Genomic DNA, 110,416 nt, shown 5'->3' on the forward strand with positions numbered 1-110,416 from the left:
CGTGCGCCCGATGACATGTCGTTCTTCGGCCGGCTTGCCGTGATCCGGCGCAACATGATCGCGACATGGGGGCAGCCCGCCTATGAGGAAGAGGTCATCAAGGGCCGCTTCTTCCTTCGCAACAGCTTCATCCTGAATCAGCCGGATGCGATCCGGCACGTCCTGCTCAACAATTACGAGAACTATACGCGCACGCCGGCGGGCATCCGCATGCTGCGCCCGGTGCTCGGCGACGGGCTCCTGATCGCGGAAGGTCATTCCTGGACGTTCCAGCGCCGCACGCTCGCGCCGGCCTTCACGCCGCGCGCCACCGCCAACCTCGTGCCGCACATGACGGCGGTGCTCGACGAGACCATCGCGAAGCTCGATACGCAGACGGGCGCGCCGGTCGATCTGCGCGAAATCATGCAGCGCATGACGCTGGAGATCGCCGGGCGCACGATGTTCTCGTTCGGCATGGACCGGCATGGCGCGACCCTGCGCAATTTCATCATGGAATATGCGTCCCGGCTGGGACGGCCCTACTTCCTCGACATGCTGCTGCCGGTGTCGTGGCCGAGCCCGATGGATTTTGCCCGCGCCCGCTTCCGCAAGCGCTGGACCGAGTTCGTCGCCATGCTGATCGCCGAGCGGCGCGCCGCCGGCAAGAAGGACGGCGCGCCGCCGCGTGACCTGTTCGATCTCATGGACGTGGCGCGCGATCCGGAAACCGGCAAGGGCTTTTCCGACGAGCAGCTGGTCGACGAGGTCGCGACCATGATCCTGGCGGGTCATGAGACCACGGCGACGGCGTTGTTCTGGGCGCTCTATCTGCTCGCACTCGATCCGGAGACGCAGGAGGAGGTGGCGTCCGAGACAAGCGGCGAGCATCTCGACAGCATGGCCGACATCGATCGCCAGAAATTCACCCGCGCGGTAATCGACGAGACCATGCGGCTCTATCCTCCGGCCTTCCTGGTCGCGCGCGCCGCCCGCGAGAAGGACAATGCGGCCGGCGTCGAGATCGCCAAGGGCGACATCATCATGATCGCGCCTTGGCTTTTGCACCGGCACGAGAAGCTGTGGGATCAACCGAACGCGTTCATTCCAAAGCGCTTCATGTCGACGGAGGCGCCCGATCGCTTCGCCTATCTGCCGTTCGGCGCAGGTCCACGCGTCTGCATCGGCGCACCGTTTGCGCAAGCTGAATCCGTGCTGGCGCTGGCCCGGCTGATCGGCGCGTTCCGCGTCGAGCTCGCCGATCAGGCGGACCCCGTGATCCCGCTCGGCGTCGTCACGACCCAGCCGGACCACTCACCCATGTTCCGTATCACCCGTCGGTGACAGGCGATTGCCTGGCCGATGGCGTGATTCAACCAGCAGAGTCCCACGATGAGCGACATCCAGGCCCAGTTCTCCGTTCTGAAGCAGGCCGCCGACGCGAAGGTGGTCGATGCGATTGCGCGTCTGATCGAGGACGGCCAGGATCACGAGCTCAATCGCGTCAATGTCCTCGACTTCGCGACGCACCATGCCGTTGACGAAGAGCACGCGATCTCGGCGTTCCTGCACGCAGCACGGCTCGGGCTGTTCGATCTCGGCTGGAACGTGCTGTGTCCAGGCTGCGGCGGCGTGCTCGGCGCGCACACGACGTTGAAGGCGCTCAAGCCCGACGACTATCACTGCGCGCTCTGCGCCTGCGGCTACAAGGCCTCCGTCGACGATCAGGTCGAGGTGTCCTTCACCGTGAATCCGCGCGTCCGGCGCATCGCGGCGCATGACCCCGACACGCTGCCGGTGTGGGAGTATTTCAAGCAGGTGTTCTGGAGCTCCGGCGTCGACTTCAACAAGGAATCGTTCGCAACGCTGGCGAACGAGGTGACGCTGGATACGATGGAGTTGCCGGCCGGCGAGAAGGCGACCATGTCGCTGCAGCTGCCGAGTGACTTTGTCATCATCTTCGAGCCGGTCACGCACGCCGCCCATTTCATCGACGTCCAGGGCGAGCCGACCAAGGATCGTCAGCAGCTCGCCATCATGTACAACAAGGTGCAGGCCCCGACGGGGACCACGACCATGCGGCCGGGTCCGCTGCGGCTGTCGCTGGAGAACCAGGCCGGCGTGCGCGTGCTGCCGTCGGTGTTCATCGCGGCCGAGGCACTCCATCATCTCATCGGCAAGCGCAAGCCGTTCCTCACCGCCAAGCGGATGCTGTCGAACCAGACCTTTCGCGATGTCTTCAAGGCGGACAATCTCAGTCTCGACCAGCGGCTCCAGATCACGTCGCTCACCTTCCTGTTCACCGATCTGAAGGGCTCGACGGCGCTTTACGAGCGCGTCGGCGACCTCGCCGCTTTCGATCTCGTGCGTGCGCATTTCCATGCACTGCTCGAGATCATCTCCTCCGAGAAGGGCGCCGTGGTGAAGACGATCGGCGATGCCGTGATGGCGACCTTCATCCGTCCCGAGCATGCCATCGTCGCGGGCCTGCGGATGCGCGCGGCGATGGACCAGCTCAACAAGCGGCGCGGCACTGATGATCTCATCGTCAAGATCGGCATCCATGAAGGTCCCTGCCTCGCGGTGATGCTCAACGAGCGGCAGGATTATTTCGGCCAGACGGTCAACATCGCCGCGCGCGTGCAGAGCCTGTCGACCGCGCAGGAGATCCACATCACCGGCCCGGTGCTCGATGCGCCCGCGGTTGCGGAGGTGCTGGAGCAGCGCGCGATCAAGCCGATCCAGAAACAGGCAGCGCTGCGCGGCATCGCCGACAAGATGGTGGTGTACGAGATTCCGTGACGGAATTCCGCTGTCGTCCCTGCGAAAGCAGGGACCCATACCGCGTGATTTCTGGAATGGGCGGGATGGTGAGTCTTCGTCAATCCACAGGCTGTGGTTATGGGTCCCGGCGCCCGTGCGCAATTGCGCACTAGGCCGGGACGACAGCGAAGGGCCTGGCTTGCTACTCGCGTCCGATTCACAGCGGCCAGATTGCCGAAACGTAATGCAGCGCGCGGAACTGACGCACGTTGCGCCGGTTGAGTTTCCTGCTCATATAATGCTGGTAACGGCCGCGCTTCGCGGCTGTATCGATTTCGGTAGGATCTTATGCTCGACGGCCTGCGCCAATTCATCGCCGATATTGTTGCCCCCAATGACCAGAACCGCACGTTCGGTGACAGCGATTATCGGTTGGCGGCCACCGCGCTGCTGGTCCACGTAATCTCGCTCGACGGCCAGCCGAGCGCGGCCGAGCAGCGCAAGCTGCACAGCCTGATCGAAAGCCACTTTAAGCTCGATCGCGGCACTGCGGATCGTCTGATCGCGGACGCCACCCAGGTCGAGGGCGAGGCGGTGGACCTCTATCACTTCACCAGCGTCATCATGCGCTCGCTCGACGAAGAGGGCCGCAAGCGCATCGTCCGGATGATGTGGGAGCTGGTCTATGCCGACGGCCAGGTCTCCGAATTCGAAGACAATGTCGTCTGGCGCGCCTCCGACCTGCTCGGGATTTCCCAGCGCGACCGGATCGACCTGAAGCATACGGTGGCGGAGCGCGCTGGTGGTCAGGTGACGGACAGCGCCGTCGGCGGCTGATCCGCGCAAACCGGTGGATGGCCGGTTGTGCGGATCACATGACGAAACTTTAATGTAGCTGCCGGCCGTCCGGCTCCGGATTCGTCCGTAAAAACCCGGCTTTCCCGCTCCTCCTGTCGCCCGCTCAGGTGGCCATGCGGCCGACACCGCTTGCCTGTCGCGCACGGCTTATGCTCTCGTTCCGTCATTGCGGGGCCAAAAACTTCAATTCAAGAGACTTCGATCGTGGTTGAGCGGGTAACGTTGATCACCGGTGCTTCGGCGGGCATAGGTGCGGAGCTGGCGCGCGTGTTCGCCGCCAATGGACATCGTCTCGCTTTGACAGCGCGGCGCGCCGACCGTTTGGAGGCGCTCGCGAACGAGCTCGCCGCCAAAGGCGGCAAGAAGCCGATCGTGATCGCCTGCGATCTCGAGAACCCCGACGCCGGCGAGACCATCGCGGCGGCGCTCGCCGCCGAAAGCGTCGAGCTCGACCACCTCGTCAACAATGCCGGCTTCGGCGTGTTCGGCGATGCAATCGAGCGGGATCGCGACGAGCAGGTCGGGATTGTCGATGTCAACGTGCGGGCTCTGACCGATTTGTCGCTGCGCTTCGCCGATCAACTCATCAGGAACAAGGGCGGTCTTCTCAATGTCGGCTCGGTCGCGGGCTTCCTGCCCGGCCCCGGCATGGCGGTCTATTACGCGTCCAAGGCCTACGTGATTTCCTTCACCGAAGCGCTGCGGGCCGAGCTCGCGCCGCGCGGCGTTCGCGTCACCGTGCTTTGCCCGGGTCCCGTGCCCACCGAATTCCAGGCGCGCGCGGGCGTCGGCTCCGGACATGATACGGCCCTGCTAAATGTTTCGGCCGCCGATGTCGCGCAGGAGGCCTATCGTGGCCTGATGGCCAACAAACGGGCAGTGCTGCCTGGTCTCGGCATCAAGATTGTGCCATTCGCGCTGCGCTTCTTCCCGCGGGGCTTCATCCTGGCTGCCACCAGCCGATTCCAGAGGCAGAGGCATTAGCCCTCGAAGCTCCCGTATTGGCCCGGAGCTTGCTTGGGCTTCGATGTGTGCGCGAACTCACACGAAATTAACGATCGCTTAGTTATGCTGACGGTCTGAACCGATAGCACTCGCAGAGGCCATGTCGTTCCGGACGGACAGGTTTGGTAGCGCAGAAGTGGTGCCCTTCCCGAGAAGGACGCCAAGTGCCGTCGCCTCCGAAACCCAGTTGCCGGTTCTGATCATCCTGCACCAGGAATCCTCGACGCCGGGCCGTGTTGGCAATGCGCTGCGTGCGCTTGGCCATCGGCTCGACATCCGCCGTCCCCGCTTCGGCGATCCCCTGCCCGAGACGCTCGATCAGCATGCCGGCGCCGTGGTCTTCGGCGGCCCGATGAGCGCCAATGATTCCGACGACTATATTCGCCGCGAGATCGACTGGATCGAAATTCCGCTGCGCGAGCAGCGGCCATTCCTCGGCATCTGCCTTGGTGCCCAGATGCTGGCGATGCAGCTCGGCGCCCGCGTCGCGCCGCATGCCGATGCGCTGACCCAGATCGGCTACTACCCGATCCGGCCCACAGCCGCGGGCCACGCGCTCTGCCCGGCCTGGCCGGCCCAGGTCTATCACTGGCATCGCGAAGGATTTGAGCTGCCTGTCGGCGCCGAGCTGCTTGCAGAAGGTGACGATTTTCCGGTGCAGGCGTTCCGCACCGGCAATGCCTTCGGCGTGCAGTTTCATCCCGACGTGACCTACGCGATGATGCATCGCTGGACCACGCGCGGCTATGACGGCTTCAGCGCGCCCGGTGCGCGGCAGCGACATCATCATTTCGCCGATCGTGCCGTATACGATGTCGCGGAGCGCGCCTGGCTCGATCATTTCATCGACGGCTGGCTGGCGCGCCGGCCGGTGCTGGCGCAAGCCGCCGAGTGATCCGCGCGTTCGCGCGAAGCCCTTGCCTCATCCCTGGATATGCTAGGCTCGCTCCCCAACGAGCGCGCGAAATGCGCCGGCAGACAAAGGGAGAGCGTCATGGCCTACGACCACATTCTCTATGAGGTGAGCGACAAGATCGCGACCATCACGCTCAACCGTCCCGATCGCATGAATGCGTGGACGCCGGCCATGGAGCGCGACGTGCGCCATGCGATGGAAGCGTCAAACGCCGATGACAATGTCCGCGTCATCATCCTCACTGGCGCCGGCCGGGCCTTCTGTGCTGGCGCCGACATGGATGCTTTGAAGGGGCTCGACCCCGACGACGTCCGGCGCGCGTCGAACCTGCCGCCGTTCGACATGAACCGCCGTCCGGATTGGCAGACGCGCTACGGTTTCTATCCGTCGATCAAGAAGCCTGTGATCGCCATGCTCAACGGTGCGACTGCCGGCATCGGGCTCGTGCACGCGCTCTATTGCGACCTGCGCTTTGCCGCCGACAATACGGTGTTCACGACGGCCTTCGCGCGGCGCGGCCTGATTGCCGAGCACGGCATCAGCTGGATGCTGCCCCGCATCGTCGGTCATGCTAATGCGATGGATCTGCTGCTCTCGGCGAGGCGCGTGCCGAGCGACGAGGCGCTGCGGATCGGCCTGGTGAACCGGCTCTGCCCACCTGAGAAGCTTCGCGAGGAGACCTATGCCTATGCGCGCGATCTCGCCGATTTCGTCTCGCCGAGCGCGATGGCCGTGATCAAGCGCCAACTCTACGAGGTGCCGTTCCAGACGCTCGCGGAAGCAACCATCGAAGCCAACCGGGAGATGATGGTGGCGCTCGCCGGCAGCGATTTCCGGGAAGGGGTTGCGAGCTTCATGGAAAAGCGGCCGCCGCGGTTTACGGGGAGGTAGGGGGAGTATTCCTCAACCGGTCCGTCTTCGCCCTGCGGGCTTCGCCGGACACCACGCTTCGCCCTTCGAGCTCTGCGCGGCTGCGCCACGCGTAGCCCGAAGGGCGAAGCGTGGTGGAGCCAGGCGGGATCGAACCGCCGACCTCGTCATTGCGAACGACGCGCTCTCCCAGCTGAGCTATGGCCCCTTTGCTGGCCGCTCTGGTAAACGCGGCCGACAACCGGGCGCCATTTAAGTCCCCGCCAAGGTCAAGTCAAGGACGGGTGTCACCCGGTTTTAGCCATTCGGGGCGCGGACTTCCCTTGTTTGGGCGGGGGGGAACCGATATCTAGCAAAAGGCGTCAATCCCGACCGCAGCCAACGTTTTCAAAAGCCAGAGGCTTCAAAAGCCATGCGTGCCGTTCTCGACATCGTCATCATCGTGCTCGACCTCTACGTCTGGCTGCTGATCGCCTCCGCGATCCTGTCCTGGCTGATCGCCTTCAACGTCGTGAACACGCGCAACCAGTTCGTCTCGGCGGTGGCGGAGTTCCTGTACCGGATCACCGAGCCTGTGCTGGCGCCGATTCGCAATTTCCTGCCCAGTCTCGGCGGTCTCGACATCTCGCCGATCATCCTGATCCTGATCATCATGTTCATCGAGCGGGTGATCCTGTACTATATCTACCCCAACGTGATCTGAGCGGGCTGGAGCGCCTTGGTTGCAAACAAGGAGCCCTGGCGTTACTCGGCCGCAGGAATCAGCATCGCGCTGCGGGTGACGCCGCGCGGCGGTCGCGACGGCATCGACGGAATCGAGCAACTGGCCGACGGCCGCAGCGTGCTCAAGGTGAGGGTGCGAGCCATCGCCGACGGCGGCGAGGCCAACAAGGCCGTTTTGGTCCTGCTGGCGAAATCGCTGGGCGTCCCCAAGGCCGGCGTAAAGCTCCTGTCCGGAGCCACCTCGCGGCTGAAGCAGATCGCGGTCGACGGCGATCCGGCACGGCTCGGCGAAGCCCTGCGCCAGCTCGTCTCGGCCCAATCGAAAGACTGAGGGAACTGACATGACCGCCAAGATTATCGATGGAAAAATCATTGCCGCGGAACTCCGGGCCCGCGTCGCGGACGAGGTCGCCCGCGTCAAGCGCGAGCACAATCTGGTGCCGGGGCTGGCGGTCGTGCTGGTCGGCAGCGACCCCGCCAGCGAGGTTTATGTCCGCTCCAAGCACACCCAGACCCAGGCCGCCGGCATGGCCTCGTTCGAGCACAAGCTGCCGACCGACGTCTCGCAGGCGGAGCTTCTGGCGCTGGTCGCGAAGCTCAACCGCGATCCGGCCGTGCACGGCATTCTGGTGCAGCTGCCGCTGCCGAAGGGGCTGAACACCGAGGCCGTCGTCAACGCCATCGACCCCGCCAAGGACGTCGACGGGCTGCATCCGAACAATGCCGGCCGGCTCGCCGGCGGTTTCGAGGCGCTGTCGCCCTGCACGCCGCTCGGCTGCATCATCCTGACCAAGAGCATGCACGCCTCGCTCGAAGGCAAGAACGCCATCGTTATCGGCCGTTCCAATCTGGTCGGCCGGCCGCTGGTGCAATTGCTGCTGAACGAGAACGCCACGGTGACGATCGCGCATTCGCGCTCGCGTGACCTGCCCGGGCTCGTGAAGCAGGCCGATCTCGTCTATGCCGCGGTCGGAAGACCTGAGATGGTGCGCGGCGACTGGCTGAAGCCGGGGGCGACCGTGATCGACGTCGGCATCAACCGGATACCCAAAGAAGACGGCAAGACGCGCCTCGTCGGTGACGTCGCCTATCAGGAAGCGCTTGGGGTGGCCGGCGCGATCACGCCGGTGCCGGGCGGCGTCGGCCAGATGACCGTGGCGTGCCTGCTGGTCAACACGCTGCGTGCGGCCTGTGCGATCGCGGAGCTACCGAAGCCGGCGGTATAGGTCAGGTTCTCGTGCCCCGGACGCAGCGCAGCGCTTCTTCAGCGGTGCGCTGCTGAGCCGGGGCCCAGCGGCGACATGGGTCCCGGCTCAGCGTCGCGTCATTTCATGCCGCGCCGCCTCCGGGACACGGATGCTTCAGCCCTTCTTCTTCTTCTCGCGATCCATGCCTTCGAGGATCAGCTTGTGTGCGTCCTCCGGGCCGCCCCAGCGCAGGATCTTCACCCATTTGCCCTTCTCGAGATCCTTGTAGTGCTCGAAGAAGTGCTGGATCTGCTGCAGCGTGATGTCGGGCAGGTCGGAGTACGACTTCACCTTGTCGTAGCGCTGCGTCAGCTTCGACGACGGCACCGCCAGAATCTTCTCGTCGCCGCCGGCTTCGTCTTCCATGAACAGCACGCCGACCGGGCGCACGCTCATGACGGCGCCGGGAATGATGGCGCGGGTGTTGATGATCAGGACGTCGCAGGGATCGCCGTCATCCGACAAGGTGTGCGGGATGAAACCGTAGTTACCGGGGTAACGCATCGGCGTGTAGAGGAAGCGGTCGACCACCAGCGTGCCGGCCTCCTTGTCCATCTCGTATTTGATCGGTTCGCCGCCCACGGGGACTTCGATGAGGACGTTGACTTCGTGAGGTACGTTCTTCCCGATCGAGATCGCATCGATACGCATTCAAAGCTCCGTTATTGCCGAGGATAAATCGCGCCCGGCAGCGATTTGGCGCTGTCATACGCGGGCTTGGCCCGCTGATCCATCGCGTTTTTGTGAAATAATGAATCCGGAAGTCACCGGCTCAAAGGCAACGGTATCGACGGAAGGGAAACGCTGCCGCCTAGGCTTTCAGCAGCTCAATTGGTCCAAGCGAAGGCAACCTTGTCGAGCGACTTCGGCCCGAACCGCTCCGAGGAGCGGGCCACCATACGGCCCCCAAGCGCCCGGTAGAACTCGGTCGCGGGATCGTTGTCCGAGAGCGCCCACACCACCATGCTTTTCAGCCCGCTCTGCATCAGGTCGCGGCGGGCGGAGGCGAACAGGCGGCGGCCGAAGCCGAGGCCCTGGAATTCGGGGCGCAGGTACAGCTCGTAGATCTCGCCGTCGAAATGCAGGCTGCGGGCGCGATTACGGCCGTAATTGGCGTAGCCCGCGATCTTGTCGCCGAACACCAGCACGCTGACGCGGCTGCCCTTGCGGATCGCGCTGTCCCACCATTGCGGGCCGCGGCGGTTGATGAGCTTTTCCAGCTCGGCGCCGGGAATGATGCCCTGATAGGCGGAGCGCCACGCTTCGTCATGAGTCGACGCCACCGCAGTCGCATCTGCAGCTTTGGCCGGCCGGACCTCGATCAGGGTTGTGCTCATGGGCGCAATCAAACCAAGTCGCCGCGCCGGCGGCAAGACCTATCGTTAATTATCGGTTAACGTGTGGACTTTGTGCATCAGTATCTGAACCATGTTGTACCGAAAAAAGACAGGACGCCGACTCGAATGGCACCGGCGTGCCGTGTGTCGGTGCAAAACTCCCTCTGCGGCAACGAATGAAGGGCGAGGGCCACGCAGAAAGTCCGCCCATAGTGATTCGTTCCTACTAGTGTGACTGTCGCTGTTCGTGCTCGTCCTCGGCCATTCATGCGGCTTCTCAACATCTTCGCGCTCCTGACTCTGCTGGCCTTGCTGACTGCGCCGTCTCTGTGCGCTCAGGTCACGTTTGGCCCATCGGGCGAGGAGGGCGAACCGATTCGCCGACAAGCGTGGCGGGTGCCGTCGCCGGATACCGACATCGCTGCGCGTGCCCTGCTGTTTCGCCCCGCCGGGGCAGGTCCGTTCCGGCTTGCGGTCGTCGCACACGCCTCGACGCAGAACGTATTGCGTCGAGCGCAAATGCCGCAGCCGGAATATCGTCCGCTCGCCGCCTATCTCGTCGCGCGCGGGTTTGCCGTGCTGGTGCCGGAGCGGCTCGGCCATGGTGCGACCGGCGGCCGCTATGTCGAGGACCAGGGCGGCTGCGACGAGGCGGACTATGCGCGTTCGGGCCGTGCCACGGCCGAGGAAATCCGGCTCGCGATGGAGTTCTTGCGAAAGCAGGATTTTATCCGCAAGGACGCTGCCATCGTGATCGGCCATTCCGCCGGCGGCTGGGGTGCGCTGGCGCTCGCCAATGTCGATCCGAAGGCGATCGCCGCGATCACAGTGTTTGCGCCGGGGCGCGGCGGCCATGCCAATGATGAGCCGAACCGGATCTGCGCGCCACACACGCTTCTTGCCGCCGCTGCAGAGTTCGGCAAGGGCGCGCGCATTCCTGTCACATGGCTCGTTGCAACCAATGATAGCTATTTTGCGCCGGCGTTTTCAAAGGGCCTGGCCGACGCGTTTCGCGGCAGCGGCGGCAAGGTCGACTTCCGCACCTTGCCGGCCGTCGGCAGCGAGGGGCACTGGATGATCGAAAGTGAGGCCGGCGTCAAAGCCGCGAGCCGGGAGCTCGTGGGTGCGCTGAACCAGGGCAGGCCAACCGCGACCAAGAAGCCATGACGCTGTATTTCCTGGTCAAGTTTCTCCATGTGCTCGGCGCCATCGTCATCCTCGGCACCGGAACCGGCATTGCCTTCTTCATGCTGATGGCGCATCGCACCGACGATGCGGAGTTCATCGCGCGCACCGCTTCGGTCGTCGTCATTGCGGACGCAATCTTCACACTGTCGGCCGTGCTGCTCCAGCCGGTCACGGGCGGCTTGCTGATGTTGCTCTCGGCGATGCCGATCACCGAGCGCTGGCTGCTCGCCTCGCTCGTGTTGTATGTTGTCGCCGGCCTGTTCTGGATTCCTGTCGTGTTCATGCAGATCGAGATGCGCGATCTCGCGCGAAAGGCCGCGGAGCAGCACCGTGCATTGCCACAACGATACTTCGTCCTGTTTCGCCGCTGGTTCGCGTTCGGCTTCCCCGGCTTCGGCGCGACGATGCTGATCCTCTGGCTGATGGTTGCAAAGCCGTTTTGAGAGCCGTGATGAACCAGCGAACCATCCTGGTGCTCGGCGCCTCCGGCCTGATCGGCCGCTTCGTTACGGACGATCTTCGCGCGCGTGGCTTTCGCGCGCTTGGCATGGCGCGCAGCCTGTCGGCGGCGCAGAAGACGAGCGCGCTCGACATCGAGCTGCCGATCCTCTCGCTCGACGCGACCATGCTGACGCGGCTGTTGCGCGAGCATGCGGTGGATGTCGTCGTTAACTGTCTCGGCGTGCTCCAGGACGGCCCCGGCAGCGACACAGGTGCCGTGCATCGCGATTTCGTCGCTCGTCTGCTTGCGGCGATCACCAACAGCGGCCGCGCGATCCGCCTGGTGCACATCTCGATCCCCGGAGCGGCCGAAGCCGATCGCACCGCCTTCGCAACGACCAAGCGCGAGGCCGAGCGCCTGATCGCGGCCTCAGGCATTGCCCACGCCGTCCTGCGGCCCGGCTTCGTGGTCGCACCATCCGCCTATGGCGGCAGCGCCATGCTCCGCGCGCTCGCTGCCTTCCCGCTCGATCTGCCCGACAAGGAGATGGCGACGCCGTTCCAGCCCGTTTCAGTCGAGGATATCTCGGCCACCATCGGCTGGCTCACCGTGCGCGACATCGACGATGCCGCTGTCAAAGCCGTGAGCTGGGATCTGATGCAGGCTGAGCCGGTCACCATGGCCGGCGTCATCAAACAGTTCCGCCTTGCGTTCGGCACGGCCGCCTGGCCGCCTGTCGCGATGCCATCCTTCGTGCTCGATCTCGGCGCCAAGATCGGCGATCTCGCCAATTTCCTCGGGTGGATGCCGCCGATGCGCTCCACTGCCATCGCCGAGCTGCGCCGCGGCGTGCGGGGTGATCCCTCGGCATGGATCGCCGCCGCGGGCATCGCACCGAAGACGCTGGTGGATATGATTGGTCGTCATCCCGCGACCGTCCAGGACAAATGGTTCGCGCGGCTATTCCTGGTCAAGCCGCTGATCTTCGCCAGCCTCGTCGTGTTCTGGCTCGTCTCCGGCTTCATCGCGCTGTTCGTGTCCTACCGTGCCGCCGCCGACATATTGACGGCGCACGACTTCCCGCCCGCGCTGGTCGATCCCATCACCATCGGCACCAGCCTGATGGACATGAGCATTGGCGCGATGATTGCCTTTCGCCGCACCGCGGCGACCGGGCTCGTTGCTGGCATCACCGCCTCGCTCGGCTATATGTTCGGCGCGGCGGTCCTGACGCCCGATCTCTGGATCGAACCGCTCGGCGCGCTGGTGAAGACGGGGCCGGCGATCGTGCTGATGTTGGTGGCGCTCTTGATGCTGGATAATCGCTGATGCCCAAATGGCCCGATGACGACGTGATCCTGTTCGATGGGGTCTGCGTCTTCTGCTCGCGCTGGGTCCGCTTCGTCGCGCAGCGCGACACGGCGAAGCGGTTTCGCTTCACGCCGATCCAGTCGGAGTATGGCGCCCGGCTCGCGCAGACGTTCGGCATCGACCCCGATGATCCCGACACCAATGCCGTGGTTCATGGTGGTGAGGTGTACATGAAGTCGGATGCAGCGTTGACGGTGCTGTCGCGACTCCCGGGCTGGGGTTGGGTGCGCGTGCTGTTCACCGTACCGAAGCCGCTGCGGGACCCGGTGTACAGCCTCATCGCGCGCAACCGCTACCGCATCTTCGGCAAGTATGACGCGTGTTTCGTGCCCGATGCGGATTTGCGGGCGAGGGTGATCGAGTGACGCGACAGCGGCACCACAAGATTGGTGTCGTCCCGGCGAGCGCCGGGACCCACCACAGAGCGGAGTTTGGCGAAGACTGGAAGTTAGGGTCAATCCGCGGTACGCGCACCACGCGTGACTGAAAGATCACGCGGTGGGTCCCGGCGTTCGCCGGGACGACATTGGTGGGGAGGTTAGCGCTTGCCGATTGCCGCCAGCACTTCCTTCGCCGCCCGTTCCCCGCTGTCCCGCGCTCCGTGCGCGGTCGTGAAGAAGGTTGGCGACGTCGCCTCGCCGGCGAAGAACAGCCGGCCATCGACCGGCGCGGCCAGCACGGCGCGGTCGCCGGCATGGCCAGGCAGCGCGTGCGAGTATGAGCCGCGGGCAAACGGATCATGCGCCCAGCGCGACTCGGCGAGCGGCTTCAGCTTGCGGCGGATGTCGTTGCCGAGAAAGCCGGCGATCTCGTCGATGCTATGGGCGGCGATGGCGCCGTCGCCGGAATCTTCCAGCGCGCGGGCGAAGCTGCCGCCGAAGAAGCCTTCGATGCAGGGCTGGCCGAACGGGCGGATATGGTAGGTGCCCATCGCGGTGCGCATGGTGGCGCCGCGCAGGTTTGCTTCCTTGGGAAAGGCTTCGGCGTCCTCGAGCGCGAGCGTCACCTTGTCGTCGACGCCGAGCGGCAGGCCCGCTGCCGCGTCGACCTTGGACCGTAACGGCGGCGAAAAGCGGGTCGTCTCATCGGCAATCAGATTGGTCGGCACGGTGACGATCACCTTGTCCGCGGTCAGCGTGCCCTGCGACGTCTCGATGCGGACCCGCGGGCCGGAATGATCGATCAGCGCGACGTTGCAGTTCAACGCCACCGGACAGGGCGCGCCATAGGCCGCAACAAGCGCGCCATAGCCGCGACGGACGCGCCAGTTGAGACCAGAATCCTCATAGGCGTCCCAGTCCAGCGTCGACATGTCCTTGAGTTCGCAGCCGTTGATATAGGTCGAGATCGCGTCGATCATGGGATTCCAGCGATTGCCCGCCTCGAGGCTCCGGCTCGCAGGCTCGTCCTTGCCCGTCTGCGCGGCTTCCCAGAGGCGCTCATAGAACGCGTCCATCGCGCGCATGAAATCGTCGCGCTCGCCTTGCGGAAACGCGTTGCCATAGGCGCGCTCGCGCCAGGGCGGCAGGTCCTTGTTGAGCTCGAAACCGAGCCGCTGCGCGATCGAAACGAAGGAGTTCTTGTCCGCCGAGTGCAGCCAGCCGCAGCCGACGTCGAAGGTCACGTCAGGTGAGGCCTGTACGGTCCAGGCGCGGCCGCCGAGCCTGTTCCGTGCCTCCAGTACGATCGCGGAGAGACCGGAGCCCGCCAGCGCGTGTGCAGCGCCGAGGCCGGCGGCACCGGCGCCGACGATCGCGACGTCCACGGAGGAGGGGAGGGAGGTCATGGGCGGGCTCTAGCACGTTCGCTGGGTGTGCTGAAGCCGGACGGATAAACGCTTTTGTAGGGTGGGCAAAGGCGCTCTTGCGCCGTGCCCACCATCGTCCATTGGTGGGCACGCTTGCGCTTTGCCCACCCTACGGCACTACGGAGAACGGTGGCCTTACGCCACCGCTTCCTTGGCCTTCTCCGCGCGCTTGCGCTCGTTGGGGTCGAGGTGCTTCTTGCGCAGGCGGATCGACTTCGGCGTGACCTCGACCAGCTCGTCGTCCTCGATATAGGCGAGCGCCTTTTCCAGGGTCATGCGGATCGGCGGGGTCAGGCGCACGGCTTCGTCCTTCGAGGTCGTGCGGATGTTGGTGAGCTGCTTGCCCTTGAGCACGTTGATCTCGAGATCGTTGTCGCGGGTGTGCTCGCCGACGATCATGCCCTTGTAGACCTTCCAGCCCGGCTCGATCATCATCGGGCCGCGGTCTTCCAGCTTGAACATGGCGTAGGCCACCGCATCGCCCTGGTCGTTGGAGATCAGCACGCCGTTGCGGCGGCCCTGGATCTCGCCCTTGTACGGCGCATAGCCGTGGAACAGGCGGTTCATGATCGCGGTGCCGCGGGTGTCGGTGAGCAGCTCGCCCTGGTAGCCGATCAGGCCACGGGTCGGCGCGTAGAACACCAGGCGCTGACGGTTGCCGCCCGAGGGCTTCATCTCGATCAGCTCGGACTTGCGCTCGCTCATCTTCTGCACGACGACGCCGGAGTGCTCCTCGTCGACGTCGATCACGACTTCCTCGATCGGCTCCATGGTGGCGCCGGTGGCTTCGTCCTTCTGGAACACGACGCGCGGGCGCGACACCGAGAGCTCAAAACCCTCGCGGCGCATGGTCTCGATCAGGATCGCGAGCTGCAATTCGCCGCGGCCCGAGACTTCCATCGCGTCCTTGTCGGAGGCTTCGACGACGCGCAGCGCGACGTTGCCTTCGGCTTCGCGCAACAGACGGTCGCGGATCATGCGGCTCGTCACCTTGTCGCCTTCGGTGCCGGCGAGCGGGGAGTTGTTGACGATGAACGACATCGACACGGTCGGCGGATCGATCGGCTGCGCCGGCAGCGGCACTTCGACGGTCGGATCGCAGAAAGTGTCGGCGACGGTGCCCTTGGTCAGGCCGGCAATGGCGACGATGTCGCCGGCTTCGGCTTCATCGAGCGGCGTGCGCTCGAGGCCGCGGAACGCCAGGATCTTGGTGATGCGCCCGGATTCGACCAGCTTGCCCTCGGCGTTGAGCACCTTGACCTGCTGGTTCGGCTTGAGGATGCCGGAGGAGATGCGGCCGGTGATGATGCGGCCGAGATAGGGGTTGGCCTCCAGGATGGTGCCGATCATCCTGAACGGACCTTCCTCGACCTTCGGCGGCGCGACGTGGCGCAGGATCAGGTCGAACAGCGGCTCCATGCCCTTGTCCTTCGGGCCCTCCGGGCTGTCAGCCATCCAGCCCTGCTTGGCCGACCCGTAGAGGATCGGGAAGTCGAGCTGCTCCTCGCTGGCATCGAGCGCCGCGAACAGGTCGAACACCTCGTTGATGACTTCGGTCGGGCGCGCGTCGGGGCGGTCGACCTTGTTGATGACGACGATCGGCTTCAGGCCGACCTTGAGCGCCTTGGAGACCACGAACTTGGTCTGCGGCAGCGGGCCTTCGGCAGCGTCCACCAGCACCAGGGCGCCGTCCACCATGTTCAGGATGCGCTCGACCTCGCCGCCGAAATCGGCGTGGCCGGGGGTGTCGACGATGTTGATGCGGGTGTCCTTCCACTGCACCGAGGCCGCCTTGGCCAGGATGGTGATGCCGCGTTCGCGCTCCAAATCGTTGGAGTCCATGGCGCGATCGGTCACCTTCTGGTTCTCGCGGAACGTGCCGGACTGCTGGAGGAGTTTGTCGACCAGGGTCGTCTTGCCGTGGTCGACGTGAGCGATGATGGCGACGTTACGGAGGTTCATGAGTGAGCTTCTTTGGTTCGAACAATGGGTTAAGCGCGATCTCGCCGGTCGGACCGGGACCTCTTCTCGAAACAACGCTGGAAGACTGGAAACGGGGCGCTCTCCGCCCAAAAAGGAAGCCCGGCCATATCGACCGGGCAGCCTACGCGTTGCGGCGCAATATATGCAAAAACCGCCAAAAAACAATGCGTTCTTTGGGCCTTGGTTGACTGAATTTTGCCCGGGAATCTCCGGGGGTTAGCTCCCGTTCCGGGCCGGCGGGGCCTTTCGCCCCATGATGGCCGCCCAGATCAAGACGACGCCTCCGATGCCGATGACCAGTCCCAAAAAGACCAGCGACGCGATGTCGGCGGGGATCTGGCCACCCTCGACCACCGACATTCCGCCGAACAGGAGCGCGCAGAGCCCCGGCAGCAGCATGAAGATTCCGGCGATCGCCATCAGCGCGGTCAGGCAGCCGCTGCGTGCCTCGCCGGGTGTCGGGACGGGCGGCAGAACCGGCGGTGGCGTATCGCTCATTGTGATGCCTCCTCGCTTTGCCTTGCCGCGCGATAAGTCTGCCCTTCGAGCGCCGCGCGGATGCCGTCGATCTTGCCGTTGCGGTAGAACAGATTGTAGGTGTCGAACGGAATGATCGCGCCCTGCTCCGTCACGAAATGGATGCAGCTGCGCTTGACGTTGCCGACGCAGAAATTGAAGCGGTCCAGAAACTGCACGATGGTGACGCGGAACACGTTCTCGTAAGAGAGTCCCTCCGGGACCTGAAAGCTCGGCAGGCAGCACAACAGCTCGCAGACGCGCTCGCTCGTGTTCAGCGGGCCCGACGATAGCGAGAACAGATCGACGAATTTTTCCCGCAGCACTGGATATTTCTCAGGGCTGATCGTGTTGGGCATCACCGCAACCAGCTGCTCCTGCGGGATCAGCGAGGTCAGCGGCAGCACCTTCTCGCCATTGCGCAGGCCATAGCCGATCGAGATGCTTTCGGGATTGCAGGGCAGCGGGATCATGTCCTTGTCGCCGAACACGCCGGTCTCGATCACGCGCTTGCGGATCTCCGACAGCATGATGCGGTCGGTTTTCTCATCGAAATTCTCGTTGCGGCCGGCGTCCTGCACCGGCTGCAGCGTGACGCCGCGCACGCATCTCCACGTCAGCGCGTGGCGAACGATGTCGCCGATTTCGGAATCGTTGACGCCGCGCTTGATGGTCGCGACCAGTGTGGTCGACACGCCAAAATGCTCGAGATTTTCCAGCGCCTGCTGGCGGATTTTTCGCAAATCCGCGCCGCGCAGGTCGATCAGCGCATCGCGCTGCAGTGAATCGAACTGGAGATAGACCTCCAGCCCGCGCCTGTTCTCGGCGAGCCGCGCCACGAAATCCTTTTCGCGGGCGATGCGCAGGCCGTTGGTGTTGATCATGACGTGGCGGATCGGGCGGGCGCGCACGGCATCCAGGATCTCGAAGAAATCAGGATGCAGCGTCGGCTCACCGCCGGAAATCTGCACGAGATCGGGCTCGCCCTCGCTTGCGACCAGCGCGTCCAGCATCTTCTCGATCGCCGCGAGCGGGGTGAATTTCGTGCGTGCGGGCGAGGATTCGGCGAAGCAAACCGGGCAGGTGAGGTTGCAGTGCTCGGTGATCTCGATCAGCGCCAGGCAGGAATGCTGCTCGTGGTCGGAACAGAGACCGCAATCATAGGGACAGCCGAATTCCGTGCGCTGCTGGAATTGCAGCGGCCGGTCGCCGGGCTTGATGAAATCCTTGCACAGGCGCCAATAGGCGGCATCAGTCGACACCAGCGTCGACTGGACGCCGTGCTCCCTGCAGCGCTTTTCGTACCAGACCTCGTTGTCGTGGATCTGGATCTTGGTCGGCACCAGCTTCAGGCAGGTCTCGCAAAGAGATTGGGTCTGGCCCCAGAAAATATAGGGCCGCGACTTACGCAACGGCGCGTTCATGCAAGTATCTCGTTTTGTAAGCGTCTCGCTTTGGGCGCCGTCGCCAGCATGACGCCGGCGTAGAGCAAAATGGACAGCGACAGCAGGTGAAACAGGGTGAAGGGGATCAGCGTGCCGTAGGGCTTGAGGAATTCCCACAGGAAGCGTTGCGCTCCATAATAGACGAGAACCAGGTAGAAACCATTGGTGATCACAAAGGCGTTCCGGTTCACGACCGCCAGCACATAGAGCAGCGCGAATACGGCCATGGCCGCGCTCTCATAGAGCTGCACGGGATGGCGCAGAATGCCGTCGCCGAAATCATGGGCCCATGGCAGCGCCGTCGGCGTGCCGTAGGTGAAATCGTCGAGGCCCGCGAAGTAGCAGCCGAGCCGGCCGATCGCGATGCCCAGCGCCAGCGGCAGCGCAAAACGGGCACCGGTTCGCGCGGCGATCCCCGCGGACCATTTGTAGAGCTCGATCGCCACGATGCCGCCGGCCAGCGCGCCCTCGACCGAGCGCGCAATGCCGCTCTCGCCCGACAGCCACAGATTGGCGGAACCGAACAGATAGGCGCCGAGGCCCGCGCCGAACACCAGCGCGGCGACATAGGGCAGCTGGAAGGATTGCGCCGGAAACTGCAGGCGCTGTCGCGACAGCCAGTAGACGGCCGCCGCCGCCGCCAGCCATGCCAAGACGTCGAAGATGGTGTGTAGGAAAGCCCCGCTCATGCCGGGGGATATTAGCCCAGGTTCCGGCCGAGCGGGATAGTGCGCCTGCTCGTTCTCCACGCCGGGAAGCGAGGCGGATCGCTAGCCGGCCTCCCGCTCCTCGGTCGGATAGACGCCGCGCAGCACCTCCTCGAAATGCATCTTCACCGCGTCGTTGCACAGGCAGGCGCGAAGCCTCAGGCCGTCGCGGTTGCGAACCAGGATCGATCCGCGCCTGGTGTCGAGAATCCGTTCCGCCTTGAACGACTGAAGCACGCGGCTGGCATAGGAGCGGCCAACGCCCAGCAGCGTCGCAAGCTGTTCGTGGGTCAGCGGCACGCTGTCCTCGTCGCCGGTGCGCTCCATCGCCGCCAGGATCCATTTGGCGGTCCGCTGCTCGATCGAATGGATCGCATTGCACGCGGTCGACTGGAAGATCTGCGCCAGCATGCAATCGGCATAGCGGGCAAAGATGTTGCGCAGCGACGCCGAGCGCAGCTTGGCCGCTTCCAGCTTGGCGACATGAACGCGCGCAAACGGGCCGCCGAATTTCACGCAGATCCGGGTATAGGCCGGCAGGAATCCCTCGCTGACGATGCCGCCCACCGCGCCTTCGCGGCCGACCAGGATGGTCTCGACGTCTCGGCCATCCTCGTTGGGGACCAGAAAGGTCGCGAGCGCCGGTCCGCAGGGGAAGTGGACGACCTGGACGTCGTCACCGGGGCTGTAGAGCAGCTGGCTGGCTGCGGAGTTTTCGACGGTCACATGCGGTGCGAGCAATGCGTAGTCTGCCTGGCTCAAGCGCCGCAACAAATTGTTGGCCGGACGGCTCTCGACCTCGATCATCTTGCTGATACGCGCATCCATCGTGAACTCCGATCTTCCTCCCCACCTTAACGAGTTCCTTGCATTCCCTGTGTGCACAAGTGGACAGACTAGAGAACGGCAATGTGGTGGGTTTCGTTCCGGGAACCCTCCGATGCGCTGTGCGCAGGCATCGTGTCGCGGCAGTCCTGATCCGAACCCCCACACACAAGATGCGATCATGACACCCGCACTTTCCAATGGCTCAAGCTGGCCGGCCGACGTTCTGATCGTCGAAGACGATCCGATCATCGCCATCGATTTCGAGGACCGTCTGCTCGGGTTTGGAGTGCCGGGCGTGCGGACCGTCGGGTCGGTGACGCAGGCGCTCGGCGCCATCGCCAACCGCGCGCCCGATTTCGCGCTGCTCGATGTCGAGTTGATCCGCGAGACGAGCTTTGCGGTCGCGGAGCGGCTGGCTGCGCTGAAGATCCCGTTCGTCTTCGTTACCGGCTATGGCGCCGAGGCGCGCATTCCGCCTGAATTCTCGGGCCAGCCGCGGTTGCAGAAGCCGTGCTCGAGCGACGCGCTGGAGGCGGCGCTCAAGGTGCGCGCCCTCGACTAGCGATCAACCCTGCTTCGGATCGAGCGTGGTCGACCACAGCGCGACGTCGGCGCGGTCGCGCAAGGTCACCGTCATCTGGCCCGAGGCGCCGTCGATCTTGACGTGACCGAAGAACTGCATGCCGGCGGAGGGCGGCAGGTTCTGGCTGTCCTTGCCCGGCGCCTTGACGAAGCGCACCTCGGGTCCAAAGGTGTTGTCGAGCGCGTTCGGACCGAACGTGCCGGCATGCAGCGGGCCCGAGACGAATTCCCAGAACGGCTCGAACTCCTGGAATTGCGCCTTGTTCGGATCGTAATAATGCGCGGCGGCGTAGTGCACGTCCGCCGTCAGCCACACCGTGTTGCTGATCGGCGCCATCTTGATGAAACGCAGGATGTCGGCGATCTCGAGCTCGCGGCCGCGGACCGGGCCGTCACCCTGCGCGATTGCTTCCGAGCCGCCCTTCGGCGTGTCCGCGACGACGAGGCTGAGCGGCATGTCGGAAGCGATCACCTTCCAGGTCGCGCGTGAATTGAGCAGGCCGCGCTTGAGCCAGGCGATCTGGTCCGGGCCGAGGAAGTAGCTGGCGGGGCCGTAAGCGGTTTCGAGATTGGCGCCGTTCGGACCGCGATAGCTGCGCTCGTCGAGCACGAACACGTCGAGATGCGGGCCGTAGGAGATCTGGCGATAGACCCGGCCCGGCTCGACGATGCTCTCGCGCATCGGATACATCTCGTGGAAGGCGCGGCCCGCGCGGGCAGCGAGCAAGGCGATGTCGCGCTCCTTGTAGGCGGCCGGCAATTCCTTCGACAGCGACCAGTTGTTGGTCACCTCGTGGTCGTCCCATTGCACGAAGATCGGCACCTCGGCATTGAAGGCGCGGAGGTTGTCGTCGATGAGATTGTATATGTGCGCGGCGCGGTACTCGTCCAGCGTCTCGGCGACCTTGGTCTTCTCGGGGATGGTGACGTTCTTCCAGAGCTTGCCGTCGGCGAGCTTCACCTCGGATACAATCGGGCCGTCGGCATAGATGGTGTCGCCCGAATGCAGGAAGAAATCCGGACGGTGCTTGCGCATCGCTGAGAAGGTGAACATGCCGCCGTCATCGGGATTGATACCCCAGCCCTGGCCGGCGACGTCTCCGCCCCAGACGAAGCTGACGTCGCGGCGGTCGGCCGGCGCGGTGCGGAAGCGGCCGACCACCGGCTCGCCCTCGATGGCGCTGTGGGAGAGATCGCGGAAGCGGACGCGGTAAAAGATGTCCTGGCTAGCCGGCAGATTCTCGATCAGCATCTTCGCGGTAAAGTCGCTCTCGGGGAGCGCTGCGATCGGCGGCAGCGCACGGGCATCCCTGAATGACTCCGTCGTCGCCACCTCGACCAGCATCTGCGCGGGCCGGTCGGTGCGCGTCCACACCACACCGCCGTCCACCGTGACGTCGCCCGACTGGACGCCATGAGTGACCATCGGCCGATCGGCCGCGCGCGAGAGATAGGGCATCGCGACCGCGCCGAGCGTACCGGCGCCGGTGGCGAGGAAGCGGCGGCGGGAGAATTTGATGTTCATGCTTAGCTCGCTGTGCTGCGCGCATCTCGCGCCGTCATTCCCGGACGGTCCGAAGGATCAGAACCCGGAATCTCGAGATTCCGGGATTCGCGCGTTGCGCGCCCCGGAATGACGGTGAACCTATATTGAGACAATGTGACGCAGCGATAACGCGCGCAAGCGCTCACGCGTTGCCGGCGGCCCTGAACTGGGCGCCGGCCCGCTGCAGGTTCTGCGGCAGGCTGAACAGCACCGCCTTGCGGTCGGCGACGGCGGCGTGGAACTGGTCGAGTGCGATGTTGAAGGCGGTGAGCGCGGCTTCCTCGATCGCGCCGTGATCGAAGCAGCGCAGCGTATCGCGCAGGATCTCGTCGGCCTCGGTCTGCATCTGATCGAGCTCTTCGGTCGTCTCGCATTTGCGTGCGGCGGCGATCATGTCGAGCAGCCGTTCGCGCTGATGGTTGTTGTTGTCGCGCTCGTCCTTCTTCAGATAGCCCGCGAACCAGGCGCCGATCGAGCCCATGGCGGACAACGCCATCAGGCTCCACCAGATGTAATCGCTGTATTTGTCGAGGAAGGTCTTTTCCTCGCCGTCGACGAAGGCGGCAGCGCCCGGATGCACCGGGATCACCGCGTCCTTGTCGGTGTCGGGTGTCTCGATCTTCGCCGCCAGCGGGAATTCCGTCACCAGCTGCTGGCGCACGGCGAAGAGCTGGCGCGTGAACGCCGCGATGGTGGTTTCGGACACGCCTTTGCGCGCCACGACGTGGTGCGAGAAGCTGATGGTCTTGACCTCGTCGTCCGGGCGGGCGGGCGAGCCGCCATAGGTGCCGGCGGGAATCTCGGACGCTTCGTAGACCGGGTGGTTCTGCGCAATCGCATCCGCGGACTCGATCGCGAGGAAGCTCGGCGCGCCGAAATCCTTGGTGGAGGCGGCGATCGCATCCGCCGTGATCTTGCTGTTGACCGGGCCGGCCGCGAGATAGACGTCGGCCTTCTGGGCCTTGATCGCTTCGGCGACCTCGTTGGCCGGGAATTGCACGATCTCGACCTTGGTGGGATCGACGTTGTATTGCTGGAGGATCACCTTGAGCAGATTGACGTTGGCCTGGGTGCGGCCGACGACGCCGACGCGATGGCCGGTGAGTTGCGAGATCTTGGTGATCTTCGCGCCCCGCTTCTTGCCTTTGCCAGGCACGGACCACAGCACCACGACGTTCTTGCGCAGGGTCGCGACCGCTTGCGCGTTCTTGGGGACGTCGAGGTCGCCGCGCACGATGGCGAGATCGACCTTGCCTTCCGCAAGCGCATTGGCACTGGCGGTGGCGCCGTCGGTCTGGATCGGCCGCAGCCGCACCTGGCCCTTGCTCTGCGTGAAGGCCTGCGTCAGCGCCTGCACGACCTTGACGTCGTCGCTGTTGGCGGGACCGACCGCGATCTTCAACGTCACCGGCCGCATGGCGAAGTAGTAGCCGCCGACGAGCGCGCCGATGATCGCAAGCACGAGCGCAAGAGACACGAGCGCGGTCTTCCGCGCCGCGGATCGCGGCGAAGGCGGAGAGGGCGTTTCGGCCAGGTCCAATCCCCCGGTCATCGATCTCCCAAACAGGCGCTTCAGGCTCAGTTTCATCTTGGCCGGCGATTTACGCCCGTAATTGTAGCAAATTTCTTGTCCGGCGGAGTTACATCTCCGTCATGGTTAGCGGATGGCGGAAATCCCCGTATGAACCCGGGCGTCAGCGGGGTGTTAGGGTAAAGTTCCCCTGAAGGACGGAGACATGACCATGGCAGATCGGCTTTCGGCGGAGGCGCGCAGGCAGGCGCTGGGTGGACTACCCGGTTGGAGCGAGGTTCAGGGCCGGGATGCCATCGGCAAAACCTTTATCTTCAAGGATTTCAACGAGGCGTTCGGCTTCATGACCCGCGCTGCGCTGGCCGCCGAGAAAATGGATCACCACCCCGAATGGCGCAACGTCTACAAGACGGTGGAGGTGGTGCTGTCGACCCACGACGCCGGCGGCGTCACCGCGCTCGACATCGCGCTGGCCAAGACGATGAACGCGATCGCAGGCTGAGACCGGGCCGACATCTTGCAGGGATCGGCCACATCCCCATCTTGTGATCAGCCGGGATCGGCGATCCGTCGCCCGGCTGAACGGGGAGTTTGTCGAACATGGCTGCCGAACACAGCGTCGGTTTCGAGCCGGCCGATCGGCTCGCGGAAGACCGTGAGAGCGTACGCCGGCGCTTCTGGCGCAAGCTGAAGCGTGTCGCCGCGCAGCTGCCGTTCGCGGAAGACCTGCTTGCTGCTTATTACTGCGCGTTCGACCGGCAGACCCCGCGCCACATCCAGGCCGCGCTGTTGGGTGCGATCGCCTATTTCATCCTGCCGTTCGATTTCGTCGCCGACGTGATGCCGGTCCTCGGCTTCGCCGACGATGCCGCCGTGCTCGCCACCGCCATCCGCATGGTTTCCGGCCACATCACCAATGAGCACCGCGAAGCCGCCCGTGCTGTGCTGAAGCGGGGGGTGGGTGAGGAGGGCGATGCGAACGTGGAAGCGGCGTAGTCAACGCGGATTCAACCACAGATTCCGCTGTCATGCCCCGGCTTGATGTTTAGTCCGGGGACATGGCTGACACCTGTTCGGACACATCACTGACAGGTTGGCCATTGGTCAAGCCGGGCGATGACACGGAGTGTGTGGCGACGAAACGCGCTCGCTATTTCTTGCCCGCCTCCACCCGCGCCTTCTCCGCGTCCCATGCCTGGAATTGCTTGAACAGCGTTTCCCTGTCCGCATCGGAGACCTTTGCGGCCGTGGGGCTCTGCTTCAGGAACGCCTCGAATCGTTGCCGTGTCACCGGCTCGACGCCGTGCTTGTCGAGCCATTGTTGCGCCACCGGCAATCTGTTCCAACCCGACAGGGGCGCCGCGAGCGAGACCTCCTTCCACTTGGGATGGAAGGGCGGGTTCTGGAGCGCCGGGAATTTCGTGAAGAACGCGTCCACGAACAGCGCGAGCTTGCGATAGCGTTCGGTGTTTGGCGCCCAACTATAGGCCGCGAGCACCGCTGGCACCGCGATGGTGTCCACGCTCTCGCCCTCCTTGATCAGGTTCGGATAGTCCTTGGTCGTCAGCGTCGCCGGCAGGTAGTCGCTCTGGAGCGGCTTTGCATAGTCGACCTTGGCAAGATGGAAGCGGCCGTCATTGCCGAAGGTCGAGACGGATTTGTACGGCTTGCCGCCGACCACGATGACGGCGTCGATCTCACCGGCCTTCAGCTTTTCCATTGCGATGCGCTGCTCGACATAGACGAATTTCGCCTTGATGCCGAGCCGCTCGAATACGGTGAGCGCGGTGACGAAGGTGCCGCCATTGGGCAGGTCGACGCTGACCGTCTTGCCTTCGAGATCCTTCAGCGTCGCAACAGATTTCGGCGCGATCACCTGCATCTCTTCGTTGTAGAGCTTCGTCACATAGGTGAATTGCTTCTTGATGTCCTTGGCAAAACCCTTGCGCTCGAGATAGTCGAGCGTGTCGGCCCGCACGATGCCGAGATCGACCCCTTGCAGGAACAGGATGTCGGCGACGCTCTGCACCGAGCCACGGCCGACGATCGGCAGCACGCGGATCTTGTTGCCGTCGTCGAGCACCGAGGCGAGGTCGGCGCCGAACTGCACGTAGGTGCCGCCGATCGTGCCGGTGATCAGCGTGACGGTGTTGGCGTTCAGCGCCTGCTTGGTCGAGGTCGAGCCGAACTGGAAGATGGCCTTCAGGCCGTCCGAGACCTTGGCCGGATCGTATTCGGTCTGCTCGGCGCCGGCGGTGGAGGCATAGATCGTCATGATGGCGGCAAGTGCCATTCCAAAAGCGTTACGCATGATGTCCCCTGAAGAGTTCTAGTTCTGAATCCGGACGAGACGCTGGCGCGCCTCCGCCGATCCGAGTGATGCAGCCCGCTGGTACCAGTCACGTGCGGCGGATGCGTCGGCAATGACACTTCGCGCATCGCTGGTGCCGAGCACCGTGGGATCATAGGTCTGCGCCAGCAGAAGCGCAGCCGTTGCATCTTGCGCATTGGCCGCGCGTTCGAGCAGTAGCCGCGCTGCGGCGATGTCACCGATCCTCAACAGGCTCTTCGCGCGCGTCATCAACGCTGCCAGCGTGTCGGCGTCGAGCGTCCTGACCGGCTCAGGCGGTGCAGGCTGTGCGGCGACGGGCTCTGGTGCTTGCACCGGTCCTTGCACCGGTCCTTGCGCTTGCAGCGCAACCTGATAGGCGGTCGCTATCGCTTCGCGGCTTGGCACCGTCGGTGCAGGGAGGTCCCGTGCGTCGGCGCTCGCCAGCGTCGTGTTGGACACGCGGGCCGGATCCTTGAGCGGGGTCTGTGGTATCGCCGGCGCGTTGGCCGACGCCATGGCCATGTCCGGCGCGAGCCCCACCCAGCTACCGGCGTTGGCGGTGAAGAAGCCGCGAAAGTCGGATTGATACAGTACGGCCAGAACTGCCAGGGTGGACGCTGCCAGAACAGCCGCGAGAACACGCGGCACAATTCTGGAACGCAACTCCACCGGCGTATATTCGCTTGGGTCCGGCGCGCCGAGCGGATCGGACAGGAACAGCGGAATCGGATCGTCCTGCGAAAGATCGGCCCGTGCGGCGCGCGCACGGACAAAGGACGCGGTCGGCGGATGTGATGCGGCTCGATTGAAGTCGAGCGCACTCGACTCCTTGGACGGGCGGAACGCCGTCGTCTCCATGGTGATGCTCCCCATTACTAACGCAACGCAGGGGCATTCCCGGCTTCAGTCTTTTTATTGTTGTCCAGAGGTACCCCGCAAACTGGAACCGGTAAATCGCCGTCTGAATCAGCCCAAAAAACGACGACGATTTGCGCGAATCGGGAGAGATTTGGGTTTGATTGCGGCAAAGCAGGGGAATGCACCGCAATTTTGGCGGGAATGGTTGAGGGCTCATTACCAAGCGACGGCGCACGAAAAAGCTGGCGCAGCTTCAGCGACGCCAGCGATTCGAGCGGTGACAGTTTGTATGTGGCGATGGCGACGCCTACGTCCTCACGGATGCAAAATCACCTTGCCCATGGCCTGACGTCCCGCGAGCACCTTCAGTGCATCTGCTGTCTGCGCCAGCGGGAAGGTGCGGTCGACATGCGACGAGATTTTTCCTTCCGCCGTCCACTTCACGAGCTTCTCGAGATTGGCGCGGTTCTTCTCCGGGTTCTGCCGCGTCCAGGCGCCCCAGAACACGCCGCGGATGTCGCAGCCTTTCAGCAGCGCGAGGTTCAGCGGCATCTTCGGAATGTCGCCCGCGGCGAAACCGATCACGAGGAAGCGGCCTTCCCAGGCGATTGAGCGCAGCGCCTGCTCGGCATAGGCACCACCAACCGGATCGAAGATGATGTCGACGCCCTTGCCACCCGTGAGTTTTCGCAAACCTTCCTTGAGGTCTTCCTTGGCGTAGTTCAGCGTCAGCTCGGCGCCGTGCGCCTTCGCGAACTCGAGCTTCTCGTCCGACGAGGCGCAGGCGATCACCTTCAGGCCCATCAGCTTGCCGAGTTCGCAGGCGGCAAGGCCGGTGCCGCCGGCCGCACCTAACACCGCGAGCGTCTCGCCCGGCTTCGGGCTGGCGCGATCTTCCAGCGCATGAAGCGCCGTGCCGTAGATGATGATGATGCCGGCCGCACGGTCGTAGTCGAGATTGTCGGGGATCTTCACGATCGACGCCGCCGGCAGCGCGATCTTCTCGCGCGCGCCGTTGTGGCCGCAGGAAGCGACGACGCGATCGCCGACTTTCAGATCGGTCACGCCGGAGCCGATGCCTTCGATCACGCCCGCGACTTCCGCGGCTGGCGAGAACGGGAACGGCGGCTTGATCTGATACTTGCCCTGAATCATCAGGATGTCGAAGAAGTTCAGCGCCGCCGCCTTGATCGCGATCACCGCTTCGCCGGGACCTGCCACCGGATCCGGCACCTCAGCCAGTACGAGATCGTCAGGCTGGCAATATTGCGAGCAGAGGATGGCTTTCATGGCGGCACCTTGGGCGTTTTGGGTGGAATTATAGTTTGGCCGTTTCTGCCGGATTTACTGCGGCCGGACAATCCGGATTCTTTGTCTCGGGCAGCGCGAGGGCCTATCCTCGTCATCCGAGCGCAGCAAGCAATCCAGACTATTTCCGCCGGACGGATTCTGGATTGCTTCGCTGCGCTCGCAATGACGGAGCAAGAAGAAAAGGGAGGATTCAAACGATGTTTGAAACAGGCCTGCTGAGGGACAAGCGCATCCTCGTCACCGGCGGCGGCTCGGGCCTCGGCGCCGCGATGGGGCGCCGTTTCCTTGCACTCGGCGCCGAGCTCGTGATCTGCGGCCGCAAGCTCGACCGGCTGGAAGCAACCGCGAGCGAGATGCGCGAGGAGACAGGTGGCAAGGTCACGACGATCGCCTGCGACATCCGCGACGGCGCGGCCGTCGACAGCATGATGGAGCAGATCTGGCGCGAGGCGCCGCTCGACATCCTCGTCAACAACGCCGCTGCGACGTTCATCGCACAGAGCGAGCATCTGTCGTTCCGCGCCGCCGATGCGATCCTGGCGCCGACGTTGCATGGCGCGATGTACTGCACGCTGGCCGCCGGCAGGCGCTGGATCGAGGACCAGCATGGCGGCGTCGTGCTCTCGATCCTCTCGACCTCGACCATCACCGGCCGCGCCTTCACCGTGCCCTCGGCGATGGCGAAATCGGCGCTGCTGGCGATGACCAGAAGTCTCGCCGTGGAATGGGGCCCGAAAGGCATCCGCACCGTCGCCATCGCCCCTGGTCCGTTCCCGACCGCGGGCGCGTCGGGGCAGCTCCGCCCCGAAGGCCGTGACGAAGGCTGGACCGCGCGCAACCCGCTTGGCCGGACCGGAGAGCACGGCGAGCTTGCCGATCTCGCCAGCTTCCTGGTCTCGGACCGCGCCGCCTACATCAATGGCGAGATGGTCGTCATCGACGGTGGCGCGCATTTGCGCAGTTCCGGCGCCGAGGATTTGTTACGTTGGACCGAGACGCAATGGGCCGACCAGCGCGCCGCGCGGTCCAAAGCGTAAGGCGCCGCTGATACCGCTAACTGCCTTCCCAAATTGGACTTTCCCGGTTATCCCTGCCGGGGGACAAAGCGCGGCCGGGCCATCTTCCAGTCACAATATTGAGGGAACCACTCCACCATGTGGCGGGTGCTATCTTTAGCTTTGATGATCGGCATGATGACGTGCGGGATCGCCGATCTTGCGCGGGCGCAGACGACGCAACCGGCGCCGAAGGCCGCACCGAAGTCGGCGGCTCCGGCGGCCAATACGGCCGCAAAGAGCGAAGCAAAGCCCGAGAGCAAGCCTGCGGCCCCGCCCGCGGCGGTTGCGGGAGGCGCGGAGCCGACCCTGATCGGCCAGTTCGGCACCTGGGGCGCTTATTCGGCGACGCCCAACGGCAAGAAGGTCTGCTTCGCGCTGGCAAAACCCTCGTCGTCGAAGACCAATCCGCCGAATCGGCCGCGCGATCCCGCTTATGCCTTCGTCTCGACCCGTCCAGCCGAGAAGGTGAACAACGAAGTTTCGGTCATGATCGGTTACGCGCTGAAGCCAGGCTCGGAATCGTCGGTCGAGGTCGGCGGCGCCGCCTTCGCCATGTACACGCAGGGCGACGGCCTCTGGATCAAGAACGCGGCCGAGGAGGAGCGGATGGTCGAAGCCATGCGCAAATCCGCCGAGCTGGTCGTCAAGGGGGTCTCGGCCAAGGGCACCGAGACGACCGACACGTTCTCGCTGAAGGGCCTCGCCCAGGCGCTCGACAAGATCGCGCAGGACTGCCGGCGGTAAGGCTTAGTCCTTTAAGGCTAAGCGACAGCCACGGTCGCAATCGGCTGTTCCGGTTGCTATATAAGGCCGGTTCCAGATTTCTTCCGTCATTCCGGGGCGATGCGCAGCATCGAACCCGGAATCTCGAGCTTCCCCGGTGCGCAGTTGCGCACCTCAGGTCTGGTCCTCAGGGTCGCTTTGCGATCCCTTCGGACCATTCCGAAACGCCGCAAAACCTTTAGGTCCATTCAATGCAACCGACGACCGAGCCGCATAACGCAATCCTGGTGGAGAAGACGCCACTCGAGACCTATGTGCCGCCGGCGAGGCCTTCGCTGATCGGTCTGTCGCGCACGGAGCTTGCCGATCGCCTCGGCGAGATCGGCGTCGCACCGGCGCAGCGCAGGATGCGCGTGCAGCAGCTCTGGCACTGGCTCTATTTTCGCGGCGCCCAGAGCTTCGACGACATGACCTCGATCTCGAAGGGCATTCGCGCCGAGCTCGCGCAGCATTTTACGGTCGACCGGCCCGAAGTCGTGGCCGAGCAGATCTCCAACGACGGCACCCGCAAATGGCTGCTGCGTCTGCCGAGCGGCGACAATGTCGAGCGCGCTCATGAAGTCGAGTGCGTCTACATTCCCGAGACCGATCGCGGCACGCTGTGCGTCTCCTCGCAGGTCGGCTGCACGCTCAACTGTTCTTTCTGCCACACCGGCACGCAGCGCCTGGTGCGCAATCTCACCGCCGGCGAGATCGTCGGACAGATCATGGTGGCGCGGGATCGCCTGAACGATTGGGCCGATCGCGAGGACGGCACACGCCGCGTCACCAATATCGTGATGATGGGAATGGGCGAGCCGCTCTATAATTTCGACGCGGTGCGCGATGCGCTGCTGATCGTCGGCGACAATGAAGGCATCGGTATCTCCCGCCGACGCATCACGCTGTCGACCTCGGGCGTGGTGCCGAACATCGTGCGCGCCGGCGAGGAGATCGGCGTCATGCTCGCGATCTCGCTGCATGCGGTTCGCGACGAGCTGCGCAACGAGCTGGTGCCGCTCAACCGCAAATATCCGATCAAGGAGCTGCTGCAGGCCTGCCGCGATTATCCCGGCGCCTCCAACGCGCGCCGCATCACCTTCGAATATGTGATGCTCAAGGGCGTCAACGATTCGCTCGACGATGCAAAGCTGCTGGTGAAGCTGCTCAAGGGCATTCACGCCAAGATCAACCTGATCCCGTTCAATCCCTGGCCCGGAACCGCCTATGAATGTTCGGACTGGGACCAGATCGAGAAATTCTCCGAATACATTTTTAATGCCGGCTATTCCTCGCCGGTGCGCACGCCGCGCGGCCGCGACATCCTCGCCGCCTGCGGCCAGCTCAAGTCGGAGACCGAGAAGCTCAGCGCGAGGGAACGGCAGGCACTGCGCGCCATGGCGATGACGGATTAGGTTGTCATGACCGCGCTCTCGCATCCTCGTCATTGCGAGGAGCGTAGCGACGAAGCAATCCAGACTGCGTCTGCAGACGTATCTCTGGATTGCTTCCGCCTTCGCCAAGGCTTCGGCGGACAAGTCGCTGCGCTCGCAATGACGACTACGGTGACTTCCTCCGCATGTCCCTGATCGGCCGCCTCATCGTCATCTTCATCGGCTTCCTCGCCGCCTGTTTCGTCGGCGGCATGATCGTGGTCGTCGCGCTGCTGTTTCCGGAGTTCGCCGATCTCGGCGCCGGCCCCGTCGATCAGGGCGCGATCGACATTTTGCTCGGCTTCGGCTTCATCTTCGTCTCCGGCTTTGCGCTGGTGCCGGCGGCAGTGATCGTTGCGATCACCGAAGCCCTCTACATCCGTAGCGCGCTCGCTTATGCCGTCGGCGGCGGCCTCGTCGGACTTGCCTGCTATCTCGGCCTCGTTCCCTTTCACTCCGACACGTTTCAGTTCGAAGGCATCGTGCGGCGCCATCTGGAGATCATGACCGGCGCGGGCATCGTCGCCGGCGTGGTCTACTGGCTGATCGCCGGCCGCAATGCCGGCGCTTGGCGCATCCCGCCGCCCCCGCGCCGGCCGCCTCCGCCGCTGCCGTCGAATTCAAGGCCGGATGCAAGATGATGCTCTCTGACACCCTCCCCTGGAGGGGGAGGGTCGGATCGCATCGCAGATGCGATCCGGGGTGGGGTGACAGTCTATCCGCATCGGCGGTGTCGAGGACTGGTGTTTGCGGACGGACGAGAGACCATTTGTGTGGCTTCACCCCACCTCGCTCGCGCTTCGCGCGATCGATCCTTCCCCTCCCAGGGGAGGATGGGCACCTTCACCGGGGTTTTCATGTCGTCGTCTCTCCGCTAAACCGCCCGCCATGAACCGGACTGGACTCTTCATCGCCCTGGCGCTGTGGCTCGTGATCGGCGTTGTTTTCGGCCTCTATCCCGAGCTCGATCTCAAGCTGGCGTCGCTGTTCTTCGACCCCCAAACCAAAACCTTTCCGCTCAAGCTGAACGACTGGGCGGGCTTTGCGCGTGACGCTGCGATGTGGGTCGCCTGGGCCTTCGTGCTGCCCTCGCTTGTGGCGCTCGTGGTCAAGATGATCCGGCCCGACCGTCCCTTGATGGTGTCGGGTCGCGCGATCGTGTTCCTGCTGGTCACGATCATCATGTCGGCCGGCATCCTCACCAACCTCACCTTCAAGACCTATTGGGGTCGCCCGCGCCCGGTGGTGGTGACGCAGTTTGCCGGCGACCAGCAGTTCGTGGCGTGGTGGGATCCGCGCGGCGGCTGCGCGCGCAACTGCTCGTTCTTCTCGGGCGAGGGCGCGACCGCGTTCTGGACGCTGGCGCCGGCCGCGCTGGCGCCGCCGGCATGGCGCCCGCTCGCCTATGCCGGCGCGGTGGTGTTCGGCGCCGTCACCAGCGGGCTGCGCATGGCCTTTGGCGGTCATTTTTTCACCGATGTGGCGATCGCCGGTCTCGTCAGTTTCGTCGTGATCTGGTTTGCCTACGCGCTGATTTACCGCTGGCCACGGACCCGGTTCTCGGACGAGGCGGTCGATGCCGCCCTGACCCGGCTGAACATGCCCGCCTACCGGCTCCGCCGACGCCTGTTCGGCGGCAAGACCGGTCCCGAACCCACGGTTTAAGCCATTAAATGGGTGCCGAGCCCCGCGAAATTTGATATTCGCGCGGTCAACCCGTCCATGACATCAGCCCTTTGAGACCCGATTGGAAGCGCCATGACCACGATCCTGAAAAGCCTGCCCAAGGGTGAGAAAGTCGGCATCGCTTTTTCGGGCGGCCTCGACACCTCTGCGGCGCTGCTCTGGATGAAGCAGAAGGGCGCGCGCTGCTACGCCTACACCGCCAATCTCGGCCAGCCCGACGAGGCCGACTACAACGAGATCCCGCGCAAGGCGATGGAGTTCGGTGCCGAGAAGGCCCGGCTCGTCGATTGCCGCACCCAGCTGGTCCATGAAGGCATCGCCGCGATCCAGTCGGGCGCCTTCCATATCTCGACCGGCGGCATCACCTATTTCAATACCACCCCGCTCGGCCGCGCCGTCACCGGCACGATGCTGGTCGCGGCGATGAAGGAAGACGGCGTCAATATCTGGGGCGACGGCTCGACCTTCAAGGGCAACGACATCGAGCGCTTCTACCGCTACGGCCTGCTCACCAATCCCGGCCTGAAGATCTACAAGCCCTGGCTCGACCAGCAGTTCATCGACGAGCTCGGCGGCCGCGCCGAGATGTCGGCGTTCATGACCGCGCAGGGCTTTGCCTACAAGATGAGCGCCGAGAAGGCGTATTCGACCGACAGCAATCTGCTCGGCGCCACGCACGAAGCCAAGGATCTCGAGAGTCTCGACAGCGGCATCAAGATCGTCAACCCGATCATGGGCGTGCCATTCTGGCGCGACGATTGTGCCGTCAAGGCCGAGAAGGTCGTCGTGCGCTTTGAAGAAGGTCAGCCCACAGCGCTGAACGGCCAGACCTTCGCCGATCCCGTCGCGCTGTTCCTGGAGGCCAACGTCATCGGTGGCCGTCACGGCCTCGGTATGAGCGACCAGATCGAGAACCGCATCATCGAGGCCAAGAGCCGCGGCATCTATGAAGCGCCGGGCATGGCGCTCTTGCACATCGCCTATGAGCGCCTCGTCACCGGCATCCACAACGAGGACACCATCGAGCAGTACCGCATCAGCGGCATGCGCCTCGGCCGGCTGCTTTATCAGGGCCGCTGGTTCGACTCGCAGGCCCTGATGCTGCGCGAGACCGCGCAGCGCTGGGTCGCGCGCGCCGTCACTGGCGAGGTGACGCTGGAGCTGCGCCGCGGCAACGATTATTCGATCCTCAACACCGAGAGCCCGAACCTCACCTATGCGCCGGAAAGGCTCAGCATGGAGAAGGTCGAGGATGCCGCGTTCTCGCCGGCCGACCGCATCGGCCAGCTGACCATGCGCAACCTCGACATCGCCGACACCCGGACCAAGCTGAAGCTCTACAGCGACACCGGCCTTTTGTCGGGCAGCGAAGGCTCGCAGATCTTCCGGCTCGAGAGCGACAAGGGTTGAGGCCTTTTGCCGCCCGATCGGGCGATGCGCGACATAATGACGGTGTCATCCTCGGCCGTTAGGCTCCCCGCTTTCCCCGGAATGGGCATCGCGGAGCATCGAACATGGTCAAGGGATCGGCACTCGCCTCTCTCATCGTCTTGCTTTGGACAACGTCACTGTCGGCACAGACGATCTATCCGATCGATCGTGCCGAGATCCTGGCCGGAGCCCAATTCGACTTCAAGGTCGAATTCCCCGGGCCGGTCGATCCCGCCAAGCTGAAGGTGACGGTGAACGGCGCGGATTACGCGACCGCGTTCGGCCGTTCGGCGACCTTCATCGACCGCGAGGACGGCAAGGAGCAGTCGGCGCTGATTTTGCGCGACGTCACGCTGACCACGCCGGGCAGCATTGCCGTGGATGTGAGTGACGGCACGCGCCAGCGCAGCGTCACGTGGACGGTCTACGACACGGGTCCGCGCAAGGCGAAGAACGTCATCCTGTTCATCGGTGACGGCATGTCGCCGGCGCATCGGGTCGCGGCCCGAATCCTGTCCAAGGGCATCTCGGAGGGCAAGAGCCGCGGCAAGCTCGCTATCGACGACATGCCTCACATGGCACTGGTGGCGACCGCGGGCTCGGACTCGATCATCACGGACTCCGCGAACTCGGCCAGCGCCTATGCGACCGGGCACAAGGCTGCCGTCAACGCCCTCGGCGTCTACGCGGACCGCACCGCAAGCCCGTTCGACGATCCCCGGGTCGAAACCATCACGAGCCTTGCCCGGAGGCGGCTCGGCATGGCAATCGGCGTCGTAACCAACACCGAGATCGAGGACGCAACGCCGGCGGCGATGGTCGCGCATACGCGCCGGCGCGCGGCCTATGACGAGATCGTCGAGCAGTTGTTCGCGGCCAAGCCGGATGTGCTGATGGGCGGCGGCAGCGCGAATTTCCTGCCGAAATCCGCCGCCGGCTCCAAGCGCAAGGACGAGACCGACTACATCGCGAAGTTTCGTGACGCAGGCTATCAGGTGGCGACCACCGCGGGCGAGCTCGGCGCTTCTGCCGCAAAGCCGGAGACCAGCAAGCTGCTCGGCCTGTTCGCCACCGGCAACATGGACGGCGCGCTGGATCGTAAATTCCTCAGAGGCGGCGGCGTGAAGAAATTTCCCGAGCAACCTGACTTGACCGAGCAGGTGCAGGCAGCGCTGAACATCCTGGCGAAGAACGAGGCTGGCTTCTTCCTGATGGTCGAGTCCGGAATGATCGATAAATACGCGCATTTGCTCGACATGGAGCGCGCCGTCTTCGACACGATCATGCTCGACAACGCGGTGCGCCAGACCCGTGAATGGGCGCGCGCGCGCGGCGAGGACACCCTCATCCTGGTGTTGGCGGACCACAATCATCCCAACAGTCTCGTCGGCACGGTGAATGACGACATGGGCACCGCGCCCAACGTGCCGCTGCGCGAGCGCGTCGGCGTCTACGACCAGGCCGGGTTTCCGAATTATCCGGCGCCGGATGCGGAAGGCTATCCGTCACGCGTCGACGTGAGCCGCCGGCTCGCGATCTTCTCGGCCAGCTTGCCGGATCATTATGAGACGTTCCGCCCCAAGCTCGACAATCCCAATGAGCCGACCGTGAAGGGTGCGGAGGACGGCACGTTCAAGGCCAACGACAGATACAAGGATGTTCCAGGCGTCGTGCTGCGCCCCGGCAATCTGCCGGCGATGATCGGCGCCAGTGTGCATTCGGGTGAGGACGTCATCCTCACGGCGACGGGTCCGGGCAGCGAGCGCGTGCAGGGTTCGATGGACAATACGGAAGTGTTTCGCGTCATCGCGGATGCGCTTGGGCTTGCCGCCGCGCATTAAGGGCGAGACGCGCGCCAAACAAAAATGGCCGGGATTGCTCCCGGCCATTTTCTCGTTGCGAGGGACTTACTGCCGCGGCGGAGGCGCCGCGTTGGCCTGGCCGCCATTGAGCAGCGGCGTGATGTTGCGGATGGTCACGCGCCGGTTGATCAGGCTCGGCCCTTGCGACTGCTCCTTCAGATACTGCTCGCCATAGCCCTGCGACGTCAGGTTCTCCGCGGGCACGTTGAACTGCTGCGTTAGCAATTCGGCCGCGGACTGCGCACGACGGTCCGACAATGACAGATTGTCGACCTCGTTGCCGACCGCGTCGGTGTGTCCCTCGATCAGGAACACCGCGCGCGGGTTCTGCTGAATCGCCTGGTTGAGGCCGTCGGCGATCACCTGCAGCCGGGCCGCCTGGTCCGGCGGGATGGTCCACGATCCCGTCTCGAAGTTGATCGTGTTGACGTCGATGCTCGGCATCTGCATGCGGACATTGGGGCTGTAGCGGATCTCGTCGAGCGAGTAACGCCGATCGATCCGCTGTACCGGCGGTGCCACCATGGTCTGGTAGATCACATCCGGCGATGCCTCCTGGGCGTCGACGATGTAGCGGTCGTAGGGAATGTTCACGACCGGCGGCGGCACGTCGACATAGAAGCCGCCGACTGCCCGCGGATCGCGGTAGGTGTTGTCGATGATGACGAGCTCGCCCCCGCGGGGGTCCCTGCGGATTCGCCGCCGCAGCGAACCGTCCGCACCGACCACGGTGATGATCTCGCTGCCGTCGGGACGGACCACGACGGTGCGGGTTTCGCCGCCGACGGTGTCGGTGCGGATGTCACGGGCGCCATAGCGGAAGCGATAGAGATCGTTGCCGCGGACGTAAGCCTGCCCGCCCGGATCGCGGATGATGATGCGGTCCGGCTCGGTGTAGACGGTGCGGCCGCCTTCGACGACCTCGCGTCGCTGGCTGTGCATGTCGGCAATGGTGGCGCCGATCACGGCGCCGGCCACCACGCCTGCACCGATCGCGAGCGGGGTCAGGTCGCGCTGCTGCGGGCGCGGCGGAGGCGGCAAGGGTGCGGCGACCGTCGGCGCGGCCCGGAAGGCGGGCGCGACCGTCGGCGGCCTGTATTGTGCCCTGTCGGGCGGCGGCGCGGCGGCCGGTGTGCCAGGGACGACGGTCGGCGCGGCAGCGCCGGCGGGAGGCGCCGGCGGCCGGGGCGGGGCACCAGCCTGCGGGCCGGCAGGCGGGGTTCCGGCCGCGGGCGGCGTTGCACCCTGCTGACCGGGGGTTGGCGTCGCAGTCGGGGCCGGAGCCGCGCCGGGGCCCGGCGTTGCCGCACCCGGACGTCCGGGCGGTGGCGTCGGCGTGCTGCCGGGAGCCGGCGTGGCCGTCGGAGCGGGCGCGGCACCGGGAGCCGGCGATCCTGCAGCCGGAGGCGTGCCGGGACGTGCGCCGGGGCGGCCCGCCGGCGGTGCGCCAGGCGTGCTGCCCGGAGCCGGCGTTGCAGTCGGCGCGGGTGTCGCAGTCGGGGCAGGTGTGGCGGTCGGAGCAGGCGCTCCCGGGCGCGCCGTCGGCGCTGCGGGTGCGGGAGAAGGCGTCGCCGCGGGGCCCGGAGCTGGGCGGCCCGGAGGCGTTGCAGCGGGCGGCGGCGCTGGCGGCGTCGGGGCCGGACGTGCTGCGGGAGGCGGCGGCGTCGGTGCGTGCTGCGGACCTGCAGCAGGCGGCGGTGCCGGCGGCGTGGGAGCCGGGCGTGCCGCAGGCGGCGGAGGTGGAGGTGTCGGGGCGTGCTGCTGCGGCGCCGCGGCCGGGGGCGGCGAGGGCTGCTTCGGTGCGGCAGGCGGCGGTGGTGGCGGCGGGGGAGCCGGACGGGCCGCAGGTGGCGGCGGAGGCGGTGGCGGCGCGGCGGGACGCGGCGGTGCGGCGGCCGGCGGCGGCGCAGCCGGCGGGTGGGGCGGTGCAGCGGCGGGCGGCGGAGCGGCCGGGCGCGCGGGCCCAGCAGGCGGCGCAGCCGCGGGTCCCTTCGGCGGCTGCTTCGGTTTTCCGTCAGGGCCTGCATCTTGAGGCTGCGCCTGTGCGACCACGAGCGGCGGCGCACTTTGCGCTTGCGATGCGGAGCTTGCGAATTGCATCGCGGTCAGAGCCGTCGTCGCGAGCAGCACGAAACGAAGATTGGTCATGGTGGTGAACTTCCCCGGAAGGTTCTTTGACGAAGTGTTGGGATGAACAGCTACGCGTTAGGCCGGATTGTGGCGGGCGATGCGGTCGCGGCCCGATTTATTTCTGCACGGAAATCACGTCACTCCGGCAACGTTCATTGCGCATTCAGACGCTGGTTGCAATTGCCCCACATGTGATCGGCTGCTTCATGCGCGATCCCGCGGCGGAATTGCATCCGTCGCAGGATTCGGCGTCAGCGGCCCGTTCGGCCCGCGCGATGGAATCTCTTCAGGCATGCGGCCCGGCAATTCGTCGGGCCGCGGTGGCGAGCCGGGTTCGCGCACCGGCGGCGTGATTTCAGGCTGCGGATTGCCCGGCGGAATGCCGGGCGGCGGTTCGGCTGGAGTCCCCGGAGTTGCCGGTGGAATCTCGGGCGGTTCGATCGGCATCGGCACCATCGGGATCAGGTTGTCCGGAGAAGGACAACGATGATGCCGCGCCGATGTTCCCAGATCGCGTCGCGCTGGATCTGCCTTATTCCGGCGCGTGGCAGACGGCCTCGATGTTGTGGCCGTCAGGGTCGAGCACGAAGGCGCCGTAGTAGTTCGCATGGTAATGCGGGCGGATGCCGGGCGGGCCGTTGTCGCGGCCGCCGGCCGCGATGGCCGCCGTGTAGAACGCGTCGACGGTGGCGCGGTCCCTGGCTGCGATCGCGACATGCACCGGCTTGTTCATGGCGCCTTCGCCGCCGATCCAGAAATCCGGCTTGCCGTTGGCACCGAAGCCTGCGGCGGCAGCGTGGCCGGTCTGCTCCGCCGTCACCTCCATGATCAGGCCGTAGCCGAGCGGAGCCAGCGCCTTGGCGTAGAACGCCTTGGCGCGCTCATAGTCGGAGACGGAGAAACCCAGATGGTCGATCATCGTAACCTCCTTCGTCCTTGTCAGCGTGAGAGGAACGTATTGCTTCGCGTCTTGCGCATGATCGCGAATCCACGCGCGACCATGTCGGCAATACAATCCTGCTGCCATTCGTTTTGTGACAGATGCTCGATGACGACCGCGCGCGGCCATAGCGAGGGCGGCGCATCGCGGAAGAAGCCGATCAGCACGCGGTCCTCAAAACCCTCGACGTCGATCTTCAGCGAATCAACTTGGCGGACGCCGGCCTCGTCGAGAATGCGTGTCAGCCGCAGTGACGGCACCTTGATGGCCTCGGCGGTCGCCGTGCCGGTGACGACGTGCGTGGCGCCAAGATTGCCGCCGCCGCTCTCGATCATCAGCTCGCCGTCGCTGTCGCCGGCCGCAGCCTGCACCAGGCGCACTTGCGCCGTCTTCGACGCGGCGTGGTTGAAGGAAAGCCGTCCAAACGTCAGCGGATGTGGCTCGATCGCGACCACCTTGCCTGAGCTGCCGACCTGCTGCGCCATCACCAGCGCAAACGTGCCGACATTGGCGCCGACGTCGACGAAGGTGCCGCCCGCCGGGGTGTGCTGGCGCAGGAAGTCGAGCTCGTCGAGATTGTAATCGGGATTGAACAGCGCGCCGCGCTCGGTCGCGCTGCCCTGGTGATAGAAGCGGAACGATGCGCCCTGATATTGCACGTCGACCGGGCCGCCGCGCAGCAGGTTGACCAGCCGCGACATCCAGGGCCGGAATGCGCCGCGCTTCAGCCCCGACTGCTGTGCGAGGCGAATGATCGCAGCTTGCGCCGCATTGGGCGCAAACGCGCCGAACGGCGCGGACGAAGGGGCGTTGTCGGTCGTCAAGCAGGCGATCCTCGTTGCAAGCGGCGCATGCATAGCCGGTTTTGCGCGGGACTCCAACGCTCGATGCGAGCCACAATCTCGGGGTCGTCCCCGCGAACGCGGGGACCCATAACCCCAGGGAGGAGTCTAATGCGAGATGCCCACTCCGAGTCGTCGCCAAACTCCTCCCTGTGGGTATGGGTCCCGGATCTGCACGCAGCTCTAGGCAACGCTTCGCGTTACCTAGAGCTGCGCTCGTCCGGGACGACGGAGAGAGTGCGTTACACCGCTTTCCTCACGCCGCCTTCTTCGGCGCCTTGCGCTGCCGCAGGAAGCGGCCGAGCAGCCTGCGCCTGCCCTTGCGCGGGATCAGCTCGATGTCGCTGACGAGCTTGGCGCCGCCCTTGCGGCGCTCCAGCACGATCTTGCGGCTGTGGAAGGCTTCCAGCTCGGCGCGATGCGCGACGCTGACGATGGTCGCCTTCGGTAGCGCGTCGGTGACCGTCTTCATCATCTTGTCCTGGCTCTTCTCGTCGAGCGCCGAGGTCGCCTCATCCAGCACGACGATATCGGGGTTGTGCAGCAGCAGCCGCGCGAAGGCGAGACGCTGTTTCTCGCCGCCTGACAGCGTCTGGTCCCACGGGCCCTCTTCCTCGATCTTCTCCTTGAGATGATCGAGCCCGACCTTGTGCAAGGCTTCGCCAATCTCCTCCACGGTCCAGTGGTCGGCGGCGCCCGGATAGGCGACTGCGCGGCGCAAGGATCCGGAAGGCACGTAGGGCCGCTGCGGCAGCATGAACAGGCGCCGGTCGGGATGGAAATTCACGCTGCCGCCGCCCCAGGGCCACAGGCCTGCGATGGCGCGCACCAGCGTGCTCTTGCCGGTGCCGGATTCGCCGGCGACCAGCAGCCGTTCGCCGGGCTCGATCACCACCTCGGTCTCGCCGACCACGGCCGTGCCGTCGTCGAGCGTGACCGAGAGGTCGTTCAGCTCCAGCATGGCGTCGTTGCGGGTCTCGCCGCGCTTGATGCGGCCGAGGCCATCGCCTTGCTCGGCGCGTTCGAGGCCGTCGAGCGACATCATCAACGAGGCGATGCGGCGCGCGCAGGCATTCCAGTCGGCGAGCCGCGGATAATTGTCGACCAGCCAGCCGAACGCGCTCTGCACGATGGTGAAGGCGGAGGCCGCCTGCATCACTTGTCCCAGCGTCATGCTGCCGTCGAGGAATTTTGGGGCGCAAAGCAAAAGCGGCACGACGGGCGCAACCAGGCTCGATCCCTGCGACACCAGCGTGGTGCGCATGTGTTGGCCGGCGAGCCGCGCCCATTGCCTGAGCACGCTCGTGAAATTGCGGTCGATGCCGTCGCGCTCTTCCTCCTCGCCGCCGAGCAGCGCGATGCTCTCGCCGTTCTCGCGCACGCGCGTCAGCGTATAGCGGAAATCGGCCTCGGCCTGGTTCTTGTTCTCGGAGACTTGGACGAACTGACGGCCGATCACCAGGATCGAGCCGGACGCGATCGCGGCATAGAGCATCGCGGCGATCACGAGGAAGCCGGGAATGGTGATGCTCGACCCGCCGAGCGTGACGGTGAGCGCGCCGCCGATGGTCCAGAGCACGACGATGAAGGTCGCGGCCGACAGCAGCGCCGAGGTGACGCCCGCGAGGAAATCGACCGGCGAATCGGTCGCGATGCGCAGATCCTCCGCGATCCGGTATTCCGGATTCTCGTGGTCGCCGCGGACGAGGTTGAGCTGGTAATAGCGCCCGTTCTTGAGCCACCGCGTCAGCACGCTTGCAGTCAACCAGGCCCGCCAGCGCCGCTGGATGCCCATGCGCGCGAACACCTGAATGACGCCGAGCACGATGCTGCCGATCGCAAGCGGGAAGAACAAAGCGGTGAGATGGAAGACGGCGGTCGCATCGCGTTTCTCGATCGCGTCGAAGATCGCCCGGTTCCAGACATTGATGCCGTACTGGAAGCCGACGGTCAGGACGATCAGCGCGCCGAGGCCGAGCGAGAACGGCCAGGCGAGGCGATCGCCGTTGCGGCCCCAGAAGCCGCGCGCGCTGATCCAGAACCGCGTCAGCAGATAATCCTTCCGGGCCTGCTCGGCTTCCTCGGGCGTTAGCTCCGGGTCAGGCTCGAGCAATTCCGGCGGTGGCGCGGCGACCTCGTCGCCATTCTCCCCCTTGATCCCGACGATGGGCGGTTTGGGGCCCTGTTCGCGCTTCGCGGCCGGCTTTTGCATGAGCGGACAACGCGAAGGAAATCAACCGGTTCCCTCAGGTTCCGGATGGCGCCTCACTCGGCCGCGCCGTCCCGGACGCGCCGGATGCGGGCCGCCCGGTGGAGAACGCGCGACAATTCCTCGATCGAATAAGGTTTCTGCACGAGCTCGAAACCGGTCACGCCCTCTTGCGACAGGGCCTGGCTGTAGCCCGTGGTCAGCACGACCGGCACGTCGATGCCGCGGTCGCGGATCGCCTGCGCCAGATCGAGCCCGGTCATCCCAGGCATCACCACGTCCGTGAACACGACGTCGAAGCGATCCGCGTCCATGACGAGCTCGGCGAGCGCATCGGTCGCGTTGTCGACCAGCGTGATGCTGTAGCCGAGCTCGGTGAGGCCGTCGGCGGCAAAATTGGCCAGCTCGATATTGTCCTCGACCAGCAGCACCGACATGCCGCTGCCGGCCACAGCCGGCGCCGTGTTCGGCGCCTGCCGCTGCGGCAGCAGATCCGGCGGCACGCGCGGCAGGTAGAGCGAGAAGGTGCTGCCGCGACCGACCTCGCTCGCAACCGTCACCTCGCCGCCGGATTGCCGGGCGAAGCCGAACACCTGGGACAGGCCGAGGCCGGTGCCATGGCCGACCTGCTTGGTGGTGAAGAACGGTTCGAAGATGCGCTCCAGTCGTGCGGCAGGAATGCCGATGCCGGTGTCGCTGACGGTCACGCTGATGAAGCCGCGGTTTGCCAGGTTCTGGTTTGCCAAGCTCTGGCTTCCCAAATTCTGGCTTACCAAGTTCTGGCTGCCTGGGGCATGGGCCAGCGTGTCCGGAACGGTCGTCGCGGTCTCGACCGTGAAAACGATCCTGCCCTTGCCCTGCATGGCATCGCGCGCGTTGGTCGCCATGTTGATCAGCGCCGTCTCGAACTGGCCGGCATCGGCGTGGACGAGGCAGGGCTCGGTGGGCAGGCGCATGGTGATCTCGATGGCCGGCCCCAGCAGCGGCGCCAGCATGTCGTGCAGCGCCTGCATCCGCTCGCCGACGTCGAACACTTCCGGCTTCAGGGTTTGACGCCGCGCAAAGGCGAGCAGCTGCGAGGTCAGCTTCGCCGCGCGTGCCACCGCGTCCGCAATGGCCGTGATGTAGCGCTGCCGCCGCTCCTCCGTCAGTTGCGGCCGGTTCAACAGGTCGACCGAGGCGCGGATCACCGTCAGCAGATTGTTGAAATCATGCGCAACGCCGCCGGTGAGCTGTCCGAGCGCCTCCAGGCGCTGGCTGTGCTTGAGCGCCTCCTCGGCCTCACGCCGCTTGGCGGCTTCGGCCTGAAGGTGCTGGGTGCGCCGCAACGCCAGCGCCAACAGCAGAAACAGGAGTGCGGTGGCGGGAATGCCGAACACCAGATGCTGGCCCATGGTGGCGAGCCAGCGCGCGCGGATCGCCGAGGTCTCGAGCCCGGCGCTGACATAGATCGGATACTCGGCGACGCGCCGATAGCCAATGCGGCGCTCGATCCCGTCCGACGGCCAGGCGACGGTGATGAGGCCGTGCGCGGGCCGCGCCGCGATTTCCCGGCCGACCGGTCCAGTCGGATCGAGCCGAAGGTCGCGCTCGAGCCGCGGGAACTGCGCGAGCAGCACACCGTCGGCGCGGCCCATCGCGAAGAAGCTGCCGGCATCGGAGCCGATCCGCGCATAGAAACTCTCGAAATATTCGGGCAGGACGGAGGCCTGGATCACCCCGATGAAGCTGCCGTCGTCGGAGTCGCGGCGGCGGCTCATCCCGAAGAAGCGCGCGCCCTGATAGGGCGGACGGGGTGTCAGGGCCGTGCCGATGAAGCTGCCGATGGTCTGGTCGACATGAGCGTAGAAATAGTCGCGGTCTGCAAAGCGGAGCTCCGGCGGCGGCGAGGCGAGGCTGTTGACCAGCGCTCTTCCGTCCGCGTCGAAGATCCAGGCCGATTTGAGCTGCGGCAGCGAATCGGTCAGCCGCTTCAGGCGGCGGTGCAGCGCCGGCTCGCGCGCGCGGATGACGTCGTCGGGAAGGCCGCGCACGACCTCGTTGAGCTCGGCCAGGCTGCGATCGATGGTCTCGAACACCTTGAGCGCGTGCTCATGCACGACGTCGAGCGTGCGCTCGATCTCCCGGTCGGCGATGTCCCTGGTCGAGGTGTAGGAGATCGCGGATGTGATGATGAACAGCGCAACCGGCAGCGCCAGGGATGCCGCCATCATCCACTGCAACAGCCTCAGCGAATTGCGTTGCGCCCTCTGCACAGTCGCTCCGTCCCTGACGGGAGCTTAACTGAATCTCGCGCGGGGAAGGAAGCAACTTGTGCCGGAACCGCTGGTTGTGCGCTCTGGAACTTACGCGCACCGCGGGTCGGAGAAAATTCTACTCGAATTGACTGCGATCTCGGAATGTCCCGGCCGGACTGGCCGGGACAGGAAGCATGAACCGCGCCTTTAGATCTGGCGCTCGACCATCTTGAGCTTGAGCTCGGCAATGGCTTCCGCCGGGTTCAGTCCCTTCGGGCAGGCCTTGGCGCAATTCATGATGGTGTGGCAGCGGTAGAGGCGGAATGGATCCTCGAGATCGTCGAGCCGCTCGCCGGTCGCCTCGTCGCGCGAATCGGACACCCAGCGGTTGGCCTGGAGCAGCGCGGCGGGGCCGAGATAACGTTCGCTGTTCCACCAATAGCTCGGGCACGAGGTCGAGCAGCAGGCGCACAGGATGCACTCGTAGAGGCCGTCGAGCTTCTCGCGGTCCTCGTGGGTCTGGCGCCATTCCTTCTGCGGCGTCGGCGAGGTGGTCTTCAGCCACGGCTCGACCGAGGCGTACTGGGCGTAGAAATTGGTGAGGTCGGGGACGAGGTCCTTCACCACCGGCTGGTGCGGCAGCGGATTGATCTTTACCGCGCCGTCCTTCACGTCGTGCATCGAGCGGGTGCAGGCGAGCGTATTCTGGCCGTCGATGTTCATGGCGCAGGAGCCGCAGACGCCTTCGCGGCAGGAGCGGCGGAAGGTCAGCGACGGGTCGATGTGGTTCTTGATCCAGATCAGGCCGTCCAGCACCATCGGACCGCAATCATTGGTGTCGACGTAATAGGTGTCGACGCTCGGATTCTTGCCGTCGTCCGGATTCCAGCGATAGACGCGAAACTCGCGGGTCTCGGTCGCGCCCGCGGGCTTCGGCCAGGTCTTGCCGCCAGTGATCTTGGAGTTCTTCGGAAGTGCGAATTCAACCATCTCGATAAGGCCTTCGCTGTTCGCTCAGTACACACGCGCTTTCGGCGGGATGTACTGCACGTCGTTGGTCATGGTGTAGTCGTGAACCGGGCGGTACTCGATCTTGACCTTGCCGGCATCGTCCAGCCAGGCCAGCGTGTGCTTCATCCAGTTCTTGTCGTCGCGTTCGGAGAAGTCCTCGCGCGCATGCGCGCCGCGGCTCTCGGTGCGGTTGGCGGCCGAGTTCATCGTCACCACCGCCTGCGAGATCAAATTGTCGAACTCGAGCGTCTCGACGAGGTCCGAATTCCACACCAGCGAGCGGTCGGACACGGCGATGTCGGTGATGCCGCTGTGGACCTTCTCGATCAGGTTCTGGCCCTCGCTGAGGACTTCGCCGGTGCGGAATACCGCGCAATTGCTCTGCATCACGTGCTGCATGCCTTCGCGCAGCTTTGCGGTCGGCGTGCCGCCGGAGGCGTAGCGGTAATGGTCGAGCCGGCCGAGCGCGAGCTCGGACGAGTTCGCCGGCAGCTCCGGCTGCTTGGCATTGGGCGTCAGCTTCTCGGCGAGGCGGAGCGCTGCGGCGCGGCCGAACACGACGAGGTCGATCAGCGAGTTGGAGCCGAGGCGGTTGGCGCCGTGCACGGAGACGCAGGCGGCTTCGCCGATCGCCATCAGGCCGGGGATGATGGCGTTGTCGTCGCCGTCCTTCTTGGTCAGGACTTCGCCGTGATAGTTGGTGGGGATGCCGCCCATGTTGTAGTGCACCGTCGGCACGATTGGGATCGGCTCGCGCGTCACGTCGACATTGGCGAAGATCTTTGCGGATTCCGAGATGCCCGGCAGCCGCTCGGCCAGCACCGCGGGATCGAGATGGTCCAGATGCAGGAAGATGTGGTCCTTCTTCTTGCCGACGCCGCGACCTTCGCGGATCTCGATGGTCATCGCGCGCGAGACGACGTCGCGCGAGGCGAGGTCCTTGGCCGAGGGCGCATAGCGCTCCATGAAGCGCTCGCCTTCCGAGTTGACGAGATAGCCGCCTTCGCCGCGGGCGCCTTCGGTGACGAGACAGCCCGAGCCGTAGATGCCGGTCGGGTGGAACTGCACGAACTCCATGTCCTGCATCGGCAGGCCGGCGCGCAGCACCATGCCGCCGCCGTCACCGGTGCAGGTGTGCGCCGAGGTACAGGAGGCATAGGCACGGCCGTAGCCGCCGGTCGCGAGGATCACGGTCTGGGCGCGGAAGCGGTGCAGCGTGCCGTCGTCGAGCTTGAGCGCGATGACGCCGCGGCAGGTGCCCTGGTCGTCCATGATCAGATCGATGGCGAAGAACTCGATGAAGAACTCGGCAGCGTGGCGCAGCGACTGGCCGTACATCGTGTGCAGCATGGCGTGACCGGTGCGGTCGGCGGCGGCGCAGGTGCGCTGCGCCTGGCCCTTGCCGTAGTCCATGGTCATGCCGCCGAACGGACGCTGATAGATCTTGCCGTCCTCGGTGCGCGAGAACGGCACGCCCCAATGCTCGAGCTCGTAGACCGCGTCGGGCGCGTTGCGCACCATGTATTCGATCGCGTCCTGATCGCCGAGCCAGTCCGACCCCTTCACGGTGTCGTACATGTGCCAGCGCCAGTCGTCCTTGTGCATGTTGCCGAGCGAGGCGGAGATGCCGCCCTGCGCCGCCACCGTGTGCGAGCGGGTCGGAAACACCTTGGTGATGCAGGCCGTGCGCAGGCCGGCCTCGCTGCAGCCGACCACGGCGCGCAGGCCCGCGCCGCCGGCGCCGACCACGACGACGTCGTAGGTGTGGTCTTCGATCGGATAGGCTTTGCCGTTGGTGGCGGGAGCGCCGTTGCCCGTGCCATTCGTTGTGGTGGCCATGGGTTACACTCCGGAGGACAGTTTCAGGATCGCGTAGGTCGAGGCGAGCGCCACGGCGACCGAGAAGAAATTGTTGAGCATGATCGAGACGAGCTTCAGCTTCTCGTTATGGACGTAGTCCTCAATCACCACCTGCATGCCGATCTTCATGTGCCAGGCGCTGGCGAAAATGAAGAGGAGCAGGATCACCGCGACGGGAATGGAGCTCAGGGTCTGCGCAGCGTAGACCTGATTGCGGCCGAGCAGCATCACGATGATCACCAGCGCCGGGATCATCAGCAGCGTCATGGCGACGCCGGTGATGCGCTGACGCCAGAAATCGGACGTGCCGGAATGCGCGGCGCCGAGATTGCGGACGCGGCCGAGCGGGGTGCGCAGGCTGCGCTTCGGCGTATCGGATGCGCTCATCGTCCACCTCCGTTCGCATAGGCGATGATCCAGATCAGCACCGTCAGCGCGATGCCGCCGATCAGGGCACCCCAGGTCAGCGCTTCCCGCTCATTGGCCTTGAAGCCGTAGCCGAGGTCCCACACGAAATGCCGGATGCCGCTGAGCATATGGTGCATCAGCGCCCAGGTGTAGCCGAACACGATCAGCCGCCCGATGATGCTGCCGGCGAAGGCCTGGACGTGCGCGTAAGCGGCCGGGCCGGAAGCCGCGGCAACCAGCCACCAGACCAGCAGCAGGGTTCCGAAATAGAGGGCAATACCGGTGGCGCGATGGATGATGGACAGAGCCATCGTCAGCGTCCAGCGGTAGACTTGCATGTGCGGCGAGAGGGGTCGTTCGATCCGTGCGGTCATGGGCTTTGATGTTTTATGGCGGCCCAGCAGGGGGCGCGCGGGGATCGGAAAGGTCGGCTCTATTTACGGAGTCGATTTGGCCTGCGCAATCTCCAAATTGCCATAAATCGAACCATGGTTCAGCTCTAGAGCGTTGATGAAACAGGGCCAATCAGGGGCTTGGTATACCAGAGCATCTGTCTGCCAGCGAAATTAAGAATATAAATTCATTACTTGGTGGCGCGAGCAGGGCGCATTGAAATCACTATTGGAACGCCTCTAACCCACTGCCCCGCCGCTCGCCGCTCGCAGCAATCGGTCCGTGTCGGCCGTAGCCGCCCCGCCAGGGCCAGGGCGACTCGGCCCGCCGTACGCTGGGCCGGTTTCGCTGGGACCGCGGATATGCGCAGCCCGCATTCCACCCCAGCCGGCACGTCCGGTGCGTCGACCACGCAACCCGGATCGCCTAAAGCTGGGACCGCAGCCGTCTCCGGCTGACGTCGGGAGAGGTTGCGACCAGTCGCCGGGGCAGGTCTGGGGTGATTGCAGGACTTGATATCAGGGACATCGTCGAGCTCGCGCTGCTGCTGATCGCAACCGGCGCGCTTTCGGGATTTTTGGCCGGCGTGTTCGGCATCGGCGGGGGCGCGATTCTCGTGCCGGTGTTCTACGAATGCTTTCGCATCGCCGGCGTGCCGCTGCAGGTGCGCATGCCGCTCTGCATCGGCACCTCGCTCGCGGTAATCATCCCGACCTCGATCCGTTCGTTCCAGGCGCATTACAAGCGCGGCGCCGTCGATATGGCCATCTTGCGGGTGTGGTGGCTGCCGATCGTGATGGGCGTGGTCGCCGGCAGCGTGGTCGCGCGCTATGCGCCGGAGCGGCTGTTCAAGATCGTGTTCGTCTGTGTCGCCTGGTCGGCGGCGGCACGCCTCATCTTCGCGCGCGAAGGCTGGAAGTTGGGCGACGATCTGCCGAAGGGTCCCTTGATGCGCGTCTACGGCTTTTGCGTCGGTATTCTTTCGACGCTGATGGGCATCGGCGGCGGCCTGTTCTCGAACCTGCTGATGACCTTCTATAGCCGTCCGATCCATCAGGCGGTGGCGACGTCATCCGCACTCGCGGTGCTGATCTCGATCCCCGGCGCACTCGGCTACATCTATGCGGGCTGGCCTGCGGCGGCGAACTATCCGGCCGTCGCAGCCCTGCAGATCCCGTTCGCGCTCGGTTACGTCTCGCTGATCGGCGCCGTGCTGGTGATGCCGATGAGCCTCGTCACCGCGCCGCTAGGCGTGAGAGCCGCGCATGCGATGTCGAAGCGGTGGCTGGAAGTCGCGTTCGGATGTTATCTGTTGATCGTCGGCAGCCGGTTCGTGATGAGTCTGGTCGGCGGACTGTGAGTGGCGTGCGCCGTAACGCTTACCACACACTCCGCTGTCATCGCCCGACTTGATCGGGCGATCCAGTATTCCAGAGACGGCGGTGCTTGCCTCGAAAGGCTGCGGCGTACTGGATACCCCGGTCAAGCCGGGCATGATAGCGCGTTTTGTGGATGCTCCTCGTCGCAACCTGCGACGAGTCCCCTCACTTCTTCGCGTAGATATCCTTGTACGTATCCCGCAGGATGTTCTTCTGCACCTTGCCCATGGTGTTTCGCGGCAGCTCGTCGACGACGAAGACGCGTTTGGGCATCTTGAACTTCGCAAGCCGCCCGTCGAGCGCCTTCAATACCGAGGCCTCGCTCACGTCCGCGCCCTTGTTGCAGACCAGAACCGCCGTGACGCCCTCGCCGAAATCGGCGTGCGGCACGCCGATCACAGCGGATTCCACCACGCCCGGCATGGCGTCAATCTCGCTCTCGATCTCTTTCGGATAGACGTTGAAGCCGCCGGAGATCACGAGATCCTTGCCGCGGCCGAGGATGTGGACGTAGCCCTTGGCGTCGATCTTGCCGAGATCGCCCGTGATGAAGAAGCCGTCGTCGCGGAATTCGGACTTGGTCTTCTCCGGCATGCGCCAATAGCCCTTGAAGACGTTCGGGCCCTTGACCTCGATCATGCCGATCTCCTCGTGCGGCAGCTCTTTGCCCGTCTCGGGCTCGGTCACGCGCACGGAGACGCCCGGCAAGGGAAAGCCGACTGCGCCGGGCACGCGCTCGCCGTCATAGGGGTTCGACGTGTTCATGTTGGTCTCGGTCATGCCGTAGCGCTCGAGCACGGCGTGCCCCGTCCGCGCCGACCATTCGCGATGGGTCTCCGCCAGCAGCGGCGCCGAGCCCGAGATGAACAGCCGCATATGCTTGGTCGTCTCCTTCGACAGCGCAGGGTTCTGGAGCAAGCGCGTATAGAAGGTCGGCACGCCCATCAGCACCGTGGCGCGCGCCATCAGCTTGATCATCAAATCCGGATCGAGCTTCGGCAGGAAGATCATCGACGCCCGCGCGAACAGTGTCACGTTGGTCGCCACGAACAGGCCGTGCGTGTGATAGATCGGCAGCGCGTGGATCAGCACGTCCTTTTCGGTGAAGCGCCAGTAGCCGACGAGCGAGAGCGAGTTCGACGCCAGATTATCATGCGTCAGCATCGCGCCCTTGGAGCGCCCCGTGGTGCCCGAGGTGTAGAGGATGGCGGCGAGATCGTCGTTCGCCCGCGCGACGGTCGTGAATTCGCTGCTGGCCTTGTCGGCGGCTTCCGTCAGCGAGCCCTTGCCGTCAGCTCCGAGCGTCTCGATCTTGGCCTTTACCTTGGCGGCGATCGGGGCGAGGCCCTCCGCCTTGGAGGGATCGCAGACCACCAGCGACGGCTCGGCGTCGCCGATGAAGTAGTCAAGCTCGTTCAGCGTATAGGCGGTGTTGAGCGGAAGGTAGACCGCGCCGGCCCTGACAGTGCCGAGATACAGCACGATATTGGCGACGGATTTCTCGACCTGCACCGCAACGCGGTCGCCCGGCTTCACGCCGCGCGCGACCAGCACATTTGCCATCTGCCCGGCCCGCGCGATCAACTCGCCATAGCTGATATGGCCGCCGTCATGCGTCTCGATGGCGAGGCGCTTCGGATCGTCCAGGCCGTCGAACAGGCGGGAGAACAAATTGGCGTTGGCAGCTGGGTTCATGCAACATTCCTCGCCGGCGAAGGCCGGTCAAACCGAGGGCTGGATTAGCAAAAACCGCCCCAATGAAGCAACGGAGACAGTTTGCATGACAAAAGGTGGGAAACGCGTGGCCTGGGTCACGGGTGGAGGCAGCGGGATCGGCGAGGCCGGCGCCGAGGCGCTGGCGGCCGACGGCTGGACGGTGGTGGTGTCCGGCCGGCGGAAGGACGCCCTGGATACCGTGGTTGCCAAAATCGCCAAGACGGGCGGGGCGGCCGAGGCCATCGCGCTGGACGTGGCCAACGCTGCGGAAGCCCAGAAAGCCGCCGATCAGATCGTCGCCAGGCACGGCCGCATCGACCTCCTGGTCAACAATGCCGGCATCAATGTTCCCAAGCGCAGCTGGAAGGACATGGAACTGGAGGGCTGGGACAGACTGGTCCAGGTCAATCTCAACGGCGTGCTCTATTGCATGCGCGCGGTGCTGCCGACGATGCGCAAGCAGCAGGACGGCGCGATCATCAACGTCTCGTCCTGGGCCGGCCGCCACGTCTCAAAGATGCCGGGGCCGGCCTACACCACGACCAAGCATGCGGTGCTGGCGCTGACCCATTCCTTCAACATGGACGAATGCGTCAACGGCCTGCGCGCCTGCTGCCTGATGCCGGGCGAGGTAGCGACGCCGATCCTCAAGCTGCGCCCGGTGGTGCCGAGCGAGGACGAGCAGGCGAAGATGCTGCAATCCGAAGATCTCGGCCGCACCATCGCGTTCATCGCCTCGATGCCGCCGCGCGTCTGCATCAACGAGGTGCTGATCAGCCCGACGCATAATCGCGGATTCATTCAGACGCCGAACAACAGGGATTGAGGTTCGTACACTGTCTCAACGGGCACATTGCCGTAGGGTGGGCAAAGGCGCGAAGCGCCGTGCCCACCACCTCTCTACATTTGCGGTTGGGGGGCACGCTGCGCTTTGCCCACCCTACGGCACCGTCCTTGGCGTGCTCGCGCATCACACGGACACGCCGCTCCATAGTTTCACGCATCACAAAGAATTTTTCTCCGAAACCGCAACCCGAACCCTCCCGTAGTTCGGTCCAACGACGGCGCTGCTGCTTCACGCCAACAGGTCGCAGTCGCCGTTGTTGCCCCAACCCAACACCGGCCATCGCCGGTACCAATTCAATCGGGAGACTTTCCATGTCGAAGCGCATTGCCTATCTCGCCGCCGCCGCCTTCAGCGCCCTGGCCATCACCGCGACCGTCGTCGCGCCTGTCCGCGCCGAGGAGAAGACCGTCATGGTCGGCGGCGCCGCGATGTTCCCGTCCAAGAACATCGTCCAGAACGCGGTCAATTCGAAGGACCACACCACGCTGGTCGCGGCGGTGAAGGCGGCCGGCCTGGTGCCGACGCTGGAAGGCAAGGGTCCGTTCACGGTGTTCGCGCCGACCAACGCCGCCTTCGGCAAGCTGCCGGCCGGCACCGTCGACAATCTGGTCAAGCCCGAGAACAAGGCGACCCTGACCAAGATCCTCACCTACCACGTCGTGCCCGGCAAGCTCGAGGCCTCCGACCTCACCGAGGGCAAGAAGCTGAAGACCGCCGAAGGCGAGGAACTGACGGTCAAGAAGATGGACGGCAAGACCTGGATCGTCGATGCCAAGGGCGGCACCTCGATGGTCACGATCTCCAACGTCAACCAGTCCAACGGCGTGATCCATGTGGTCGACACCGTGCTGATGCCGGCGACGTAACACCGCGCGATCCTGTTTCATCCCCGAACAGGATGCGACGAAACGGCGAGCCGGGGGCGCCCGGCTCGCTTTATTGTGACCGCCATAGCCCGACGCTATCGATTCGATGGCGGACAGGGCGTAACGAAAGCGGGCGCATCGGCGTATAATCGGTGTCACACGACATTCAGGACGGAACCATCATGTCGAGCCTCACAGTCACCGACGAGCAGGTCAGCTCCGCCCCGGCCAAAGTGATCCAGCCGGCCTGGGTCCGCGTCATGCACTGGGTCAATGCGCTGGCCATGATCCTGATGATCCTGTCGGGCTGGCAGATCTACAACGCCTCGCCGCTGTTCGGCTTCAGTTTTCCGCGCGAGTACACGCTCGGCGGCTGGCTCGGCGGGGGCCTGCTCTGGCACTTTGCCGCGATGTGGCTGTTGATGATCAACGGCCTCGCCTATCTCATCACGGGCTTTGCCACCGGCCGCTTCCGCAAGAAGCTGTTGCCGATCACACCTTCGGGCGTGCTCCACGACGTCAGGGCTGCGCTGACCTTCAAGCTCGGCCATGATGACCTCACCGTCTACAATTACGTGCAGCGCCTGCTCTATGCCGGCATCATCGTGGTCGGCGTGCTGATCGTGCTCACGGGCTTGGGGATGTGGAAGCCGGTGCAGCTCTATTATCTCGTCGCCCTGTTCGGCGACTACCCGACCGCGCGTTACATCCATTTCTTCTGCATGGTCGCGATCTGCGCGTTCCTCGTCATTCACGTCCTGCTCGCGCTGCTCGTGCCGAAGAGCCTGCGCGCCATGATCATCGGCCGCTAGAGCATGATCCGGAAAAGTGTAAAGCGGTTTTCCGACAAGATCATGCTCAAAATAGATATGTGAGGAGAGCATGGCCAAGCGTTCATTCCTGATCCCCGGCGTCGACAAGCGGCTCCTGATCAAGGACTCCATCAAGACGATGCCCGACGTCACCCGCCGTCGCTTCATCGCGGGCGGCGCCAGTCTCGGCGCGCTGACGTTGCTCACCGGCTGCGATGTGATCGACTCGTCCTCGGCGGAGGAGATGCTGAAGCAGGTCTCGAAATTCAACGACGCGGTGCAGGCCTTCATCTTCAATCCCGAAGCGCTGGCGCCGACTTTTCCCGAGAGTGCGATCACGAAGCCGTTCCCGTTCAATGCCTATTACGATCTCGACGACGCGCCCGACGTCGCTGGCGCCGACTGGAAACTCGAGGTCCGCGGTCTGGTCGACAACAAGAAGTCGTGGACGCTGGACGAGCTCTACAAGCTGCCTGAGGTCACGCAGATCACGCGCCACATCTGCGTCGAGGGCTGGAGCGCGATCGGCAGCTGGACCGGCACGCCCTTGCGCGATTTCCTCAAGCTGATCGGCGCCGACACGCGCGCCAAATACGTCTGGTTCCAGTGCGCCGACAAGGACGGCTACAATTCGCCGCTCGACATGCGCAGCGCGCTGCATCCGCAGACCCAGATGACGTTCAAATACGCGAATGAAATCCTGCCGCGCGCCTACGGTTTTCCCATGAAGATCCGCGTGCCGACAAAACTCGGCTTCAAGAACCCGAAATACGTGGTCTCGATGGAAGTCACCAACGACTACAAGGGCGGCTATTGGGAAGACCAGGGGTACAATTCGTTTAGCGGGAGCTAATCGCCGTTCCGGCGAAGCTGCCGTAGGGTGGGCAAAGCGAAGCGTGCCCACCATTCCATCCATCATGAATAAAACCGTGGGCACGGCGCTACGCGCCTTTGCCCACCCTACGGCGCCGATTCCTTGGCTGGCCCCACCTTCCGCTGACATAGCGACGCGACCGCCCCCAGCGCCAGCAGCGCCGCCGATACGTTGAGCGCGTAGCTCAAGCTCCCCAGCGCGTCCGTGATCGCGCCGACCACGATCGGCCCCAGCGTTTGCCCGACGCCGAACGAAATCGTCATCGCCGCGATCGCGGTCGGCCACATCGCCGGCGGATAGTTGAAGCGCACGAAGGCGGTGGTCGAGCCGACCACGGCGAAGAAGGCGACGCCGAACACCACGGCGGAGACCGCGAGCCATGCCGGTGAATGCCCGAGCATCGGCAGGGCCGCGCCGAGCGCGTTAGTGCCGAGAATGATGGCGGTGGCCAATCCGCCGCGATCGAGCGCCAGCACGCCGCGCCAGGCCCAGGGAGTCACGAAGGCGGACAGGCCGATCAGGCCCCAGAACGCCGCTTGTGCTGCGGCCCCGCCGCCGCCGTCGCGTACATAGGCGATCATGAAGGTCATGTAGGCGATGTAGCCCGCGCCGAACAGGAAATAGCCGGCGAGGTAGATCAGCACGGGACGAATCGCGAAGGCGGCGTGGCTGCCTTCCGAGAAACGCGCGCCGCTCTCGATGCGGATCAGGAACAGCGGCACGGTCATCGCGGCCGAGAGCAGTGTCAGCGCCCACCACACCATCCACCACGAGCCCGGCCCGAAATATTGCAGCGTGAACGGCGCGATCAGCCCCGAGGACAGAATGCCGATGCCGGGCCCGGCATAGAACAGGCTGAGCAGGAAATTGGCCCGCTCCGGGCGCGACTGGGCGATGGTCGCAGCGAGCGCGCCGCCGGCGACGAAGCCCGCCGCGGCCCCGAGACCGAGTACGAGGCGCGCCAGGCTCAGCGCGACGAAATTCCCCGTCAGCGCGCAAATGGCGAGCGCGGCGACGCAGGCCACAGTTCCGCCGCGGATCGCGGCCGCCCAGCCGACGCGCTGGATCAGGCGCGAGGCCACCAGCGCGCCGACGAGATAGCCGACGGCGTTGATGGTGTTCATGAATCCGGCCGCCGAGTAGGACCAGCCGAGGGCCTCCCGCATGTCGGGCAGCACCAGCGCATAGGCAAAGCGGCCGATGCCGAGCCCGACCGTCGCCGCCAGCGACAGGGTCAGGATCAGCCGCGCGGGATGCGCGTAGGGCGGGTGGCGGTCTTTAGTAAAGCAGTCTTGGGCGTGCAAGGGGTTCTCCGGCCCACCCAGTGTGGCAGGCCCCGTCCGCCTTGCACAGCCGCACCCCGGCAATGGTGTCTTGCCAAGCGCGCAACGCCGCTCTAGCACTCCGGCCGAAATCGATCTCAGAGGAAACGACCATGGCGACCCACAAATTGCTGCTGCTTCCCGGCGACGGTATCGGCCCCGAGGTGATGGGCGAGGTGAAGCGGCTGATCGACTGGCTCAATTCGGCCGGGATCGCCAAGTTCGAGACGGACACCGGCCTCGTCGGCGGCTCCGCCTATGACGCGCACAAGGTGTCGATCTCCGAGGGCGACATGGCCAAGGCGCTTGCCGCCGATGCCATCATCTTCGGCGCGGTCGGCGGTCCGAAGTGGGACGCGGTGCCCTACGAGGTGCGCCCGGAAGCCGGCCTCTTGCGCCTGCGCAAGGATCTGGCCTTGTTCGCCAACCTCCGTCCAGCGGTGTGCTACCCGGCGCTGGCGGAGGCCTCCAGCCTGAAGCGTGAGGCCGTCGAAGGCCTCGACATCGTCATCGTGCGCGAGCTCACCGGCGGCGTCTATTTCGGCGAGCCCAAGACCATCACCGATCTCGGCAACGGCCAGAAGCGCGCCGTCGATACCCAGGTCTACGACACCTATGAGATCGAGCGCATCGGCCGCGTCGCCTTCGAGCTTGCCAGGAAGCGCAAGAACAAAGTGACGTCGATGGAAAAGCGCAACGTCATGAAATCGGGCGTGCTCTGGAACGAGGTCATGACCCAGGTCCACAAGCGCGAATACCCTGATGTCACGCTCGAGCACCAGCTCGCCGATTCCGGCGGCATGATGCTGGTGAAATGGCCGAAGCAGTTCGACGTCATCGTCACCGACAATCTGTTCGGCGACATGCTGTCCGACATCGCGGCGATGCTGACGGGATCGCTCGGCATGCTGCCCTCGGCCTCGCTCGGCGAGGTCGACGTCAAGACCAAGAAGCGAAAGGCGCTGTACGAGCCCGTGCACGGCTCGGCGCCTGATATCGCAGGCCAGGGCCTCGCCAATCCCATCGCGATGATCTCGTCGTTCGGCATGGCGCTGCGCTATTCCTTCGACATGGGCGCGCTAGCCGACAAGGTCGACGCCGCGATCGCCGCGGTGCTCGCCAGCGGCCTGCGCACCGCCGACATCAAGTCGGAAGGCACCACGGCCGCCTCGACCACGCAGATGGGCGAAGCGATCCTGAAGGAACTGCAGAAGCTGCACGCGTAACGGCAGGCACCGCTCTCGTAGGGTGGGCAAAGCGAAGCGTGCCCACGTTCTGAGTGCGATTAGAAAGAGATGGTGGGCACGGCGCGTTGCGCCTTTGCCCACCCTGCGGCACCTGCTCTCGGAGCTGATTCATGGATGCTTCACCCCGCCCCAAGATCGCGGAAACCATCATCCATGACACGGTGCGCCAGCGCGAGGCGCAGATCGGGCGGCGCTGCGAGGTCCTCAGCCACACCCGCATCGAATATGCCTCGCTCGGCGACTACTCCTATCTCGGCGAGAACTGTGAGGTCGCCGACGCCGCCATCGGAAAGTTCACGGCCATCGCCAATTCGGTGCGGATCGGTGCGCCCAATCATCCGATGGGCCGGCCGTCGCAGCATCGCTTCACCTACTGCCCGGAATATTACGAGGCGGGCGTGACGCGCGACCGCGACTTCTTCGCGGACCGCCGAGGCGACCGAGTGATCGTCGGCAATGATGTCTGGATCGGACACGCCGCCATCCTGCTGCCCGGCGTGAACGTTGGTGACGGCGCGGTGATCGCTGCGGGCGCGGTGGTCAGCCGCGATGTCGAACCCTACACGATCGTCGGCGGCGTTCCCGCGCGTCCGATCCGCAAGCGCTTTCCTGATTCCGTTGCGGACAGCCTGCGCCGCATCGCCTGGTGGGATTGGCCGGATGAGCTCATCTTCGAGCGCCTCGCCGATTTCCGCTCCGAAGCGATCGAGGAGTTTTGCAGACGCTATGATCCGGCTGCGAACGCGTGAGGCGCACGCATCTCACCCAAGCAACAGGAATCGTAGGGTGGGCAAAGCGAAGCGTGGCCACGCATTTTTCGTGACCGAGAGAGATCGTGGGCACGGCGCAAGGGCGCCTTTGCCCACCCTACGGCACCTCGCAAAAACAAAAATGGCCGGGCGCGAGCCCGGCCATTTTGATTCGGTCGATAACTCCGCTCAGTACAGCGGGAAATTCTGCGGGTAGCCGCCGACGTCCTGCGGCGGCGAAAGCGGCTGGCGGTCGATCGGGCGGTTGAGATTCTCGCGGGCGAAGGACGGATAGCCAACCGCCGGCGGGAAGGCGTAGTCGGAGAACTTGCGGTCGCCCGGATTGACCTCGGTGCCGCCGTCGAGCCAGGAGCGCTTGCTCACATAGATGCGGGTGCGGCCCTGCTGGTAGACGGCGTTGGGTCCGCTCGGGCCGTAATAGTGCCGGCCACGCTCGTCATAGCGCTTGGTCTTGGTGTCGGCCGAGGCCGGCGTCGCCGCAATGGCAGAGGACATGGCAATCACGGCGCCCGCTGCAAGCAAGGTCGCCAATTTGGCAGAGAATTTCGAGCTCATCACGTCCCCTTCAGGCGGCAGGCCGCCAGTCGATTTCACCCCATACTAGCCCGGCCGGGGTGAGTACAACTAGGTCTATTGGGTCACACCAGCTCGGAATAATCGTGCGCGCTGGCAAAAGTTGCATCAATACCAGCCACTTGGGCTTGATGCCGGTCAAAGCGCCCCGCGCAATTGCGCGTTGGCGGTGCCCAGCAGCCAGTCCGGCGAGCCCGCGAGGTCGCAACCACGGCGCTTCAGCTCGGCATGGGCGAACAATTCCGCCAGCTTCGGCTCGTTGCCGGAGGTCAGCAGCGTCAGCCGGTTCAGCGTGCAGGCGATCGCCGCGCGCCGGGCGGGCAGGGTATCGCCCTGGCAGGAGAAGCCGGAGATCTGCAAGGCCGGCTCCTCGTTGCGCTTGAGGTAGCCGAGACAGGCCGGCGTCCCCTTGTCCGTGCCGATCGGCCGGAACAGCGCGACGGGGCCGAATTTCGTCTCGATCAGGCCGGCTTGCTCGAGCGCGGTGGCCGCTCCGAGGCCCATCTGGACGGCGAGGTCCATCGCGACAGGACGGGTCACATCGAATTCGCCACCTTCCCGATAGATTTCGAGCTCGGCCAGCGGCTGGTCCGCCGCGCCTGCCCAGCGCATCACGTCTTTGCGGCCGCCTTCGGGATGCCGAAGGATGGTGTAAGAGGCTGTTTTCTCTGCTGAATCAATCCGGCTCAGGGCGAAGGCCGGGTGCGAGCGATCGGCCGTGCTCCAGCCCGGCTTGTCTGCGGGATCATCGCCGCGCAGCTCGGGCAGCTGGCCGAGCGCGGCGAGGGCGAGGATGGCAAACAGCGCGAGCGCCCCCACATAGGCGACCAGATGCGCCAGCGTGCCGACGACCTCGTCGGCGATAGCCAAGAGAGTCAGGTGGATCTGGGTATGGCTAACGGCCGTGCTGGCCTCAGGCGAGTGCATCCACGTCCCTAAGGCATGGTCCAACGTTGTCTTGAGGCCGGTTCTCGCATAGAAGCGCTGCTCTTCCCGTTTAAGCGTCAGCTTCGGGAACGGGCTTTTTCATCGGAGAGTGAACGATGGGTTACAAAGTCGCAGTCGTCGGCGCGACCGGCAATGTCGGACGGGAAATGCTCAACATTCTCGATGAGCGCAAATTCCCCGCGGACGAGGTCGTGGCGCTGGCGTCACGCCGCAGCGTCGGCGTCGAGGTCTCCTATGGCGACCGCACCCTGAAGTGCAAGGCGCTCGAGCATTACGACTTCTCCGACGTCGACATCTGCCTGATGTCGGCCGGCGGCGAGGTGTCGAAGGAATGGTCGCCGAAGATCGGCGCCGCAGGCGCCGTCGTGATCGACAACTCGTCGGCCTGGCGCATGGATCCGGACGTGCCGCTGATCGTGCCGGAGGTGAACGCAGGCGCGACCGAAGGCTTCAAGAAGAAGAACATCATCGCCAACCCGAACTGCTCGACCGCGCAGCTCGTGGTCGCGCTCAAGCCGCTGCACGAGAAGGCGACCATCAAGCGCGTCGTGGTCTCGACCTATCAATCGGTGTCGGGCGCCGGCAAGGACGGGATGGACGAGCTGTTCTCGCAGACCAAGGCCGTCTACACCAATGACGAGCTGGTCGCGAAGAAATTCCCCAAGCGCATCGCCTTCAACGTCATCCCCCACATCGACGTCTTCATGGAGGACGGCTACACCAAGGAAGAGTGGAAGATGATGGCGGAGACCAAGAAGATTCTTGATCCCAAGATCAAGCTCTCCGCCACCTGCGTGCGCGTGCCGGTGTTCGTCGGCCACTCCGAGGCCGTCAACATCGAGTTCGAGAATCCGATCACGGCGGATGAGGCGCGCGACATCCTGCGCAAGGCGCCCGGCTGTCTCGTCATCGACAAGCAGGAGCCCGGCGGCTACGCGACGCCTTACGAAGCGGCCGGCGAGGACGCGACTTACATCAGCCGCATCCGCGAGGACGCGACGGTTGAGAACGGTCTCGTGCTGTGGTGCGTGTCCGACAACCTCCGCAAGGGCGCCGCGCTCAACGCCATCCAGATCGCGGAAGTGCTGATCAACCGCAAGCTGATCAGCGCGAAGAAGCAGGCGGCGTAAGGCACGTCACCGCTGCCGTAGGGTGGGCAAAGGCGCAAAGCGCCGTGCCCACCATTCTTTCCGATTGCGACAGGTGGTGGGCACGGTTCGCTTTGCCCACCCTACGAGAGCGGTGGCCTACGCCACGCCCCGCGCGTTCTTGAATTCCTTCGCAACCTTGTCCAGCACGAACAGCGATCCCTCCGCGACGCCGAAATAGGCGCCGTGGGTCTGCATCTGGCCGCTGTCGACTGCCTTCTGCACGAACGGGAACGTCATCAGGTTTTCCAGGCTGCGGAACACCGCGGCCTTCTCGATGCGCTCGACGAATTGCGCCATGCTCTCATGGTCGCGCTGCTCGACCACTTCACCCGGCTTGATGAACATCTGCATCCATTTGCCGATGAAGTCGCCGGGCGTGAGCGGCTCGATCTTGTCGACGAAGGCGCGGATGCCGCCGCATTGGGCGTGGCCGAGCACCACGATGTGCTTCACCTTCAGCACCGTCACCGCATATTCCAGCGCGGCCGAGACGCCATGCGCGTTGCCGTCGGGCTGATACACGGGCACCAGATTGGCGATGTTGCGGACCACGAACAATTCGCCCGGGCCGACGTCGAAGATCACTTCCGGCGAGACGCGGCTGTCGCAGCAGCCGATCACCATCACTTCCGGCGATTGCCCCTTCACCGAGAGGTCGCGATAGCGGGTCTGCTCGGTCGGCAGCCGCTGGGTGGCGAAGGCCCTGTAGCCTTCCAGCAAATGCTCTGGGAATGTCATCATACCTATGCCTAATCATAGACCGCAGGGGCGAACAAGCCTTTCGAATAGGCAGGCCAGGTGCTATCGGCTTCGATCAAGAGCCCGCTTGAGGAAACCGGAAGGAACGCTCGCATGACCCGCCCGCGCCGCAGCCATCTGTTCATGCCCGGCTCCAACCCCCGTGCGCTGGAAAAGGCGCGCAATCTCGCCGCCGACGGCCTGATCCTGGATCTGGAAGATTCCGTCGCGCCGGATGCCAAAGCGGTGGCCCGTGATGGGATCGCCGCCGCGATCGCAGCCAAGGGCTTTGGCAAGCGCGAGATCCTGATCCGGACCAACGGTCTCGACACGCCCTGGTGGGCCGACGATCTCGCCATGGCCGCCAAGGCCTCGCCCGACGGCATCCTGGTTCCAAAAGTTTCAAGTGTCGAAGATCTTGATACGATCGGCCTCCGTCTTACCGAGCTTGGCGCGGCGCCGACGGTGAAGGTCTGGGCCATGATCGAGACCGCGCGCGCCGTGCTGCACGCGGAGGAGCTGGCCGAGGCCGGGCGCGATCAATCGCGGCGCCTGTCAGGCTTCGTGTTCGGCCCGAACGATATCTCACGCGAAACGCGCATCAGGATGCTGCCCGGCCGCGCCGCGATGATCCCGATGATCACGCACTGCATCCTGGCGACGCGCGCCCACGGCCTCGAAATCCTCGACGGCCCCTACAGCGACATCGCCAATTCCGACGGCTTCGCCACCGAATGCGCGCAGGGCCGCGATCTCGGCTTCGACGGCAAGACGCTGATCCACCCCTCGCAGATCGACGCCTGCAACGCGATCTTCACGCCGCCCGAAGAGGAAGTCGCGCGCGCGCGAAAAATCATCGCGGCGTTCGAGCTGCCGGAGAACGTCTCGCGCGGCGCGATCCGGTTGGATGGTGCGATGGTCGAGCGGCTGCACGCCGACATGGCCCGGCGTACGATCGCAATCGCGGATGCCATTGCAGCGATGGGGAAGGGTTGAAGCGTCAACTCGAAAAAGCGATACCCGCTTTTCCGCGACAAACGGCCATCTTCTGTTCGCCAAGAGCAGAGGACGGCGCGGCCAATTCCTCGCAATACATCCGATCGATGTTGCGCTGCATGAGCCTATAACAATCGCATGCGACCTTCTCGAGCCGCGCCCGATCGATCTCTACAAACCCGCGCCCGTCGGACGGGACCGCGCCGGCCTCGCGTAGCTTGCTCATCGTCAGGGTTACTGTCGTCCGTCGCACCCCAAGCAGTTGCGCAAGCGCCTCCTGCGTCACCGGAAGCCGGTCGTCGGGCACGCGGTCGTGAAGCTGCAGGAGCCACCGCGCCATGCGGCCATCCACCCGGTGGAGCGCGTTGCAAGCGGCTACGTGCTGGAGCTGCAATAACACCGCGCGGGCGTGGACCTGCACCACGTTCCTGATGGCTGTGCTTTGCGCAAAGGCGGCGCGAAATTTGGCGGCGGAAATCAGCGATGCTGTACCGGCTATGCGAGTAACCGCGGTCACGGATGAAAGCGACGGGCCGAGCACGGAGAACGAGGCCAAGGCGCCTTCCCGTCCCATCAAGGTGGTTGCGACCGTTTGCCCGTCCGGCATATCGAGCATGAAGGCGATTGCGCCGCTATGGGGAAAATAAACCGGGTCGAGCTCATCGCCCGACCGCACCAGGACGGCATCGGGTTCGAACGAGACCTTCTGGAAGTAGGGCGTGAGCAAGCCGAGATCCGCCGGCGGCAACGCCGCCAGCAGCCGATTCCCGATGCCCGCGCGGTGGACGGTCACGATGCTTTCTTGTGAACGAGCACCCCATGAATGACGGGATCGATCTGTTTCATTTGCCATGATTATCCGAAATACGAATTGCCCGAAGCGAAACTATCCAAACAGAGCCATTCGTCGAGATCAAGCACGGATAATTGCGGTGGCCTTGCCGGCATCCTCCTCGCGCAAACGGAATCTTGCATACATCATACTATTCGCGATCTTTTGCCGCTCGGCGAGGTGCACCAGTGCTGATCGACCAGTGTTGGTTGCGGCAGCACGCGAGTTTAACCCTGACCCGGCGCGGACCTCTGGGGAGATCTGCCATACCCCGCTATCAGCGGCACAGCAGACATCCTTGCGCCGATCCAAGGTCGGGATTGATGAGTGTGCGGCGAGCGGATCTTCTGCGCCGCTCATCGCGGCGCGACGTCGGCGCGATCGAGCGATTCCAGCGTCGCGGCGTTGCCGCAGTAGCCGTGATAGTTCTCCGCGGCGGTGCCGTCGGCCAGATCGCGGTCGCATTGTCCCTTGTTGTTGCAGAGCGAGCAGACCCGCTCCATGTCGCGGAGCAGCAGCGGCTGCGCGCGGCCTAGCCCTTCGGCGCTGATGCCGAGTTGCTGCAGCATCATTGGCAGCTCGTCGGCAGAATGCTTGCCGTGGCGGACCAGTTCCTCGAGATCGTCAGGCGCGATCCGCAGGTCGCTCGCGATCCGGTCGAAATCGGCGCGATCGAGCTGCCGCATCTCGTTCATCTCGCGGCGATGCTTCAGCCAGCTCGCAAAGGAGTCGATGAGGTCCTGGACGATGGGATATGGCCTGCTTGCGGTGCTCATGGAAAGCTCCCTTCGGACAGCGGAATTGGAGCGAATTAAGCACAATGATGCAGAGGCGCGTTGCGCTGGATCAAACTGGATTCGAGCGAAGGAAATTGCTCTCGTGCCCAGGACGCAGCGCAGCGCTTCTTCAGCGGTGCGTTGCAGAGCCGGGGCCCACAGGTAGCTGGGTCCCGGCTCTGCGGGGCAGCGTTGCACGCTGCACCGCGTCCGGGACACGCGAGAGGGCTACGAAAACCGCTCCGCCGCCCAGGCGTACAGGCTGCCCGGAATCGGCTTTTCGCCGCCGCGGCCCTTGGGCGAGATGTGCAGGCCGATGATCTCGGGGTTGGTGACGAGGCCGAGATAGCTCGAGGGATCGAAGAACAGTTTTGGCTCGGCATGCACGGCATAGAACGATTGCTTGGGCAGCGCGTTCTGCAGCTCGCCGGTACGGCGCGCGAGCGCGGTGAGCGCGGCAGGTCCGAAGATCGCGACGCGGATATCGGAGAGGCGGCTTGAGCCGCCGCGCAGGCGGCGCATCATGAAGGTGATGCGATGGCGGACCGACAGCCAGTTCGGCGTCAGCTCCTCCTGCTCCATCAGCTCCTCGAAGGCGGCAACGATGCCGTGCCCGGGCGGCAGGTAGATCACGGAATTGCCGAGCTGGCGTGGCCGCTCCCAGGCAAAGTAAGGCTTTGCCGGATCAATCTCGACCGCCTTCAAGAGCAGCACGTCGGCGTCGAGCCAGAGGCCGAGATTCTTCGCCATCAGCTTCATGCGGAAGAAATCGCTGAACTGCAGCGTGGTCCAGTCGCGCCAGCTTCCATCCGGTTGCGGGGGCCGCAAGCGTTCCGAGAACGCATGCGGCAGGATCGCTTCGGCATCCGCGTTGGCGACGCCGGCGGGCAGGCCGGGAATGGTGTCGAAGCTGTAGACCGTGACCTTGTGGCCGGCCGCGAGCTGCGAGCGCAGACAGGTCTGGCGCAGGGCGTCCATCGGGCCATGCCAGAAGGTGACGATGTCGGGCAGCATCAGCGAGCTATAAGGACAAGCAGGGCAAAGAAAAAGCCCCGGCGCTTGCGGCACCGGGGCTCGAACGAAAAACAGGTATCAGGCCCAGGCGCGTTCGCGCTTGAGCTTGTCCTCATAGGTGTCGATCGAGGACTTCTTCTCCATCGTCAGGCCGATGTCGTCGAGGCCGTTGATCAGGCAGTGCTTGCGGAACGGATCGATCTCGAACTTGACCTTGCCGCCGTCGGGGCCGCGGATCTCCTGGTTCGGCAGGTCGATCGTCAGCGTCGCATTGGCGCCGCGCTCGGCATCGTCGAACAGCTTGTCGAGGTCTTCCTGGCTGACGCGGATCGGCAGAATGCCGTTCTTGAAGCAGTTGTTGTAGAAGATGTCGCCGAACGAGGTCGAGATCACGCAGCGGATGCCGAAGTCGAGCAGCGCCCAGGGCGCATGCTCGCGGCTCGAGCCGCAGCCGAAATTGTCGCCGGCGACCAGCACCTTGGCATTGCGATAGGCGGGCTGGTTGAGAACGAAGTCCGGATTCTCGCTGCCGTCGTCCTTGTAGCGCTGCTCGGAGAAGAGCCCCTTGCCAAGGCCGGTGCGCTTGATGGTCTTGAGGTACTGCTTCGGAATGATCATGTCGGTGTCGACATTGATGATCTTCAGCGGCGCCGCGACGCCTTCCAGCGTGGTGAACTTGTCCATGGTTGCGCTTTTCCGGGGTGGTTCAGGGAAGGCGTGTTTATCGTGTCCGGGGCCTGAATCCTAGGCCGAATTCGGCAGGTCTCGTCTGCTTGGCTGGTTTGAGGCAGAGCTGGTGCGGCGTCGGGACTTCACCTCTCCCGCTTGCGGGGGAGGTCGACGCGCGAAGCGCGGCGGGTGGGGGCTCTCGCCTCTAGGGGACTGTCCCGCTGCGGAGAGACCCTCTCCCCAGCCCTCCCCGCAAGCGGGGGAGGGGCTCATCTCACGCCGGCGCTTCCTACTCCGCCTTTGCCTCAATCGCCGCCATATCGTCGTCCGACAGGCCAAAATGGTGGCCGATCTCGTGGATCAGGACGTGGCGGACGATATGGCCAAGGCTCTCGTCGTGCTCGGCCCAGTAATCCAGGATCGGCCGGCGGTAGAGCCAGACCATGTTGGGCAGCCGCGCCACGTCGCCAAGGCTCTGCTGCGGCAGGCCGACGCCCTGGAACAGGCCGAGCAAGTCGAACTCGCTCTCGCATTCCATCTCGTCCAGGACCTCCTCGGTCGGGAAGTCGTCGACGCGGAGGATCACGCCCTCGCACAGGCTACGAAATTCCGCCGGCAGGCGCTCGAAGATGTCGTGTGCCGTCGCTTCCATCTCGGCCAGCGAGGGCGCTTTCAATTCCGTCCACATGGGGTTGTTCTAAAGCGTTTTCGAGCGAAGTGGATACCGCTTCGCGTGAAGAAAACGCGTCAAAGTAAGAATCTGGAGCCGGTTTCAATTCCATTGAAACGGGCTCCAGCGCGGGTTTCCCGCTGATGCATCCCGCTTTATAAAGCGCGGCGAGGTTGACGGGCGCCGCCAAAACGGGGAGCGTGGGCCTCGAACGGGACGTTTCAGGTGGGCGGAAAAATGCGAGCGAAAACAGCGCTGACGCTACTGTGCATGGGGTTGTTTTCGCCATTTTGCGTTGGCGCCGAGGCCCAGACCGCCGGCTCCGAGATTCGCCTCGCCCAGGCAGCCCCGCCTGATGCCCCGCCGCCACGCAAGCGACCGCCGCGTTTGCGAGTCACGCCCTATTACAGCCCTGACGGCGTCTATCCGCGCTACAATCCGGGTCCCAATGCGGTCCGCGAATGCAACGCGACCTATGTGCAGGAATTCCGGCCCAGCGGCACGGTGATCGTGCCGCGGATGAGCTGCTACTGGCGCCCCGGCTGATGCCGCAAGGGATCGTCATGGCGAGATGGTTTGCATGGGCCGTTGTCGTCGCGCTTGCCGCCGGCCTGCCCTGCGCGGCCGCGGCGCCAAGGACGACGGTGCCGGAGGCCTCGGCGGGGATCGCAGTTTTCGATGTGCGGCGACCCGCGCCGCCCCAACATATTGCGCGGCCCGTCGTGCGCCATGATCCCCGCTATTACGCGCGGCCGGTCCACTATCGTCCCTATCCCTACGGCGTGCCCGCGCCCTTCGTGTTCGGCTACGGGCCGTTCTGGTGACGTCCTAGCCGGCGGGCGCAAATCCCTTGACCAGTAACACGGTCGCCTGCGCGCCCGCCTTGCGGTCGCGCGAAATTTCCTCGTAGTCGGGTGAGTTCGAGAAGGCGAGGAAGGCGGCCTCGTCCGGAAACGACATCATGACCAGCTTGTCGTGCGGCCACGCCCCTTCGAGCACGCGCGGTCGCTCATCGGCAGCGAGCAGGCGCCCATTGTACTTCTTGAACACGTCGAAGAACCGCGCCTGATAGCGATCGTAGGCCGCGCGGTCGGTCATCTTCAATTGTGCAATCGCGTAGACGGTCATCTCAAGACTTCCTTCCCGTAGCGGCACAGCGCCGCGGCGAGGCGCCCGCCTCGTTCATTCATGGCGCGTTCACATCGCTGTTAGCAATTTAACCCCGCGAGCGACTGCAATTGAACAGGGATGACGCGGGCCGGGAACGAGCATCGCTGCTCCGCTGTCCAGATTCAGGGAGAAGTCCATGCTGAGGAGTTTGGGTCTCCGGGCAGGCCCGGTGCGCCTGCTCGGGATTGCGGCTGCGGCGACGCTGATGCTGTCGGCCGGGAGCGAGCATCGCGCTGAAGCGCTCACCTTGATCAATCCGGCGACGTCACCTGCGACGAAAGCTGCGGCCGACGACCTCGTCACGCAGGTCCGGCACGGCGGCGGTGGGCATGGTGGTGGCGGACATTTTCACGGCGGCGGTGGCTTCCGCGGTGGCGGCGGACATTTCGGCGGCTTCCGCAGCGGCGGCTTTCATGGCGGCGGCTTCCGCGCCGGGCCGGCCTTCCACGGCGGCGGCATTCGCTACGGCGGATTCCGTCATTATGGCGGCTATCACCGCCACTGGGGCTATCGTCCCCATTTCGGCCATCGCCACTTCCACCGGCGCTATTATGTCGGCGGCTATTATCCCTATTACCATTATCCGCGCCGCTGCCGGGTCATCTGGACCTATTACGGCCCGCGCCGCATCTGCCGCTGGCATCGCTGGCACCATCCGTATCGGTATTGGTGATGTGAGTTGCTAGTTCCGCACGCGTCATGGCCGGGCTTGTCCCGGCCATCCACGTTCTTTGGCTCGAGCAAAGTTCGTGGATGCCCGGGACAAGCCCGGGCATGACGAATGCTGTTACAGCCAATCCTTCAGCTTCCACGACGAAGCTTTCCACCGCATCAGATTATCGAGCTTCCACTGCTTGAACATCGCAGGCGGCCAGCGGCTGAGCTTCGAGGTCTCCTCGACCTCGGGCTTGGCGACGATGTGCAAGCGCGGCGCGCGCCGGCGGTGCTGGCGCGTGGCCTCGCTGATCAGGTCGACATATTCGGGCTTGTTGGCCATGGCGCGCGTCCTCGCGAAAACCTCGCGAGGACGAGAGTGTCAGGCGATCGTTTAACGGCTGTTTGCCGCGATCGCTACAATTGCAGGCAGTGGCTTAGCGCCAGTCCCTGACGTCGACGAAGTGACCCGCGATCGCCGCCGCTGCCGCCATCGCCGGCGACACCAGATGGGTGCGGCCCTTGAAGCCCTGGCGGCCCTCGAAATTGCGGTTCGAGGTCGAGGCGCAACGCTCTTCCGGAGCCAGCTTGTCCGGGTTCATCGCAAGGCACATCGAGCAGCCCGGCTCGCGCCATTCGAAGCCGGCCTTGATGAAGATCTTGTCGAGACCCTCGGCCTCGGCCTGCTCCTTGACGATGCCGGAGCCCGGCACGACCATGGCGTTGACATGCGCCGAAACGGTCTTGCCTTCGGCGATCTTCGCAGCAGCGCGCAGATCTTCGATGCGGCCGTTGGTGCAGGAGCCGATGAAGATGCGGTCGACCTTGATGTCGGTGATCTTCGTACCCGCGGTCAGGCCCATGTACTTGAGCGCACGATGCTTGGAGAGACGCTTGGCCTCGTCCGCAATCTGGTCGGGGTCGGGCACGATGCCGGTCACCGAGATGACGTCCTCAGGCGAAGTGCCCCAGGTCACGATCGGCGGCAGCTTGGCCGCATCGAGGCGCAACTCGTTGTCGAAATGCGCGCCCTCGTCGGAGCGCAGCTTCTCCCAGTAGCGCATCGCCGCGTCCCAGTCGGCGCCCTTCGGCGCTTTGGGGCGGCCGCGCAGGAAGTCGAACGCCTTCTGGTCGGGTGCAACGAGGCCGGCGCGCGCGCCGCCTTCGATCGACATGTTGCAGACCGTCATGCGGCCTTCCATGCTGAGCGCGCTGATGGCGTCGCCGGCGTATTCCAGCACGTAGCCGGTGCCGCCCGCGGTGCCGATCTCGCCGATGATGGCGAGGATGATGTCCTTGCCCGTCACGCCATCGGGCAATTTGCCGTCGACGGTGACGCGCATGTTCTTGGCCTTCTTCTGGATCAGCGTCTGCGTCGCCAGAACGTGCTCGACCTCGCTCGTGCCGATGCCGTGCGCAAGCGCGCCGAACGCGCCATGCGTCGAGGTGTGGCTGTCACCGCAGACGATGGTGGTGCCGGGCAGGGTAAAACCCTGCTCGGGGCCGATGACGTGGACGACGCCCTGGCGCTTGTCGAACTCGTTGTAATATTCGATGCCGAATTCCTTGGCGTTCTCGGCCAGCGCCTTGATCTGCTCGATGCTTTCAGGATCGGGATTCGGCTTGGTGCGATCGGTGGTCGGCACGTTGTGGTCGACGACGGCGAGCGTCTTCTCGGGCGCGTGCACCTTGCGGCCGGTGGCGCGCAGGCCTTCGAACGCCTGCGGCGAGGTCACCTCGTGCACCAGGTGGCGGTCGATATAGAGCAGGCAGGTGCCGTCCTCGGCTTCGTGCACCAGGTGGTCGTTCCAGATCTTGTCGTACAATGTGGTCGGTTTGGACATGAGCTTGAGCTCCGAAAGAATGTTGTGTCAGCGGATAGGCGCGCGCGGCGCGCCGGCAACAAAATCGTCAGCGCAGCTTTTAGGCTGCGCGCGTAAGCTCTGACGTTGCCGAGGTCGCGAAGCGTCCGAAGAACCGGCCAGGCAGCCGCGAGCGATCGTCGATGACGATGCGCTTGACGGGAGCGAGGCTGGTCGGATCTGGAAACATTCTAGAAGCTATATAGCATGCAGCGGTAAAAGCGCGAGAGTTTCGGCTCGTCATTGCGAGCCACCGGGGTCCGCGCGTAGCGCGGCCCGATGACAGGCTCCGCGAAGCAATCCAGGAATGCGCCCGCGGAGACAATCTGGATTGCTTCGTCGCAAGGGCTCCTCGCAATAACGGCGGGGCAAAACAAAAAAGCGCGGAGCCGAGCTCCGCGCTTTTGAAAACTTGCCCGGTGGGGCGGAGCTTACTCGCCGACCGCGGTCTGGCGGTCCTGCTTCTCGACGATGCGGGCCGACTTGCCGCGAAGGTTGCGGAGGTAATAGAGCTTGGCGCGACGCACCTTGCCGCGACGCACCACCTTGATCGAGTCGATCATCGGCGACATCACCGGGAACACGCGCTCCACGCCCTCGCCATAGGAGATCTTGCGGACGGTGAAGCTCTCGTTGAGGCCACCGCCGGAACGACCGATGCAGACGCCTTCATAGGCCTGCACGCGGGTGCGGTCGCCTTCGACCACCTTCACGTTGACGATCACGGTGTCGCCGGGACCGAATTCCGGAATGTCCTTGCCGGCGGACAGCTTGTCGAATTGCTCTTGCTCGAGCTGCTTGATCAGGTTCATGGGTAAATCTCCATCGGCGCGCCCAGCCCTGGAAACGGGGGGCTGCGCAAAATTCGTCTATCCAGCCATTGCGGATTTGGCCGCTCCTATAAGGCAAGCCGGAGCGTTTGTCACCCGTCTGTCTTGTTTTTTGGCGTTTTTTGGCGACCGGCCCGATTCGCCGGCTTGGGTGGGATCTGGGCCCATAAATCGGGCCGCCGGGCCGCCGTGAGGGCCTCCGATTGCGCCCGCCGCCAGCTGGCCACCTTGGCATGGTCGCCGGAGGTCAGGACCTCCGGGATCGGGGTCCCCTCGAACAGCTGCGGACGGGTGTATTGGGGGTACTCTAAAAGGCCATCGGAGAAGCTTTCCTCGGTTCCCGAGGCCTCCTTGCCCATCACGCCCGGCAGCAGCCGGACGCAGGCATCGATCAGGGCTAAAGCTGCGATTTCGCCCCCGGACAGCACGTAATCCCCGATCGAGACCTCCTCCAGGCCCCGCCCGTCGATCACCCGCTGGTCGATCCCCTCGAACCGCCCGCAGACGATCAGGGGGCCGGTGCCCCCGGCGAGTTCCGCAACCCGGGCCTGAGTCAATGGCCGACCGCGCGGGCTCATCAGCAGGCGCGGCCGCTCGGGGGCGATCTCGGCGGCATCGATCGCGGCGGCCAGAACATCCGCCCGCAGCACCATGCCCGGCCCGCCGCCGGCCGGGGTGTCGTCGACGCTGCGATGGCGGTCGGTGGCGGACGCCCTGATGTCCCGCGCCTCAATCTCCCAGAGCCCCGAGGCCAGCGCCCGGCCGGCAAGGCTCACGCCCAGCGGTCCCGGAAACATCTCCGGAAACAGCGTCAGCACCGTCGCGCGCCAGGGTGAGGGGTTTGCCATCGCAATCAGCTTAGCCAAAACCACGGCCCGTGGTTATGGGTCCCCGCGTTCGCGGGGAGCCGCCGAGGGAGCGTCGTCGCCCTCGATCTCCTGCGGCAGCGCGATCACCACGCGGCCGCCTTTGAGATCGACCTCCGGCACCACGGCGTTCGTGAACGGCAGCAGCATCGTCGTGCCTTTTGGCGGCGCGATTTCGATGATGTCGCCGGCGCCGAAATTGTGGATCGCGAGCACGCGGCCGAGCGCGTCGCCGTCCGTGGTGACGGCGGCGAGCCCGATCAGATCGGCGTGGTAATATTCGTCCGCATCGGTCGCGGGCAGTTTTTCGCGCGCGACGTAGAGCTCGATGCCGTTGAGGCGCTCGGCCTCATCGCGGGTCGTGACGCCCTTGAACGTCGCGACCAGATGATCCTTGGCCTCGCGCGCCGTTGCGACCTCGAACTGGCGCTTGCCGTCCTTGGACACAAGCGGACCGTAGCGCCTGACGGCAAAGGGATCCTCGGTGAAGGTCCACAATTTGACCGCACCGCGCACACCATGCGCGGCGCCGATCCGCGCGACGCAGACCAGCGCCGACATGATCTAGCCTTAGCCCTTCGCGGCGGCTTCGGCCTGCGCCTTGCGCTCCTTGCGCGGCACGGCCTTCTCGGGGTTGTTGCGCGCTTCGCGCTTCTTGACGCCGGCAGCGTCGAGGAAACGCGCCACGCGGTCGGACGGCTGCGCGCCCTTGGCGAGCCAGGCCTTCACCTTGTCCATGTCGAGCTTCAGGCGAGTCTCGTTGTCCTTCGGCAGCAGCGGGTTGAAATAGCCGAGACGCTCGATGAAGCGGCCATCGCGCGGGAAGCGCGAGTCGGCGACGACGACGTGATAGACGGGACGCTTCTTGGTGCCTGCGCGAGCGAGGCGGATAACGACGGACATTCAGTTCTCCTTCAAAGTACGGTTTGTTCGGTTGATTGGTATTCCGCGTTGCGCGGGACGCTTATCGATCCCGTGCGACGAATTCCTCATTTCTTCTTGCCGGGGAAACCGCCGAGGCCCGGCAGCATCGGCTTGCCGCTGAGGCCCGTGAGGCCCGGCACATTCGGCAGGCCCTGACGCAAGCCGGCCGGCAGATCCTTCGGCAAACTGGGCAAACCCTGTCCGCCGCCGCTCTGCATCTTCTCCTGCAGCGCCTTCATCTCTTCCGGCGAGGGTGGCTTCATGCCGCCGCCAAAGCCCATGGCCTGCGCGATGCCCGCGAGCGGGCCGCGCTTGCCCGAACCCATCGCCTTCATCACGTCGGCCATGTTCCGGTGCATCTTGAGCAGTTTGTTGACCTGCTCGACGCTCTGGCCGGACCCTGCAGCGATACGCTTCTTGCGGCTGGCCTTGAGCAAATCGGGATGACGGCGCTCGTCGCGCGTCATGGAATCGATCACCGCGACTTGGCGCTTCAGGATCTTGTCGTCGATCCCCGCGGCCGCGATCTGGTTCTTCATCTTGGCGATGCCGGGCATCATGCCCATCAGGCCGCTGATGCCGCCCATATTGGCCATCTGCAGCAGTTGCTCGCGCATGTCGTTGAGGTCGAACTGACCCTTGCGCATGCGCTCGGCGGTGCGCGCGGCCTTCTCGGCGTCGATATTGGCGGCAGCGCGCTCGACCAGCGACACCACGTCGCCCATGCCGAGGATGCGGCCGGCGATACGGTCGGGATGGAAGTCTTCCAGCGCGTCGGTCTTTTCACCGGTGCCGATCAGCTTGATCGGCTTGCCGGTGACCGCGCGCATCGACAGCGCAGCACCGCCGCGGCCGTCGCCGTCGACACGGGTCAGCACGATGCCGGTGAGGCCGACGCGCTGATCGAACGCGCGCGCGAGATTCACGGCGTCCTGACCGGTGAGGCTGTCGGCGACCAGCAGCACTTCGTGCGGATTGGCCGCGGCTTTGATCGCGGCGGCTTCCGCCATCATGTCTTCGTCGAGCGTGGTGCGGCCGGCGGTGTCGAGCAGCACGATGTCGTAGCCGCCGAGCTTGCCGGCTTCCAGCGCGCGCTTGGCAATCTGCGGCGGCTGCTGTCCCGCCACGATCGGAAGGGTCGGAATGTCGAGGTCGCGGCCAAGCACGGCCAGCTGCTCCATCGCCGCCGGACGATAGACGTCGAGCGAGGCCATCAGCACCTTGCGCTTGTCGCGCTGGACCAGGCGGCGGGCGAGCTTTGCGGTGGTGGTCGTCTTACCCGAGCCCTGCAGACCGACCATCATGATCGGCACCGGCGGCACGGAATTGACGTCGATGGTCTGGCTTTCGGCACCGAGCGTGTTGATCAGCTCGTCATGGACGATCTTGACCACCATCTGGCCGGGGGTGACCGACTTGACGACGGTGGCGCCGATCGCCTGCTCGCGCACGCGTTCGGTGAAGCTGCGCACCACTTCCAGCGCGACGTCGGCCTCCAGCAGCGCGCGGCGCACCTCGCGCATCGCGGCATCGACGTCCTTTTCGGTCAGCGCACCGCGCCCCGTCAGACGATCGAGAATTCCGCCAAGCCGTTCCGACAGATTGTCGAACAATGCCGTTGTCCTGTTGCTGTCTTCCCGACGGGAAGAGCGCTCCGTTACTCACTGCTGTCATGCCCCGGCTTGACCGGGGCATCCAGTACGCCGAGACCTCGGTTCCAGCCGAGTCGCCTCTGGAATACTGGATCGCCCGATCAAGTCGGGCGATGACCACCTCCTTGGGCAAGCGATCTTCCAAACACCTTTACGCCCGAGGGCGCACAGCGCTGTCGGGCGTTGACCTCTGGCCTCGAGGACCAGTCGGCGGGTCGAAAAGAAAGCCTTTCCGAGAAAGTGGCGGGGTTAAACGCCGCTCCCGCCCAAAAGTCAAGGAAAGTTGGGGCGCCGAAATGTCTCTATCAAGGTAACATCCTGAAAATATGGCGCTTTCGACTGGCGGTTCCTTTTTCCTTTTGCCCCGCCCATATAGAAGGTGATGACTTACCTCCGCCACCATTCCTGAAGCCCGCCGTGCCGATCACCCGCCGCCGCCTGTTCGGACTGCTTGCCGGGGCCGGCGGCCTGGTCGGTGTCCCGTCCCTCTGGGTGTCCCGCATGAAAACCTACGACGGTCCCGCCTCCGACCATTTCGACGGTCTGAACTTCTTCGATCCGGACGGCGCGCCGCCGAAATCGCTTCGGGAGGTGCTGCGCTGGCAGCTCGGCGGCAAGCGGCAGCGCGCCACCTGGCCCGACTGGGCGCCCAGCCCCCATGCCGACACGCCGCCGGCCCGCGTAGACGGCGACAAGGTGCGGCTCTCCTTCGTCGGGCATGCCAGCTGGCTGATCCAGACCGGCGGCCTCAACATCCTGGTCGACCCCGTCTGGTCGACGCGGGTCTCGCCGGTCGCCTGGGCCGGGCCGAAGCGGCACAACGATCCCGGCATCGCCTTCGAGAAGTTGCCGAAGATCGATGTCGTGCTGGTCTCGCACGGCCATTACGATCATCTCGACATCGCGACGCTGTCGCGGCTCACCAAGAATTTTGCTCCGCGCGTGGTCACCCCGCTCGGCAACGACGTGACGATGCGCAGCTGGGATTCCACGATCAAGGTGGAAGCCTTCGACTGGCACGACCGCGTCGAGCTCGGCGGCGGCATCGCCGTGCATTTGGTGCCGACCCGGCATTGGACGGCGCGCGGCATGTTCGATCGCAACAAGGCGCTGTGGGCGAGTTTTGTCTTGGAGACGCCGGCCGGGAAAATCTACGTGGTCTGCGATTCCGGCTATGGCGATGGCCGGCATTTCCGCCGCGTCGCCGAGAAGCACGGGAAGCTGCGCCTCGCCATCCTTCCCATCGGCGCCTACGAGCCGCGCTGGTTCATGCGCGACCAGCATATGAATCCAGAGGACGCGGTGAAGGCGCTACGCGATTGCGGCGCCGAGGCCGCGCTCGGGCATCATCACGGCACGTTCCAGCTCACGGATGAGGCAATCGACGCGCCGGCCAAGGCGCTGGTCGAAGCGCTCGACGCCGCGAAGCTTCCGCAGGAGCGGTTTGTGGCGATGCAGCCGGGGCAGGTGGTGGAGATTTAGGTCGTGTACCCATAAACCCGGCGGCGTGATGCGACGAAAGCAATGTCCGCTTTGCTCCTATAGCGACAAGTGCGTACGGCTCTGCGCCGTTGAACCAGAAAGCTCATGACGCAACAAAACACCATGGATTTCTTTCGGTCGGAAGACCTTGATTGATCGATGGATGGAGCCGGCCTGTGGGATTTTTGCTGAGAATTGTGCTCGCAACCGCTCTTGTGAACCTTGCTGCAGCCGTCGCCCGGGCGAAGAACGCCGTCGCTTCTCCTGCCTTGCAGAAGGAATTCGATGGCTTCATCGAGAAGTTTCGCGCGGCGCTGAAGGCAAACGATTCCGTCGCCGTCGCCGGTATGACACGATTGCCGTTCATGAACGACAACGCAATTCGCGACGCCGCGCAATTTGGCGCCAAGACCTATCGGACCTCGTTCACGGCGAAAAATCGCGCGTGTATCCAGCGCGGCAAGGCCGTCTACGATCGCGACGATTATAAGAACGACAGTTACTTCGTCTTCTGCGGCGAGCTCATCTTCGTCTTTACCAAGACGCCGGCGGGTTTCCTTTTTACTGATATCAGCGCGAATGATTGATCAGGCAACAATGCTATCCACTGCCGCCGGACGTTTGATCGGTCGCCTCGCTCAGCGACATACTGGATACAGCAACTTGGGCGATGGGCCGATTCATCAACGGAAAGACTCGCCGCGAGCCTCCATTAACGGGCATGCATGATCAGTCCCTGCGAACGCGTTCGCAGGGACTGCACCAATGGTGTTGCGGCGACGTTCCTCTTATGAACGGGACTACTGCCCCTGCTTGATCGCCCAGCTCACATTCACCGTCACCGACAGCGTTTCTTCGCCCGGCGCGACGGCAGTGGATGCTCTGGCCATCGGTTCGGCAGCCATCCGCCCCTTGAACAGCGGCACCGGGCCGCCGCCCTCGGTGACGCTGAGCGGCGCGCCCAGCGTCACGCCGGTGGCCTTGGCGTAGATCTCGGCCTTGCGGCGGGCGTCCACGATCGCCTGCTCGCGCGCGTCGTCCAGCAGTTTTGACGCCTGCGTCACCTCGAAGGAGATGTTGCCGATGTCGTTGGCGCCGGCGCTGACCAGCGTGTCGATGACGCCGGCCACCTTGGTCACGTCGCGAATTTTCACGGTGACGCGGTTCGAAGCGCGGAAGCCGACCACGGGCGAGGCGCCGGTGGATTTGTTCTGGCCGTATTGCGGCTGAAGCGACAGGCGCGAGGTCTGGTAATCCTTCTCGGCGATGCCGGCGCCCTTCAGCGCCAGCAGCACCTTGCCCATCGCGGCGTTGTTGGCGTCGGACGCTTCCTTCGCCGTCTTGGCGTCGTTGGCGACGCCGGCGTCGATCTGTGCGAGATCGGGCGCCGCGGAAATGTTGGCTTCGCCGCTCACCGTAATGGCGGATGGAAAATCATCGGCAAGCGCGGGCGTTGTCAGCAGCGTGGCGGCGAAAACGGCGGCAAGGGACGTAGCAAGTATGGCAGTCTTTTTCATTGGTCTCACTTCAGCGGCACGAAAACGTTGATCACGAGCTTGTCCTCTGCCGTCCTCAGCGGATCGGTGAGGTATTCCTCGATGAAGGTGTCCTTGGCTTCCAGCCTCTTGTCGTCGAGGTGGTTGGTAATCGCCTCATAGGTGTTGTCCATGTTGTCGTAGGAGCCGCGATGGACGAATTTCAGCACCTTGCCTTCCGGCGACTTGCCGATGCTCATGTCTTTGGCGAGGTTCTTGGGATCCTGCTCGACAGGGATCTCGGCAAGGAAGGTGAAGCCGGTATCGTCCGTCGAGGTGTAGACGATCATCGCATTGCCTGATGGCTTGATGCCCTGCTTGTCCAGGAGCGTGTTCAGTGCCTTGAAGGCATCGATCAGCGTGTCGAAGGCCGAGTCCCAATTGGCAGTGCCCTTGACCATCACGACCTTCTTGGCCTCGAGCGTGGTCTCCAGGCCGAACGGATCGGCGGTCTGCACCGGGGCAGGTGTTGCGGCCGCCGCCGGTGGCGGGGCCGTTGGGCTGGGTGAGGCGCTGGCTGCGGGCGAGGGCGACGTTGTCGGGGCCGGCGACGCGCTGGCGGCAGGCAACGGCGCGGGTGAGGCCGTCGCCGCAGGGGCCGGCGAGGCGCTCGCGGCCGGGGCGGGAGAAGCCGATGGGGCCGGCGAGGGACTTGCCGAGGCCGCCGGTGCCGGGCTCGGGGTTTGCGCCAGAACCTCAGGCAGGCCAAGCGACAAGGCCGCTGCCGGGATCAGCGCGGCCAGAGCAAGACGACGAAACCTGATCATTTTTATTCTCCCCAAGGCCTTAACCAAGGCCCTTCATCAGCAAGACCTTGCCCACCAAGGCCTAATCCGGCTTGAGCCCGGCCGCGCATCCCGGTTCGCGGCGAGTTGCGCCGTTCTAACACGCGGGCGCGGAATTCGTCCCATGACAGATGCGTCATGGCAGACCGCTCGGCCGCCGACCGCAAATCACTGGCCAAGCCGGCAAGGATCGCCATATAAGACAGGCGAAATTCGGGAATTTTCATGAGCGCGCTCGCCAATCACGCATTTGCCAAGATGAACGGCATCGGCAACGAGATCGTCGTTGTCGACATGCGCGATTCCGCGGGCCCGGTGACGCCGGACGACGCCCGCGCGGTGGCGTCTGCGAACGGCGGTGTGGCCTATGACCAGCTCATGGTGCTGCAGAAGCCGCGGCTCGACGGCACCGAAGCCTTCATCCGCATCTACAACAATGACGGCTCGGAGGCAGGCGCCTGCGGCAACGGCATGCGCTGTGTGGTGCGGCGCATCTTCGAGAAGAACGGGCAGACCGCCGCGACGTTCGAGACGGCGGCCGGCTTGCTCAATGCCTGGCAAGGCCCGGCGCCCGATCTCTACACCGTCGATATGGGTGCGCCGAAGTTCGGCTGGCAGGACATTCCGCTGGCGGAAGAGTTCCGCGATACCCGCTACATCGAATTGCAGATCGGGCCGATCGACAATCCCATCCTGCATTCGCCCTCCGTGGTGAGCATGGGCAATCCGCATGCGATCTTCTGGGTCGACGACGTCAACGCCTATGATCTCGAGCGTTTCGGTCCGCTGCTCGAAAACCATCCGATCTTCCCGGAGCGCGCCAACATCACGCTCGCCCATATCGTCGATGACAAGCACATCACCATCCGCACCTGGGAACGCGGTGCCGGCCTGACCAGGGCCTGCGGCTCGGCGGCCTGCGCCACGGCAGTAGCCGCGGCCCGCCTGAAGCGTGTCGAGCGCAATGTCGAGATCACGCTGCCCGGCGGCAAGCTCGGCATCGAATGGCGCGAGCGCGACGACCACGTGCTGATGACGGGCACTGCGACCTTCGAATATGAGGGCAGGTTCGATCCGGCGCTGTTTGCGCCGGCCGCCTGATGGCCGTCGACGTCGTCACCTTCGGTTGCCGCCTCAATGCCTTCGAGGCCGAGGTGATCCGCCGCGAGGCCGAGGGCGCTGGACTCTCCCACACTATCGTCATCAACAGTTGCGCCGTCACCAATGAGGCGGTGGCGCAGGCGCGGCAATCGATCCGCAAGCTGAAGCGCGAACGGCCCGACGCGCGCATCGTCGTCACCGGTTGCGCGGCGCAGACGCAAGCTGCGATGTTCGCCGACATGACCGAGGTCGATCGCGTCGTCGGCAATGACGACAAGATGCGGTCATCCGTGTGGCGCGATGCCCGCGATGCCTTCGATCTCGGCGCCGGCGAGAAGATCGCCGTCAGCGACATCATGGCCGTGAGGGAGATGGCGCCGCATCTGATCGACGGCTATGCGAGCGGCCTGCCGCGCGTGTTCGTGCAGGTGCAGAACGGCTGTGACCATCGCTGCACCTTCTGCATCATCCCCTATGGCCGCGGCAATTCGCGCTCGGTACCGATGGGTGCGGTGGTCGAGCAGGTGCGGACGCTGGCCGAACGCGGCCATGCCGAGATCGTGCTGACCGGTGTCGATCTCACCAGCTACGGTGCTGACCTTCCGGGCGCGCCGAAGCTCGGCATGCTGACGAAGCAGATCTTGCGGCACGTGCCGGAGTTGAAGCGCCTGCGCATTTCCTCGATCGATTCGATCGAGGCGGATGCCGATCTGCTTGACGCTATCGCCGGCGATGCGCGGCTGATGCCGCATCTGCATCTGTCGTTGCAGTCCGGCGACGACATGATCTTGAAGCGCATGAAGCGGCGCCATTCGCGGCAGGACGCGATCGCGTTCTGCGAGCAGGTCCGCCGCCTGCGCCCGGACATCGCCTTCGGCGCCGACATCATCGCGGGTTTCCCGACCGAGACGGAGGAGATGTTCTCGCGCTCGCTCGATCTGGTCGAGGAATGCGGCCTGACATTCCTGCACGTCTTCCCCTATTCGCCCCGCCCGGGCACGCCGGCCGCGCGGATGCCGCAGGTGGCGGGGCCGGCGATCAAGGAGCGCGCGAAGCGGCTGCGTGCGGCGGGCGAAACGGCACTACGGCGGCGGCTGCAAGCCGAGATCGGTGCCACGCGCGAGGTGCTGATCGAGGGCGAGACGCAGGGCCGCACGGAGCACTATCTGCCGGTGGCGATCGCGGGCGGGCGCGTGGGAAGCGTGGTGCCGCGCAGGATTGTTAGCAGCGATGGCGAGCGGCTGACTGCTTAGTCGGGCTACGGCGAGTTGCGACGCGCTATATCCCCAGCGTCGTCCCTGCGGACGCAGGGACCGATACCGCGTGATTTATCGGCTGTGGATGGTCGCAGTACCGAATTGCGAATCTTCGCCAAACTTCTCCCTGTGGTTATGGGTCCCTGCGTTCGCAGGGACGACACCGAGAGTGTGGATACTTCGTCCGCGGAACGCGCGCCCCCTACGACGCCCTGACCTGCCAGAACCGCAGCGTCCGCTTCGCATTCTCGGGCGTCATCCGCGCGTAGTGCCCTTGCGCCCGTGCAAGATCGGCCGGCTTCATGGCGCCTGTGGCAAAACGGCTTTCGAGCACGGCCACCGCGGTTTCCCAGCTGAGCTGCGCCGCCTTGCACGGCACCAGCAAGCCGTCGTCGCGCAGGCTCTGCATCAGCGGGCGGATCACCTCGACGGTCGATCCGGACAATGCGGCCAGCGCCGCGGCGGTCTCTTCATAGCGCCGCTGCGTGGCGAAACCGAGCAGTGTCGCTTCGCTGAGCTGGCTGGTCGCCTTGAGCATTGCAATCGCCCGCTTGGCGCCTTCGAAATCGCGGACGCCAGACATCTGGCGATCGACACCGACGGTGACGGCGGCGATCGCACTCTGGATTTCCTCGAACAGATGCGGCGGCGCGCGCGACAGCAGGCGGGCGCGCACGGCGTCGCTCGCCGAGCGCAGCAATCGGCGGCGCAGCTCCGACGGCAGGTCGACGCGGACGCCGACGCTGACGGCAAGTTCGGGATCGGCTTCGGCCTGCCCGATCATGACGGCGAATCCGTTTCCGGAGACGCGCGCGCCGGGATTGGCGGCGAGCCGCCGGCTGACGCTGGGATAGCGCCGCGCCAGAAGTGCGTCGGTGACGATCTCCTTCAGCCACCAGCGGCCGGCGACCGCCAGCAGATGCGGCTCGCCCTTGCTCGAGGCGATCTTCACCAGCTCGCCGTCGTCGAGGCGGGCCGATTCCTGCAGCACGGGACCGGCGATGCGGATCTCGTCATTGCTGGCGAGGCGGCGGATTACCGAGGGCGGCGCCTGCGCGATCGGCGCCAGCTGCGCGCTGATCTCGGCGAGCGCGATGCGTGCGCCCATGTCGGCAAGCGCCCGCAGCTCGATGGTGCCGATCAGGCGCTCGAGCACCTCGTCGAACAGCGCGATCTGCTCGTCATCGAATTTGCCGGCAGAGGAGAGGAACAGATCGGTGACGCGCCGGGCCGTTTCCAGGCCCTTTTCCGCCGAGCCTGCGCGAATCGCGGATTCGACCTCTTCGATGATCGATAGCTCGGCCTTGGACATCACGCCCTGCTCATCCTGAGCGGTTACAGAAGCTTGTTCTAAGCAACCGTCATCATTAGCGGCGAGCACTGAACGTTTCGTAAACCATGGGCGGAAGGCAGCTAGCTTGGCGAGCTTCCGCCGCGAATGCGGTGCGCTCCCTCCCCCGCTTGCGGGGGAGGGCTGGGGAGAGGGTTGTCTCCGCAATGGGACAGTCCCCAAGAGGAGAGAACCCTCACCCGCGCCTTCGGCGCGACCTCTCCCGCAAGCGGGAGAGGTTGAGCGACACCGCGGCTATTCCCCGTTCCAGCCGCAGGCGCGGAGCTTTTCGTGCATGTGGGGCGGGGCCGGCGCCACGACGCGGACGGGCTCCTTGTTCCGGGAGATCGGCACCACGATCTCGCGGGAATGCAGGTGCAGCTTCGGCTCGCCGAAACGCGGGCCGTTGCCGTAAATGTTATCGCCGAAGATCGGCCAGCCGGTCGCGGCCGAATGCACCCGCAATTGATGGGTCCGCCCGGTCACCGGTTCCATGGCCAGCCAGGTAAAGCCGTCGCCCCGCCCCAACACTTTCCAGTTGGTGATGGCCTTCTGACCTTCCGGATCAGGCTTCTGCCACCAGCCGCGTTCGGCATTGAGCCGGCCGAGCGGCATGTCGACGGTGCCCTCGTCCTCGGCTGGCCCGCCCTCGACCACGGTCCAGTAGGTCTTGCCGATCTTGCCGTGCTTGAACAGGAGGCCGAGCGAGGCCGTCGCCTTGCGGTGGCGGCCGAGCACGAGGCAGCCGGAGGTGTCCTTGTCCAGCCGGTGAGCCAGCACCGGCGGCCGCGGCAGGCCGAAGCACAGCGCGTGGAAGGAATCCTCCAGATTGGCGCCGCCCTTGGGACCGCGATGCACGGGAAGGCCGGCCGGCTTGTCGATGACCAGCATCAGCCCGTCGCGATGGAGCACGCGGGCCAGAATTTCATCGGCCGTCAATTGGGGAACATCGAGCAATTGCAAGACTTTCGGTCAAGACTTTCGTTTGGCAGCCGGAACGGCTAACACACCCCCGCCATGAACGATACCACGTCAGATCCCCCCAAGCTGAGCTGGTGGCGCCGCCTGTCCAACGGGCTGAAGCGCACCTCGTCCTCGCTCGGGACCGCGGTCGCCGACCTCGTCACCAAGCGCAAGCTCGACCGTGCCATGCTCGACGACATCGAGGACGTGCTGCTGCGCGCCGACCTCGGCACGTCAGTCGCGGTGCGGATCGCGGACGCCGTCGGCACCGGCCGTTACGACAAGGCGATCTCGGCGGACGAGGTCAAGGACGTCGTCGCCACCGAGGTCGAGAAGGTGCTGTCGCCCGTGGCAAAACCGCTCGTGATCGATGCGGCCAAAAAGCCGTTCGTGATCCTCGTGGTCGGCGTCAACGGCTCGGGCAAGACCACCACGATCGGAAAGCTCTCGCAGAAATTCGCCTCCGAAGGCCGCAAGGTGATGCTGGCTGCCGGCGACACGTTTCGCGCAGCAGCCATCGAGCAGCTCAAGGTGTGGGGCGAGCGGACGAAGACGCCCGTGATCGCGGGCGCGCAGGGCTCGGATTCGGCGAGCCTCGCCTTCAACGCGCTGACGGCGGCCAAGGAGCAGAATATCGACGTGCTCCTGATCGACACCGCCGGCCGGTTGCAGAACAAGGCCGAGCTGATGAACGAGCTCGAAAAGGTGGTGCGTGTGATCCGCAAGGTGGATGACACTGCGCCGCATGCCGTGCTGCTTGTGCTCGATGCCACCGTCGGCCAGAACGCGCTGTCGCAGGTCGAGGCTTTCCATCGCACCGCCGGGGTCACCGGCCTCGTGATGACCAAGCTCGACGGCACCGCCCGCGGCGGCATTCTGGTGGCGCTCGCGGAAAAGTTCAAACTGCCGGTGCATTTCATCGGCGTCGGCGAAGGCGTCGACGATCTCGCGCCGTTCACCGCGCGCGATTTCGCCCGCGCCATCGCCGGAATCGAAAGCTGAAGAATGGACAAGACCCAGCCGCATCCGCTGTTCAAGCTCGCGACCGAACTCGGGCCGCTGCTCGTGTTCTTCTTCGTGAACGCGAAGTTCAATCTGTTCGCCGCGACCGGCGCCTTCATGGTCGCGATCGTGGCGGCAATGGTCGCCTCCTACGTCGTGACGCGCCACATCCCGATCATGGCGATCGTCACAGGCGTGATCGTGCTGGTGTTCGGCACGCTGACGCTGGTGCTGCACGACGAGACCTTCATCAAGCTCAAGCCGACCATCATCTACGGCCTGTTCGCTGCGATCCTCGGCGGCGGTCTGTTGTTCGGCCGCTCCTTCATCGCCGTGATGTTCGACCAGATGTTCAATCTGACGCCGCAGGGCTGGCGTATCCTCACGCTGCGCTGGGCGCTGTTCTTTGCCGGCATGGCGGTGCTGAACGAGATCGTCTGGCGCACCCAGAGCACGGACTTCTGGGTGAACTTCAAGGTGTTCGGCGTCACCCCGATCACGATGATCTTCGCCATCGCCCAGATGCCGCTGACCAAGCGCTACGGGATCGAGCCCGCGTCGCTCGAGGCGAGCGAGGCGGAAGCGGGGGATGTGCGGAAGGGATAGGCCGAAGCGTCGCTCCACATACCGCTGTCATGCCCCGGCTTGACCGGGGCATCCAGTACGCCGCAGCTTTTCCGTATACGACTGACGTCTCTGGAATACTGGATCGCCCGATCAAGTCGGGCGATGACAGTTGAGCGTGTGGCACGAGCGCGGCGCTCAGCTTCCCGCTGCCTTCAGCGCCTTCTCCATCTGGGGCAACAGCACCGTCCGCAGATTGTCCGGCGTGATCGGGCCGACCAGCTTGTAGACGATGGTGCCTTCGCGACCGACGACGAAGGTTTCGGGCACGCCATAGACGCCCCATTCGATCGAGGCACGGCCGTTGGCGTCGACGCCGACCCGGCTGAACGGGTTGCCGTAGCGCCCGAGGAAGCGGCGCGCGTTGTCGGCCGCGTCCTTGTAGTTGATGCCGACGAGCTGGAAGCGCTTGTCCTTGGCGAACTCGGTCAAAAGCGGCGCCTCGTCGTGGCACGGCACGCACCAGGACGCCCAGACATTGACCAGGCTGACCTTGCCCTTGAACGCGGCGGGGTCGAGGCCCGGCACCTGCGCGTTGTCGATCTGCAATCCCTCGAGCGGTGGCAGCGCCGTCTGCGGCGCCGGACGGCCGATCAGCGCGGAGGGAATTCGCGAGGGATCGCCGCTGCCGAGCCGGAACCAGAACAGCAGCGCAAGGCCGATGAACGCGATCAGCGGCAGCACCATCAGGAAAGTGCGGCGCTGCGGCGGTGCGGAGGTCGATCGTTCGCTCATGATGCGTCCATGGCGCTACGGCCGGAGCGGCGGGTGATGCCGCTGCGGTCGAGCTCGCGCAGGCGCTGCGTCTGGTTGCGATAATCGAGCACGATCCAGCCGATCAGGATCGCGACCACGAGGGCCGCTGCGGCATAGGATGTCACGATGAAGGATGCATAAGGGCCGAGCGACATCATCCTGCGGCCCCAATTTCTTTCGACGCGTTTTGTCCGCGCGCACCGGCGCCCATTTCGCCGGAGAACGCGACACGGCTTGCCTGCATCATTTGCAGGGAGCGGACACGGCGGCGCAGGATCTCGTTGCGCATCGCCGCCAGATGCAGCGTGACGAACAGCAGCGTGAAGGCGATCGCCATCACCAGCAGCGGAATCAGGAACGATTTGTCGAGGGCCGAGCCGCCCATGCGCATCACCGAGGCCGGCTGGTGCAGCGTGTTCCACCAGTCGACCGAGAACTTGATGATCGGCAGGTTGAGCGCGCCGACGAGGGTCAGCACCGCGGCGGCGCGTGCGGCGCGCGAGGGATCGTCGACCGCGCGCCACAGCGCCATCAGGCCGAGATACATCAGGAACAGGATCAGCACCGAAGTCAGCCGCGCATCCCATTCCCAATAGGTGCCCCACATCGGCCGGCCCCACAGCGAGCCCGTCAGCAGTGCGAGGAAGGTGAAGGCGGCGCCAATCGGCGCTGCGGCCTTGGCGGCGACGTCGGCCAGTGGATGCCGCCACACCAGCGTGCCCAGCGAGGCGATGCTCATCACGCCCCAGACGAACATCGACAGCCAGGCATTGGGGACGTGGATGAACATGATCTTCACGGTCGCGCCCTGCTGATAGTCATCGGGCGCAAGCGCGGCTTGATAGAGACCGATTGCAAGCAGCAGGACGGTCGCGGCCGCAAGCCACGGCAAGACCCGCGCTGTCAGCGCGAGGAACCGCGAGGGGTTGGCGAGGTCGATCAGCGTCATGGTACCCTGATAATCATCGGTGGCCGCTCAGGCAATCAGCACGAAAGCGAGGGACGAAAGTTGATCGGGGTCAAGGTCAGCCGCGCGCATCTCAGTCGAGCCCGTGCCGCAGGCTCGCTGCGGCTGCGAAGGGGCCGATCACGAGGCTGACCAGGGACAGCGCGCACAGGATCGAGAATGGTGCGCCGAACGTCATCGGGCCGACGATCACGGCCTGCGACGCTGCAACCCCGAAGATCAGCACGGGAATTGACAGCGGTAGCACCAGCACTGCCATCAGCAGCCCGCCGCGGTGCAGCGTCACCGCCAGCGCCGCACCGATCATGCCGGTAAAGGTCAGCGCCGGGGTGCCGGCCAGCAGCGTCAGCGCCACCGCGCCGGTCGCGACCATGTCGAGGTTGAGCAAGAGGCCGAGCACGGGGGTTGCGACAATCAGCGGCAGGCCGGCGGCCAGCCAATGCGCCAGCGCCTTGGCGGCGCAGGCGAGTTCCAGCGGCGTCCGGCTCATCGTGATCAGGTCGAGCGAGCCGTCCTCGTGGTCGGCCATGAACAGCCGGTCGAGGGTGAGCAGGCTCGCCAGCAACGCGCCGAGCCAGAGGATGGCCGGCCCCAGCCGCGACAGCAGCGCCAAATCCGGCCCGACCGCGAACGGCATCAGCACCACCACGGTCAAGAAGAACAGCACGCCAATCAGCGCCCCGCCGCCAACGCGGAGCGCGATCCTGACGTCCCGGCGGACGAGGGCGGAGAGGGCGGTCATGGGGTGGCTCCCGCGGCGGAGTCGCTTGGTGCATCGAGCCGCAGGCGCAGTGCGCTCCCTCCCCCCTTGTGGGGGAGGGCGGGGGAGAGGGGTAGCCCCGGGAGAGATGCTTGTTGGAGACGGATCGCCAGCAACAGAGCGCCCGCCTTTTGAAGGCCAGAACCGAGACGTCTTGCCGTGTGGCACCCCCCTCCCTGCCCGCGAGAGCGAGCTTCGCTCGTCTCGGACCCCACAAGGGGGGAGGGAACGGAGAGAGCGGGGCCCAGCCGCTCGGAAAGCTGAGGGTCGTGTCGCCTCACGCCACACCCCCGATCCGCAGCTGCCGCGACTCGATCCCCAATGGTGCATGGGTTGCCGCGACGATCAGGCCGCCGCGCGAAAGATGCTCGCGCATCAGGCCGCCGAACATGTCCTGTCCCGTCACGTCCAGCGCATTGGTCGGCTCATCCAGCAGCCAGATCGGGCGGCGCACGGTCAAAAGGCGCGCCAGCGACAGCCGGCGGCGCTGGCCGGCGGACAAAAAGCCGGCGGGCAGGTGGGTGGCATGCTCGAGCCCCACCGTGGCGAGGCTCTCGGAGAAGTCAGAACGCTCCCCCCCAAGGAAATCGGCCCAGAAAGTCAGGTTTTCCGCCACGCTGAGCGCCGGCTTCAGGGCATCGCGATGGCCGAGATAGTGGCACTGCTCGGGCAGCGTCAGCTCGGCATCGCCGCCCTCCAGCGCGATCTTACCGCCTGCCGGAACGAGCAGACCCGCGATCAGCCGAAGCAGCGAGGTCTTGCCCGACCCGTTGCGGCCGACGACCGCGACCGCTTCGCCGGCGACAGCCTCGAAATCGAGCCCGGCAAACACCTCGCGGCCGCCGCGCACGCAAACGACCCCGCGCCCGGACAGCTGCATCTTGCCTTGGTCCACCCCGCTCAAGCCGGGCCTCAGGAAAACTTGGGGTAGCGCATGGGAATTTTTGGCTCGCGAATGCTGCGGTACGATTGTGGCTGTGGCGGCGCGGTTAGAAAGCTTCTATAAGCCCGGAACTACTTGATGCAGCAACTCAACCTGCCCCTGCAAGCGGCCCAGCCTGATACGCTAACGGTGTTAAAATACCCTGCCGGGTATAACTAACAATTGGGATTCCTACATGACCTCGCTCGACAGCTTCAAATGCAAAAAGACCCTCAAGGTCGGCGCCAAGACCTATGTCTATTACAGCCTGCCCACGGCCGAGAAGAATGGTCTGAAGGGAATCTCGAAACTTCCCTATTCGATGAAGGTCCTGCTCGAGAACCTCCTGCGCAACGAGGACGGCCGCTCGGTCAAGAAAGAGGACATCGTCGCGGTCTCGAAATGGCTGCGCAAGAAGTCGCTGGAGCATGAGATCGCCTTCCGCCCGGCGCGCGTGCTGATGCAGGACTTCACCGGCGTGCCCGCGGTGGTCGACCTCGCCGCGATGCGCAACGCGATGCAGAAGCTTGGCGGTGACGCCGAGAAGATCAATCCGCTGGTGCCGGTCGATCTCGTCATCGACCATTCCGTGATCGTGAACTTCTTCGGCGACAACAAGGCCTTCGGCAAGAACGTCACCGAGGAATACAAGCAGAACCAGGAGCGCTACGAGTTCCTGAAATGGGGCCAGAAGGCGTTCTCGAACTTCTCGGTCGTGCCGCCCGGCACCGGCATCTGCCACCAGGTCAATCTCGAATACCTCTCCCAGACGGTCTGGACCAAGAAGGAGAAGATGACGGTCGGCAAGAAGACCGGCACCTTCGAGGTCGCCTATCCCGATTCGCTGGTCGGCACCGACTCCCACACCACCATGGTCAATGGCCTCGCCGTGCTCGGCTGGGGCGTCGGCGGCATCGAGGCGGAAGCCTGCATGCTCGGCCAGCCGCTGTCGATGCTGCTGCCCAACGTCGTCGGCTTCAAGCTGAAGGGCGCGATGAAGGAAGGCGTCACCGCGACAGACCTCGTGCTCACCGTGACGCAGATGCTGCGCAAGCTGGGCGTGGTCGGCAAGTTCGTCGAGTTCTTCGGCCCCGGCCTCGACAATCTCTCGGTCGCCGACAAGGCGACGATCGCCAACATGGCGCCCGAATATGGCGCGACCTGCGGCTTCTTCCCGGTTGACGCCGCCGCGATCGACTATCTCAAGACCTCCGGCCGTGCGGCGCCGCGCGTCGCGCTGGTGCAGGCCTATGCCAAGGCGCAGGGGCTGTTCCGCACCGCCAAGTCGGCCGATCCGGTGTTCACGGAGACGCTGACGCTCGATCTCGCCGACGTCGTGCCGTCGATGGCCGGTCCGAAGCGTCCCGAAGGCCGCATCGCGCTGCCGTCGGTCGCCGAAGGCTTCTCGCTCGCTCTCGGCACCGAGTACAAGAAGGCCGAGGAGCCCAGCAAGCGCTTCGCCGTCGAAGGCAAGGACTTCGAGATCGGCCACGGCGACGTCGTGATCGCCGCCATCACGTCCTGCACCAACACCTCGAACCCGAGCGTGCTGATCGGCGCCGGCCTGCTGGCCCGTAACGCCGCCGCGAAGGGCCTGAAAGCAAAACCGTGGGTGAAGACCTCGCTCGCGCCGGGCAGCCAGGTCGTCGCCGGCTATCTCGCCGATTCCGGTCTGCAGAAGGATCTCGACAAGGTCGGCTTCAACCTGGTCGGCTTCGGCTGCACCACCTGCATCGGCAATTCCGGTCCGCTGCCCGAGGAGATCTCGAAGTCGATCAACGACAACGGCATCGTCGCCGCGGCCGTGCTCTCGGGTAACCGCAACTTCGAAGGCCGCGTCTCGCCCGACGTGCAGGCGAACTATCTGGCCTCGCCGCCGCTGGTGGTCGCGCATGCGCTCGCGGGCAGCGTCACCAAGAACCTCGCCGTCGAGCCGCTCGGCGAGGGCAAGGACGGCAAGCCGGTGTACCTCAAGGACATCTGGCCGACGACCAAGGAGATCAACGCCTTCATGAAGAAGTTCGTGACCGCGTCGATCTTCAAGAAGAAGTATGCCGACGTGTTCAAGGGCGACACCAACTGGCGCAAGATCAAGACCGTCGAGAGCGAGACCTATCGCTGGAACATGTCTTCGACCTATGTGCAGAACCCGCCTTATTTCGACGGCATGAAGAAGGAGCCGGAGCCGGTCACCGACATCGTCGAGGCCCGCATCCTCGCCATGTTCGGCGACAAGATCACCACCGACCACATCTCGCCGGCCGGTTCGATCAAGCTTACCTCTCCGGCTGGAAAATATCTCAGCGAGCACCAGGTGCGTCCCGCCGACTTCAACCAGTACGGCACGCGCCGCGGCAATCATGAAGTGATGATGCGCGGCACCTTCGCCAACATCCGCATCAAGAACTTCATGTTGAAGGGCGCGGATGGAAATATCCCTGAGGGCGGTTTGACAAAACACTGGCCCGACGGTGAGCAGATGTCGATCTACGACGCCGCGATGAAGTACCAGCAGGAGCAGGTGCCGCTGGTGGTGTTCGCCGGCGCCGAATACGGCAACGGCTCCTCGCGCGACTGGGCCGCCAAGGGCACGCGCCTGCTCGGCGTGCGCGCCGTGATCTGCCAGAGCTTCGAGCGCATCCATCGCTCCAACCTGGTCGGCATGGGCGTGCTGCCGCTGACCTTCGAGGAGGGCACCTCCTGGTCGTCGCTCGGCCTGAAGGGCGACGAGAAGGTCACGCTGCGTGGCCTGGTCGGCGATCTCAAGCCGCGCCAGAAGCTGACCGCGGAGATCGTCTCCGGCGACGGTTCGCTGCAGCGCGTTTCGCTGCTCTGCCGCATCGATACGCTGGACGAGCTCGACTACTACCGGAACGGCGGTATCCTGCACTACGTGCTGCGCAAGCTCGCGGCCTAAGCGCGAATTTGTGAACGGTGGCTCACCGCGACGTGAGTAGAAGGTTAAACGAAGGCGGCCTATCACAAGGCCGCCTTCGTGCGTTTGCGGCATGCTCCAGATGGGCCCGCCCGGCGGAAAACCTCCTTTCGGACGGTTGGCCTGGGCGGTCGGGTGTGTCGCGCCCCGTAAGACTACGGTGACCATCCGGCGATAAGTTCTCCTTCCCACGAGCAATGGTGTGCGGCGTTCGACATGACAACAATGACGGCTTCTCATCTGGTTTCACGTTGGTCCGGTGCTCTCTGGTCGGGAGCTCTCGGCATCTGTGCGATCGTCGCCGTCATCCGTCCTGCCGAAGCCGATCCCCGCGCCGTTGTCGAATTGTTTACCTCGCAGGGCTGCTCCTCCTGCCCGCCCGCCGACCAGATCATCGGCGATCTCTCCAAAGACCCGTCGATCATCGCGCTGAGCATGCCGATCGACTATTGGGACTATCTGGGTTGGAAGGACACGCTGGCGGATTCGCGCTTCTCTGCACGGCAGCGTGCTTATTCGCGCATGCGCGGCGACCGCGAGGTCTACACGCCGCAGGTTGTGGTCAACGGCTCCACCCATGTCATCGGCAGCGATCGTGCCGGCATCGAGAGCGCGATCGGCAAGACCGACAAGGGCACGGGCGTGATGAGCGTGCCGGTGACGATGTCGCTCGCGGGCAAGCAGATCAACGTATCGGTGGCGGCGAGCAACGAGCCGGCCGTCTCGCATGGCGAGGTCTGGATCTGTTCGATCGCCAAGTCAGTCCCGATCGCGATCACCCGCGGCGAGAATCGCGGACAGCAGGTCACCTATCACAACGTGGTGCGCAACCTGCTCAAGGTCGGTGACTGGACCGGGCGTTCGGAAAGCTGGACGGTGCCGATCGAGAACCTCACGCGCGACGGCGTCGACGGCGCGGTGGTCTATGTCCAGGACGGCAGCCGCGAGAAGCCCGGCACGATGCTGGGTGCGGCCTACACGTCGCTGCACTGATTTCAATTCTCTAGCGTCGTACTCACTGCCACCCTCATGGTGAGGAGCGCGCTCTTGCGCGCGTCTACCGGACGATGCTTCGCATCGCCGTGAGAACCATGCAGGCCCCGCTCACGCAGCCCGGCCTCGATCCTTCGAGACGACGCGCGAAGGGCGCGCGGCTCCTCAGAGCCTGACCGAAAAAGAGTGAGCGGTTTTGGCGGGCTTGTGATTCCTTCGGATTTGCAAAGATTCGAGGGAGGACACCATGCCGTGGACCAAAACCGCTCGTCTGCAGTATCAGCGCGTTGGCTTGCGTTACGCAAGCGATCTGACCGATGCCGAGTGGGCGCTGATCGCTCGGAAGATGCCGCCGCGACACCGATTGGGCCGGCCGCGGAAGGTCGATCTGCGCGAGATCGTCGAGGCGATCTTCTATGTCCTGTGGAGTGGCTGCCAATGGCGAGCCTTGCCGACGGATTTTCCCCCGTACTCGACAGTGCAGGGATATTTCTACGCTTGGCGCGACACGGGTAGATGGCAGGAGATTGCCGAAGCTCTGGTTCGCAAGTCGCGCCGGAAGCTGGGACGAAAGCCAAGACCGACAGCCGCCGTCATCGATAGCCAGACCGCCTCGACGACCGAGGCTGGCGGACCACGCGGATTCGATGCCGGCAAGCGCCTCCATGGGCGCAAGCGCCATATCGTGACCGACACCGACGGCCACTTGCTGGCTGCATATGTTCATCCTGCCAACATCCAAGATGTCCACGGTGCCGTTCCCCTATTGAAGGACTTGCGAGGCCGCTTCCCAACGCTTCAGCATGTCTTTGCCGACCGGATTTATCGCGGCAAACAGCTCCTCAACGCACTCTCAGACTGCGGGCCCTGGACGATCGAGATCGTCGAGCGGCCGCGCGGCGTCAAAGGCTTCCAGCTCCTGCCCAGGCGCTGGGTCGTCGAGCGGACCTTTGCATGGCTCGGCAGATGCCGGCGCCTCTCCAAAGACTTCGAAGGCTCTGCGGCCACCGAGCGCGCCTGGCTGCTCGCCGCCCATCTGAGGCTCCTAATTCGCCGCCTGGCCGCACCCTGAAAGCATCTACGCGCCTTTTTGAGTCAGGCTCTCAGGATGAGGGGAGAGACTGTTGGCGCTGATGAGAGGAGAATTTCGCCGGGGCAGAAACATCCCGACACAAACAAAAAAGGACCAACTTGCGTTGGCCCTCCTTGTCGCGCGTACAGACCCGATCCTGTTCGACCCCGGGGGGCTGGGGGCTGAGGAATCCGGAACCGAAAGGACCGGGTCAACGCACATGAGTCTTTTCGCAATGCAGGGCGGCAGTCGCTAGGCGGAAAAGCGGCGAGAGTATGATTCCTGCTAACGATCCCGTGACGGTTTGCCGCGAGGGAGTTCCACCATAGCGTGTGCCCCGATTCGTAACCGATTCGACCGGTTGAATCAGGAGCCCCTTGCGGGGGTGGCCGGTTGGCGCAATCATGCAGCTGTCATGATCCAGGTTCCGGGGACGGTCTTCGCGGATTCGGGTCATGCCGTGCGATGAGGAAGCGCTCCATGAGTCTGTCGGAGGATGCCGATCCGAGCGAGCAGCGCGCGGCGGCCCGCCCCGCCGCGGCGGCGACGCAACTGAGCCGGGTGACGTTCAACCGGCTCGAGCTGCATCGTATTCTCAATCTCTACGGCCGCATGGTCGCCGACGGCGAATGGCGCGATTATGCCATCGACTTCCTGAGGGATCGCGCCGTGTTCTCGGTCTATCGCCGTGCCTCGGAAGTGCCGATCTATCGCATCGAGAAGGATCCGCGGCTGGCGCGCAAGCAGGGCATGTACAGCGTGATCTCGGCGACCGGCCTGATCCTGCGCCGCGGCCACGAGCTGGAGCGCGTGCTGCTGGTGATCGATCGGAAATTGGCGGTGGTGTAGCCACATAGACGGTGCCGTAGGGTGGGCAAAGGCGCATTGCGCCGTGCCCACGTCCTTTCTCTATCGCCACGAATCGTGGGCACGCTTCGCTTTGCCCACCCTACGACAGCAGTGATGTGGCGAATTCTTCGTAGCCCGGATGAGCGCAGCGACATCCGGGTTTTGTCTCGCGGTGGTCCCGGGTATCGCTTTGCCCACCCTACGAGACCTACTTTGTCGGCACCGTCTTCGCGCCCTCGCCGAGGTCGCGCTGCATCATCACCGTATCCAGCCAGCGGCCGAATTTCAGCCCGACATTGGGATGCGTGCCGATCATCTTGAAGCCGCCCTTGGTGTGCACGCCGATCGAGCCGGCATTGGCGGAATCGCCGATCACAGCGATCATCTGGCGGAAGCCGCGCGCCTCGCATTCGGCGACCAGCCGCTCCAGCAGCTTTGATCCGACACCGCGGCGGTGGAAGGAGGGATCGAGATAGATCGAGTTCTCGACCGTGAAGCGGTAGGCCGGGCGCGGGCGGTAGGCGCCGGCATAGGCATAGCCGGCCACGCGGCCGTCGAGGATAGCGACGAAATAGGGATAGCCGCCGTCGACCAGCGCGCGATAACGGCGCGTCATCTCCACGAGGTCGGGCGGCTCCAGCTCGAACGTCGCGGTGCCCTCGCGGACAGCCTGCTGGTAGATGGCGGTGATGGCGGGAAGGTCGGCCTCGGTTGTAGGCCTGATTTCAGGTGCGGACATGGCGGCAAGATTAGAGCCTTCCCGCTTCCGCTGAAAGGGGCAACGGTGTTGCCCCACCCGTCATTGCGAACGCAGCGAAGCAATCCAGAAATGCATCCGCGGAGGGACTCTGGATTGCTTCGCTGCGCCCGCAATGACGAGGAGGAAGAGGCGGCACTCGTGGCCTTGTAGCCCGGATGGAGGGAAGCGTAATCCGGGGCCGCCTTATCCGCGGAAAGGACTGTCCCGGATTGCGCTGCGCTCCATCCGGGCTACAAGCGCCACCCCACCCCCCAAACAAAAACCCCAGCCTTTCGGCCGGGGTTCGTATCCGTTCCCTCGTCGTTGCGCTTAGTCGCGTTGACCGAGGAGCTGCAGCAGCAGCGTGAACAGGTTGATGAAGTTCAGGTACAGCGACAGCGCGCCGGTGATGGCCGCACGCTCTGCGATGTCACCGCCGGCCGAAGCGTAGCCGTAGATGTAGTCGTTCTTCAGCCGCTGGGTATCCCAGGCGGTGAGGCCCGCGAACACCAGCACGCCGACCACCGACACGATGAACTGCAGCATCGAGCTCGCCAGGAACAGGTTCACCAGGCTCGCGATGATGATGCCGATCAGGCCCATGAACAGGAACGAGCCCATGCCGGTCAGGTCACGCTTAGTGGTGTAGCCGTAGAGGCTCAGCGCACCGAAGGTGGCCGCAGTGATGAAGAACACCCGCACGATCGAGGTGTGCGTGAACACCAGGAAGATCGACGACAGCGAGATGCCCATCAGCGCCGCGAACACCCAGAACAGGATCTGGGCGGTCGAGGGAGCGAGACGGTTGATGCCCGCCGAGATCACGAACACCATGGCGAGCGGCGCGAGCATGAACAGCCATTTCAGCGGGCTGACGAACATCGCGTAGCCGAACGGGGTCAGGAACAGCTTGCCGACGCGGACGGATTCCGCCGTCGGAACGTCGGTCACGGCAGCCATGTAGACGCCGAGCGCGGCAAGGCCGGTGATGGCGAGGCCAATGCTCATGTAGTTGTAGATGCGCAGCATATAGGCGCGCAGGCCGGCATCGACCGTCGCGGCGTCAACACGCCCGGCGGCCCTGCCGAAAGGAGAAGCGTAGTTACGGTCTAGGTCCGACATGGTCGAATTCCCGTTGGTTGGTCCGGTCCGGCACGAGGGTCGCCATGCCGCCGGTTCGTCAAACTCTATCTCGGATACCGACGCCAACCGACTAAATTTTGGCTAACAATCGGGGCTCCGAACCCATTCGATATGTGGGAAACTAACACATTAGCTGCAACCTTCCACGCGCGGCTGAATGTCGCCCTTGGCGGCAATCCTGACGCGAACCTGACGGGCAGTCGTGGTTAATCGCAGAAATCGTGCGATTCTGCTCTCGTGCAGCCATCCGCTACATTTTGTCACAAATTCCGCAACACCGTGGCGGGCTTTTTGTTCAACGCCAGCAGCGTGCCCGCGAGCCCGAGTCCGACCGTGACGACGAGCGCGGCCGCGACCACGCCGGCCGCGCTGCCGGCCTGCCAGACGAAGCTCAGCGTCATCAGCCGCGTCACGATCATCCAGGCCGCGATGCTGCCGGAGATCACCCCGAACACCGCGGTCGCGAGCCCGATCAGGAGGTATTCCAGCGCATAGGCCCCGAGCAGCCGCAGCCGCGTCGCGCCCAGCGTCTTCAGGATCACCGCATCGTAGACCCGGTGGCGATGGCCGGCGGCGAGCGCGCCGCCGAGCACCAGGATCGCCGAGATCAGGGTCACGGCGCTGGCGCCGCGGATCGCCAGCGCCAGATTGGTCACGACAGAGCCGACCGTCTCCATCACCTCGCGCACGCGCACGCTCGTCACCATCGGATAGGCGTCGGCGACCTGCTTGATGATCTTGCCGTCGCCTGCCGCAGTTCCGGCCGTTTCCGTCAGCGTCGCGATGTGGGTGTGGGGGGCGCCCTTGAAGGCGTTCGGCGAGAATACGAGAACGAAGTTGATGCCCATCCCCTGCCAGTCGATGGTGCGCAGATTGCCGATTTTGGCCGGGATGTCGCGGCCGAGCACGTTGACCACGACCTCGTCGCCGAGCTTGAGGCCGAGCCCGTCGGCGATCTTCTTCTCCATCGAGACCAGCGGCGGGCCGGAATAATCGGCGCTCCACCATTCGCCCTCGACCACCTTGGAGCCTTTCGGCAGCTCGCCGGTATAGGTCAGGCCGCGGTCGCTCTGCAGCACCCACTCGGAATCGGTGGTCGGCTTGAGCTCCTCGGCGCGCACGCCGCGCGCGGCGACGATGCGCCCGCGCAGCATCGGCACGTCTTCGACCGTCGCGCCCGGCGCAATTCGGCGCAGATAACCGTCAAACTGCTCGGCCTGCGTGCTCGGGATGTCGATGAAGAAGAAGGACGGCGCGCGGTCCGGCAGGGCTGCCAGGAACTGCCGGCGCAGATTGCCGTCGATCTGGGTGATGGTGACGAGCACGGCGAGCCCGAGCCCCAGCGACAGCACCACCGAGGGCGTCAGCGCGCCCGGCCGGTGGATGTTGGCGATCGCCAGCCGCAGCATCGGCAGCCGCGTCCGCGGCAGCCGCCGCGCGATGGCCATCAGCAGGGCGGCGATGCCGCGCAGCAGGGCGAACACGACGACCGAGGAGGCCACGAACACCGCCGCGATGCGTTTGTCGAACGACAGTCCGATCACGACCGCGATCAGCAGCGCGATCACGACGCCCATGAACACGAGATAGCTCGCGCGCGGCCGATGCCATTCCGAGCTGATGGTGTCGCGGAACAGCGCGGCCACCGGCACGTCGTGGACGCGCCCGAGCGGCCACAGGCCGAAGGCGAGCGCGGTCAGGAGGCCATAAATGAAGGACAGCGCGAGCTCGTCGGCATGCACGGCCGGCACCACCGGCAGCGGCAGCAGCTTGCCGAACAGGCCGACGATCGCGAACGGCATGGCGGCACCGAGCGCAAGGCCGATGATCGAGCCGATGCCTGCGAGCAGGAGAACCTGCGCCAGATAGATGCCGAACACGTCGCGGCCGGTGGCGCCGACGGCCTTGAGGGCCGCGATCACTTCGAGCCGGCGGTCGATATGGCTCTTCACGGCATTGGCGACGCCGACACCGCCGACCAGCAGCGCGGCGAGGCCGACCAGCGTCAGGAATTGCGTGAAGCGGTTGATGTTGCGTTCGAGCTGCGGCGAGGCGTTGGAGCGGCTTCGGATCTCCCAGCCGGCCTGCGGCGCGGCGCTCCGCGCGTCCGCGATGAAGGCTTCGGTGGCGCGCTCGTTATTCGCCGTATCAGGCAGCTTCACCCGGTAGACCCAGCGCACTAGGCTGCCGGGCTGGATCAGGCCGGTGGCGCGCAGGCCGGCTTCGCTGATCAGGAAGCGCGGTCCGAAGCCGATGCCGCCGGCGAGCTTGTCGGGTTCGGCTTCGACGGTCGAGCGGATCTGGAAGGTCGCAGAGCCAATGGTGACGCGGTCGCCGGTCTTGAGGGAGAGCCGCGCCAGCAGCGTCGGATCGGCGGCGGCGCCGAACGCGCCGTCGCGCATCGCAAGGACCTCGGACATCGGCAACTGCGGCGCCAGCGTCAGCTGTCCCAGCATCGGATAGGTGTCGTCGACCGCCTTCATCTCGACCAGTGCGAGCTGGCCATCGGCCGCGCGCGCCATGCCGCGCAGGGTCGCGGCGGTCGAGACCGTGCCGCGCGAGCGCAGGAAGGCGACCTCTTCAGGTTTCGCCTCGCGCTGGAACAGCACGAAGGAGACGTCGCCGCCGAGCAGTGTGCGGCCCTCGCGGGCCAAGCCGTCGGAGAGGCTCGCCGACACCGAGCCGACGCCGGCGATCGCCATCACGCCGAGCGCGATGCAGGCAATGAAGACATAGAAACCGCGTAGGCCGCCGCGCAATTCGCGCAGCGCGTAACGCAGCGACAGCGCGATGCCGTTTGGCTTCGCGAACGGCTGGGCCGAGGCGCTCATGCCGGCGCAGACTGCGTGTCGATGCGGCCCGAGCGCAGCCGGATCACGCGGTCGCAGCGATGCGCGAGCGAGGAATCGTGCGTGACCAGCACCAGGGTCATGCCGCGCTCGGCGTGCTTGCTGAATAGCAGGTCGACGATCTGCTTTCCAGTGGCCTCGTCGAGATTGCCGGTCGGCTCGTCGGCGACCAGGATGGCGGGATCGGGCGCCAGCGCGCGGGCGAGTGCGACGCGCTGCTGCTCGCCGCCGGAGAGCTGGGTCGGATAATGATGCAGGCGGTCGCCGAGCCCGACCGATTGCAGCTCCTGCGCCGCGCGCGTTGCGGCATCGGGATTGCCGGCGAGCTCCAGCGGCACCGCGACGTTCTCCAGCGCCGTCATGGTCGGGATCAGATGAAAGGACTGAAAGACGATGCCGACCTGGCGGCCGCGGAAGCGGGCCAGCGCGTCCTCGTCGAGGGCATTGAAAGGCGTGCCCGATACCACCACCTCTCCACTATCAGGACGCTCCAGCCCCGCCATCACCATCAGCAGCGTGGATTTGCCCGAGCCTGACGGGCCGATCAGGCCGATCGTCTCGCCCGAGGCGACCCGCAGGCTGATATCCTTGAGGATGTGAACGCGTGCCGCGCCCGTGCCCAATGAGAGATTGACGTTGGAGATGGCGATGGTGTCCGCGGCAGCGGTGAGCGACGAGGGTTCGATGCGAGTGTCCATGGTCCGGTCATATGGCAACTCCGATGGCGCGGTCGAGAGGCGTTACGGATTGTTCATGCACATAGCCGTGTTGATGCTCGGTTTGATGACGATCGCGACAACGCCGTCGTTGCAGGCCCAGCCGGCGGCCAAACCGATCAAGCTCGTGGTCCTCGGCGATTCCTTGAGTGCGGGCCTTGGCCTCTCGGCCCAGGATTCGTTCCCGGCCAAGCTCAAAAAATCCTTGCAGGACAAAGGTATAGAGGTCGACATGACCAACGCCGGCGTGTCCGGCGACACCTCTTCGGGCGGCCGCGACCGGCTCGACTGGTCGGTCCCCGACGGAACCGACGGCGTCATCGTCGAGCTCGGCGCCAACGACGCCCTGCGCGGCGTCGATCCCGATTTGACGCGCGCCGCGCTCACCGACATCGTCCAGCGGCTGAAGGCGCGCAAGATTGCGGTGATGCTGTGCGGCATGCTGGCGCCACCGAATTACGGCGCCGACTATGCCGCGCGCTTCAATTCGATTTATCCGGATCTGGCGAAGAAATTCGACGTGCCGCTCTATCCGTTCTTTCTCGAGGGCGTTGCGGCCGACGCCAAGCTCAACCAGGCCGACGGCATTCATCCGACTGCGGCCGGCGTCGACATCATCGTCGGCAACATCATGCCCACCGTGGAGGCATTCCTTGGCACCATCGCTGAGCAACGGCGTTGAAAAGCGGGCAGCGCCAACCGTCATACCCAGGGTTTTACCGGGGTGAGGCGCGCGATGCTTCGCAGAGTCACACAACTGCGATAGGAATCAGGGTACCGGTGATTCGTCACCGGCTCTAAAATTTGGATATGGTCTGTCCCTCGGATCATGCCCAAGCATCGGGAGTGCGAAACGATGCCGCGTTTGTTCACTGGTCTGGAAATCCCGGCCGAAGTCAGCCAGACGCTTTCCAATTTGCGGGGTGGCCTTCCCGGCGCCCGCTGGATCGATCCCGAAAATTATCACGTCACCCTGCGCTTCATCGGCGATATCGACGGCCTGTCCGCCAACGAGATCGCATCGATGCTGTTTCGCGTCGACCGCAAGCCCTTCGAGGTGAAGGTGCAGGGGCTGACGAGTTTTGGCGGCCGCAAGCCGAGAGCGGTCGTTGCGACGATCGCACCGAGCAGGCCGCTGATGGAATTGCAGGCCGAGCTCGAGCGCATGATGCAGCGGATCGGTCTCAACCCTGAAGGCCGCAAGTTCATCCCGCATGTCACGCTCGCCCGGCTGCACGATGCCTCCGATCGCGACGTCGCCGACTATCTCTCGCTGCGTGGCTACTTCCCGAGCAAGGCGTTCATGGCGGAGCGGTTTGTGCTGTTCTCGTCGCGCGCCTCCACTGGCGGCGGGCCGTATGTGGTCGAGGACGCCTACGAGCTGTGTGAGTAGGCTCCCAAACTCGGCGGCGTTACCGCAGCGGCGCAGCGCCTGCTCGACTGATATCGGTCTTTGCGAAGTCTTCGCCTTTGAAAAGCAAAGGTTCGCCGCGAGTCATAGCCAGCGCGTAAGAGAGGCAATCGCCGTAGTTGAGCGACGCGGCGTGACGCCCCTTGCCGTAGCGCCGCCAGGCGCGCCGTGCGGCATCGACTTGCACGGCATCGACCGCGACGATCTCTGCACCGAGCTTGACGAGCCAGAGATCGAACTCACGCCCGCCTGCGTCGCCCAGCCGGGTTTCGATCACCATCGTTGCTTCAAGCACCGTGGCTGCAGAGATCAGGCGGATCGGATCATCCACAATCAGTCGCTCAATATCGGCTGCATCGTCTTCGTTGAGCGCGATTGCCACGATCGCCGATGTGTCGATCACCATCAGCGTGGCAATCCATGCTCGTCGTATCCGAGAATTTCCTCAGGCGTGCGGTCGTCCACGACGCGCATTTCGCTCCAGCGACGCCTGATCTCGGCCATGTCTTCCAGTAGCGCGTCTTTGCGCGTTTGACCCCCGAGCCGACGCAGCCGCTCCTCGATGGCGCGCTTGGTCGCGGTCGTGATGTTCTCGCCAGTCAGTTGCGCGAGACTCCGTGCCAACCGCTCGGTTTCGGGGTCCTTGATGCTCAGGGCCATATGAGGATCCTTAGTTCCTAAGTAGGTATATTCTACCTAAATGGGGCGTAATAGGCTAGGAGGGCGTCCAAGGTCGGCGATCTCCTCTGAAAATCAAGCGCATAAGCCGTTGCGCCAATACGCGGTTGCAATTTCCGCCGGTCTCTGGCGGTAAAGGGCCATGCTCTCGACCCCCGGTTCTCCCTTCAGCGAAGCCTATCAGGCCCAGATCGCCTCCGGCGCGATCGAGCCCGATGCTGCGCAGGCCGAGGTTGCCGAAGCCTATGCGGCGCTCGACCTGCGGCTCGCGGACTACAAGCCGCAGCGCAAGCAGGGCCTGCTCGCCCGCCTGTTCAGCAGTGACAAGGATGAGGCGCCGCGCGGGCTCTACATCCATGGCGAGGTCGGCCGCGGCAAGACCATGCTGATGGATCTGTTCTTCCAGCACGCCTCGGTCGAGCACAAGCGGCGGGCGCATTTCCACGAATTCATGGCCGACGTGCATGAGCGCATCTACGACTATCGCCAGAGCATCGCGCGCGGCGAGATCGCCGACAGCGACGTCATCGCGCTGACCGCGAATGCGATCTTCGAGGAGAGCTGGCTGCTCTGCTTCGACGAATTCCACGTCACCGACATCGCGGATGCGATGATCCTCGGACGCCTGTTCGCCAAATTGTTCGAGCTCGGCACCGTCGTGGTCGCGACCTCCAACGTCGCGCCTGATGATCTCTACAAGGGCGGCTTGAACCGGTCGCTGTTCCTGCCCTTCATCAAGCAGATCACCGACCACATGGACGTCGCGCGGCTCGATGCGCGCACCGACTTCCGGTTGGAAAAACTTCAGGGCGTGCCGATGTGGCTGACGCCGGCGGACGCTGATGCGGACGCGGCGCTCGACCGCGCCTGGTCGCGGATGTCGGGCAGCGCCAAATGCAAGTCGCGCGATATTTCGATCAAGGGCCGCATCCTGCACGTGCCGTGCTCGGCCCATGGCGTGGCGCGGTTCTCGTTTGCCGATCTCTGCGAGAAGCCGCTGGGCGCATCCGACTACCTCAGGCTGGCGCACGACTATCACACCATCCTGGTCGACCATATTCCAGTGATGGACCAGTCCCAGCGCAACGCCGCCAAGCGCTTCATCACGCTGATCGACGCGCTCTATGACAATGCCGTGAAGCTGATGGCCTCGGCCGATGCCAACCCGATTTCGCTCTACCTGGCCCATGAGGGCGTTGAGGCCATGGAGTTCAAGCGGACGGCGTCGCGCCTGATCGAGATGAGCTCGGAATCCTATCTGGCGCTGGCTCACGGCCGCAAGGATTCCACCGCAAGCGGCTCCACCAAGGGGCTGGTGGAGACTTAAGTCCTATTTCGCTAGCGCTGTCATTCCAGGATGCGCACCAGCGCGCACCCGGAATCTCGCGCTACCATTTCGAAATTCCGGGTTCGCCCGCGCAATGGCGCGGGTGCCCCGGAATGAAGGCTTTAGGTCTGCGGGTTGGAATCGCGCCAAGCCCGACAATTGGGCATCCGGCGACTTGAACGGGGGAGGCGAAAGGGATAACCACCCTCTCAGTTTTCCCCACCTTACGTGTCTAAAGGACAGGCTCACATGGCGCGCGACAAGATTGCTTTGATTGGCTCCGGTCAGATCGGCGGAACGCTGGCTCATCTCATCGGCCTGAAGGAGCTGGGCGACGTGGTGATGTTCGACATCGCCGAAGGCGTGCCGCAGGGCAAGGCGCTCGACATCGCGCAGTCCTCGCCGGTCGACGGCTTTGACGCGCACTACACCGGCGCGAACTCCTACGAGGCGCTCGACAACGCCAAGGTCTGCATCGTCACCGCCGGCGTGCCGCGCAAGCCCGGCATGAGCCGCGACGATCTTCTCTCCATCAACCTCAAGGTCATGGAGCAGGTCGGCGCTGGCATCAAGAAGTACGCCCCCGACGCCTTCGTCATCTGCATCACCAACCCGCTCGACGCGATGGTCTGGGCGCTGCAGAAGGCTTCGGGCCTGCCGCACAAGAAGGTCGTCGGCATGGCCGGCGTGCTGGATTCGGCGCGCTTCCGCTACTTCCTGGCCGACGAGTTCAACGTCTCGGTCGAGGACGTCACCGCCTTCGTGCTCGGTGGCCATGGCGACACCATGGTGCCGCTGGTGAAGTACTCCACCGTCGCCGGCATTCCGCTGCCCGACCTCGTCAAGATGGGCTGGACCTCGCAGGCGCGTCTCGACGAGATCGTCGACCGCACCCGCAACGGCGGCGCCGAGATCGTCAACCTGCTCAAGACCGGCTCGGCCTTCTATGCGCCTGCCGCGTCCGCGATCGCGATGGCCGAGAGCTATCTGCGTGACAAGAAGCGCGTGCTGCCCTCGGCCGCGTACCTGAACGGCGAATACGGCGTGAAGGACATGTATGTCGGCGTGCCCGTCGTGATCGGCTCCAAGGGCGTCGAGCGCGTCGTCGAGATCGAGCTCGCCGGCAAGGACCGCGAGGCCTTCGACAAGTCGGTCGGCGCGGTGCAGGGCCTGGTCGACGCCTGCAAGAAGATCGCCCCCGATCTTCTCGGCCGCTAAGAGCCAAACACTTCCCGCCGAAGTCCGAAAACCGGTCTTCGGCGGTTTCATTTCCGGGGCCCGGTTGTCGGGACAGGTTCCGGGTCAGCAGTCCAGAGATCTCGAAGTCAAAGAATCCGGGTTGCAGTTCCTGTGGTATATGGTATGCCAGCCACAAGACTGAGGTGGGCCCTAGAGGTCACCGCCCGCGGGTTCAGGGAGCGACCATATGAATATCCATGAATATCAGGCCAAAGCGCTGCTGGGTGAGTTCGGCGTGCCGATCTCCAAGGGCGTGCCGGTCCTCAAGGCCACTGACGCGGAAGCCGCCGCCAAGGCGCTGCCCGGTCCGGTCTATGTGGTGAAGAGCCAGATCCACGCCGGTGGCCGCGGCAAGGGCAAGTTCAAGGAAGCCTCGGCCGGCGACAAGGGCGGCGTCCGCATCGCCAAGTCGGCCGCCGAGGTCGCCGAGTTCGCCAAGCAGATGCTCGGCTCCACGCTGGTGACGATCCAGACCGGCCCCGCCGGCAAGCAGGTCAACCGCCTCTACATCGAGGACGGCTCCGACATCGACAAGGAATTCTACCTCTCGATCCTGGTCGACCGCGAGACCTCGCGCGTCTCCTTCGTCGTCTCGACCGAAGGCGGCGTCAACATCGAGGACGTCGCGCACAACAGCCCTGAGAAGATCGTGACCTTCTCGGTCGATCCCGCCACCGGCGTCATGGGCCATCACGGCCGCACGGTTGCGAATGCGCTGAAGCTCTCCGGCGATCTCGCCAAGCAGGCTGAGAAGCTCACCGCGCAGCTCTACGCGGCCTTCGTCGCCAAGGACATGTCGATGCTGGAGATCAACCCGCTGGTTGTGACCAAGCAGGGCCAGCTCCGCGTGCTCGACGCCAAGGTGTCGTTCGACGACAACGCGCTGTTCCGTCATCCCGAGGTGCTCGCGCTGCGCGACGAGACCGAGGAAGACGCCAAGGAAATCGAGGCGTCCAAGTACGACCTCAACTACGTCACGCTCGACGGCAACATCGGCTGCATGGTCAACGGCGCCGGTCTCGCCATGGCGACGATGGACATCATCAAGCTCTACGGCATGTCGCCGGCGAACTTCCTCGACGTCGGCGGCAGCGCCAGCAAGGAGAAGGTCGCGGCCGCCTTCAAGATCATCACCGCCGATCCCAACGTGAAGGGCATCCTGGTCAACATCTTCGGCGGCATCATGAAGTGCGACGTGATCGCCGAGGGCGTAACGGCTGCGGTTCGTGAAGTCGGCCTCAGCGTGCCGCTGGTGGTTCGCCTCGAAGGCACCAATGTCGAGCTCGGCAAGAAGATCATCCGAGAGTCCGGCCTGAACGTGGTGCCGGCCGACAATCTCGACGACGCCGCGCAGAAGATCGTGAAGGCCGTCAAGGGAGGCTAAGGCCATGGCCCAGGACCATCTCGCCGCATCATCTCCGCTTCCCGAGCACGCGCGTCTTGCCGCGTTCGCCGGCGAATGGAATGGCGAAGAGGTGGTCTTCCCGTCGCGCTGGACGGCGGGCGGCCCGGCAACTTCGCACGTCGTCACGCGCATGGACCTGAATGGATTCTATCTGATCCAGGACGCGGTGCAGATGCGCGACGGCAAGCAGATCTTCGCCACCCACGGCATCTTCACCTACGACCGCGACGACCGGACCTACAAACTGTTCTGGTACGACTCGCTCGGCTATACGCCGCCTTCGCCCGCTTCCGGCGGGTGGGTCGGCAATACCCTGACGCTGGTGCGCGGCTCGCTCCGCGGCAATGCGCGCCACGTCTACGAAATTATCAACGAGGATTCCTACTCGTTGAAGATCCAGTTCTCGCCGGACGCGGAAGGCTGGGCCGACGTGCTCACTGGCGTCTACCGCCGCATCCACTGACCCTCTCACTCTGTTAGTTTCGCGAAAGCAGACCTCATGTCCATCCTGATCGACAAGAACACCAAGGTCATCTGCCAGGGCTTCACCGGCAAGAACGGCACCTTCCACTCGGAGGCCGCGATTGCCTACGGCACCAAGATGGTCGGCGGCACCTCGCCGGGCAAAGGCGGCGCGACGCATCTGGGCCTGCCGGTGTTCGACACCGTGCGCGATGCGCGTGAGAAGACCGGCGCCGATGCATCGGTGATCTACGTGCCGCCGCCGGGCGCGGCCGATGCGATCTGCGAAGCCATCGACGCCGAGATCCCGCTGATCGTCTGCATCACCGAGGGCATTCCGGTTGTCGACATGGTCCGCGTGAAGCGTTCGCTGGCCGGCTCCAAGTCGCGCCTGATCGGGCCGAACTGCCCGGGCGTCATGACCGCCGGCGAGTGCAAGATCGGCATCATGCCCGCCAACATCTTCAAGACCGGCTCGGTCGGCATCGTCTCCCGCTCGGGCACGCTGACCTATGAAGCCGTGTTCCAGACCTCCCAGGAAGGCCTCGGCCAGACCACCGCGGTCGGCATCGGCGGCGACCCGGTCAAGGGAACCGAGTTCATCGACGTCCTCGAAATGCTCCTGGCCGACCCCAAGACCGAGTCGATCATCATGATCGGCGAGATCGGCGGTTCCGCCGAGGAGGACGCCGCCCAGTTCCTCAAGGACGAGGCCAAGCGCGGCCGCAAGAAGCCGATGGTCGGCTTCATCGCCGGCGTCACCGCCCCTCCCGGCCGCCGCATGGGCCACGCCGGCGCGATCATCTCGGGCGGCAAGGGCGACGCCGGTTCCAAGACCGAGGCGATGAAATCGGCAGGGATTACAGTGTCCCCGTCGCCCGCCCGCCTCGGCCATACGCTTGCCGAAAAGTTGAAGGGCTAATTCATTTCTTCGTGCTTTTCCGGGCGAAGTTTCGCAGCAAATAGGGTAAAGGGTGCCTGTCGCGCCGAGCCTCTGCCGGGGAGCTCGGTGCCAGCGCCGTTTATTATGCGCGAACCGAAATCGCCAGGAACTCCAGTATGTCTCGCCAGGACGCGAACGCAGCCTTTGCCCTGTCATCCTTTTTGCAGGGCACCAACGCCACCTACATCGACGAAATCTACGCCCGCTACGAGAAGGACCCGTCCTCGGTCGACGCCGAGTGGCAGGAGTTCTTCAAGAGCCTGAACGACCAGCCTTCCGACGTCCGGAAGAATGCCGAAGGGCCGTCCTGGGAGCGCGACAACTGGCCGCTGACCCCGCAGGATGACCTCACCTCCGCCCTCGACGGCAACTGGGCCGAGGTCGAGAAGGCGGTCGGTGCCAAGATCGCCGCCAAGGCGCAGGCCAAGGGGGGCGACAAGGGCGCCGGTCTCTCCTCCGCCGATCTGCTCCAGGCGACGCGCGACTCCGTCCGCGCCCTGATGCTGATCCGCTCCTACCGCATGCGCGGTCACTTCCATGCCAAGCTCGATCCGCTCGGCATCGAAGCCCAGCGCAACCGCGAAGAGCTCGATCCGCGTACCTACGGCTTCAGCGAAGCCGATTTCGACCGCAAGATCTTCCTCGATCACGTGCTCGGCCTCGAATACGGCAGCTTGCGCGAAATCACCGCGATCTGCGAGCGCACCTATTGCCAGACGCTCGGCGTCGAGTTCATGCACATCAGCAATGCCGCGCAGAAGGCCTGGATCCAGGAGCGCATCGAGGGTCCGGACAAGGAGATCTCGTTCACCCGCGAAGGTCGCCGCGCCATCCTGATGAAGCTGGTCGAGGCCGAGGGCTTCGAAAAATTCTGCGACACCAAGTTTACCGGCACCAAGCGCTTCGGTCTCGACGGCGCCGAATCGCTGATCCCGGCGCTCGAGCAGATCATCAAGCGCGGTGGCAATCTCGGCGTGAAGGAGATCGTGCTGGGCATGCCGCATCGCGGCCGCCTCAACGTGCTGACGCAGGTGATGGGCAAGGCGCACCGCGCCCTGTTCCACGAATTCAAGGGCGGCTCGGCCAACCCCGACGCGGTCGAAGGCTCCGGCGACGTCAAATATCACCTCGGCGCGTCCTCGGACCGCGAGTTCGACGGCAACCGCATCCATCTGTCGCTGACCGCCAACCCCTCGCATCTCGAGATCGTCGATCCCGTCGTGCTCGGCAAGGTCCGCGCCAAGCAGGACCAGCACGGCGATCCGCCCGACATGCGCATCTCGGTGATGCCGCTCTTGATGCACGGCGACGCCGCGTTCGCCGGCCAGGGCGTGGTGGCCGAGTGCTTCGGCCTGTCCGACCTGAAGGGCTACCGCACCGGCGGTTCCGTGCACTTCATCGTCAACAACCAGATCGGCTTCACCACCTATCCGCGCTACTCGCGCTCCTCGCCCTATCCGTCGGATGTGGCGAAGATGATCGACGCGCCGATCTTCCACGTGAACGGCGACGATCCGGAAGCCGTGGTGTTCGCGGCCAAGGTCGCGATCGAATTCCGGCAGAAATTCCACAAGCCCGTCGTCATCGACATGTGGTGCTATCGCCGCTACGGCCACAATGAGGGCGACGAGCCGGCATTCACTCAGCCGGTGATGTACAAGCGGATCGCGGCCCATGCCTCGACCCTTACCCTCTACTCCAAGCGCCTGATTGCCGAAGGCGTGGTCACCGAGGGTGAAGTCGACAAGCTGAAGGCCGACTGGCGCGCGCGGCTCGACGCCGAGTTCGAGGCCGGCACCTCCTACAAGCCGAACAAGGCCGACTGGCTTGACGGCAAGTGGTCCGGCTTCAAGATCGCCGATCAGGAAGAGGATGCGCGGCGCGGCGTCACCGGTGTTGATCTGCCTGTTCTCAAGGACATCGGCCGCAAGATCACCAAGGTGCCGGATGGTTTCCGCGTCCACCGCACCATCCAGCGCTTCCTGGAAAATCGCGCCAAGGCGATCGACGGCAACGCGGGCATCGACTGGGCGACCGGCGAGGCGCTGGCGTTCTGTACGCTGCTCCAGGAAAACCACCACGTCCGCCTGTCCGGACAGGATTCGGAGCGCGGCACCTTCTCGCAGCGCCACTCGGTCCTGATCGACCAGGAGGATGAGAGCCGCTACACGCCGTTCAACCATCTCGGCCACGAGCAGGGCCATTACGAGGTCATCAACTCGCTGCTGTCGGAAGAAGCCGTGCTCGGCTTCGAATACGGCTACTCGCTCGCCGAGCCGAACACGCTGACCCTCTGGGAAGCCCAGTTCGGCGACTTCGCCAACGGCGCGCAGGTCGTGTTCGACCAGTTCATCTCCTCGGGCGAGCGCAAATGGCTGCGCATGTCCGGCCTCGTCTGCCTGCTGCCGCACGGCTATGAGGGTCAGGGACCGGAGCACTCCTCGGCGCGCCTCGAGCGTTACCTGCAGATGTGCGCCGAAGACAACATGCAGGTGGTCTATCCGACCACGCCGGCGAACTACTTCCACGTGCTGCGTCGCCAGCTTCATCGCGAGATCCGCAAGCCGCTGATCGTGATGACGCCCAAGTCGCTGCTGCGTCACAAGCGGGCGGTGTCGCGCATCGAGGAACTTGCGAAGGACACGACCTTCCACCGCATCCTCTATGATGACGCCCAGATGCTGCCGAACGAAGCCATCAAGCTCGTGCCGGACGAGAAGGTCCGCCGCATCGTGCTGTGCTCCGGCAAGGTCTATTACGACCTCTACGAGGAGCGCGAGAAGCGCGGCATCGACGACATCTATCTGATGCGCGTCGAGCAGCTCTATCCGGTGCCGCTGAAGGCGCTGGTGGCCGAGCTGTCGCGCTTCAAGAAGGCCGAAGTGGTGTGGTGCCAGGAAGAGCCCCGCAACATGGGTGCCTGGCACTTCATCGAGCCCTATCTGGAATGGGTGCTGAACCAGGTGAACGGCGCGAGCCGGCGTCCGCGTTATGTCGGCCGCGCCGCTTCCGCCGCGACCGCTACTGGTCTGATGTCCAAGCATCAGGCGCAGCTGAAGGCGTTCCTGGACGAAGCACTGAGCTGAACTTTTTAAACTGCGTCATGCCCCGCCTCGTGCGCAACCAGCGCACCGGGGCGGGGCATCCGGTACGTCGCGATGTCCGTGCAGTGTACGAACGTCCGGCTTGCCGGATGGCTTGCTTTTCGCGGGCCATTGACGACCGACTTATGACCGCACCGGCGATCCCTTAAGGAAAAGACCATGACTGAAATTCGTGTGCCGACGCTCGGCGAATCCGTCACCGAGGCCACCATCGGCCGCTGGTTCAAGAAGGCCGGCGACCCTGTCGCCGTCGACGAGCCCTTGGTGGAGCTCGAGACCGACAAGGTCACCATCGAGGTCCCGGCGCCCTCCGCCGGCACGCTGAGCGAGATCATCGCCGCCGATGGCGCGACCGTCGCGGTCGGCGCGCTGCTCGGACAGATCACGGAAGGCGGAGGCGCTGCCAAGCCCGCTGCGGCTCCCGCCAAGCCCGCCGCTGCCGCTCCTGCCGCCGCCGCTGCTTCCGCGCCGGCGCCTAGCGCGCCGAAGGCGCCGCCGGCCGA

Annotated in this window: 111 protein-coding genes and 1 tRNA gene (2 of these 112 only partly in view); 54 read left to right on the top strand and 58 right to left on the bottom strand. The window is 64.9% G+C overall.

Annotation, left to right across the window (positions count from 1 at the left end):
• The 6 genes from GGD62_RS12490 to GGD62_RS12515 all read left to right on the top strand — a co-directional run.
• Positions 1 to 1,323: the 3' portion of a cytochrome P450 gene (locus GGD62_RS12490; RefSeq protein ID WP_183708681.1), read on the top strand. The gene continues 48 nt to the left of window position 1, outside the view; only the last 1,323 of its 1,371 coding nucleotides appear in the window; the start codon falls outside the window, past its left edge; it ends in the stop codon at positions 1,321 to 1,323.
• A gap of 48 nt (positions 1,324 to 1,371) precedes the next feature.
• Positions 1,372 to 2,781, top strand: a complete 1,410-nt coding sequence (locus GGD62_RS12495; RefSeq protein WP_183708682.1) for an adenylate/guanylate cyclase domain-containing protein — start codon at positions 1,372 to 1,374, stop codon at positions 2,779 to 2,781.
• A 309-nt stretch (positions 2,782 to 3,090) separates the two neighbouring features.
• Positions 3,091 to 3,579, top strand: a complete 489-nt coding sequence (locus GGD62_RS12500) for a TerB family tellurite resistance protein (protein WP_018318970.1) — start codon at positions 3,091 to 3,093, stop codon at positions 3,577 to 3,579.
• Between the two features lie 225 nt (positions 3,580 to 3,804).
• Complete coding sequence (locus GGD62_RS12505) at positions 3,805 to 4,584, top strand: SDR family oxidoreductase (RefSeq protein WP_183708683.1); 780 nt, start codon at positions 3,805 to 3,807, stop codon at positions 4,582 to 4,584.
• A 121-nt stretch (positions 4,585 to 4,705) separates the two neighbouring features.
• On the top strand, positions 4,706 to 5,500 hold the full coding sequence (locus tag GGD62_RS12510; RefSeq protein WP_092261489.1) for a glutamine amidotransferase: 795 nt from the start codon (positions 4,706 to 4,708) through the stop codon (positions 5,498 to 5,500).
• Between the two features lie 99 nt (positions 5,501 to 5,599).
• On the top strand, positions 5,600 to 6,412 hold the full coding sequence (locus GGD62_RS12515) for an enoyl-CoA hydratase (RefSeq protein WP_183708684.1): 813 nt from the start codon (positions 5,600 to 5,602) through the stop codon (positions 6,410 to 6,412).
• Between the two features lie 111 nt (positions 6,413 to 6,523).
• Here the strand turns inward: GGD62_RS12515 and GGD62_RS12520 are convergent.
• Positions 6,524 to 6,599, bottom strand: a tRNA-Ala gene (locus tag GGD62_RS12520).
• A gap of 204 nt (positions 6,600 to 6,803) precedes the next feature.
• Between GGD62_RS12520 and GGD62_RS12525 the strand changes: the two genes are divergently transcribed.
• From GGD62_RS12525 to folD, 3 genes are read left to right on the top strand one after another with little or no spacing between them, the layout of a single operon-like run.
• Positions 6,804 to 7,094 (top strand): YggT family protein, encoded by a 291-nt coding sequence (locus GGD62_RS12525; RefSeq protein WP_018318966.1) that lies wholly within the window; start codon positions 6,804 to 6,806, stop codon positions 7,092 to 7,094.
• A gap of 15 nt (positions 7,095 to 7,109) precedes the next feature.
• Positions 7,110 to 7,445, top strand: a complete 336-nt coding sequence (locus GGD62_RS12530) for a DUF167 domain-containing protein (protein ID WP_018318965.1) — start codon at positions 7,110 to 7,112, stop codon at positions 7,443 to 7,445.
• 10 nt (positions 7,446 to 7,455) lie between these two features.
• The gene (gene folD / locus GGD62_RS12535) at positions 7,456 to 8,340 is read left to right on the top strand and encodes a bifunctional methylenetetrahydrofolate dehydrogenase/methenyltetrahydrofolate cyclohydrolase FolD (RefSeq protein ID WP_183708685.1); all 885 of its coding nucleotides are present in this window, start codon (positions 7,456 to 7,458) and stop codon (positions 8,338 to 8,340) included.
• Positions 8,341 to 8,475: 135 nt separating this feature from the next.
• Here folD and ppa read toward each other — a convergent pair whose 3' ends face one another.
• A complete protein-coding gene (gene ppa / locus GGD62_RS12540; RefSeq protein WP_018318963.1) occupies positions 8,476 to 9,012 on the bottom strand; it encodes an inorganic diphosphatase in 537 nt (178 codons plus the stop codon).
• Between the two features lie 176 nt (positions 9,013 to 9,188).
• Positions 9,189 to 9,698, bottom strand: coding sequence for a GNAT family N-acetyltransferase (locus GGD62_RS12545; RefSeq protein ID WP_018318962.1), 510 nt, complete (start codon positions 9,696 to 9,698; stop codon positions 9,189 to 9,191).
• Between the two features lie 267 nt (positions 9,699 to 9,965).
• Between GGD62_RS12545 and GGD62_RS12550 the strand changes: the two genes are divergently transcribed.
• From GGD62_RS12550 to GGD62_RS12565, 4 genes are read left to right on the top strand one after another with little or no spacing between them, the layout of a single operon-like run.
• Complete coding sequence (locus GGD62_RS12550; protein ID WP_183708686.1) at positions 9,966 to 10,865, top strand: dienelactone hydrolase family protein; 900 nt, start codon at positions 9,966 to 9,968, stop codon at positions 10,863 to 10,865.
• Entirely contained in the window at positions 10,862 to 11,329 is a 468-nt protein-coding gene (locus GGD62_RS12555) for a DUF2269 domain-containing protein (protein WP_018318960.1), read from the top strand. Before GGD62_RS12550 ends, GGD62_RS12555 begins: the two co-directional genes overlap by 4 nt.
• 8 nt (positions 11,330 to 11,337) lie before the next feature.
• Complete coding sequence (locus tag GGD62_RS12560; protein ID WP_183708688.1) at positions 11,338 to 12,657, top strand: SDR family oxidoreductase; 1,320 nt, start codon at positions 11,338 to 11,340, stop codon at positions 12,655 to 12,657.
• Entirely contained in the window at positions 12,657 to 13,064 is a 408-nt protein-coding gene (locus tag GGD62_RS12565) for a thiol-disulfide oxidoreductase DCC family protein (protein ID WP_018318958.1), read from the top strand. The genes GGD62_RS12560 and GGD62_RS12565 overlap by 1 nt, the downstream gene beginning before the upstream one ends.
• Positions 13,065 to 13,237: 173 nt before the next feature.
• On the opposite strand, the gene GGD62_RS12570 is transcribed toward GGD62_RS12565, so the two are convergent.
• From GGD62_RS12570 to GGD62_RS12595, 6 genes are all read right to left on the bottom strand, one after another.
• Positions 13,238 to 14,485: an NAD(P)/FAD-dependent oxidoreductase gene (locus tag GGD62_RS12570; RefSeq protein ID WP_179732380.1), complete on the bottom strand. Its 1,248-nt coding sequence runs from the start codon at positions 14,483 to 14,485 to the stop codon at positions 13,238 to 13,240.
• A 156-nt stretch (positions 14,486 to 14,641) separates the two neighbouring features.
• A complete protein-coding gene (gene typA / locus GGD62_RS12575; RefSeq protein ID WP_179732378.1) occupies positions 14,642 to 16,468 on the bottom strand; it encodes a translational GTPase TypA in 1,827 nt (608 codons plus the stop codon).
• Between the two features lie 237 nt (positions 16,469 to 16,705).
• Positions 16,706 to 16,987 carry a hypothetical protein gene (locus tag GGD62_RS12580; RefSeq protein WP_183236484.1) on the bottom strand — a complete coding sequence of 94 codons (282 nt, stop codon included), beginning with the start codon at positions 16,985 to 16,987 and terminating at the stop codon, positions 16,706 to 16,708.
• Complete coding sequence (locus GGD62_RS12585; protein ID WP_183708690.1) at positions 16,984 to 18,429, bottom strand: radical SAM protein; 1,446 nt, start codon at positions 18,427 to 18,429, stop codon at positions 16,984 to 16,986. The genes GGD62_RS12580 and GGD62_RS12585 overlap by 4 nt, the downstream gene beginning before the upstream one ends.
• Positions 18,426 to 19,139, bottom strand: a complete 714-nt coding sequence (locus GGD62_RS12590) for a prolipoprotein diacylglyceryl transferase (RefSeq protein WP_183708692.1) — start codon at positions 19,137 to 19,139, stop codon at positions 18,426 to 18,428. Before GGD62_RS12590 ends, GGD62_RS12585 begins: the two co-directional genes overlap by 4 nt.
• Positions 19,140 to 19,220: 81 nt before the next feature.
• Entirely contained in the window at positions 19,221 to 19,985 is a 765-nt protein-coding gene (locus tag GGD62_RS12595) for a Crp/Fnr family transcriptional regulator (protein ID WP_018318952.1), read from the bottom strand.
• A gap of 178 nt (positions 19,986 to 20,163) precedes the next feature.
• Here GGD62_RS12595 and GGD62_RS12600 point away from each other — a divergent pair, with 178 nt between their 5' ends.
• Positions 20,164 to 20,547: a response regulator gene (locus GGD62_RS12600; protein WP_026202102.1), complete on the top strand. Its 384-nt coding sequence runs from the start codon at positions 20,164 to 20,166 to the stop codon at positions 20,545 to 20,547.
• A 3-nt stretch (positions 20,548 to 20,550) separates the two neighbouring features.
• Here the strand turns inward: GGD62_RS12600 and GGD62_RS12605 are convergent, their stop codons facing one another.
• Both GGD62_RS12605 and GGD62_RS12610 read right to left on the bottom strand, forming a co-directional pair.
• Positions 20,551 to 22,092, bottom strand: a complete 1,542-nt coding sequence (locus GGD62_RS12605; protein WP_183708694.1) for an alkaline phosphatase — start codon at positions 22,090 to 22,092, stop codon at positions 20,551 to 20,553.
• Between the two features lie 163 nt (positions 22,093 to 22,255).
• The gene (locus GGD62_RS12610; RefSeq protein WP_183708696.1) at positions 22,256 to 23,701 is read right to left on the bottom strand and encodes a TAXI family TRAP transporter solute-binding subunit; all 1,446 of its coding nucleotides are present in this window, start codon (positions 23,699 to 23,701) and stop codon (positions 22,256 to 22,258) included.
• A 148-nt stretch (positions 23,702 to 23,849) separates the two neighbouring features.
• Between GGD62_RS12610 and GGD62_RS12615 the strand changes: the two genes are divergently transcribed.
• Positions 23,850 to 24,146 (top strand): 4a-hydroxytetrahydrobiopterin dehydratase, encoded by a 297-nt coding sequence (locus GGD62_RS12615; protein WP_018318948.1) that lies wholly within the window; start codon positions 23,850 to 23,852, stop codon positions 24,144 to 24,146.
• A 98-nt stretch (positions 24,147 to 24,244) separates the two neighbouring features.
• Entirely contained in the window at positions 24,245 to 24,640 is a 396-nt protein-coding gene (locus GGD62_RS12620; RefSeq protein WP_183708698.1) for a YkvA family protein, read from the top strand.
• A gap of 154 nt (positions 24,641 to 24,794) precedes the next feature.
• Here the strand turns inward: GGD62_RS12620 and GGD62_RS12625 are convergent, their stop codons facing one another.
• From GGD62_RS12625 to GGD62_RS12635, 3 genes are all read right to left on the bottom strand, one after another.
• Positions 24,795 to 25,955 (bottom strand): TAXI family TRAP transporter solute-binding subunit, encoded by a 1,161-nt coding sequence (locus tag GGD62_RS12625; RefSeq protein ID WP_018318946.1) that lies wholly within the window; start codon positions 25,953 to 25,955, stop codon positions 24,795 to 24,797.
• Positions 25,956 to 25,973: 18 nt separating this feature from the next.
• Entirely contained in the window at positions 25,974 to 26,834 is an 861-nt protein-coding gene (locus tag GGD62_RS12630; RefSeq protein ID WP_183236479.1) for a hypothetical protein, read from the bottom strand.
• A gap of 315 nt (positions 26,835 to 27,149) precedes the next feature.
• Positions 27,150 to 28,124, bottom strand: coding sequence for an NADPH:quinone oxidoreductase family protein (locus GGD62_RS12635; RefSeq protein WP_183708699.1), 975 nt, complete (start codon positions 28,122 to 28,124; stop codon positions 27,150 to 27,152).
• A 218-nt stretch (positions 28,125 to 28,342) separates the two neighbouring features.
• Between GGD62_RS12635 and GGD62_RS12640 the strand changes: the two genes are divergently transcribed.
• The 7 genes from GGD62_RS12640 (at position 28,343) to GGD62_RS12670 (ending at position 36,356) form a co-directional block, all read left to right on the top strand.
• Positions 28,343 to 29,182, top strand: coding sequence for an SDR family oxidoreductase (locus GGD62_RS12640; RefSeq protein WP_183236478.1), 840 nt, complete (start codon positions 28,343 to 28,345; stop codon positions 29,180 to 29,182).
• Between the two features lie 117 nt (positions 29,183 to 29,299).
• A complete protein-coding gene (locus GGD62_RS12645; RefSeq protein ID WP_183708701.1) occupies positions 29,300 to 29,947 on the top strand; it encodes an invasion associated locus B family protein in 648 nt (215 codons plus the stop codon).
• Between the two features lie 230 nt (positions 29,948 to 30,177).
• Positions 30,178 to 31,380 (top strand): 23S rRNA (adenine(2503)-C(2))-methyltransferase RlmN, encoded by a 1,203-nt coding sequence (gene rlmN, locus GGD62_RS12650; RefSeq protein ID WP_183708703.1) that lies wholly within the window; start codon positions 30,178 to 30,180, stop codon positions 31,378 to 31,380.
• A gap of 164 nt (positions 31,381 to 31,544) precedes the next feature.
• Positions 31,545 to 32,039 carry a hypothetical protein gene (locus tag GGD62_RS12655; protein WP_018318941.1) on the top strand — a complete coding sequence of 165 codons (495 nt, stop codon included), beginning with the start codon at positions 31,545 to 31,547 and terminating at the stop codon, positions 32,037 to 32,039.
• A gap of 247 nt (positions 32,040 to 32,286) precedes the next feature.
• Complete coding sequence (locus GGD62_RS12660) at positions 32,287 to 33,063, top strand: phosphatase PAP2 family protein (RefSeq protein WP_183232751.1); 777 nt, start codon at positions 32,287 to 32,289, stop codon at positions 33,061 to 33,063.
• A 93-nt stretch (positions 33,064 to 33,156) separates the two neighbouring features.
• Complete coding sequence (gene argG, locus GGD62_RS12665) at positions 33,157 to 34,494, top strand: argininosuccinate synthase (protein WP_018318939.1); 1,338 nt, start codon at positions 33,157 to 33,159, stop codon at positions 34,492 to 34,494.
• 104 nt (positions 34,495 to 34,598) lie between these two features.
• Positions 34,599 to 36,356, top strand: coding sequence for an alkaline phosphatase (locus GGD62_RS12670; RefSeq protein ID WP_183708705.1), 1,758 nt, complete (start codon positions 34,599 to 34,601; stop codon positions 36,354 to 36,356).
• Positions 36,357 to 36,422: 66 nt separating this feature from the next.
• On the opposite strand, the gene GGD62_RS12675 is transcribed toward GGD62_RS12670, so the two are convergent.
• The 10 genes from GGD62_RS12675 to sdhC form a co-directional block, all read right to left on the bottom strand.
• Positions 36,423 to 38,525, bottom strand: coding sequence for an OmpA family protein (locus GGD62_RS12675; protein WP_183708707.1), 2,103 nt, complete (start codon positions 38,523 to 38,525; stop codon positions 36,423 to 36,425).
• A gap of 186 nt (positions 38,526 to 38,711) precedes the next feature.
• Entirely contained in the window at positions 38,712 to 38,954 is a 243-nt protein-coding gene (locus GGD62_RS12680) for a hypothetical protein (RefSeq protein WP_026202099.1), read from the bottom strand.
• Positions 38,955 to 39,039: 85 nt separating this feature from the next.
• Positions 39,040 to 39,426: a VOC family protein gene (locus GGD62_RS12685; protein WP_092261470.1), complete on the bottom strand. Its 387-nt coding sequence runs from the start codon at positions 39,424 to 39,426 to the stop codon at positions 39,040 to 39,042.
• Positions 39,427 to 39,446: 20 nt separating this feature from the next.
• A complete protein-coding gene (locus GGD62_RS12690; protein WP_179732356.1) occupies positions 39,447 to 40,271 on the bottom strand; it encodes an FkbM family methyltransferase in 825 nt (274 codons plus the stop codon).
• Between the two features lie 274 nt (positions 40,272 to 40,545).
• Complete coding sequence (locus GGD62_RS12695) at positions 40,546 to 42,501, bottom strand: ABC transporter ATP-binding protein/permease (RefSeq protein ID WP_183708708.1); 1,956 nt, start codon at positions 42,499 to 42,501, stop codon at positions 40,546 to 40,548.
• Between the two features lie 53 nt (positions 42,502 to 42,554).
• Complete coding sequence (locus GGD62_RS12700) at positions 42,555 to 44,753, bottom strand: hybrid sensor histidine kinase/response regulator (protein WP_183236473.1); 2,199 nt, start codon at positions 44,751 to 44,753, stop codon at positions 42,555 to 42,557.
• 189 nt (positions 44,754 to 44,942) lie between these two features.
• Positions 44,943 to 45,725, bottom strand: coding sequence for a succinate dehydrogenase iron-sulfur subunit (locus GGD62_RS12705; RefSeq protein ID WP_018318931.1), 783 nt, complete (start codon positions 45,723 to 45,725; stop codon positions 44,943 to 44,945).
• A 24-nt stretch (positions 45,726 to 45,749) separates the two neighbouring features.
• Entirely contained in the window at positions 45,750 to 47,585 is a 1,836-nt protein-coding gene (gene sdhA / locus GGD62_RS12710) for a succinate dehydrogenase flavoprotein subunit (protein WP_018318930.1), read from the bottom strand.
• 3 nt (positions 47,586 to 47,588) lie between these two features.
• Complete coding sequence (gene sdhD / locus GGD62_RS12715) at positions 47,589 to 47,993, bottom strand: succinate dehydrogenase, hydrophobic membrane anchor protein (RefSeq protein ID WP_018318929.1); 405 nt, start codon at positions 47,991 to 47,993, stop codon at positions 47,589 to 47,591.
• The gene (gene sdhC / locus GGD62_RS12720) at positions 47,990 to 48,388 is read right to left on the bottom strand and encodes a succinate dehydrogenase, cytochrome b556 subunit (protein ID WP_018318928.1); all 399 of its coding nucleotides are present in this window, start codon (positions 48,386 to 48,388) and stop codon (positions 47,990 to 47,992) included. Before sdhC ends, sdhD begins: the two co-directional genes overlap by 4 nt.
• 518 nt (positions 48,389 to 48,906) lie before the next feature.
• Between sdhC and GGD62_RS12725 the strand changes: the two genes are divergently transcribed.
• A complete protein-coding gene (locus GGD62_RS12725; RefSeq protein ID WP_183708709.1) occupies positions 48,907 to 49,767 on the top strand; it encodes a sulfite exporter TauE/SafE family protein in 861 nt (286 codons plus the stop codon).
• A gap of 184 nt (positions 49,768 to 49,951) precedes the next feature.
• Here GGD62_RS12725 and GGD62_RS12730 read toward each other — a convergent pair whose 3' ends face one another.
• A complete protein-coding gene (locus tag GGD62_RS12730; RefSeq protein WP_183708710.1) occupies positions 49,952 to 51,481 on the bottom strand; it encodes a malonyl-CoA synthase in 1,530 nt (509 codons plus the stop codon).
• A gap of 85 nt (positions 51,482 to 51,566) precedes the next feature.
• Here GGD62_RS12730 and GGD62_RS12735 point away from each other — a divergent pair, with 85 nt between their 5' ends.
• From GGD62_RS12735 to GGD62_RS12750, 4 genes are all read left to right on the top strand, one after another.
• Positions 51,567 to 52,328 carry an SDR family oxidoreductase gene (locus tag GGD62_RS12735; protein WP_092261514.1) on the top strand — a complete coding sequence of 254 codons (762 nt, stop codon included), beginning with the start codon at positions 51,567 to 51,569 and terminating at the stop codon, positions 52,326 to 52,328.
• Positions 52,329 to 52,660: 332 nt separating this feature from the next.
• Entirely contained in the window at positions 52,661 to 53,215 is a 555-nt protein-coding gene (locus tag GGD62_RS12740; RefSeq protein ID WP_028139268.1) for a fasciclin domain-containing protein, read from the top strand.
• A 182-nt stretch (positions 53,216 to 53,397) separates the two neighbouring features.
• Complete coding sequence (locus GGD62_RS12745) at positions 53,398 to 54,027, top strand: cytochrome b/b6 domain-containing protein (RefSeq protein WP_183708711.1); 630 nt, start codon at positions 53,398 to 53,400, stop codon at positions 54,025 to 54,027.
• 70 nt (positions 54,028 to 54,097) lie between these two features.
• On the top strand, positions 54,098 to 54,880 hold the full coding sequence (locus GGD62_RS12750) for a molybdopterin-binding protein (RefSeq protein ID WP_183708712.1): 783 nt from the start codon (positions 54,098 to 54,100) through the stop codon (positions 54,878 to 54,880).
• A gap of 107 nt (positions 54,881 to 54,987) precedes the next feature.
• Here GGD62_RS12750 and GGD62_RS12755 read toward each other — a convergent pair whose 3' ends face one another.
• Positions 54,988 to 56,205, bottom strand: a complete 1,218-nt coding sequence (locus GGD62_RS12755) for a YbfB/YjiJ family MFS transporter (RefSeq protein ID WP_092261462.1) — start codon at positions 56,203 to 56,205, stop codon at positions 54,988 to 54,990.
• Between the two features lie 131 nt (positions 56,206 to 56,336).
• On the opposite strand from GGD62_RS12755, the gene leuB reads away from it, so the two are divergent.
• Both leuB and GGD62_RS12765 read left to right on the top strand, forming a co-directional pair.
• A complete protein-coding gene (leuB, locus tag GGD62_RS12760; RefSeq protein ID WP_183708713.1) occupies positions 56,337 to 57,449 on the top strand; it encodes a 3-isopropylmalate dehydrogenase in 1,113 nt (370 codons plus the stop codon).
• Positions 57,450 to 57,580: 131 nt separating this feature from the next.
• Positions 57,581 to 58,219 carry a DapH/DapD/GlmU-related protein gene (locus GGD62_RS12765; protein ID WP_183708715.1) on the top strand — a complete coding sequence of 213 codons (639 nt, stop codon included), beginning with the start codon at positions 57,581 to 57,583 and terminating at the stop codon, positions 58,217 to 58,219.
• A 189-nt stretch (positions 58,220 to 58,408) separates the two neighbouring features.
• Here GGD62_RS12765 and GGD62_RS12770 read toward each other — a convergent pair whose 3' ends face one another.
• Positions 58,409 to 58,795 (bottom strand): hypothetical protein, encoded by a 387-nt coding sequence (locus tag GGD62_RS12770; RefSeq protein ID WP_183708717.1) that lies wholly within the window; start codon positions 58,793 to 58,795, stop codon positions 58,409 to 58,411.
• A 156-nt stretch (positions 58,796 to 58,951) separates the two neighbouring features.
• On the bottom strand, positions 58,952 to 59,740 hold the full coding sequence (locus GGD62_RS12775) for a hypothetical protein (protein WP_183708719.1): 789 nt from the start codon (positions 59,738 to 59,740) through the stop codon (positions 58,952 to 58,954).
• Positions 59,741 to 59,856: 116 nt separating this feature from the next.
• Here GGD62_RS12775 and GGD62_RS12780 point away from each other — a divergent pair, with 116 nt between their 5' ends.
• Positions 59,857 to 60,891, top strand: coding sequence for an aspartate-semialdehyde dehydrogenase (locus GGD62_RS12780; protein WP_018318918.1), 1,035 nt, complete (start codon positions 59,857 to 59,859; stop codon positions 60,889 to 60,891).
• A 117-nt stretch (positions 60,892 to 61,008) separates the two neighbouring features.
• On the opposite strand, the gene GGD62_RS12785 is transcribed toward GGD62_RS12780, so the two are convergent.
• On the bottom strand, positions 61,009 to 61,653 hold the full coding sequence (locus GGD62_RS12785) for a carbonic anhydrase (RefSeq protein WP_018318917.1): 645 nt from the start codon (positions 61,651 to 61,653) through the stop codon (positions 61,009 to 61,011).
• A gap of 111 nt (positions 61,654 to 61,764) precedes the next feature.
• On the opposite strand from GGD62_RS12785, the gene GGD62_RS12790 reads away from it, so the two are divergent.
• Complete coding sequence (locus GGD62_RS12790) at positions 61,765 to 62,646, top strand: CoA ester lyase (protein WP_183236464.1); 882 nt, start codon at positions 61,765 to 61,767, stop codon at positions 62,644 to 62,646.
• 4 nt (positions 62,647 to 62,650) lie between these two features.
• Here the strand turns inward: GGD62_RS12790 and GGD62_RS12795 are convergent, their stop codons facing one another.
• From GGD62_RS12795 to GGD62_RS12815, 5 genes are all read right to left on the bottom strand, one after another.
• Positions 62,651 to 63,439, bottom strand: coding sequence for a Crp/Fnr family transcriptional regulator (locus GGD62_RS12795; RefSeq protein WP_183236463.1), 789 nt, complete (start codon positions 63,437 to 63,439; stop codon positions 62,651 to 62,653).
• Between the two features lie 395 nt (positions 63,440 to 63,834).
• On the bottom strand, positions 63,835 to 64,254 hold the full coding sequence (locus GGD62_RS12800; RefSeq protein ID WP_018318914.1) for a hypothetical protein: 420 nt from the start codon (positions 64,252 to 64,254) through the stop codon (positions 63,835 to 63,837).
• A 228-nt stretch (positions 64,255 to 64,482) separates the two neighbouring features.
• Complete coding sequence (locus GGD62_RS12805; RefSeq protein WP_183708721.1) at positions 64,483 to 65,268, bottom strand: hypothetical protein; 786 nt, start codon at positions 65,266 to 65,268, stop codon at positions 64,483 to 64,485.
• Positions 65,269 to 65,346: 78 nt separating this feature from the next.
• Positions 65,347 to 65,952 (bottom strand): 3-isopropylmalate dehydratase small subunit, encoded by a 606-nt coding sequence (gene leuD, locus GGD62_RS12810; RefSeq protein ID WP_018318912.1) that lies wholly within the window; start codon positions 65,950 to 65,952, stop codon positions 65,347 to 65,349.
• 274 nt (positions 65,953 to 66,226) lie between these two features.
• Complete coding sequence (locus GGD62_RS12815) at positions 66,227 to 66,625, bottom strand: metallopeptidase family protein (RefSeq protein ID WP_092261453.1); 399 nt, start codon at positions 66,623 to 66,625, stop codon at positions 66,227 to 66,229.
• A 252-nt stretch (positions 66,626 to 66,877) separates the two neighbouring features.
• Between GGD62_RS12815 and GGD62_RS12820 the strand changes: the two genes are divergently transcribed.
• Complete coding sequence (locus tag GGD62_RS12820) at positions 66,878 to 67,153, top strand: hypothetical protein (RefSeq protein ID WP_177237400.1); 276 nt, start codon at positions 66,878 to 66,880, stop codon at positions 67,151 to 67,153.
• A gap of 17 nt (positions 67,154 to 67,170) precedes the next feature.
• On the top strand, positions 67,171 to 67,431 hold the full coding sequence (locus tag GGD62_RS12825; RefSeq protein WP_026202094.1) for a hypothetical protein: 261 nt from the start codon (positions 67,171 to 67,173) through the stop codon (positions 67,429 to 67,431).
• A gap of 4 nt (positions 67,432 to 67,435) precedes the next feature.
• On the opposite strand, the gene GGD62_RS12830 is transcribed toward GGD62_RS12825, so the two are convergent.
• Entirely contained in the window at positions 67,436 to 67,735 is a 300-nt protein-coding gene (locus GGD62_RS12830) for a DUF1330 domain-containing protein (protein ID WP_018318908.1), read from the bottom strand.
• Positions 67,736 to 67,913: 178 nt separating this feature from the next.
• On the opposite strand from GGD62_RS12830, the gene GGD62_RS12835 reads away from it, so the two are divergent.
• Positions 67,914 to 68,450 carry a hypothetical protein gene (locus GGD62_RS12835; RefSeq protein WP_183708723.1) on the top strand — a complete coding sequence of 179 codons (537 nt, stop codon included), beginning with the start codon at positions 67,914 to 67,916 and terminating at the stop codon, positions 68,448 to 68,450.
• A 114-nt stretch (positions 68,451 to 68,564) separates the two neighbouring features.
• Here the strand turns inward: GGD62_RS12835 and GGD62_RS12840 are convergent, their stop codons facing one another.
• The 7 genes from GGD62_RS12840 to ffh form a co-directional block, all read right to left on the bottom strand.
• Positions 68,565 to 68,774: a hypothetical protein gene (locus GGD62_RS12840; protein WP_018318906.1), complete on the bottom strand. Its 210-nt coding sequence runs from the start codon at positions 68,772 to 68,774 to the stop codon at positions 68,565 to 68,567.
• A 94-nt stretch (positions 68,775 to 68,868) separates the two neighbouring features.
• Positions 68,869 to 70,275: a 3-isopropylmalate dehydratase large subunit gene (gene leuC, locus GGD62_RS12845; protein WP_092261448.1), complete on the bottom strand. Its 1,407-nt coding sequence runs from the start codon at positions 70,273 to 70,275 to the stop codon at positions 68,869 to 68,871.
• A 449-nt stretch (positions 70,276 to 70,724) separates the two neighbouring features.
• Positions 70,725 to 71,105 (bottom strand): 50S ribosomal protein L19, encoded by a 381-nt coding sequence (rplS, locus tag GGD62_RS12850; RefSeq protein WP_018318903.1) that lies wholly within the window; start codon positions 71,103 to 71,105, stop codon positions 70,725 to 70,727.
• A gap of 110 nt (positions 71,106 to 71,215) precedes the next feature.
• Positions 71,216 to 71,971 carry a tRNA (guanosine(37)-N1)-methyltransferase TrmD gene (gene trmD / locus GGD62_RS12855; RefSeq protein WP_183708795.1) on the bottom strand — a complete coding sequence of 252 codons (756 nt, stop codon included), beginning with the start codon at positions 71,969 to 71,971 and terminating at the stop codon, positions 71,216 to 71,218.
• Between the two features lie 33 nt (positions 71,972 to 72,004).
• Positions 72,005 to 72,550, bottom strand: a complete 546-nt coding sequence (gene rimM / locus GGD62_RS12860) for a ribosome maturation factor RimM (protein ID WP_210317807.1) — start codon at positions 72,548 to 72,550, stop codon at positions 72,005 to 72,007.
• 9 nt (positions 72,551 to 72,559) lie between these two features.
• On the bottom strand, positions 72,560 to 72,892 hold the full coding sequence (gene rpsP, locus GGD62_RS12865; RefSeq protein ID WP_008133080.1) for a 30S ribosomal protein S16: 333 nt from the start codon (positions 72,890 to 72,892) through the stop codon (positions 72,560 to 72,562).
• An 86-nt stretch (positions 72,893 to 72,978) separates the two neighbouring features.
• A complete protein-coding gene (gene ffh / locus GGD62_RS12870) occupies positions 72,979 to 74,526 on the bottom strand; it encodes a signal recognition particle protein (protein ID WP_018318900.1) in 1,548 nt (515 codons plus the stop codon).
• A gap of 456 nt (positions 74,527 to 74,982) precedes the next feature.
• Between ffh and GGD62_RS12875 the strand changes: the two genes are divergently transcribed.
• Both GGD62_RS12875 and GGD62_RS12880 read left to right on the top strand, forming a co-directional pair.
• Positions 74,983 to 76,047: an MBL fold metallo-hydrolase gene (locus GGD62_RS12875; RefSeq protein ID WP_183236457.1), complete on the top strand. Its 1,065-nt coding sequence runs from the start codon at positions 74,983 to 74,985 to the stop codon at positions 76,045 to 76,047.
• Between the two features lie 176 nt (positions 76,048 to 76,223).
• Positions 76,224 to 76,634 (top strand): hypothetical protein, encoded by a 411-nt coding sequence (locus GGD62_RS12880; protein ID WP_312014260.1) that lies wholly within the window; start codon positions 76,224 to 76,226, stop codon positions 76,632 to 76,634.
• Between the two features lie 213 nt (positions 76,635 to 76,847).
• Here the strand turns inward: GGD62_RS12880 and GGD62_RS12885 are convergent, their stop codons facing one another.
• Genes GGD62_RS12885 through GGD62_RS12895 form a run of 3 tightly spaced genes read right to left on the bottom strand, consistent with a single transcriptional unit; the run spans position 76,848 to position 78,594 of the window.
• A complete protein-coding gene (locus GGD62_RS12885) occupies positions 76,848 to 77,564 on the bottom strand; it encodes an SIMPL domain-containing protein (RefSeq protein ID WP_183236456.1) in 717 nt (238 codons plus the stop codon).
• Between the two features lie 5 nt (positions 77,565 to 77,569).
• Positions 77,570 to 78,349, bottom strand: a complete 780-nt coding sequence (locus tag GGD62_RS12890) for a GyrI-like domain-containing protein (RefSeq protein ID WP_183236455.1) — start codon at positions 78,347 to 78,349, stop codon at positions 77,570 to 77,572.
• Positions 78,350 to 78,351: 2 nt separating this feature from the next.
• Positions 78,352 to 78,594: a hypothetical protein gene (locus GGD62_RS12895; protein ID WP_183708725.1), complete on the bottom strand. Its 243-nt coding sequence runs from the start codon at positions 78,592 to 78,594 to the stop codon at positions 78,352 to 78,354.
• On the opposite strand from GGD62_RS12895, the gene dapF reads away from it, so the two are divergent.
• Entirely contained in the window at positions 78,593 to 79,468 is an 876-nt protein-coding gene (dapF, locus tag GGD62_RS12900) for a diaminopimelate epimerase (RefSeq protein WP_183708726.1), read from the top strand. The genes GGD62_RS12895 and dapF overlap by 2 nt on opposite strands.
• Positions 79,468 to 80,721 (top strand): tRNA (N(6)-L-threonylcarbamoyladenosine(37)-C(2))-methylthiotransferase MtaB, encoded by a 1,254-nt coding sequence (gene mtaB / locus GGD62_RS12905; RefSeq protein ID WP_183708729.1) that lies wholly within the window; start codon positions 79,468 to 79,470, stop codon positions 80,719 to 80,721. Before dapF ends, mtaB begins: the two co-directional genes overlap by 1 nt.
• Before the next feature lie 205 nt (positions 80,722 to 80,926).
• On the opposite strand, the gene GGD62_RS12910 is transcribed toward mtaB, so the two are convergent.
• Positions 80,927 to 82,036 carry a DUF2336 domain-containing protein gene (locus tag GGD62_RS12910; protein ID WP_183236453.1) on the bottom strand — a complete coding sequence of 370 codons (1,110 nt, stop codon included), beginning with the start codon at positions 82,034 to 82,036 and terminating at the stop codon, positions 80,927 to 80,929.
• 273 nt (positions 82,037 to 82,309) lie between these two features.
• A complete protein-coding gene (locus GGD62_RS12915) occupies positions 82,310 to 83,011 on the bottom strand; it encodes an RluA family pseudouridine synthase (RefSeq protein WP_183708731.1) in 702 nt (233 codons plus the stop codon).
• A 60-nt stretch (positions 83,012 to 83,071) separates the two neighbouring features.
• On the opposite strand from GGD62_RS12915, the gene ftsY reads away from it, so the two are divergent.
• A complete protein-coding gene (gene ftsY / locus GGD62_RS12920) occupies positions 83,072 to 84,019 on the top strand; it encodes a signal recognition particle-docking protein FtsY (protein ID WP_018318891.1) in 948 nt (315 codons plus the stop codon).
• A 3-nt stretch (positions 84,020 to 84,022) separates the two neighbouring features.
• A complete protein-coding gene (locus GGD62_RS12925; protein ID WP_018318890.1) occupies positions 84,023 to 84,625 on the top strand; it encodes a septation protein A in 603 nt (200 codons plus the stop codon).
• Positions 84,626 to 84,781: 156 nt separating this feature from the next.
• Here GGD62_RS12925 and GGD62_RS12930 read toward each other — a convergent pair whose 3' ends face one another.
• From GGD62_RS12930 to ccmA, 5 genes are all read right to left on the bottom strand, one after another.
• On the bottom strand, positions 84,782 to 85,378 hold the full coding sequence (locus GGD62_RS12930; protein ID WP_092261438.1) for a DsbE family thiol:disulfide interchange protein: 597 nt from the start codon (positions 85,376 to 85,378) through the stop codon (positions 84,782 to 84,784).
• Positions 85,375 to 85,557 (bottom strand): heme exporter protein CcmD, encoded by a 183-nt coding sequence (gene ccmD, locus GGD62_RS12935; RefSeq protein ID WP_018318888.1) that lies wholly within the window; start codon positions 85,555 to 85,557, stop codon positions 85,375 to 85,377. Before ccmD ends, GGD62_RS12930 begins: the two co-directional genes overlap by 4 nt.
• Positions 85,554 to 86,348 (bottom strand): heme ABC transporter permease, encoded by a 795-nt coding sequence (locus GGD62_RS12940; protein WP_183708733.1) that lies wholly within the window; start codon positions 86,346 to 86,348, stop codon positions 85,554 to 85,556. The genes ccmD and GGD62_RS12940 overlap by 4 nt, the downstream gene beginning before the upstream one ends.
• A 91-nt stretch (positions 86,349 to 86,439) precedes the next feature.
• Positions 86,440 to 87,108 (bottom strand): heme exporter protein CcmB, encoded by a 669-nt coding sequence (gene ccmB, locus GGD62_RS12945; RefSeq protein WP_179732312.1) that lies wholly within the window; start codon positions 87,106 to 87,108, stop codon positions 86,440 to 86,442.
• 295 nt (positions 87,109 to 87,403) lie between these two features.
• Positions 87,404 to 88,006 (bottom strand): heme ABC exporter ATP-binding protein CcmA, encoded by a 603-nt coding sequence (ccmA, locus tag GGD62_RS12950; RefSeq protein ID WP_183708801.1) that lies wholly within the window; start codon positions 88,004 to 88,006, stop codon positions 87,404 to 87,406.
• 238 nt (positions 88,007 to 88,244) lie between these two features.
• Between ccmA and acnA the strand changes: the two genes are divergently transcribed.
• The 4 genes from acnA to GGD62_RS12970 all read left to right on the top strand — a co-directional run bounded on the left by acnA (position 88,245) and on the right by GGD62_RS12970 (position 93,897).
• Entirely contained in the window at positions 88,245 to 90,965 is a 2,721-nt protein-coding gene (gene acnA, locus GGD62_RS12955; RefSeq protein ID WP_018318884.1) for an aconitate hydratase AcnA, read from the top strand.
• 234 nt (positions 90,966 to 91,199) lie between these two features.
• On the top strand, positions 91,200 to 91,976 hold the full coding sequence (locus GGD62_RS12960) for a thioredoxin family protein (protein WP_179732308.1): 777 nt from the start codon (positions 91,200 to 91,202) through the stop codon (positions 91,974 to 91,976).
• 247 nt (positions 91,977 to 92,223) lie between these two features.
• Positions 92,224 to 93,048 (top strand): IS5 family transposase, encoded by an 825-nt coding sequence (locus tag GGD62_RS12965; protein ID WP_183708735.1) that lies wholly within the window; start codon positions 92,224 to 92,226, stop codon positions 93,046 to 93,048.
• A gap of 480 nt (positions 93,049 to 93,528) precedes the next feature.
• The gene (locus GGD62_RS12970; RefSeq protein WP_018318882.1) at positions 93,529 to 93,897 is read left to right on the top strand and encodes a DUF2794 domain-containing protein; all 369 of its coding nucleotides are present in this window, start codon (positions 93,529 to 93,531) and stop codon (positions 93,895 to 93,897) included.
• Positions 93,898 to 94,105: 208 nt separating this feature from the next.
• On the opposite strand, the gene GGD62_RS12975 is transcribed toward GGD62_RS12970, so the two are convergent.
• From GGD62_RS12975 to GGD62_RS12990, 4 genes are all read right to left on the bottom strand, one after another.
• Positions 94,106 to 94,636, bottom strand: coding sequence for a GNAT family N-acetyltransferase (locus GGD62_RS12975; protein ID WP_018318881.1), 531 nt, complete (start codon positions 94,634 to 94,636; stop codon positions 94,106 to 94,108).
• A 330-nt stretch (positions 94,637 to 94,966) separates the two neighbouring features.
• On the bottom strand, positions 94,967 to 95,758 hold the full coding sequence (locus GGD62_RS12980; RefSeq protein WP_018318880.1) for a Bax inhibitor-1/YccA family protein: 792 nt from the start codon (positions 95,756 to 95,758) through the stop codon (positions 94,967 to 94,969).
• 281 nt (positions 95,759 to 96,039) lie between these two features.
• Positions 96,040 to 98,610 (bottom strand): ABC transporter permease, encoded by a 2,571-nt coding sequence (locus GGD62_RS12985; RefSeq protein WP_183708737.1) that lies wholly within the window; start codon positions 98,608 to 98,610, stop codon positions 96,040 to 96,042.
• Positions 98,607 to 99,326: an ABC transporter ATP-binding protein gene (locus GGD62_RS12990; RefSeq protein ID WP_018318878.1), complete on the bottom strand. Its 720-nt coding sequence runs from the start codon at positions 99,324 to 99,326 to the stop codon at positions 98,607 to 98,609. Before GGD62_RS12990 ends, GGD62_RS12985 begins: the two co-directional genes overlap by 4 nt.
• 55 nt (positions 99,327 to 99,381) lie before the next feature.
• Here GGD62_RS12990 and GGD62_RS12995 point away from each other — a divergent pair, with 55 nt between their 5' ends.
• Together GGD62_RS12995 and thpR are read left to right on the top strand one after the other, a co-directional pair.
• Entirely contained in the window at positions 99,382 to 100,026 is a 645-nt protein-coding gene (locus GGD62_RS12995; protein ID WP_026202087.1) for an arylesterase, read from the top strand.
• Positions 100,027 to 100,200: 174 nt separating this feature from the next.
• Positions 100,201 to 100,737, top strand: coding sequence for an RNA 2',3'-cyclic phosphodiesterase (gene thpR, locus GGD62_RS13000; RefSeq protein ID WP_026202086.1), 537 nt, complete (start codon positions 100,201 to 100,203; stop codon positions 100,735 to 100,737).
• 19 nt (positions 100,738 to 100,756) lie between these two features.
• On the opposite strand, the gene GGD62_RS13005 is transcribed toward thpR, so the two are convergent.
• Entirely contained in the window at positions 100,757 to 101,161 is a 405-nt protein-coding gene (locus GGD62_RS13005; RefSeq protein ID WP_183708739.1) for a type II toxin-antitoxin system VapC family toxin, read from the bottom strand.
• Positions 101,161 to 101,415: a type II toxin-antitoxin system VapB family antitoxin gene (locus GGD62_RS13010; RefSeq protein ID WP_018318874.1), complete on the bottom strand. Its 255-nt coding sequence runs from the start codon at positions 101,413 to 101,415 to the stop codon at positions 101,161 to 101,163. The genes GGD62_RS13005 and GGD62_RS13010 overlap by 1 nt, the downstream gene beginning before the upstream one ends.
• A gap of 160 nt (positions 101,416 to 101,575) precedes the next feature.
• On the opposite strand from GGD62_RS13010, the gene zapE reads away from it, so the two are divergent.
• The 7 genes from zapE to odhB form a co-directional block, all read left to right on the top strand.
• Positions 101,576 to 102,760: a cell division protein ZapE gene (zapE, locus tag GGD62_RS13015; protein WP_183708741.1), complete on the top strand. Its 1,185-nt coding sequence runs from the start codon at positions 101,576 to 101,578 to the stop codon at positions 102,758 to 102,760.
• 249 nt (positions 102,761 to 103,009) lie between these two features.
• Positions 103,010 to 103,978 (top strand): malate dehydrogenase, encoded by a 969-nt coding sequence (gene mdh, locus GGD62_RS13020; protein WP_008145224.1) that lies wholly within the window; start codon positions 103,010 to 103,012, stop codon positions 103,976 to 103,978.
• A gap of 208 nt (positions 103,979 to 104,186) precedes the next feature.
• The gene (gene sucC / locus GGD62_RS13025) at positions 104,187 to 105,383 is read left to right on the top strand and encodes an ADP-forming succinate--CoA ligase subunit beta (protein ID WP_183708743.1); all 1,197 of its coding nucleotides are present in this window, start codon (positions 104,187 to 104,189) and stop codon (positions 105,381 to 105,383) included.
• 4 nt (positions 105,384 to 105,387) lie between these two features.
• Positions 105,388 to 105,867, top strand: a complete 480-nt coding sequence (locus GGD62_RS13030) for a DUF1579 family protein (protein ID WP_183708746.1) — start codon at positions 105,388 to 105,390, stop codon at positions 105,865 to 105,867.
• Between the two features lie 36 nt (positions 105,868 to 105,903).
• Complete coding sequence (gene sucD / locus GGD62_RS13035; RefSeq protein ID WP_018318870.1) at positions 105,904 to 106,788, top strand: succinate--CoA ligase subunit alpha; 885 nt, start codon at positions 105,904 to 105,906, stop codon at positions 106,786 to 106,788.
• Positions 106,789 to 106,925: 137 nt separating this feature from the next.
• Positions 106,926 to 109,895: a 2-oxoglutarate dehydrogenase E1 component gene (locus tag GGD62_RS13040; RefSeq protein ID WP_018318869.1), complete on the top strand. Its 2,970-nt coding sequence runs from the start codon at positions 106,926 to 106,928 to the stop codon at positions 109,893 to 109,895.
• A gap of 177 nt (positions 109,896 to 110,072) precedes the next feature.
• Positions 110,073 to 110,416, top strand: the start of a protein-coding gene (gene odhB / locus GGD62_RS13045; protein ID WP_183708748.1) for a 2-oxoglutarate dehydrogenase complex dihydrolipoyllysine-residue succinyltransferase. 901 nt of this gene lie beyond the right edge of the window; only the first 344 of its 1,245 coding nucleotides appear in the window; it begins with the start codon at positions 110,073 to 110,075; the stop codon falls past the right edge of the window.

Origin of the sequence: Bradyrhizobium sp. ERR14 (assembly GCF_014198235.1) — a bacterium.
GTDB lineage: Bacteria > Pseudomonadota > Alphaproteobacteria > Rhizobiales > Xanthobacteraceae > Bradyrhizobium.

What these genes read in the sequence shown, in the direction of transcription:
- GGD62_RS12495 (WP_183708682.1), top strand. Translation starts at nt 1,372, where the DNA reads ATGAGCGACATCCAGGCCCAGTTCTCCGTTCTGAAGCAGGCCGCCGAC.
- GGD62_RS12500 (WP_018318970.1), top strand. Translation starts at nt 3,091, where the DNA reads ATGCTCGACGGCCTGCGCCAATTCATCGCCGATATTGTTGCCCCCAAT.
- GGD62_RS12510 (WP_092261489.1), top strand. Translation starts at nt 4,706, where the DNA reads ATGTCGTTCCGGACGGACAGGTTTGGTAGCGCAGAAGTGGTGCCCTTC.
- GGD62_RS12515 (WP_183708684.1), top strand. Translation starts at nt 5,600, where the DNA reads ATGGCCTACGACCACATTCTCTATGAGGTGAGCGACAAGATCGCGACC.
- GGD62_RS12525 (WP_018318966.1), top strand. Translation starts at nt 6,804, where the DNA reads ATGCGTGCCGTTCTCGACATCGTCATCATCGTGCTCGACCTCTACGTC.
- folD (WP_183708685.1), top strand. Translation starts at nt 7,456, where the DNA reads ATGACCGCCAAGATTATCGATGGAAAAATCATTGCCGCGGAACTCCGG.
- ppa (WP_018318963.1), bottom strand. Translation starts at nt 9,012, where the DNA reads ATGCGTATCGATGCGATCTCGATCGGGAAGAACGTACCTCACGAAGTC.
- GGD62_RS12545 (WP_018318962.1), bottom strand. Translation starts at nt 9,698, where the DNA reads ATGAGCACAACCCTGATCGAGGTCCGGCCGGCCAAAGCTGCAGATGCG.
- GGD62_RS12550 (WP_183708686.1), top strand. Translation starts at nt 9,966, where the DNA reads ATGCGGCTTCTCAACATCTTCGCGCTCCTGACTCTGCTGGCCTTGCTG.
- GGD62_RS12555 (WP_018318960.1), top strand. Translation starts at nt 10,862, where the DNA reads ATGACGCTGTATTTCCTGGTCAAGTTTCTCCATGTGCTCGGCGCCATC.
- GGD62_RS12560 (WP_183708688.1), top strand. Translation starts at nt 11,338, where the DNA reads ATGAACCAGCGAACCATCCTGGTGCTCGGCGCCTCCGGCCTGATCGGC.
- GGD62_RS12565 (WP_018318958.1), top strand. Translation starts at nt 12,657, where the DNA reads ATGCCCAAATGGCCCGATGACGACGTGATCCTGTTCGATGGGGTCTGC.
- GGD62_RS12570 (WP_179732380.1), bottom strand. Translation starts at nt 14,485, where the DNA reads ATGACCTCCCTCCCCTCCTCCGTGGACGTCGCGATCGTCGGCGCCGGT.
- typA (WP_179732378.1), bottom strand. Translation starts at nt 16,468, where the DNA reads ATGAACCTCCGTAACGTCGCCATCATCGCTCACGTCGACCACGGCAAG.
- GGD62_RS12580 (WP_183236484.1), bottom strand. Translation starts at nt 16,987, where the DNA reads ATGAGCGATACGCCACCGCCGGTTCTGCCGCCCGTCCCGACACCCGGC.
- GGD62_RS12585 (WP_183708690.1), bottom strand. Translation starts at nt 18,429, where the DNA reads ATGAACGCGCCGTTGCGTAAGTCGCGGCCCTATATTTTCTGGGGCCAG.
- GGD62_RS12590 (WP_183708692.1), bottom strand. Translation starts at nt 19,139, where the DNA reads ATGAGCGGGGCTTTCCTACACACCATCTTCGACGTCTTGGCATGGCTG.
- GGD62_RS12595 (WP_018318952.1), bottom strand. Translation starts at nt 19,985, where the DNA reads ATGGATGCGCGTATCAGCAAGATGATCGAGGTCGAGAGCCGTCCGGCC.
- GGD62_RS12600 (WP_026202102.1), top strand. Translation starts at nt 20,164, where the DNA reads ATGACACCCGCACTTTCCAATGGCTCAAGCTGGCCGGCCGACGTTCTG.
- GGD62_RS12605 (WP_183708694.1), bottom strand. Translation starts at nt 22,092, where the DNA reads ATGAACATCAAATTCTCCCGCCGCCGCTTCCTCGCCACCGGCGCCGGT.
- GGD62_RS12610 (WP_183708696.1), bottom strand. Translation starts at nt 23,701, where the DNA reads ATGAAACTGAGCCTGAAGCGCCTGTTTGGGAGATCGATGACCGGGGGA.
- GGD62_RS12615 (WP_018318948.1), top strand. Translation starts at nt 23,850, where the DNA reads ATGACCATGGCAGATCGGCTTTCGGCGGAGGCGCGCAGGCAGGCGCTG.
- GGD62_RS12620 (WP_183708698.1), top strand. Translation starts at nt 24,245, where the DNA reads ATGGCTGCCGAACACAGCGTCGGTTTCGAGCCGGCCGATCGGCTCGCG.
- GGD62_RS12625 (WP_018318946.1), bottom strand. Translation starts at nt 25,955, where the DNA reads ATGCGTAACGCTTTTGGAATGGCACTTGCCGCCATCATGACGATCTAT.
- GGD62_RS12630 (WP_183236479.1), bottom strand. Translation starts at nt 26,834, where the DNA reads ATGGAGACGACGGCGTTCCGCCCGTCCAAGGAGTCGAGTGCGCTCGAC.
- GGD62_RS12635 (WP_183708699.1), bottom strand. Translation starts at nt 28,124, where the DNA reads ATGAAAGCCATCCTCTGCTCGCAATATTGCCAGCCTGACGATCTCGTA.
- GGD62_RS12640 (WP_183236478.1), top strand. Translation starts at nt 28,343, where the DNA reads ATGTTTGAAACAGGCCTGCTGAGGGACAAGCGCATCCTCGTCACCGGC.
- GGD62_RS12645 (WP_183708701.1), top strand. Translation starts at nt 29,300, where the DNA reads ATGTGGCGGGTGCTATCTTTAGCTTTGATGATCGGCATGATGACGTGC.
- rlmN (WP_183708703.1), top strand. Translation starts at nt 30,178, where the DNA reads ATGCAACCGACGACCGAGCCGCATAACGCAATCCTGGTGGAGAAGACG.
- GGD62_RS12655 (WP_018318941.1), top strand. Translation starts at nt 31,545, where the DNA reads ATGTCCCTGATCGGCCGCCTCATCGTCATCTTCATCGGCTTCCTCGCC.
- GGD62_RS12660 (WP_183232751.1), top strand. Translation starts at nt 32,287, where the DNA reads ATGAACCGGACTGGACTCTTCATCGCCCTGGCGCTGTGGCTCGTGATC.
- argG (WP_018318939.1), top strand. Translation starts at nt 33,157, where the DNA reads ATGACCACGATCCTGAAAAGCCTGCCCAAGGGTGAGAAAGTCGGCATC.
- GGD62_RS12670 (WP_183708705.1), top strand. Translation starts at nt 34,599, where the DNA reads ATGGTCAAGGGATCGGCACTCGCCTCTCTCATCGTCTTGCTTTGGACA.
- GGD62_RS12675 (WP_183708707.1), bottom strand. Translation starts at nt 38,525, where the DNA reads ATGACCAATCTTCGTTTCGTGCTGCTCGCGACGACGGCTCTGACCGCG.
- GGD62_RS12680 (WP_026202099.1), bottom strand. Translation starts at nt 38,954, where the DNA reads ATGCCGATCGAACCGCCCGAGATTCCACCGGCAACTCCGGGGACTCCA.
- GGD62_RS12685 (WP_092261470.1), bottom strand. Translation starts at nt 39,426, where the DNA reads ATGATCGACCATCTGGGTTTCTCCGTCTCCGACTATGAGCGCGCCAAG.
- GGD62_RS12695 (WP_183708708.1), bottom strand. Translation starts at nt 42,501, where the DNA reads ATGCAAAAGCCGGCCGCGAAGCGCGAACAGGGCCCCAAACCGCCCATC.
- GGD62_RS12705 (WP_018318931.1), bottom strand. Translation starts at nt 45,725, where the DNA reads ATGGTTGAATTCGCACTTCCGAAGAACTCCAAGATCACTGGCGGCAAG.
- sdhA (WP_018318930.1), bottom strand. Translation starts at nt 47,585, where the DNA reads ATGGCCACCACAACGAATGGCACGGGCAACGGCGCTCCCGCCACCAAC.
- sdhD (WP_018318929.1), bottom strand. Translation starts at nt 47,993, where the DNA reads ATGAGCGCATCCGATACGCCGAAGCGCAGCCTGCGCACCCCGCTCGGC.
- sdhC (WP_018318928.1), bottom strand. Translation starts at nt 48,388, where the DNA reads ATGACCGCACGGATCGAACGACCCCTCTCGCCGCACATGCAAGTCTAC.
- GGD62_RS12730 (WP_183708710.1), bottom strand. Translation starts at nt 51,481, where the DNA reads ATGAACCCAGCTGCCAACGCCAATTTGTTCTCCCGCCTGTTCGACGGC.
- GGD62_RS12735 (WP_092261514.1), top strand. Translation starts at nt 51,567, where the DNA reads ATGACAAAAGGTGGGAAACGCGTGGCCTGGGTCACGGGTGGAGGCAGC.
- GGD62_RS12740 (WP_028139268.1), top strand. Translation starts at nt 52,661, where the DNA reads ATGTCGAAGCGCATTGCCTATCTCGCCGCCGCCGCCTTCAGCGCCCTG.
- GGD62_RS12745 (WP_183708711.1), top strand. Translation starts at nt 53,398, where the DNA reads ATGTCGAGCCTCACAGTCACCGACGAGCAGGTCAGCTCCGCCCCGGCC.
- GGD62_RS12750 (WP_183708712.1), top strand. Translation starts at nt 54,098, where the DNA reads ATGGCCAAGCGTTCATTCCTGATCCCCGGCGTCGACAAGCGGCTCCTG.
- leuB (WP_183708713.1), top strand. Translation starts at nt 56,337, where the DNA reads ATGGCGACCCACAAATTGCTGCTGCTTCCCGGCGACGGTATCGGCCCC.
- GGD62_RS12765 (WP_183708715.1), top strand. Translation starts at nt 57,581, where the DNA reads ATGGATGCTTCACCCCGCCCCAAGATCGCGGAAACCATCATCCATGAC.
- GGD62_RS12770 (WP_183708717.1), bottom strand. Translation starts at nt 58,795, where the DNA reads ATGAGCTCGAAATTCTCTGCCAAATTGGCGACCTTGCTTGCAGCGGGC.
- GGD62_RS12775 (WP_183708719.1), bottom strand. Translation starts at nt 59,740, where the DNA reads ATGCACTCGCCTGAGGCCAGCACGGCCGTTAGCCATACCCAGATCCAC.
- GGD62_RS12780 (WP_018318918.1), top strand. Translation starts at nt 59,857, where the DNA reads ATGGGTTACAAAGTCGCAGTCGTCGGCGCGACCGGCAATGTCGGACGG.
- GGD62_RS12785 (WP_018318917.1), bottom strand. Translation starts at nt 61,653, where the DNA reads ATGATGACATTCCCAGAGCATTTGCTGGAAGGCTACAGGGCCTTCGCC.
- GGD62_RS12790 (WP_183236464.1), top strand. Translation starts at nt 61,765, where the DNA reads ATGACCCGCCCGCGCCGCAGCCATCTGTTCATGCCCGGCTCCAACCCC.
- GGD62_RS12800 (WP_018318914.1), bottom strand. Translation starts at nt 64,254, where the DNA reads ATGAGCACCGCAAGCAGGCCATATCCCATCGTCCAGGACCTCATCGAC.
- GGD62_RS12805 (WP_183708721.1), bottom strand. Translation starts at nt 65,268, where the DNA reads ATGCTGCCCGACATCGTCACCTTCTGGCATGGCCCGATGGACGCCCTG.
- leuD (WP_018318912.1), bottom strand. Translation starts at nt 65,952, where the DNA reads ATGGACAAGTTCACCACGCTGGAAGGCGTCGCGGCGCCGCTGAAGATC.
- GGD62_RS12815 (WP_092261453.1), bottom strand. Translation starts at nt 66,625, where the DNA reads ATGTGGACGGAATTGAAAGCGCCCTCGCTGGCCGAGATGGAAGCGACG.
- GGD62_RS12820 (WP_177237400.1), top strand. Translation starts at nt 66,878, where the DNA reads ATGGGGTTGTTTTCGCCATTTTGCGTTGGCGCCGAGGCCCAGACCGCC.
- GGD62_RS12825 (WP_026202094.1), top strand. Translation starts at nt 67,171, where the DNA reads ATGGCGAGATGGTTTGCATGGGCCGTTGTCGTCGCGCTTGCCGCCGGC.
- GGD62_RS12830 (WP_018318908.1), bottom strand. Translation starts at nt 67,735, where the DNA reads ATGACCGTCTACGCGATTGCACAATTGAAGATGACCGACCGCGCGGCC.
- GGD62_RS12835 (WP_183708723.1), top strand. Translation starts at nt 67,914, where the DNA reads ATGCTGAGGAGTTTGGGTCTCCGGGCAGGCCCGGTGCGCCTGCTCGGG.
- GGD62_RS12840 (WP_018318906.1), bottom strand. Translation starts at nt 68,774, where the DNA reads ATGGCCAACAAGCCCGAATATGTCGACCTGATCAGCGAGGCCACGCGC.
- leuC (WP_092261448.1), bottom strand. Translation starts at nt 70,275, where the DNA reads ATGTCCAAACCGACCACATTGTACGACAAGATCTGGAACGACCACCTG.
- rplS (WP_018318903.1), bottom strand. Translation starts at nt 71,105, where the DNA reads ATGAACCTGATCAAGCAGCTCGAGCAAGAGCAATTCGACAAGCTGTCC.
- trmD (WP_183708795.1), bottom strand. Translation starts at nt 71,971, where the DNA reads ATGGCAAACCCCTCACCCTGGCGCGCGACGGTGCTGACGCTGTTTCCG.
- rimM (WP_210317807.1), bottom strand. Translation starts at nt 72,550, where the DNA reads ATGTCGGCGCTGGTCTGCGTCGCGCGGATCGGCGCCGCGCATGGTGTG.
- rpsP (WP_008133080.1), bottom strand. Translation starts at nt 72,892, where the DNA reads ATGTCCGTCGTTATCCGCCTCGCTCGCGCAGGCACCAAGAAGCGTCCC.
- GGD62_RS12885 (WP_183236456.1), bottom strand. Translation starts at nt 77,564, where the DNA reads ATGAAAAAGACTGCCATACTTGCTACGTCCCTTGCCGCCGTTTTCGCC.
- GGD62_RS12890 (WP_183236455.1), bottom strand. Translation starts at nt 78,349, where the DNA reads ATGATCAGGTTTCGTCGTCTTGCTCTGGCCGCGCTGATCCCGGCAGCG.
- dapF (WP_183708726.1), top strand. Translation starts at nt 78,593, where the DNA reads ATGAGCGCGCTCGCCAATCACGCATTTGCCAAGATGAACGGCATCGGC.
- GGD62_RS12895 (WP_183708725.1), bottom strand. Translation starts at nt 78,594, where the DNA reads ATGAAAATTCCCGAATTTCGCCTGTCTTATATGGCGATCCTTGCCGGC.
- mtaB (WP_183708729.1), top strand. Translation starts at nt 79,468, where the DNA reads ATGGCCGTCGACGTCGTCACCTTCGGTTGCCGCCTCAATGCCTTCGAG.
- GGD62_RS12910 (WP_183236453.1), bottom strand. Translation starts at nt 82,036, where the DNA reads ATGTCCAAGGCCGAGCTATCGATCATCGAAGAGGTCGAATCCGCGATT.
- ftsY (WP_018318891.1), top strand. Translation starts at nt 83,072, where the DNA reads ATGAACGATACCACGTCAGATCCCCCCAAGCTGAGCTGGTGGCGCCGC.
- GGD62_RS12925 (WP_018318890.1), top strand. Translation starts at nt 84,023, where the DNA reads ATGGACAAGACCCAGCCGCATCCGCTGTTCAAGCTCGCGACCGAACTC.
- GGD62_RS12930 (WP_092261438.1), bottom strand. Translation starts at nt 85,378, where the DNA reads ATGAGCGAACGATCGACCTCCGCACCGCCGCAGCGCCGCACTTTCCTG.
- ccmD (WP_018318888.1), bottom strand. Translation starts at nt 85,557, where the DNA reads ATGATGTCGCTCGGCCCTTATGCATCCTTCATCGTGACATCCTATGCC.
- GGD62_RS12940 (WP_183708733.1), bottom strand. Translation starts at nt 86,348, where the DNA reads ATGACGCTGATCGACCTCGCCAACCCCTCGCGGTTCCTCGCGCTGACA.
- ccmB (WP_179732312.1), bottom strand. Translation starts at nt 87,108, where the DNA reads ATGACCGCCCTCTCCGCCCTCGTCCGCCGGGACGTCAGGATCGCGCTC.
- ccmA (WP_183708801.1), bottom strand. Translation starts at nt 88,006, where the DNA reads ATGCAGCTGTCCGGGCGCGGGGTCGTTTGCGTGCGCGGCGGCCGCGAG.
- acnA (WP_018318884.1), top strand. Translation starts at nt 88,245, where the DNA reads ATGACCTCGCTCGACAGCTTCAAATGCAAAAAGACCCTCAAGGTCGGC.
- GGD62_RS12960 (WP_179732308.1), top strand. Translation starts at nt 91,200, where the DNA reads ATGACAACAATGACGGCTTCTCATCTGGTTTCACGTTGGTCCGGTGCT.
- GGD62_RS12965 (WP_183708735.1), top strand. Translation starts at nt 92,224, where the DNA reads ATGCCGTGGACCAAAACCGCTCGTCTGCAGTATCAGCGCGTTGGCTTG.
- GGD62_RS12970 (WP_018318882.1), top strand. Translation starts at nt 93,529, where the DNA reads ATGAGTCTGTCGGAGGATGCCGATCCGAGCGAGCAGCGCGCGGCGGCC.
- GGD62_RS12975 (WP_018318881.1), bottom strand. Translation starts at nt 94,636, where the DNA reads ATGTCCGCACCTGAAATCAGGCCTACAACCGAGGCCGACCTTCCCGCC.
- GGD62_RS12980 (WP_018318880.1), bottom strand. Translation starts at nt 95,758, where the DNA reads ATGTCGGACCTAGACCGTAACTACGCTTCTCCTTTCGGCAGGGCCGCC.
- GGD62_RS12985 (WP_183708737.1), bottom strand. Translation starts at nt 98,610, where the DNA reads ATGAGCGCCTCGGCCCAGCCGTTCGCGAAGCCAAACGGCATCGCGCTG.
- GGD62_RS12990 (WP_018318878.1), bottom strand. Translation starts at nt 99,326, where the DNA reads ATGGACACTCGCATCGAACCCTCGTCGCTCACCGCTGCCGCGGACACC.
- GGD62_RS12995 (WP_026202087.1), top strand. Translation starts at nt 99,382, where the DNA reads ATGCACATAGCCGTGTTGATGCTCGGTTTGATGACGATCGCGACAACG.
- thpR (WP_026202086.1), top strand. Translation starts at nt 100,201, where the DNA reads ATGCCGCGTTTGTTCACTGGTCTGGAAATCCCGGCCGAAGTCAGCCAG.
- GGD62_RS13005 (WP_183708739.1), bottom strand. Translation starts at nt 101,161, where the DNA reads ATGGTGATCGACACATCGGCGATCGTGGCAATCGCGCTCAACGAAGAC.
- GGD62_RS13010 (WP_018318874.1), bottom strand. Translation starts at nt 101,415, where the DNA reads ATGGCCCTGAGCATCAAGGACCCCGAAACCGAGCGGTTGGCACGGAGT.
- zapE (WP_183708741.1), top strand. Translation starts at nt 101,576, where the DNA reads ATGCTCTCGACCCCCGGTTCTCCCTTCAGCGAAGCCTATCAGGCCCAG.
- mdh (WP_008145224.1), top strand. Translation starts at nt 103,010, where the DNA reads ATGGCGCGCGACAAGATTGCTTTGATTGGCTCCGGTCAGATCGGCGGA.
- sucC (WP_183708743.1), top strand. Translation starts at nt 104,187, where the DNA reads ATGAATATCCATGAATATCAGGCCAAAGCGCTGCTGGGTGAGTTCGGC.
- GGD62_RS13030 (WP_183708746.1), top strand. Translation starts at nt 105,388, where the DNA reads ATGGCCCAGGACCATCTCGCCGCATCATCTCCGCTTCCCGAGCACGCG.
- sucD (WP_018318870.1), top strand. Translation starts at nt 105,904, where the DNA reads ATGTCCATCCTGATCGACAAGAACACCAAGGTCATCTGCCAGGGCTTC.
- GGD62_RS13040 (WP_018318869.1), top strand. Translation starts at nt 106,926, where the DNA reads ATGTCTCGCCAGGACGCGAACGCAGCCTTTGCCCTGTCATCCTTTTTG.